The sequence below is a fragment of the Geodermatophilus maliterrae genome, assembly GCF_041018925.1.
GTDB lineage: Bacteria > Actinomycetota > Actinomycetes > Mycobacteriales > Geodermatophilaceae > Geodermatophilus > Geodermatophilus maliterrae.
This window is the reverse complement of the sequence record NZ_JBFNXQ010000007.1, coordinates 1-106,287: the sequence shown is the minus strand read 5'-3', so window position 1 is coordinate 106,287 and position 106,287 is coordinate 1. Positions and strand designations below refer to the sequence as shown.

General features: G+C 75.9%; 112 protein-coding genes. 70 read left to right on the top strand and 42 right to left on the bottom strand.

All coding sequences use genetic code 11. The features are described from left to right. Positions 1-493: MarR family winged helix-turn-helix transcriptional regulator (locus tag ABQ292_RS04325; RefSeq protein ID WP_369203589.1), on the bottom strand; the 493-nt coding region annotated here is incomplete at its 3' end. A 234-nt stretch (positions 494-727) separates the two neighbouring features. Between ABQ292_RS04325 and hrpA the strand changes: the two genes are divergently transcribed. After that, complete coding sequence (hrpA, locus tag ABQ292_RS04320) at positions 728-4,675, top strand: ATP-dependent RNA helicase HrpA (RefSeq protein WP_369203587.1); 3,948 nt, start codon at positions 728-730, stop codon at positions 4,673-4,675. 5 nt (positions 4,676-4,680) lie between these two features. On the opposite strand, the gene ABQ292_RS04315 is transcribed toward hrpA, so the two are convergent. Then, a complete protein-coding gene (locus ABQ292_RS04315) occupies positions 4,681-5,112 on the bottom strand; it encodes a hypothetical protein (protein WP_369203585.1) in 432 nt (143 codons plus the stop codon). Positions 5,113-5,329: 217 nt separating this feature from the next. Here ABQ292_RS04315 and ABQ292_RS04310 point away from each other — a divergent pair, with 217 nt between their 5' ends. After that, positions 5,330-5,719 (top strand): ATP-binding protein, encoded by a 390-nt coding sequence (locus tag ABQ292_RS04310; RefSeq protein WP_369203583.1) that lies wholly within the window; start codon positions 5,330-5,332, stop codon positions 5,717-5,719. A gap of 85 nt (positions 5,720-5,804) precedes the next feature. Continuing rightward, positions 5,805-5,978, top strand: coding sequence for a hypothetical protein (locus tag ABQ292_RS04305; RefSeq protein ID WP_369203581.1), 174 nt, complete (start codon positions 5,805-5,807; stop codon positions 5,976-5,978). A gap of 57 nt (positions 5,979-6,035) precedes the next feature. On the opposite strand, the gene ABQ292_RS04300 is transcribed toward ABQ292_RS04305, so the two are convergent. The 9 genes from ABQ292_RS04300 to ABQ292_RS04260 all read right to left on the bottom strand — a co-directional run bounded on the left by ABQ292_RS04300 (position 6,036) and on the right by ABQ292_RS04260 (position 15,452). Next, positions 6,036-7,349 carry a sulfate adenylyltransferase subunit 1 gene (locus ABQ292_RS04300; protein WP_369203579.1) on the bottom strand — a complete coding sequence of 438 codons (1,314 nt, stop codon included), beginning with the start codon at positions 7,347-7,349 and terminating at the stop codon, positions 6,036-6,038. Between the two features lie 167 nt (positions 7,350-7,516). Continuing rightward, the gene (locus tag ABQ292_RS04295) at positions 7,517-8,461 is read right to left on the bottom strand and encodes a hypothetical protein (protein ID WP_369203577.1); all 945 of its coding nucleotides are present in this window, start codon (positions 8,459-8,461) and stop codon (positions 7,517-7,519) included. Then, positions 8,416-9,702, bottom strand: a complete 1,287-nt coding sequence (locus ABQ292_RS04290) for a hypothetical protein (RefSeq protein WP_369203575.1) — start codon at positions 9,700-9,702, stop codon at positions 8,416-8,418. Before ABQ292_RS04290 ends, ABQ292_RS04295 begins: the two co-directional genes overlap by 46 nt. 112 nt (positions 9,703-9,814) lie before the next feature. Then, positions 9,815-10,723, bottom strand: a complete 909-nt coding sequence (gene cysD / locus ABQ292_RS04285; RefSeq protein WP_438940565.1) for a sulfate adenylyltransferase subunit CysD — start codon at positions 10,721-10,723, stop codon at positions 9,815-9,817. Positions 10,724-10,781: 58 nt separating this feature from the next. Continuing rightward, the gene (locus ABQ292_RS04280) at positions 10,782-11,507 is read right to left on the bottom strand and encodes an inositol monophosphatase family protein (RefSeq protein WP_369203570.1); all 726 of its coding nucleotides are present in this window, start codon (positions 11,505-11,507) and stop codon (positions 10,782-10,784) included. Beyond that, the gene (locus ABQ292_RS04275; RefSeq protein ID WP_369203568.1) at positions 11,504-12,235 is read right to left on the bottom strand and encodes a PaaI family thioesterase; all 732 of its coding nucleotides are present in this window, start codon (positions 12,233-12,235) and stop codon (positions 11,504-11,506) included. The genes ABQ292_RS04280 and ABQ292_RS04275 overlap by 4 nt, the downstream gene beginning before the upstream one ends. Further along, positions 12,225-13,820 carry a sensor histidine kinase gene (locus ABQ292_RS04270; RefSeq protein WP_369203566.1) on the bottom strand — a complete coding sequence of 532 codons (1,596 nt, stop codon included), beginning with the start codon at positions 13,818-13,820 and terminating at the stop codon, positions 12,225-12,227. The genes ABQ292_RS04275 and ABQ292_RS04270 overlap by 11 nt, the downstream gene beginning before the upstream one ends. Continuing rightward, a complete protein-coding gene (locus ABQ292_RS04265; protein ID WP_369203564.1) occupies positions 13,817-14,545 on the bottom strand; it encodes a response regulator transcription factor in 729 nt (242 codons plus the stop codon). Before ABQ292_RS04265 ends, ABQ292_RS04270 begins: the two co-directional genes overlap by 4 nt. 112 nt (positions 14,546-14,657) lie before the next feature. Next, positions 14,658-15,452: a siderophore-interacting protein gene (locus ABQ292_RS04260; RefSeq protein WP_369203562.1), complete on the bottom strand. Its 795-nt coding sequence runs from the start codon at positions 15,450-15,452 to the stop codon at positions 14,658-14,660. 329 nt (positions 15,453-15,781) lie between these two features. Between ABQ292_RS04260 and ABQ292_RS04255 the strand changes: the two genes are divergently transcribed. Both ABQ292_RS04255 and ABQ292_RS04250 read left to right on the top strand, forming a co-directional pair. Further along, complete coding sequence (locus ABQ292_RS04255) at positions 15,782-15,991, top strand: hypervirulence associated TUDOR domain-containing protein (protein WP_369203560.1); 210 nt, start codon at positions 15,782-15,784, stop codon at positions 15,989-15,991. A gap of 9 nt (positions 15,992-16,000) precedes the next feature. Further along, positions 16,001-16,432 (top strand): DUF2795 domain-containing protein, encoded by a 432-nt coding sequence (locus ABQ292_RS04250; RefSeq protein WP_369203558.1) that lies wholly within the window; start codon positions 16,001-16,003, stop codon positions 16,430-16,432. Between the two features lie 21 nt (positions 16,433-16,453). Here the strand turns inward: ABQ292_RS04250 and ABQ292_RS04245 are convergent, their stop codons facing one another. Beyond that, on the bottom strand, positions 16,454-17,500 hold the full coding sequence (locus ABQ292_RS04245) for a coiled-coil domain-containing protein (protein WP_369203556.1): 1,047 nt from the start codon (positions 17,498-17,500) through the stop codon (positions 16,454-16,456). A gap of 184 nt (positions 17,501-17,684) precedes the next feature. On the opposite strand from ABQ292_RS04245, the gene ABQ292_RS04240 reads away from it, so the two are divergent. Then, complete coding sequence (locus ABQ292_RS04240; protein ID WP_369203553.1) at positions 17,685-19,805, top strand: LCP family protein; 2,121 nt, start codon at positions 17,685-17,687, stop codon at positions 19,803-19,805. Positions 19,806-19,873: 68 nt separating this feature from the next. On the opposite strand, the gene pstB is transcribed toward ABQ292_RS04240, so the two are convergent. The 6 genes from pstB to ABQ292_RS04210 all read right to left on the bottom strand — a co-directional run bounded on the left by pstB (position 19,874) and on the right by ABQ292_RS04210 (position 25,995). Continuing rightward, positions 19,874-20,653: a phosphate ABC transporter ATP-binding protein PstB gene (pstB, locus tag ABQ292_RS04235; RefSeq protein ID WP_369203551.1), complete on the bottom strand. Its 780-nt coding sequence runs from the start codon at positions 20,651-20,653 to the stop codon at positions 19,874-19,876. Positions 20,654-20,677: 24 nt separating this feature from the next. Then, a complete protein-coding gene (gene pstA / locus ABQ292_RS04230; protein WP_369203549.1) occupies positions 20,678-21,757 on the bottom strand; it encodes a phosphate ABC transporter permease PstA in 1,080 nt (359 codons plus the stop codon). Then, a complete protein-coding gene (pstC, locus tag ABQ292_RS04225; protein WP_369203547.1) occupies positions 21,757-22,707 on the bottom strand; it encodes a phosphate ABC transporter permease subunit PstC in 951 nt (316 codons plus the stop codon). Before pstC ends, pstA begins: the two co-directional genes overlap by 1 nt. A gap of 106 nt (positions 22,708-22,813) precedes the next feature. Continuing rightward, the gene (gene pstS / locus ABQ292_RS04220) at positions 22,814-23,932 is read right to left on the bottom strand and encodes a phosphate ABC transporter substrate-binding protein PstS (protein WP_369203545.1); all 1,119 of its coding nucleotides are present in this window, start codon (positions 23,930-23,932) and stop codon (positions 22,814-22,816) included. 351 nt (positions 23,933-24,283) lie between these two features. Next, positions 24,284-25,228 (bottom strand): mycothiol synthase, encoded by a 945-nt coding sequence (gene mshD, locus ABQ292_RS04215; protein WP_369203596.1) that lies wholly within the window; start codon positions 25,226-25,228, stop codon positions 24,284-24,286. Beyond that, entirely contained in the window at positions 25,225-25,995 is a 771-nt protein-coding gene (locus tag ABQ292_RS04210) for a winged helix-turn-helix domain-containing protein (protein ID WP_369203543.1), read from the bottom strand. The genes mshD and ABQ292_RS04210 overlap by 4 nt, the downstream gene beginning before the upstream one ends. 238 nt (positions 25,996-26,233) lie before the next feature. On the opposite strand from ABQ292_RS04210, the gene ABQ292_RS04205 reads away from it, so the two are divergent. The 6 genes from ABQ292_RS04205 to ABQ292_RS04180 all read left to right on the top strand — a co-directional run bounded on the left by ABQ292_RS04205 (position 26,234) and on the right by ABQ292_RS04180 (position 30,013). Then, entirely contained in the window at positions 26,234-27,070 is an 837-nt protein-coding gene (locus tag ABQ292_RS04205; protein WP_369203540.1) for a hypothetical protein, read from the top strand. 2 nt (positions 27,071-27,072) lie between these two features. Further along, positions 27,073-27,774, top strand: coding sequence for an LmeA family phospholipid-binding protein (locus ABQ292_RS04200; protein WP_369203538.1), 702 nt, complete (start codon positions 27,073-27,075; stop codon positions 27,772-27,774). A gap of 40 nt (positions 27,775-27,814) precedes the next feature. Next, entirely contained in the window at positions 27,815-28,264 is a 450-nt protein-coding gene (locus ABQ292_RS04195) for a TlpA family protein disulfide reductase (RefSeq protein ID WP_369203536.1), read from the top strand. Between the two features lie 147 nt (positions 28,265-28,411). Beyond that, entirely contained in the window at positions 28,412-28,849 is a 438-nt protein-coding gene (locus ABQ292_RS04190; protein WP_369203534.1) for a DUF4395 domain-containing protein, read from the top strand. Positions 28,850-28,885: 36 nt separating this feature from the next. Then, a complete protein-coding gene (locus ABQ292_RS04185) occupies positions 28,886-29,713 on the top strand; it encodes a sulfurtransferase (RefSeq protein WP_369203532.1) in 828 nt (275 codons plus the stop codon). A gap of 6 nt (positions 29,714-29,719) precedes the next feature. Then, entirely contained in the window at positions 29,720-30,013 is a 294-nt protein-coding gene (locus ABQ292_RS04180) for a DUF1416 domain-containing protein (protein ID WP_369203530.1), read from the top strand. Between the two features lie 178 nt (positions 30,014-30,191). Here the strand turns inward: ABQ292_RS04180 and ABQ292_RS04175 are convergent, their stop codons facing one another. After that, positions 30,192-30,941, bottom strand: a complete 750-nt coding sequence (locus tag ABQ292_RS04175) for a DUF4184 family protein (protein WP_369203528.1) — start codon at positions 30,939-30,941, stop codon at positions 30,192-30,194. A gap of 67 nt (positions 30,942-31,008) precedes the next feature. Here ABQ292_RS04175 and ABQ292_RS04170 point away from each other — a divergent pair, with 67 nt between their 5' ends. The 3 genes from ABQ292_RS04170 to ABQ292_RS04160 all read left to right on the top strand — a co-directional run bounded on the left by ABQ292_RS04170 (position 31,009) and on the right by ABQ292_RS04160 (position 33,490). Further along, positions 31,009-31,155 carry a hypothetical protein gene (locus tag ABQ292_RS04170; RefSeq protein WP_369203526.1) on the top strand — a complete coding sequence of 49 codons (147 nt, stop codon included), beginning with the start codon at positions 31,009-31,011 and terminating at the stop codon, positions 31,153-31,155. A gap of 74 nt (positions 31,156-31,229) precedes the next feature. After that, positions 31,230-31,766 carry a heme-binding beta-barrel domain-containing protein gene (locus tag ABQ292_RS04165; RefSeq protein ID WP_369203524.1) on the top strand — a complete coding sequence of 179 codons (537 nt, stop codon included), beginning with the start codon at positions 31,230-31,232 and terminating at the stop codon, positions 31,764-31,766. Next, complete coding sequence (locus tag ABQ292_RS04160) at positions 31,763-33,490, top strand: DUF885 domain-containing protein (protein ID WP_369203522.1); 1,728 nt, start codon at positions 31,763-31,765, stop codon at positions 33,488-33,490. Before ABQ292_RS04165 ends, ABQ292_RS04160 begins: the two co-directional genes overlap by 4 nt. A gap of 10 nt (positions 33,491-33,500) precedes the next feature. Here ABQ292_RS04160 and ABQ292_RS04155 read toward each other — a convergent pair whose 3' ends face one another. Further along, positions 33,501-34,190, bottom strand: coding sequence for a TetR/AcrR family transcriptional regulator (locus ABQ292_RS04155; protein WP_369203520.1), 690 nt, complete (start codon positions 34,188-34,190; stop codon positions 33,501-33,503). Between the two features lie 129 nt (positions 34,191-34,319). Between ABQ292_RS04155 and ABQ292_RS04150 the strand changes: the two genes are divergently transcribed. After that, positions 34,320-35,276, top strand: a complete 957-nt coding sequence (locus ABQ292_RS04150) for an NAD-dependent epimerase/dehydratase family protein (protein WP_369203517.1) — start codon at positions 34,320-34,322, stop codon at positions 35,274-35,276. Here the strand turns inward: ABQ292_RS04150 and ABQ292_RS04145 are convergent. Then, a complete protein-coding gene (locus tag ABQ292_RS04145) occupies positions 35,254-35,949 on the bottom strand; it encodes a hypothetical protein (RefSeq protein WP_369203515.1) in 696 nt (231 codons plus the stop codon). The two genes, ABQ292_RS04150 and ABQ292_RS04145, sit on opposite strands and share 23 nt — an antisense overlap. Positions 35,950-36,294: 345 nt before the next feature. After that, positions 36,295-37,647, bottom strand: a complete 1,353-nt coding sequence (gene nhaA, locus ABQ292_RS04140) for a Na+/H+ antiporter NhaA (protein ID WP_369203513.1) — start codon at positions 37,645-37,647, stop codon at positions 36,295-36,297. Positions 37,648-37,777: 130 nt separating this feature from the next. On the opposite strand from nhaA, the gene murD reads away from it, so the two are divergent. The 9 genes from murD (at position 37,778) to ABQ292_RS04095 (ending at position 45,658) form a co-directional block, all read left to right on the top strand. Beyond that, positions 37,778-39,148, top strand: coding sequence for a UDP-N-acetylmuramoyl-L-alanine--D-glutamate ligase (gene murD / locus ABQ292_RS04135; RefSeq protein ID WP_369203511.1), 1,371 nt, complete (start codon positions 37,778-37,780; stop codon positions 39,146-39,148). Beyond that, positions 39,132-40,472, top strand: coding sequence for a MurL-like N-terminal domain-containing (locus ABQ292_RS04130; protein WP_369203509.1), 1,341 nt, complete (start codon positions 39,132-39,134; stop codon positions 40,470-40,472). The genes murD and ABQ292_RS04130 overlap by 17 nt, the downstream gene beginning before the upstream one ends. Positions 40,473-40,603: 131 nt before the next feature. Continuing rightward, positions 40,604-41,059, top strand: a complete 456-nt coding sequence (locus ABQ292_RS04125) for a Fur family transcriptional regulator (RefSeq protein ID WP_369203507.1) — start codon at positions 40,604-40,606, stop codon at positions 41,057-41,059. Next, entirely contained in the window at positions 41,056-42,165 is a 1,110-nt protein-coding gene (gene ygfZ, locus ABQ292_RS04120; RefSeq protein ID WP_369203504.1) for a CAF17-like 4Fe-4S cluster assembly/insertion protein YgfZ, read from the top strand. The genes ABQ292_RS04125 and ygfZ overlap by 4 nt, the downstream gene beginning before the upstream one ends. Then, positions 42,162-42,728, top strand: coding sequence for an RsiG family protein (locus tag ABQ292_RS04115; protein ID WP_369203502.1), 567 nt, complete (start codon positions 42,162-42,164; stop codon positions 42,726-42,728). The genes ygfZ and ABQ292_RS04115 overlap by 4 nt, the downstream gene beginning before the upstream one ends. After that, positions 42,725-43,765 (top strand): asparaginase, encoded by a 1,041-nt coding sequence (locus ABQ292_RS04110; protein ID WP_369203500.1) that lies wholly within the window; start codon positions 42,725-42,727, stop codon positions 43,763-43,765. Before ABQ292_RS04115 ends, ABQ292_RS04110 begins: the two co-directional genes overlap by 4 nt. A gap of 87 nt (positions 43,766-43,852) precedes the next feature. Next, a complete protein-coding gene (locus ABQ292_RS04105) occupies positions 43,853-44,407 on the top strand; it encodes a helix-turn-helix domain-containing protein (RefSeq protein ID WP_369203498.1) in 555 nt (184 codons plus the stop codon). Then, complete coding sequence (locus ABQ292_RS04100; protein ID WP_369203496.1) at positions 44,404-45,159, top strand: hypothetical protein; 756 nt, start codon at positions 44,404-44,406, stop codon at positions 45,157-45,159. Before ABQ292_RS04105 ends, ABQ292_RS04100 begins: the two co-directional genes overlap by 4 nt. 214 nt (positions 45,160-45,373) lie before the next feature. After that, complete coding sequence (locus tag ABQ292_RS04095) at positions 45,374-45,658, top strand: DUF2516 family protein (protein WP_369203494.1); 285 nt, start codon at positions 45,374-45,376, stop codon at positions 45,656-45,658. Positions 45,659-45,691: 33 nt separating this feature from the next. On the opposite strand, the gene ABQ292_RS04090 is transcribed toward ABQ292_RS04095, so the two are convergent. Genes ABQ292_RS04090 through ABQ292_RS04080 form a run of 3 tightly spaced genes read right to left on the bottom strand, consistent with a single transcriptional unit; the run spans position 45,692 to position 47,660 of the window. After that, positions 45,692-45,895: a PspC domain-containing protein gene (locus tag ABQ292_RS04090; RefSeq protein WP_369203492.1), complete on the bottom strand. Its 204-nt coding sequence runs from the start codon at positions 45,893-45,895 to the stop codon at positions 45,692-45,694. A gap of 50 nt (positions 45,896-45,945) precedes the next feature. Next, positions 45,946-46,806, bottom strand: a complete 861-nt coding sequence (locus tag ABQ292_RS04085) for a spermidine synthase (RefSeq protein WP_369203490.1) — start codon at positions 46,804-46,806, stop codon at positions 45,946-45,948. After that, the gene (locus tag ABQ292_RS04080; protein WP_369203488.1) at positions 46,803-47,660 is read right to left on the bottom strand and encodes a class I SAM-dependent methyltransferase; all 858 of its coding nucleotides are present in this window, start codon (positions 47,658-47,660) and stop codon (positions 46,803-46,805) included. The genes ABQ292_RS04085 and ABQ292_RS04080 overlap by 4 nt, the downstream gene beginning before the upstream one ends. A gap of 59 nt (positions 47,661-47,719) precedes the next feature. On the opposite strand from ABQ292_RS04080, the gene ABQ292_RS04075 reads away from it, so the two are divergent. Beyond that, positions 47,720-48,721, top strand: a complete 1,002-nt coding sequence (locus ABQ292_RS04075) for a UDP-N-acetylmuramate dehydrogenase (RefSeq protein ID WP_369203486.1) — start codon at positions 47,720-47,722, stop codon at positions 48,719-48,721. Positions 48,722-48,734: 13 nt separating this feature from the next. On the opposite strand, the gene ABQ292_RS04070 is transcribed toward ABQ292_RS04075, so the two are convergent. Both ABQ292_RS04070 and ABQ292_RS04065 read right to left on the bottom strand, forming a co-directional pair. Then, the gene (locus ABQ292_RS04070) at positions 48,735-49,250 is read right to left on the bottom strand and encodes a GNAT family N-acetyltransferase (protein ID WP_369203484.1); all 516 of its coding nucleotides are present in this window, start codon (positions 49,248-49,250) and stop codon (positions 48,735-48,737) included. Continuing rightward, positions 49,237-50,025, bottom strand: a complete 789-nt coding sequence (locus tag ABQ292_RS04065; protein WP_369203482.1) for an SDR family oxidoreductase — start codon at positions 50,023-50,025, stop codon at positions 49,237-49,239. The genes ABQ292_RS04070 and ABQ292_RS04065 overlap by 14 nt, the downstream gene beginning before the upstream one ends. An 86-nt stretch (positions 50,026-50,111) precedes the next feature. Here ABQ292_RS04065 and mshA point away from each other — a divergent pair, with 86 nt between their 5' ends. From mshA to ABQ292_RS04040, 5 genes are all read left to right on the top strand, one after another. Next, the gene (gene mshA, locus ABQ292_RS04060) at positions 50,112-51,452 is read left to right on the top strand and encodes a D-inositol-3-phosphate glycosyltransferase (RefSeq protein WP_369203480.1); all 1,341 of its coding nucleotides are present in this window, start codon (positions 50,112-50,114) and stop codon (positions 51,450-51,452) included. Continuing rightward, on the top strand, positions 51,449-52,045 hold the full coding sequence (locus tag ABQ292_RS04055; protein ID WP_369203478.1) for a type III secretion system chaperone family protein: 597 nt from the start codon (positions 51,449-51,451) through the stop codon (positions 52,043-52,045). Before mshA ends, ABQ292_RS04055 begins: the two co-directional genes overlap by 4 nt. Further along, positions 52,042-53,643, top strand: coding sequence for an MFS transporter (locus tag ABQ292_RS04050; RefSeq protein WP_369203470.1), 1,602 nt, complete (start codon positions 52,042-52,044; stop codon positions 53,641-53,643). Before ABQ292_RS04055 ends, ABQ292_RS04050 begins: the two co-directional genes overlap by 4 nt. 48 nt (positions 53,644-53,691) lie before the next feature. Further along, the gene (locus ABQ292_RS04045) at positions 53,692-53,994 is read left to right on the top strand and encodes a hypothetical protein (RefSeq protein WP_369203468.1); all 303 of its coding nucleotides are present in this window, start codon (positions 53,692-53,694) and stop codon (positions 53,992-53,994) included. A gap of 106 nt (positions 53,995-54,100) precedes the next feature. Beyond that, entirely contained in the window at positions 54,101-54,865 is a 765-nt protein-coding gene (locus ABQ292_RS04040; protein WP_369203594.1) for a phosphoglyceromutase, read from the top strand. Positions 54,866-54,928: 63 nt separating this feature from the next. Here ABQ292_RS04040 and phoU read toward each other — a convergent pair whose 3' ends face one another. Then, positions 54,929-55,597 (bottom strand): phosphate signaling complex protein PhoU, encoded by a 669-nt coding sequence (gene phoU, locus ABQ292_RS04035; protein WP_369203466.1) that lies wholly within the window; start codon positions 55,595-55,597, stop codon positions 54,929-54,931. A 223-nt stretch (positions 55,598-55,820) separates the two neighbouring features. Between phoU and ABQ292_RS04030 the strand changes: the two genes are divergently transcribed. Together ABQ292_RS04030 and ABQ292_RS04025 are read left to right on the top strand one after the other, a co-directional pair. Beyond that, positions 55,821-57,050, top strand: coding sequence for a sensor histidine kinase (locus ABQ292_RS04030; protein WP_369203464.1), 1,230 nt, complete (start codon positions 55,821-55,823; stop codon positions 57,048-57,050). Continuing rightward, positions 57,047-57,727: a winged helix-turn-helix domain-containing protein gene (locus tag ABQ292_RS04025; RefSeq protein WP_369203462.1), complete on the top strand. Its 681-nt coding sequence runs from the start codon at positions 57,047-57,049 to the stop codon at positions 57,725-57,727. The genes ABQ292_RS04030 and ABQ292_RS04025 overlap by 4 nt, the downstream gene beginning before the upstream one ends. 94 nt (positions 57,728-57,821) lie before the next feature. Here the strand turns inward: ABQ292_RS04025 and ABQ292_RS04020 are convergent, their stop codons facing one another. Both ABQ292_RS04020 and ABQ292_RS04015 read right to left on the bottom strand, forming a co-directional pair. After that, on the bottom strand, positions 57,822-58,043 hold the full coding sequence (locus ABQ292_RS04020) for a DUF3072 domain-containing protein (protein WP_369203460.1): 222 nt from the start codon (positions 58,041-58,043) through the stop codon (positions 57,822-57,824). Positions 58,044-58,053: 10 nt separating this feature from the next. Then, the gene (locus ABQ292_RS04015) at positions 58,054-58,266 is read right to left on the bottom strand and encodes a hypothetical protein (protein WP_369203458.1); all 213 of its coding nucleotides are present in this window, start codon (positions 58,264-58,266) and stop codon (positions 58,054-58,056) included. Positions 58,267-58,347: 81 nt separating this feature from the next. Between ABQ292_RS04015 and ABQ292_RS04010 the strand changes: the two genes are divergently transcribed. Further along, positions 58,348-59,355, top strand: a complete 1,008-nt coding sequence (locus ABQ292_RS04010; protein WP_369203456.1) for a helix-turn-helix domain-containing protein — start codon at positions 58,348-58,350, stop codon at positions 59,353-59,355. Positions 59,356-59,359: 4 nt separating this feature from the next. Here ABQ292_RS04010 and ABQ292_RS04005 read toward each other — a convergent pair whose 3' ends face one another. From ABQ292_RS04005 to ABQ292_RS03995, 3 genes are all read right to left on the bottom strand, one after another. After that, on the bottom strand, positions 59,360-60,229 hold the full coding sequence (locus ABQ292_RS04005) for a class I SAM-dependent methyltransferase (RefSeq protein ID WP_369203454.1): 870 nt from the start codon (positions 60,227-60,229) through the stop codon (positions 59,360-59,362). Positions 60,230-60,233: 4 nt separating this feature from the next. Beyond that, positions 60,234-62,393 (bottom strand): bifunctional MFS transporter/dTMP kinase, encoded by a 2,160-nt coding sequence (locus ABQ292_RS04000; RefSeq protein ID WP_369203452.1) that lies wholly within the window; start codon positions 62,391-62,393, stop codon positions 60,234-60,236. A 94-nt stretch (positions 62,394-62,487) separates the two neighbouring features. Continuing rightward, on the bottom strand, positions 62,488-63,306 hold the full coding sequence (locus tag ABQ292_RS03995; protein ID WP_369203450.1) for a DUF3109 family protein: 819 nt from the start codon (positions 63,304-63,306) through the stop codon (positions 62,488-62,490). Between the two features lie 116 nt (positions 63,307-63,422). Here ABQ292_RS03995 and ABQ292_RS03990 point away from each other — a divergent pair, with 116 nt between their 5' ends. Continuing rightward, on the top strand, positions 63,423-64,367 hold the full coding sequence (locus ABQ292_RS03990) for a Ppx/GppA family phosphatase (RefSeq protein WP_369203448.1): 945 nt from the start codon (positions 63,423-63,425) through the stop codon (positions 64,365-64,367). Beyond that, positions 64,367-65,188 carry a hypothetical protein gene (locus ABQ292_RS03985; protein ID WP_369203446.1) on the top strand — a complete coding sequence of 274 codons (822 nt, stop codon included), beginning with the start codon at positions 64,367-64,369 and terminating at the stop codon, positions 65,186-65,188. Before ABQ292_RS03990 ends, ABQ292_RS03985 begins: the two co-directional genes overlap by 1 nt. Before the next feature lie 27 nt (positions 65,189-65,215). On the opposite strand, the gene ABQ292_RS03980 is transcribed toward ABQ292_RS03985, so the two are convergent. Continuing rightward, positions 65,216-65,788, bottom strand: coding sequence for a type 1 glutamine amidotransferase domain-containing protein (locus ABQ292_RS03980; RefSeq protein WP_369203444.1), 573 nt, complete (start codon positions 65,786-65,788; stop codon positions 65,216-65,218). An 86-nt stretch (positions 65,789-65,874) separates the two neighbouring features. Between ABQ292_RS03980 and proC the strand changes: the two genes are divergently transcribed. The 5 genes from proC (at position 65,875) to ABQ292_RS03955 (ending at position 69,759) form a co-directional block, all read left to right on the top strand. Then, positions 65,875-66,693, top strand: coding sequence for a pyrroline-5-carboxylate reductase (gene proC, locus ABQ292_RS03975; protein ID WP_369203442.1), 819 nt, complete (start codon positions 65,875-65,877; stop codon positions 66,691-66,693). Positions 66,694-66,943: 250 nt separating this feature from the next. After that, a complete protein-coding gene (locus tag ABQ292_RS26675; RefSeq protein ID WP_239568312.1) occupies positions 66,944-67,285 on the top strand; it encodes a helix-turn-helix domain-containing protein in 342 nt (113 codons plus the stop codon). Positions 67,286-67,630: 345 nt separating this feature from the next. Further along, complete coding sequence (locus ABQ292_RS03965; RefSeq protein WP_012854759.1) at positions 67,631-67,729, top strand: 30S ribosomal protein bS22; 99 nt, start codon at positions 67,631-67,633, stop codon at positions 67,727-67,729. A gap of 10 nt (positions 67,730-67,739) precedes the next feature. Then, on the top strand, positions 67,740-68,858 hold the full coding sequence (locus tag ABQ292_RS03960; RefSeq protein ID WP_369203439.1) for an NAD-dependent epimerase/dehydratase family protein: 1,119 nt from the start codon (positions 67,740-67,742) through the stop codon (positions 68,856-68,858). After that, positions 68,851-69,759 (top strand): lysophospholipid acyltransferase family protein, encoded by a 909-nt coding sequence (locus ABQ292_RS03955; RefSeq protein ID WP_369203437.1) that lies wholly within the window; start codon positions 68,851-68,853, stop codon positions 69,757-69,759. Before ABQ292_RS03960 ends, ABQ292_RS03955 begins: the two co-directional genes overlap by 8 nt. Positions 69,760-69,844: 85 nt before the next feature. On the opposite strand, the gene ABQ292_RS03950 is transcribed toward ABQ292_RS03955, so the two are convergent. The 3 genes from ABQ292_RS03950 to ABQ292_RS03940 form a co-directional block, all read right to left on the bottom strand. Beyond that, on the bottom strand, positions 69,845-70,759 hold the full coding sequence (locus ABQ292_RS03950) for an HAD family hydrolase (protein ID WP_369203435.1): 915 nt from the start codon (positions 70,757-70,759) through the stop codon (positions 69,845-69,847). Between the two features lie 85 nt (positions 70,760-70,844). Further along, positions 70,845-72,017, bottom strand: a complete 1,173-nt coding sequence (locus tag ABQ292_RS03945) for a hypothetical protein (protein ID WP_369203433.1) — start codon at positions 72,015-72,017, stop codon at positions 70,845-70,847. Between the two features lie 118 nt (positions 72,018-72,135). Beyond that, complete coding sequence (locus tag ABQ292_RS03940) at positions 72,136-72,954, bottom strand: sigma-70 family RNA polymerase sigma factor (protein ID WP_369203431.1); 819 nt, start codon at positions 72,952-72,954, stop codon at positions 72,136-72,138. Positions 72,955-73,155: 201 nt separating this feature from the next. Here ABQ292_RS03940 and ABQ292_RS03935 point away from each other — a divergent pair, with 201 nt between their 5' ends. The 15 genes from ABQ292_RS03935 to ABQ292_RS03865 all read left to right on the top strand — a co-directional run bounded on the left by ABQ292_RS03935 (position 73,156) and on the right by ABQ292_RS03865 (position 87,895). Next, positions 73,156-74,718 (top strand): AMP-binding protein, encoded by a 1,563-nt coding sequence (locus ABQ292_RS03935; RefSeq protein ID WP_369203429.1) that lies wholly within the window; start codon positions 73,156-73,158, stop codon positions 74,716-74,718. Further along, positions 74,715-74,969 carry a glutaredoxin family protein gene (locus ABQ292_RS03930; protein ID WP_369203427.1) on the top strand — a complete coding sequence of 85 codons (255 nt, stop codon included), beginning with the start codon at positions 74,715-74,717 and terminating at the stop codon, positions 74,967-74,969. The genes ABQ292_RS03935 and ABQ292_RS03930 overlap by 4 nt, the downstream gene beginning before the upstream one ends. 273 nt (positions 74,970-75,242) lie before the next feature. Next, positions 75,243-75,947, top strand: coding sequence for a redox-sensing transcriptional repressor Rex (locus ABQ292_RS03925; protein WP_369203425.1), 705 nt, complete (start codon positions 75,243-75,245; stop codon positions 75,945-75,947). Further along, on the top strand, positions 75,944-77,308 hold the full coding sequence (locus ABQ292_RS03920) for a glutamyl-tRNA reductase (protein ID WP_369203423.1): 1,365 nt from the start codon (positions 75,944-75,946) through the stop codon (positions 77,306-77,308). The genes ABQ292_RS03925 and ABQ292_RS03920 overlap by 4 nt, the downstream gene beginning before the upstream one ends. Next, positions 77,305-78,240 carry a hydroxymethylbilane synthase gene (gene hemC / locus ABQ292_RS03915; RefSeq protein ID WP_369203421.1) on the top strand — a complete coding sequence of 312 codons (936 nt, stop codon included), beginning with the start codon at positions 77,305-77,307 and terminating at the stop codon, positions 78,238-78,240. The genes ABQ292_RS03920 and hemC overlap by 4 nt, the downstream gene beginning before the upstream one ends. A 91-nt stretch (positions 78,241-78,331) precedes the next feature. Next, positions 78,332-79,861, top strand: coding sequence for a uroporphyrinogen-III synthase (locus tag ABQ292_RS03910; protein ID WP_369203419.1), 1,530 nt, complete (start codon positions 78,332-78,334; stop codon positions 79,859-79,861). Beyond that, on the top strand, positions 79,858-80,856 hold the full coding sequence (gene hemB / locus ABQ292_RS03905; RefSeq protein ID WP_369203417.1) for a porphobilinogen synthase: 999 nt from the start codon (positions 79,858-79,860) through the stop codon (positions 80,854-80,856). Before ABQ292_RS03910 ends, hemB begins: the two co-directional genes overlap by 4 nt. Beyond that, positions 80,853-81,404, top strand: a complete 552-nt coding sequence (mce1N, locus tag ABQ292_RS03900; protein ID WP_369203415.1) for a transport-regulating membrane protein Mce1N — start codon at positions 80,853-80,855, stop codon at positions 81,402-81,404. The genes hemB and mce1N overlap by 4 nt, the downstream gene beginning before the upstream one ends. Continuing rightward, the gene (gene hemL, locus ABQ292_RS03895) at positions 81,401-82,783 is read left to right on the top strand and encodes a glutamate-1-semialdehyde 2,1-aminomutase (RefSeq protein WP_369203413.1); all 1,383 of its coding nucleotides are present in this window, start codon (positions 81,401-81,403) and stop codon (positions 82,781-82,783) included. Before mce1N ends, hemL begins: the two co-directional genes overlap by 4 nt. Next, the gene (locus tag ABQ292_RS03890) at positions 82,780-83,418 is read left to right on the top strand and encodes a histidine phosphatase family protein (protein ID WP_369203411.1); all 639 of its coding nucleotides are present in this window, start codon (positions 82,780-82,782) and stop codon (positions 83,416-83,418) included. Before hemL ends, ABQ292_RS03890 begins: the two co-directional genes overlap by 4 nt. Continuing rightward, entirely contained in the window at positions 83,415-83,990 is a 576-nt protein-coding gene (locus ABQ292_RS03885) for a TlpA family protein disulfide reductase (RefSeq protein WP_369203409.1), read from the top strand. Before ABQ292_RS03890 ends, ABQ292_RS03885 begins: the two co-directional genes overlap by 4 nt. Further along, entirely contained in the window at positions 83,991-84,836 is an 846-nt protein-coding gene (locus tag ABQ292_RS03880; protein WP_369203407.1) for a cytochrome c biogenesis CcdA family protein, read from the top strand. Next, positions 84,833-86,482 (top strand): cytochrome c biogenesis protein ResB, encoded by a 1,650-nt coding sequence (gene resB / locus ABQ292_RS03875; protein ID WP_369203405.1) that lies wholly within the window; start codon positions 84,833-84,835, stop codon positions 86,480-86,482. Before ABQ292_RS03880 ends, resB begins: the two co-directional genes overlap by 4 nt. Then, a complete protein-coding gene (gene ccsB, locus ABQ292_RS03870; RefSeq protein ID WP_369203403.1) occupies positions 86,472-87,428 on the top strand; it encodes a c-type cytochrome biogenesis protein CcsB in 957 nt (318 codons plus the stop codon). Before resB ends, ccsB begins: the two co-directional genes overlap by 11 nt. 113 nt (positions 87,429-87,541) lie before the next feature. Then, positions 87,542-87,895, top strand: a complete 354-nt coding sequence (locus ABQ292_RS03865) for a hypothetical protein (RefSeq protein WP_369203401.1) — start codon at positions 87,542-87,544, stop codon at positions 87,893-87,895. Positions 87,896-88,228: 333 nt separating this feature from the next. Here the strand turns inward: ABQ292_RS03865 and ABQ292_RS03860 are convergent, their stop codons facing one another. Continuing rightward, the gene (locus ABQ292_RS03860) at positions 88,229-88,435 is read right to left on the bottom strand and encodes a hypothetical protein (protein ID WP_369203399.1); all 207 of its coding nucleotides are present in this window, start codon (positions 88,433-88,435) and stop codon (positions 88,229-88,231) included. 34 nt (positions 88,436-88,469) lie between these two features. Between ABQ292_RS03860 and ABQ292_RS03855 the strand changes: the two genes are divergently transcribed. Then, positions 88,470-88,979 (top strand): Lrp/AsnC family transcriptional regulator, encoded by a 510-nt coding sequence (locus ABQ292_RS03855; protein ID WP_369203591.1) that lies wholly within the window; start codon positions 88,470-88,472, stop codon positions 88,977-88,979. A gap of 29 nt (positions 88,980-89,008) precedes the next feature. Next, a complete protein-coding gene (locus ABQ292_RS03850) occupies positions 89,009-89,320 on the top strand; it encodes a DUF4229 domain-containing protein (RefSeq protein ID WP_369203397.1) in 312 nt (103 codons plus the stop codon). Between the two features lie 22 nt (positions 89,321-89,342). Here ABQ292_RS03850 and ABQ292_RS03845 read toward each other — a convergent pair whose 3' ends face one another. Then, positions 89,343-90,215 carry a 1,4-dihydroxy-2-naphthoate polyprenyltransferase gene (locus tag ABQ292_RS03845; RefSeq protein WP_369203395.1) on the bottom strand — a complete coding sequence of 291 codons (873 nt, stop codon included), beginning with the start codon at positions 90,213-90,215 and terminating at the stop codon, positions 89,343-89,345. Continuing rightward, positions 90,215-91,357 carry an o-succinylbenzoate--CoA ligase gene (menE, locus tag ABQ292_RS03840; RefSeq protein WP_369203393.1) on the bottom strand — a complete coding sequence of 381 codons (1,143 nt, stop codon included), beginning with the start codon at positions 91,355-91,357 and terminating at the stop codon, positions 90,215-90,217. Before menE ends, ABQ292_RS03845 begins: the two co-directional genes overlap by 1 nt. Before the next feature lie 40 nt (positions 91,358-91,397). On the opposite strand from menE, the gene ABQ292_RS03835 reads away from it, so the two are divergent. Together ABQ292_RS03835 and menD are read left to right on the top strand one after the other, a co-directional pair. Next, entirely contained in the window at positions 91,398-92,354 is a 957-nt protein-coding gene (locus ABQ292_RS03835; RefSeq protein WP_369203391.1) for an o-succinylbenzoate synthase, read from the top strand. Continuing rightward, positions 92,351-94,027 carry a 2-succinyl-5-enolpyruvyl-6-hydroxy-3-cyclohexene-1-carboxylic-acid synthase gene (gene menD / locus ABQ292_RS03830; protein WP_369203389.1) on the top strand — a complete coding sequence of 559 codons (1,677 nt, stop codon included), beginning with the start codon at positions 92,351-92,353 and terminating at the stop codon, positions 94,025-94,027. The genes ABQ292_RS03835 and menD overlap by 4 nt, the downstream gene beginning before the upstream one ends. Positions 94,028-94,043: 16 nt before the next feature. On the opposite strand, the gene ABQ292_RS03825 is transcribed toward menD, so the two are convergent. Beyond that, a complete protein-coding gene (locus ABQ292_RS03825) occupies positions 94,044-94,664 on the bottom strand; it encodes a class I SAM-dependent methyltransferase (RefSeq protein ID WP_369203387.1) in 621 nt (206 codons plus the stop codon). After that, the gene (locus ABQ292_RS03820) at positions 94,664-95,935 is read right to left on the bottom strand and encodes an isochorismate synthase (RefSeq protein WP_369203385.1); all 1,272 of its coding nucleotides are present in this window, start codon (positions 95,933-95,935) and stop codon (positions 94,664-94,666) included. The genes ABQ292_RS03825 and ABQ292_RS03820 overlap by 1 nt, the downstream gene beginning before the upstream one ends. A gap of 35 nt (positions 95,936-95,970) precedes the next feature. On the opposite strand from ABQ292_RS03820, the gene ABQ292_RS03815 reads away from it, so the two are divergent. The 10 genes from ABQ292_RS03815 to ABQ292_RS03770 all read left to right on the top strand — a co-directional run. Further along, a complete protein-coding gene (locus ABQ292_RS03815) occupies positions 95,971-96,690 on the top strand; it encodes a demethylmenaquinone methyltransferase (protein WP_369203383.1) in 720 nt (239 codons plus the stop codon). A gap of 390 nt (positions 96,691-97,080) precedes the next feature. Beyond that, complete coding sequence (locus ABQ292_RS03810; RefSeq protein ID WP_369203381.1) at positions 97,081-97,752, top strand: phosphoribosyltransferase; 672 nt, start codon at positions 97,081-97,083, stop codon at positions 97,750-97,752. 52 nt (positions 97,753-97,804) lie between these two features. After that, positions 97,805-99,097, top strand: coding sequence for a geranylgeranyl reductase family protein (locus tag ABQ292_RS03805; RefSeq protein ID WP_369203379.1), 1,293 nt, complete (start codon positions 97,805-97,807; stop codon positions 99,095-99,097). 164 nt (positions 99,098-99,261) lie between these two features. Further along, a complete protein-coding gene (locus ABQ292_RS03800) occupies positions 99,262-99,624 on the top strand; it encodes an NADH-quinone oxidoreductase subunit A (protein WP_369203377.1) in 363 nt (120 codons plus the stop codon). A 60-nt stretch (positions 99,625-99,684) separates the two neighbouring features. Next, positions 99,685-100,362 carry a NuoB/complex I 20 kDa subunit family protein gene (locus tag ABQ292_RS03795; RefSeq protein WP_438940564.1) on the top strand — a complete coding sequence of 226 codons (678 nt, stop codon included), beginning with the start codon at positions 99,685-99,687 and terminating at the stop codon, positions 100,360-100,362. Beyond that, the gene (locus tag ABQ292_RS03790; RefSeq protein ID WP_369203375.1) at positions 100,359-101,096 is read left to right on the top strand and encodes an NADH-quinone oxidoreductase subunit C; all 738 of its coding nucleotides are present in this window, start codon (positions 100,359-100,361) and stop codon (positions 101,094-101,096) included. Before ABQ292_RS03795 ends, ABQ292_RS03790 begins: the two co-directional genes overlap by 4 nt. A gap of 128 nt (positions 101,097-101,224) precedes the next feature. After that, positions 101,225-102,415 carry an NADH-quinone oxidoreductase subunit D gene (locus ABQ292_RS03785; protein WP_369203373.1) on the top strand — a complete coding sequence of 397 codons (1,191 nt, stop codon included), beginning with the start codon at positions 101,225-101,227 and terminating at the stop codon, positions 102,413-102,415. Beyond that, on the top strand, positions 102,412-103,428 hold the full coding sequence (gene nuoE, locus ABQ292_RS03780) for an NADH-quinone oxidoreductase subunit NuoE (protein WP_369203371.1): 1,017 nt from the start codon (positions 102,412-102,414) through the stop codon (positions 103,426-103,428). Before ABQ292_RS03785 ends, nuoE begins: the two co-directional genes overlap by 4 nt. Before the next feature lie 4 nt (positions 103,429-103,432). After that, on the top strand, positions 103,433-104,761 hold the full coding sequence (nuoF, locus tag ABQ292_RS03775; protein WP_369203369.1) for an NADH-quinone oxidoreductase subunit NuoF: 1,329 nt from the start codon (positions 103,433-103,435) through the stop codon (positions 104,759-104,761). Beyond that, positions 104,758-106,287, top strand: a 1,530-nt coding sequence (locus ABQ292_RS03770) for an NADH-quinone oxidoreductase subunit G (protein ID WP_369203367.1), incomplete at its 3' end; no start/stop codon positions are given. The genes nuoF and ABQ292_RS03770, both read left to right, overlap by 4 nt.

Here is a 106,287-nt window from a genome sequence, read left to right as displayed (position 1 = left end):
GCACGGCGGTGGCCTCGGCGGGGAGGGACGCGGCGAGGTCGTCGACGAAGCGGGCGAACAGGGAGGTGAGCGTGCGGAGGTCCTCCGGCGACCAGTCCGCCGTCACCCGGGCCAGGTGGGCCTCGCGCTCGGCGCGGAGCTGCTCCAGGGCCTCCCGCCCGGCATCGGTGACGACGAGGAGGCTGGCCCGGCCGTCGGTCGCGTCGGCGACGCGCCGCACCAGCCCCTGCTCGATGAGGACGGCGACGTGGCGGCTCACGGTGGACGGGTCGGCGTGCACCAGCTCGGCGAGGGCGCCCTGGCGGAGGGGGCCCAGCCGGACCAGCGGGAACATCAGGACCAGCGCGGCGCGGTCGCGGCTCTCGGTGGCCTGCGCCTTGACCGCGTGGATCACGCGCATGAAGCGCGGGAGCTGCTCGCCGAGGGTGTGCAGCTCCGGTGTCCGGTCGTCGGGGTATGCGGCCGGACCTGGCGCAGGGGGAGGGGAGGGCACGGGTCCTCCGGAGACCGAGGCGGAACAGGAACACGTGCACGGTACAACCTGTTGTCTCCAGCAAGCAAACAGTTGTACGGCACACGCAAGTGAGGCGCCGCACGCCCGTACGGGGGCGTCCGGTGGGACCCTGGAGGGGCCCGTCGGCAGGACCGTCATGGGGTGGCGTCCGCGTGCCGGTGCGCCGAGCGCCCGACGCACCGCCGACCGCCGACGAACGACGAGGAGACCCGCGTGAGCACCCCGCCCGACGACCTGCGCTCGCGGCTGGCCGGGCTCACCCTCGACGACGAGCACCGGCTCGGCCGCCGGCTCGACGCCCTGCGCCGTACCAGAGACGCCGCGGCCCGCGGCCGAGCGCTCGAGAAGCTCGCCGCCGACGTCGCCGCGGCGGAGGAGCGCATCGCCCGGCGCCGCGCCGCGCTCCCGGTGGTCACCTACCCGGAGCAGCTGCCGGTCAGCGCGCGCCGCGACGACATCGCCGCCGCGCTGCGGGGGCACCAGGTCGTGGTGGTCGCCGGGGAGACCGGCTCGGGCAAGACGACCCAGCTCCCCAAGATCGCCCTCGAGCTGGGCCGCGGGGTCCGCGGGCGGATCGGGCACACCCAGCCGCGGCGGATCGCCGCCCGCACCGTGGCGGAGCGGATCGCCGAGGAGCTGGAGACCCCGCTGGGCGAGGTCGTCGGCTGGAAGGTGCGCTTCACCGACCAGGTCGGCGACACCACGCTGGTCAAGGTCATGACCGACGGCGTGCTGCTCGCCGAGATCGGCCGCGACCGGCTGCTGCGCCAGTACGACACCCTGGTCATCGACGAGGCGCACGAGCGCAGCCTCAACATCGACTTCCTGCTCGGCTACCTGGCCCGGCTGCTGCCCCGCCGACCCGACCTCAAGCTGGTGATCACCTCGGCGACCATCGACGTCGACCGGATCGCCAAGCACTTCTCGATGGACGGCGCGGAGGTGCCGGTCGTCGAGGTCAGCGGGCGCACCTACCCGGTGGAGGTCCGCTACCGCCCGGTGGTCGACCCCGACGACCCGGACGCCGATCCCGACCGCGACCAGGTGAGCGCGATCTCCGACGCGGTCGACGAGCTGACGGCCGAGGGCCCGGGCGACGTCCTGGTCTTCCTCGCCGGCGAGCGGGAGATCCGCGACACCGCCGACGTCCTCACCGAGCGCTTCCCCTCGGCCGAGGTCCTGCCGCTCTACTCCCGGCTCTCGGCCGCCGACCAGCACCGGGTGTTCGCCCCGCACACCGGGCGGCGGATCGTGCTGGCCACCAACGTCGCCGAGACCTCGCTGACCGTGCCGGGCATCCGCTACGTCGTCGACCCCGGCACCGCGCGCATCTCCCGGTACAGCTCCCGGCTCAAGGTGCAGCGGCTGCCGATCGAGCCGATCAGCCAGGCCTCGGCGCGGCAGCGCTCCGGTCGCTGCGGGCGCACCTCCGACGGCATCGCGATCCGGCTCTACACGCGAGCCGACTTCGACAGCCGGCCGGAGTACACCGACCCGGAGATCCTGCGCACCAGCCTGGCCTCGGTGCTGCTGCAGATGGCGGCCATGGAGCTCGGTGACGTCGCCGACTTCCCCTTCATCGACCCGCCGGACCGCCGTGCGGTCGCCGACGGCCTCGCGCTGCTCGAGGAGCTCGGTGCCCTGGCCGAGGACGGCGCGCTGACCCCCACCGGGCGGGCGCTGGCGACCCTGCCGCTGGACCCGCGGATGGCCCGGATGGTCGTGGAGGCCGACGGGCGCGGCGTGCTGGAGGAGGTGCTGGTCATCGCGGCGGGGCTGACCATCCAGGACCCCCGTGAGCGGCCCAGCGAGCACCAGCAGGCCGCCGACCAGTCGCACGCCCGGTTCGCCGACGAGAACTCCGACTTCCTCGCGCTGCTCAACCTGTGGCGGTACGTGGGCGAGCAGCAGGACGCGCTGTCGGGCGGCCAGTTCCGCCGCACCCTCAAGCGCGAGTTCCTGCACTACCTGCGCATCCGCGAGTGGCAGGACCTCTACGGCCAGCTGCGCAGCACCGCCCGCCGGCTGGGCATGACCGTCGGCGATCTCGCCCCCGAGCCCGACGAGCGCGGCATCTCCGCCGCCCTGCTCTCCGGGTTGCTGTCCCACGTCGGCCTGCAGGTCGAGGAGGGCAAGGGCCGCGACGGCGACCGGCGGCGCGGCGGCCGCGAGTACCTCGGCGCCCGCAACGCCCGCTTCGTGATCGCACCCGGCACGCCGCTGGCGAAGAAGCCGCCGCGCTGGGTGGTCGCCGCGGAGCTGGTGGAGACCAGCCGGCTGTTCGCCCGCACCGTCGCGCGCATCGACCCGGAGGTCGTCGAGCGGCTGGCCGCCCACCTGGTGAAGCGCGAGTACTCCGAGCCGCGGTGGGACGCCAGGCGCGGCTCCGTCGTCGCCACCGAGCGGGTCACCCTCTACGGCATCCCGCTCGTCGTCGGCCGGCGGGTGCAGTACGGCTCGATCGACCCGGTCGTGTCCCGGGAGCTGTTCATCCGGCACGCGCTGGTGCAGGGCGAGTGGACGACGCACCACCGGTTCTGGGCGGACAACCAGCGGGCGCTGCAGCGGGTCGCCGAGCTCGAGGAGCGGGCCCGCCGCCGCGACATCCGGGTCGACGACGAGACGGTGTTCGAGCTCTACGACGCCCGCGTCCCGGCCGACGTCGTCTCCACCCGGCACTTCGACCGGTGGTGGAAGGCCGCGCGCCAGGAGACCCCCGACCTGCTCACGTTCACGCCGGAGATGCTCACCAACGCCGCCGCGGCCGGGCAGGTGCGCGTCGAGGACTTCCCGGACGAGGTGCCGCTGACGCAGGGGCTGACGCTGCCGCTGTCCTACGCGTTCGCGCCCGGCGCCCCGCAGGACGGCGTCACCGTCGACGTCCCGCTCGCGGTGCTCGACACCGTGGCCGAGCGGACGTCGGGGGAGTCGCTGGCCTTCACCGTGCCCGGGCTGCGGGGGGAGCTGGTGACGGCGCTGCTGCGCACCCTGCCCAAGCAGCTGCGCCGGGCGCTGGTGCCCATCCCCGACCGGGTCCGCGAGGTGCTGCCGCGGATCGCGCCCACCGAGCCGCTGCTGCCGGCGCTGGAGCGCGAGCTGCGGCGGGTCGCGGGCGTCGTCGTCCCGCCGGACGCGTGGCACCCGGAGCAGGTGCCCGACCACCTCCGGGCCACGTTCCGCGTGGTCGACGAGCGCAACCGCACGCTGGCGCAGGGCAAGGAGCTGGCCGCGCTGCGCGCCGCGGTGGCGCCCCAGGCGCGGGCGAGCCTGGCCGCGGCGGCGTCCGACGTCGAGCGCACCGGGCTCACCGCCTGGACCATCGGGGACCTCCCGCGCACCGTCGAGGTCCGCCGCGGGGGGCACGTGGTCACCGCCTACCCGGCGCTGGTCGACGAGGGGGCGACGGTCGGCGTCCGGGTGGTGTCGACCGAGGTCGAGGCGACCCGGCTGACCTGGCGCGGTGCGCGCCGGCTGCTGGTGCTCGCCGCCGGGTCGCCCACCCGGCAGGTGGTCAAGGGCCTGTCCCCGACGACCCGGCTGGCGCTGCAGTTCAACCCGGACGGCGAGATCCCGGCCCTGGTCGACGACTGCGTCGACGCTTCCGCCGACGAGCTGCTCGCCGCCGCGGGCGGCCCCCCGCGCGAGGAGGCCGCCTTCGCCGCGCTGGTGCAGACCGCCCGCGCACAGCTGCTGCCGTTGACCGCCGACACGGTGCGCCGGGTCGAGGCGGTGCTCACCCAGGCCCGCGAGGTCGCCGTCGCGATCGGCGCTGCGCCGGGCCGGCGGGTGCCCGAGGCGGCGGTGGCCGACCTGCGCCGGCAGATGGGCGGCCTGCTGCACCGCGGCTTCGTCGCCGCGGCCGGGCGGCGCCGGCTGCCGGACCTGGTGCGCTACCTCCGGGGGATGGTGCACCGGCTGGAGAAGCTGCCGGCCAACGCCGTCCGCGACGAGCTGGCGATGCGGCAGGTGGCCGCGGTGACCGTGGAGTACGAGCAGCTGCGCCGGCAGGTGCCCGCCACGGGAGCACCGGACGACCCGGTCACCCGCGTCCGGTGGATGCTCGAGGAGCTGCGGGTCGGCCTGTTCGCGCAGGTGGTCGGTACGCCGCGGCCGGTGTCGGAGCAGCGGGTCTACAAGGCGATCGACGCCCTGACCGCCTAGAGGCCTCAGCCGGTGGCGTCGGCCGCCCCGTCCGGAGCGTCCTCGGAGCCGGCTCGGGGGCCTTCGCGCAGCAGGGCGGAGATCCGCTGGCGGGTGACGCCGAACAGCGAGGCGATGCGGTTGATGCTCACCCGCTCGTCCTGCAGCGCGCGGGCCTGCGCCCGCCGCCAGGACGACCCGGCTCCGGAGAGGGCGGAGAGCACCGTGGTGATCCGCTCGACGACGAGCGGGCGCGCCTCGGCGCTGACGATCTCTAGCCAGCTGTGCCCCGCCCGGCGCTCGGCCAGCAGCTGCTCGGCGCGCTCCCGCGCACCCTGCAGCTCGACGGCGCACCGGTCGATCTCCTGGAGCAGCTGCTCGAGGGCCAGGAACGCCGTGTCCTCGCCGACCCCGGGCTCCCGGGCCCCACGCTCCGCCGCCGCCACTGGTCCCTCCACGCCTGCCTCCCTTGTCGTCGCCCGGCACCGCCGTCGGTCTCGTCCACCGGATCGGTTGCACACTACCGTGATGAACACCCCTTGCGTGCAACGGGCGTGACACGCAATGAGGCTTGCACGCAACGGTGGTTGCGCCCAGCTGGCGGAGCTGAGAAGGTCGCCTCCGATCCGGTCAAGCACAACCGACCGCCCGGGCGGTCACTGGGAGCCGCTCTCCATGTCGACACTCACCGCCCGCGTCGACCTCCCGCCGTCGGCCTGCAGCGTCCCGGCGGCCCGGCACTTCGTGCACGAGGTGCTCCAGGCGTGGCGGGCCCCGCAGGACGACGCCGACGTGGCCCTCCTGGTGACCGAGCTGGTGGCCAACGTCGTCGACCACGTCGGCGGGGAGAGCGTGCTCTCCCTCGACCTGGAGTACTCCGACGGGCAGCTGCGCGTCGCCGTCGCCGACGGGTCGGCCATCCGGCCGGTCGTCGGGGAGCTGCGGGGCGACCAGCCGCGCGGCCGGGGCATGCAGATCGTCGAGGCGATCGCCGACTGCTGGGGCGTCGAGGACGCCGACGGCGGCAAGCGGGTCTGGTTCGTCATCGGACCGGGCGACGGCTGAGCCGCCGCGCCTCGGGCGGGGGTTTGGGTCCGGAGGCCTCCGGGGAGGGCTGGGAGGACCGAACACGCCCGACGGAGGAGACGCGATGAGCGAGCCCACCAGCCACACCGAGGCCGCCGGCGAGGGCCTGAGCGACGAGGAGATGGTCGAGACCGTCGCCGGTCAGACCGACAGCGCCTCGGGCCACGCCTACAAGGCCGGCAAGGACTGGGACGGCGACGCCAGCCAGACGCCGGCGCCGCCGGACGACCCGTCCTGAGTCCCCCCGGCGCCGTCCCCGGCGGGCGGGACGGCGCCGGCGCCGGTCGGCGACCGCTCAGCCGCGGTGGGGCGGCAGCATCCCGGCACCGACGGTGGCGTTGGTGGCCTCGTCGACCAGGATGAACCGCCCGGTGACCCGGTTGCGGTTGTAGTCGTCGACGAACAGCGGCTGCGTGGTGCGCAGCTTCACCCGGCCGATGTCGTTGAGGCCCAGCTCGGTCGCTTCCGGGTCGCGGTGCAGCGTGTTGACGTCGAGCCGGTAGGTCAGCTCCCTGACCATCCCCCGCACGGTCCGGGTGGTGTGCTTGACCGCCAGCCGCTGGCGCGGTCGCAGCGGCTCGTCGGCCATCCAGCAGACCAGCGCGTCGAGGTCCTGCGTCACCTGCGGCGCGTTGCCCGGGCGGCTGATCAGGTCGCCGCGGGAGACATCGAGGTCGTCGGTGAGCCGCACGGTGACCGCCATGGGCGCGAACGCCTCGTCGACCGGGCCGCGCGGGCCGTCGATCGCCGCGATCGTCGTGGTCAGCCCGCTGGGCAGCACCAGCACCTCGTCACCGGCGCGCAGCACGCCGCTGGCCACGGTGCCGGCGTAGCCGCGGTAGTCGTGGTGGGCGTCGGACTGCGGCCGGACGACGTACTGCACGGGGAACCGGACGTCGACGAGGTTGCGGTCGCTGGCCACGTGCACGTGCTCGAGGTGGTGCAGCAGCGAGGGCCCCTGGTACCAGGGCGACCGGTCCGACCGGGTGACGACGTTGTCGCCGTGCAGCGCCGAGATGGGGACGACGGTCAGGTCGGGGACGTCGAGCTTGGCGGCGAACGCGCTGAACTCGTCGGCGATGGCGTCGAAGGTCGACTGCGACCAGTCGACGAGGTCCATCTTGTTCACCGCGACCACCAGGTGCGGCACCCGCAGCAGCGAGGCGAGGAAGGCGTGCCGCCGGCTCTGCTCGAGCATCCCCTTGCGGGCGTCGACCAGCACGATCGCCAGGTCGGCGGTCGAGGCGCCGGTCACCATGTTGCGCGTGTACTGCACGTGGCCGGGGGTGTCGGCCAGGATGAACGTGCGCCGCAGGGTGCTGAAGTACCGGTAGGCGACGTCGATGGTGATGCCCTGCTCCCGCTCGGCGCGCAGGCCGTCGGTGAGCAGCGCCAGGTCGACGTAGTCGCCCTTGCTCGCCCGCTCGATCGCCTCGTACTGGTCCTCGAAGACCGCCTTGCTGTCGTAGAGCAGCCGGCCGATGAGGGTGCTCTTGCCGTCGTCGACCGAGCCCGCGGTGGCGATGCGGAGGATGTCCTTGCGCGCCGTCGCGAGCTCGGCCGCCTGCTCGGCGGCGGGGGAGTGGACGTCGACGACTGGCTCGGACACGCCCCCATCATCCCCACCGGCAACGGACGGCAGCGTCCGGGGCCGGGGCCGGGGCAGGGGACGCTGGTGTGAGCAGGGCCACCGGGCCCTCGGGAAGGGGCGGGCGTGGGCGGCTTGGTGTTCCTGGTGCCGGTGCTGCTGGTCGTGTCGCTCGGCTACGCCGTCACCTACGTGGTCGCCGAGGCGCTGGGCGTGGCCGCGCCCGAGGCGGTGGCCTGGCCGGCCGGGCTGCTGCTGTTCGCCGCCACCGCCTGGGCGGCGCTGCGGTGGCGCCGGCGCCGGGCCGCCCGGCGGCGCGCGGCCAGGAGCGGTCCACCACCGCGGCGTCGCTGACCGCCACGACGGTCCGGTGGCGCACCGTCCCGCGGGACGCCACTCACGCCCGCACGGCCGGGCGCAGTGCGGGCAGCCACCCGACGGCGTCGGCGCCCTTGCTGAACGTCCAGCGGGCGTCCCCGGTGGCCGCCCGCGGTCGGTCGGGACTGGTGCGCCAGCTCGGCGACCTGCGCGGTGGTGGCCTCGAAGGACTCCGTCCAGCCGGTCGGCGGCGCCACGGCGGCCGACGTGCTGTTGGGGCCCACCCCGCCGACCACCATCGCGCCCAGGGTCACCGTGGTCACCCCCGGGACGGTCAGGCCGGTGGCCGACACCGACGGGTCGACGGCGGTGGAGGCCGGCGTGTCGAAGGGCGCGGCGTTGTCCATGCCCCGGAAGGCGGTCGTCCCGGCGTTCCACTTCTGGGCGTTGGAGAGCTGCCACCGGTAGGACGCCGGTTCCACGGCGGCGTCGGTCACCACGCGGGCGTAGACGAACGTGGTCGCCAGCCCGTGGACCCCCAGGGGTGGGACGACCGGCGTCCACCCGGGCGGCACGCTGGCCATCGTCGGGTTCTTGTCGGCGTTGATCTCGGCGACCAGCACGTCACCGGTGGCCACGCCGGCCGGGCGCGCGACCGTGACGTCGGTGACCGCCGTGGTGCTCGTCGCGGTGCCGGAGGCGCCCACGGTCACCATCCCCCGCGCCGGCGCGGCGACCAGCGGGACGCCGGCGTGCCAGTACCGCTTGGTCACGGTGTTGCTCGCCAGCACGACCATGCCGGTGCTGCCGTCCACCGCCTGCTTGGTCGTCGTGGCGTTGTTGACGGCGGCGAGTCGGCGTCGCGGATGATCGGCGTCCCGCGGCCTGCGGGGAACACCGGGTCGGCCATCGGGGCCGACTTCTGGTAGACGGTGCCGGGGGTCCCGGGCGCCGGGCAGCCGCCGCTGCTCGGCGCGGTGGCGACCACGTGCACCATCTGCTGCTGCTCGTCGAGGACGACCTGGGGCCGGGTGTGGCAGTCGGCGAGCGTGCCGATCGTCGTCACCGACCACGCGCCCGTCCCCGGCTTGAACTGCAGCAGCTGGATCATCGGGTCGGTCGGGGCCGAGGTGTCCAGCTCCCCCAGGCTGGTCTTCACGGCGGCGTAGACCCGTCCGGCCTGGTCCGACTGCAGCGACCGGACGTTGAGGTGGTCGTCGACCTGACCCCTGCCCCGGACGGCCACCGAGCCCTGCCACTGCCCGGCCGCGGTCCCGTCCACGTGCACGGCCCAGTACACCGTGTCGTCGGCCTGGTTGCCGCAGAGCAGGCCCACCTTGTTGCCGCCGAAGGTCACCACGGCCGACATGTCGTCGGTGGAGACCGCGGTGTTGGTGTTGGTGGCCTGTAGGACGGCCGGCGTCCCCCAGGTGGCGCCGCCGTCGGTGGCGGAGTTCATGTACACGGCCGCCGACCAGCCGCTGGTCGCCGAGCCGCTCACCTGCGTCCAGGTCGCCCAGATGGTCCCGGTGGTGTCCTTCGCGATGGTGAGCGACTCGCTGGAGGCGTCGTTGACGGCCGTGGGGAAGCCCGCGTCCAGGGTGTACGCCTTCGTCACCGGTGAGTAGCTGTACCGGTACAGCCGGGCCGGCCGGCCGGGCACCGAGGCCTGCGGCGCCGTGGTGTTCGACACCGCCACCCAGTTGGTGGCCACGGACAGCTCGGTGCCGTCCCACAGGACGTCCGAGGAGGTCTCCCGGCGGTCGTCCACCGGCACGCCGGTGTCCACCCAGGTCTGCGTCGAGCGGTCCAGGCGGTGGATGTGCCAGGTGCGGGACACGGAGTCGAACATGACGGCCCACCAGGAGCCGTCGTTGGACCAGAGCTTGCTCTGCGGCTTGTCGGCGGTCGGCGGGTTCGGGGCGCCGGTGAAGGACTGGTCCAAGTATCCGATGTCACCCGGTGCCGCCGCAGCGGTCGACGGGGCGACCACCGCTCCCGCCACCACGAGGGCGGCCAGCACCGCCGTCACCGCGACCCTGCAGACCCTGCTCATCGACACCCCCTGGCGGTCCCCCCGTGCGCCGGGGGCACGTGCCACGTGCCGGGACGGCGACGCCCCGGCACGCCGGCCACGGTAGGCGTCGTGCGCCGGAGGACGGGGGCCTCTAGAAGTAGCCCTCCTTCTTCCGGTCCTCCATCGCCGCGTCACTGACCTTGTCGTCGCCGCGGGTGGCGCCGCGCTCGGTCATCCGGGTCACCGCGATCTCCGCGATGACCTCCTCGACCGTCGTCGCCCGCGAGCGCACCGCGGCGGTGAGGTTGGCGTCGCCCACCGTGCGGTAGCGCACCGTCTCGCGGAAGACGCGCTCGCCCTCGCGCGGCTGCACGAACTCGTTGACCGCGTACAGCATCCCCTGCCGCTCGACGACCTCCCGCTCCTGCGCGAGGTAGAGCGGCGGGATCGCGATGTCCTCGCGGAGGACGTACTGCCAGATGTCGAGCTCGGTCCAGTTCGACAGCGGGAAGACGCGGATCGACTCACCGAGGTGGATCCGCCCGTTGTAGAGGTCCCACAGCTCGGGGCGCTGGTTCTTCGGGTCCCACTGGCCGAACTCGTCGCGGAAGGAGAACACCCGCTCCTTGGCGCGCGCCTTGTCCTCGTCGCGCCGGGCGCCGCCGAACAGCGCGGTGAAGCCGTGCTCCTCGACCGCGTCGAGCAGCACCGGCGTCTGGATACGGTTGCGGGAGCCGTTCGGCTCCTCCTTGACCAGGCCCCGCGCGATCGCGTCGGGCACCGAGGCGACCACCAGCTGCACGCCGAGCTCGGCGACGCGCTTGTCGCGGAACTCCAGGACGTCGGGGAAGTTCAGGCCGGTGTCGACGTGCATCACCGGGAACGGGATGCGCGCCGGGCCGAAGGCCTTGCGGGCCAGCTCCAGCATGACGATGGAGTCCTTGCCGCCGGAGAACAGCAGCACCGGGCGCTCGAGCTCGGCGGCCACCTCGCGGATCACGTGGATGGACTCCGCCTCCAGCGTCTCCAGCTGGGTGAGCCGGTAGTCGGGAGTGGTCACCCCTCCAGTGTCGGCCATGCCGCCGGGGTCGCCCGTCCCGGCCCCCGTGTCACGGGCCTCAGCGCACCGCGGCGAGCAGGCCGGCGGCCAGCTCCGGGCGGCACACCAGCAGGTCGGGCAGCGACGGGTCGGGCTCGTTGTAGCGCAGCGGGGAGCCGTCCAGCCGCAGCGCGGTCAGCCCCGCGGCCAGGGCGACGGCGACCGGGGCGGCGGAGTCCCACTGGTACATGCCGCCGGCGTGCACGTAGGCGTCGACCTCGCCGCGCACCACGGCCGTCGTCTTCCAGCCGGCCGACCCCAGCGGCACCAGCTCGCCGCCGACCGCCTCCGCCGCCGCGGCGGCCTGGACGGGCGGGCGGGTGCGGCTGACGGCGATCCGCGGCGGCCGGGCCGTGGCCGGCGGCGGCGCGGGCGCGGGGTCGGTGACCAGCACCTCGCCGACGGCGGGCAGTGCCACCGCCGCGGCGGAGAGCGCGCCGCCGGCCCACAGCGCCACGTGGACGGCGAAGTCGGACCGGTCCGTCTCGCCGTACTCGCGGGTGCCGTCGAGCGGGTCGACGATCCACACCCGTCCGGCGGCCAGCCGGCTGCGGTCGTCGGCGGCCTCCTCGCTGAACACGACGTCGTCCGGGCGGTGCGCGGCCAGCACGCCGGTGATGGCCGCCTGCGCCGCGGCGTCCCCCGCGTCGCCCAGGGCGCGGCCGGTCAGCCCGCCGGAGCGCAGCTCCAGCAGCACCTGGGCAGCCGCCCGTGCGGCGGCGGCGGCGACCTCGACGTCCCTCATGCCCCGGTTCCCGAGGGCGCGGTCGCGTCGGTCGGGCGCGACGGCGGGGCGTGCCGGCCGGAGGCGTCGGTGATCTCCGCGAAGTAGGCCGCGCGCAGCTCCTCGCGGGGCAGGACGAACAGGCCGCGCGCCTCGACCAGCGGGGTGTCCGGCGCCGAGGCCGGCGCGATGGTGCCGGTGACGACCGCCTTGCGGCCGGCGTGCTCGGTGACCCGGGCGCGGAGCAGGACCGGGGTGTCCAGCGGCACCGGACGGCGGTAGTCCAGCTCCAGCCGGGCGGTCATGCCCCACAGCCCCGCGCGGATGGCGGCCGCGCCGAGCGCCTGGTCCATCACCAGGCCGCTCATCCCGCCGTGCAGGAACCCCGGCGGGCCCTCGTAGGCCAGACCGAAGGAGGTCCGGGCGATCACGGCGCCGTCCACCCCGTCGGCGGTCGCCGAACGGAAGAGCACCGGTGGGGCCAGCGCGCTGCCCACGCCGCTCACCGGGTTGTAGACGCGCCGGAAGACCACCGGGTCGTCGAGCACCGGCAGCCGGGTGGCCGGGCGGGTGCTCACGGCCAGCCGCTCGCGGGCCGCGCGGACCACGGCGGCGACCTCGTGCAGCTCGGCGGCGGGGACGGTGGTGCGCACCGACGCGTCCACCAGGCCGCGCAGGGCCTCGCCCAGGTCGGCGACGGCCGCCATCAGCTCGGGGTCGTAGGGGGCACCCTCGACATCAGAGGTCACCCGCGGACGGTAGCCCGGAGGGCTGGCGCGGCAGCCCGGTGGGCTGCTGCGGGTGGGCGGTGCCGGCGTCCGGGACGACCGGGCCGGAGCGCGGCAGCCGGACGGTGAAGGTGGCGCCCTGGCCGGGGGCGGTGGTCAGGGCGACGTCGCCGCCGTGCGCGGCCACCAGTGCCGCGACGATCGACAGGCCCAGGCCGGTGCCGCCGGCGACCCGGCTCCGTGACGCGTCGGCCCGGTAGAAGCGCTCGAACACCCGGGTGGCGTCCTCGGGCGGCATGCCGGGGCCCTCGTCGGCCACCCGCAGCACCACCCGGTCGCCGCCGTCGCTGGTGTCCTCGCCGATCGAGACGGTCACCCGGGCCGTGGGCGGGGTGTGCACCAGCGCGTTGGTGACGAGGTTGCCCACCACCTGGCGCAGTCGTGCCTCGTCGCCGAGCACGACCGGCACCTCGGTGAGCGAGTCCTCCAGCGTCAGCCCGATCGGCCGGTCCGGCTGCAGCACCCGCGCGTCGTGGACGGCGTCCTCGGCGACCTCGGCCAGGTCGACCGGGGTCAGCGAGAGCGGCCGCTGCTGGTCGAGGCGGGCCAGCTGCAGCAGGTCCTCGACCAGCACGCCCATCCGCGCGCCCTCACTCTCGATGCGCTGCATCAGCCGCGCGGTCTCCTCGGGGGTGCCGACCGCGCCCTGCCGGTAGAGCTCGGCGAAGCCGCGGATCGAGGTCAGCGGGGTGCGCAGCTCGTGGCTGGCGTCGGCGACGAACCGGCGCATCCGCTCCTCGGAGGCGCGGGCCTGCTCCTCGGAGGCCTGCTGGGCGCGGAACGCGCTCTCGATGCGGCCGAGCATCCCGTTGATGGCCTGCGACAGCCGGCCGACCTCGGTGCGGCCGTCCCCGGTGGGCACCCGCTGCGACAGGTCGCCGGCCGCGATCGCCTGTGCCGTGCGCTCGACGGCGGCCAGCGGGCGCAGGCTGTTGCGCACCAGCCAGTAGCCGGCCAGACCGAGCAGTGCCAGCACGACCAGACCGACGACGACCTCGATGGCGACCAGCCGGCCGATCACCCGGTCGTCGCGGTCGACGTCGTCGCCCACGACGATGACCAGCCCGTTGGCCAGCTCGGCCGCGGTGACCCGCCAGGCGTTGTCGCCGTCGGCCGACTCCACCGTCGTCACCGACACGTCGCCGGGACCGCGCGGGCCGCGGTCCTCGTCGAGGACGTCGGCGACGACCTCGGCATCGACCTCCGGCAGGTCACCGTCCGAGGCAGGTCCGGCGAGCACAGTCGGCTCGTCGTCACCCGGGACGAAGCAGCCGAGGTAAACGCCCGGCCCGGTGAGGCGCTGTTGCGGGTCCCCTCTCCAGCAGGCGCCCAGGATCTGGGGGGCTTGCTGGTACTCGCGCAGCGCACCCTCGAGCTGCTGGTCCTGCTGCTGGGCCAGGTAGCGGTGCAGCAGCGAGGCGGCGGTCACCCCCGTGGCCGTGAGCGCGACTGCGACCAACACCAGCAGCAGCGCGACCAGCGTGATCCGCAGCGGCACCCGCGGCGGGCGGACCCCGCCGCGGGACGGGCCGGTCGCCGTACTCACGCGCCGCGGGGCAGCCGCAGCGTGTAGCCGACTCCGCGGATGGTGTGCAGCAGGCGCGGCTGGGTGGTGTCGACCTTGCGCCGCAGGTAGGAGATGTAGGACTCGACCACGTTGGCCTCGCCGTTGAAGTCGTAGTTCCACACGTGGTCGAGGATCTGCGCCTTCGACAGCACCCGCCCGGCGTTGGCCATGAGGTAGCGCAGCAGCTTGAACTCCGTCGGCGAGAGGCTGACCACCTCGCCGGCCTTGACCACCTCGTGCGACTCCTCGTCGAGCTCGATGTCGGCGAAGGTGAGCCGCGGGCTCTCGGCGGCGCGCTGCTGCCCGGTGCTGCGCCGCAGCACCGCCCGGATCCGCGCCAGCACCTCGTCGAGGCTGAACGGCTTGGTCACGTAGTCGTCGCCGCCCAGGGTGAGGCCGGAGACCTTGTCCTCGGCCGCGTCCCGAGCGGTGAGGAACAGCACCGGCGTGTGCCGGCCGCTCTCGCGCAGCCGCCGGACGACGCCGAAACCGTCCAGCCCCGGCATCATCACGTCGAGCACCAGCAGGTCGGGGCGGAAGGACGAGGCCAGCGTCAGGGCCTGCTGCCCGTCGGACGCCGTCGCGACCTCGAAGCCGGCGTAGCGGAGGCTGGCCGAGAGCAGCTCGCGGATGTTGGGCTCGTCGTCGACCACCAGGAGGCGCGCCTCCGGGGTGGTGCCTCGTGCGCTGCGGGTCCCCGTCACGACCTCTCCCGTGGGACGCCTGGCTGCCGTCGTCATGCCCTGATCGTGGCGTGTCGGGCTGCACCCGTGCTGGACGCCACCTGTGAGGTCCCTGGACGTCGCGGCCCTTCCCTCAGCCGGCGGGGGCCATCGCGCGGCCGCGCCGCCAGTAGCCGATCGCGTGGTGCTGGGCGCGGGACAGGCCCCAACGGCCCCGCAGGTCGGCGCGCACCGCCCGGACGGCCGCGGACTCCGCGGCGACCCAGGCGAACAGGTCCTCGCCACCGGGGCGCTCGAGGGCGGCGACGGCGTCGGCGAGCAGCGTGCTCTCCCCCGGGGGCGTGTCCCCGCGGTGCAGCCAGCGGACCTCGACCCCCGCCGGTGCGGTCAGCGGCTGCTCCTCCTGCGGACCGGCGACCTCGACCAGGGTGAGCCCGCGGGTGGCCGGGCCGGCCGCGGCCAGGATCCGGCTGATCGCCGGGAGCGCGGTCTCGTCGCCGGCCAGGAGCAGCATGCCGGCCGGTCGCTCGCCCAGCGGCCCGCCGCCGGCCACCCCGAGCAGCGCCCCGGGAGCGGCGGCGGCCGCCCAGGCGGCGGCCGGGCCGTCGCCGTGCAGCACGAAGTCGATCTCCACCTCGCCGCGGTCCGGGTCCTGCCGGCGGGCGGTGTAGCTGCGCAGGCTCACCCCGTGCGCCCCGGCCGGCCACACGATCCGACCGTCACGGGCGACGGCCGGCCAGCGCGGGTCGGCGTCGCCCACCCGCGGTACCAGCAGGTTCACCGTGGGTCCGGCCGCCGCGACGGCGTCCGGACCGCCGGACAGCACGACCCGGCGCACCGACGGGGTGACGTCGGCGACCGAGACGACGGTGAGGACGTCGACGGGACGCGGGTCCCCGGGGAGGGAGGCGCCGGCGGCATCGGTCACGCGGCGAGCGTAGGGACCGGCTCCGGCTCGGGCCGACCCGGCCGACCCCGGGGGAATGAGGTCGACCGAGCCGGCGATCGAGGACGGGGCCGGTTACCGTGAGTTACCTCTGCTCGACTCTCAGCAGGAGGTTTCCCCGGCGGCGCCCCATCACCGTGCACGCTACGTGACCACGGGCAGTCCGCCACTGCCCGACTGGGTGATCATGCCTCTCCCCGGAGTGATCTGGGTCGCTCGCGCGCCTGCCGCGTCTCCGGGTCCCTGCCATGTGTGCCCCCTGGGCGGGGCGGGCACCGGGGGAGGACGCGACCCGAGACGACGGAGGACGGATGGCGGACGACCTGAAGAAGGGTGACCACGTCACCTGGAAGAGCCACGGCAGCGAGGCCGAGGGCACGGTCACCAGGAAGATCACCGAGGAGACCGAGGCGGGCGGCCGCAAGGTCAAGGCCAGTCCGGACGAACCGCAGTACGAGGTCGAGAGCGACAAGAGCGGCAAGACCGCGGTGCACAAGCCCTCGGCGCTGCACGAGAAGTAGGAGGCGATCGTGAGCGAGGCCGACGACCAGTTCGCCGGGGCGTCATCGCGCAGCAACAAGCACAGCCCCCGGGTCGACGAGGAGCTCGAGCACGAGATCCAGGGGATGCTCAAGGCTGACCGGTCGACGCGGGCCGAGGAGTGGCGGGAGGTCGAGCCGGTCGCCGAGGGCGAGCCGGACATCCACGCCGACCCTGCCGGCACCCTCGTCGGCGGGACGCCGGTGGGGATGGACCACGACGCCGTCGTGGCCCGCGCGGAGATCGCGCGGTGGCTCGTCCGGGCCGACTTCCCCAGCAACGGTCCCGACCTGGTGGAGGCCGCGATGGACCACCGGGCGCCCGACGCGGTGGTCGACGAGCTGCGGCGACTGCCCGAGGGCGAGACCTACGAGCGGGTGGGCGACGTCGTCCGCGCGCTGGGGTACCCGACCGAGACCTGACCGGCAGGACGAGGAGGGGGCTCAGGAGCCGGTGCGCTCCTGGGCCTCCTCGTCCTCGTCCTCGTTCTCGGCGATCTCCTCGGCCCCGCGCCGGCGGAAGAGCTTGGAGCCCGGGAAACCCTTCACCACCTGCCGCAGGTCCTGCATGGTGTCGACCAGGTCGTGCACGTCGGTCCCGACGCCCTCGAGCGAGGACAGGACGGGGATGACGGTCTGGTCGAGGCTGTCGACCAGGGTCGGCAACCGGTCGACGAGGGTGACCAGGGCCTCGACCTCGTGCGGCTCCAGCGTGTCGGCCAGCCGGTGCACCGTCGGGGCCAGCCGGGCCAGCGGCTCCTCGTAGCGGCCGAGCAGGGGGTCGATCCGCGCGACCAGCCCCTCGGCGCCCTCGATGGCGCCCTCGGCCCGCCCCACCGTCGCCTCCGCTCGCTCCACGGCGCCGTGCGACCGGTCGATCGTCACGCCGACCGCCTCGATCGCGGCGTCGGACCGCTGCTGGGTCCGCTCCACCGCACTGATCGCGGCGTCGGCGCGGGTCTGGGTCTGCGCGACGGCGTCGATGGCGGCGTCGGCGCGGGTCTGGGTCCTCTCGACGGCGTCGATGGCGGCGTCGGCGCGGGTCTGCGTCTGCGCGACGGCGTCGATGGCGGCGTCGGCGCGGGTCTGGGTCTGCGCGACGGCGTCGATGGCGGCGTCGGCCCGGGTCTGCGTCTGCGCGACGGCGCTGATCGCGGCGTCGGCGCGCGTCTGCGTCCCTTCGACGGCGCTGATCGCGTGGTCGGCCCGGGTCTGGGTCGCACCGAGGGCCGAGATGGCGGTGTCGGCCTCCTGCTGCGTCTCGCCGATGGCGCTGATGGCCCGGTCGGCCGACTCGAGGGTGGTGCTCGCCCGGTCCAGCAGGCCGTCGGCGCGGCCGACCACGCCGTCCACCCGCTCGAGCAGGCCGTCCAGCCGGTCGACCGCCGCCGCCAGCCGGGGCACCAGCGCGAGCGCCTCGGCGACCCCGCCGCGCAGGCTCTCGACCGCGGAGAAGACGTCGGACGGACCGGGGATCGACGGCAGCCTCACGGGCCGACGCTACGTCCCGACGCAGCTCACCGCCCATCCGGTGAGCGGACGACCCCCGGACGGGGACCGCGGACGAGGCCGCACCGGCGGGTCCGGCGTCGCGTTCCCGCTCCTGCGACCCGCCAGTCGTATCGTTGTGTGCTGCCGCGCGTGCGGGGCGCAACGGCACGGACACGACGATGGGATGTCGACACCGGTGGGGGACGAGCGCGGGCGGGACGGCCGGGCCGACGGCCACGGCAGGTCGGCCGACCCCGGGCCGATCACCGTCGAGCAGCTGATCGCCCGCTCCGGCAACGCCACCGGCCGCCGCGCGGCCCGCCGCACCGGCGAGGTGCCCATCCCACTCGGCCCCGGCGAGTCCCTGCCCGCCCACCGCGGCCCCCTCCCGCCGGTCCCCGGCGAGCGGCCCACGCCGCCCGCCCTGCACGGCGGCGCCGCCCCGCACGGCGACGCCGCCCCGCGCCGTGGCCTGCCTCCCGTCCCCGGCGGCCTCCAGCGGTCCGAGCCGGCCGCACCACCGGTCGCACCGCCCCTCGCCGGTCCGCTGCACCGCTCGCAGCCGGTACCGCCCCTGCCGAGCGCGCCGGCCGGCGGCGTCCGGCACTCCGGGCCGGTACCGCCGCTGCCGGGCGGTCCGGGCGGCGTCCGGTACTCCGCACCGGTGCCGCCGCTGCCGGGCGGCCGACCGGGAGCGCCGCTGTCGCCGTACCGGTCGGCACCCGTCCCGCCGATCCCCGGCCTGGACGCACCCGCGATGTCCGGCGCCGGCAGCACCCGCCGCCCGGCCCTGGACCGCCGCGTGGCCCGGCGGGCGGCGCGCAGCCCCGGCCGGCGCCGGCTGGTCCGCGCGGCGCTGGCCGTCGCCGCGCTGATCGGCCTGGTCGTCACCTACCACCTGGGGCTCTACGTCCACGTCGACCGCGGCATCGCCCGGGTGGCCGCGCTGGCCCCCGACGGGCCCGAGGTCATCGCCCCGAAGCTGCAGGCGGGGGCGACCACCTACCTCGTCGTCGGCACCGGGCTGCCGGGCGCCACCGGTCCGGCGTCGGTGACCACGCTGCTCGTGCACGTCGCCTCAGGCGGCGACCGAGCCGTCCTGGTCAGCGTGCCGCCGACAGCGCTGGTCGACACCCCCGGCTGCCGCACCGCCGACGGCGCCGAGCGTGAACCGGTCTCCGAGGCCTTCGCCGCCTCGCTCCTGGCCGGCGGACCGGCCTGCACGGTGCGGGCGGTGCAGCAGCTGTCGGGCCTGCGGGTGGACCACTACCTCGCCGTCGACCTCGGCCGGCTGCCGTCGATGGTCGATGCGATCGGCGGGGTGAGCGTCTGCCTGCCCACCACCACCGAGGCCGGCGCCGCTGCCGCGCGCCCCCTGCCCGCGGGCACGTCGGAGCTGACCGGCGCGCAGGCCACGCAGTACCTGGCTCCCGGTGACGCCGGCTCCGACGTCACCGGCGCCGCCGCGGCCGAGCGGGCCCAACTGCTGCTGTCGGCCACGCTGCGCTCGGCGATGACGGCCGGCACGCTGAGCAGGCCCTGGGAGCTCACCCGCTTCTTCACCCGTGCCGCCGACGCAGTCACCGTCGACGAGCAAACCACCCTCGGCGACCTGCGCACCCTCGCCGGCGCCCTCGGCGGCCTCGAGGCCGACGCGGTCCAGCGCGCGACCCTGCCGGTGGCCCAGGTCGGCTACGTGCCGGCCGGCTCCGACCAGGCCCACGTGCTGCTCGACGGCGCCGGTGTCCGGTCGCTTTTCGACACGGTGATCGAGGACAGCGCGGTGCCCGCCGAGCTGGCCGCCCCCGCCGTCGCGGCGGCCACCGCCGCGGCGGACGCGCCGGCCGTCGACCCCGCCGCGGCGACCACCGGCGCGGAGCAGCCCGCGGCCAGCCCCGCCGCCCAGCCGCTCACCGTCACGCCGTCGGGCACCACGGTCGACGTCCTCAACGGCACCGCCACCGCCGGGCTCGCGGCGACCGTGGCCGACCAGCTGCGGCAGCAGGGCTTCGTCGTCGGTGAGGTCGGCAACGAGCGCGGCGTGGTCAACCAGACCGTCGTCCGCCACGGTCCGGGCGTCCTCGAGCAGGCGCGCACCGTCGCCGCCGCCGTCCCCGGCGCGGTGCTGCAGCCCAGCGACGCCATCGGCGACACCGTGCAGCTGGTCCTGGGTCCGGGCTTCTCGAGCGTCGTCCCGGTCCAGGTCGCCGCCCCGGCACCTCCGGCAGCAGCGGCCCCCGCCGCCGACACCCCGGCGGCTGCGGAGACCCCCGCGGCGAGCACGGAGCCCGTCACCTGCACCTGACGTAGGGACCCTCCTGCCCCCACCGTTCGCGAGCTCACGGCGGGCCCCTGCAGGAGGGCCGGCTCAGCTCACCCGAAGCGGCCGGAGATGTAGTCCTCGGTGGCCTTCTGGTCGGGGTTGCTGAAGATCTTCTCGGTCGGGTTGAACTCGATCAGCCGGCCCGGCTGGCCCACCCCGTTGAGGTTGAAGAAGCCGGTGGACTCGCTGACCCGCGCCGCCTGCTGCATGTTGTGCGTGACGATCACGATGGTGAAGCGGTCCTTGAGCTCGGTCATGAGGTCCTCGATCGCCAGGGTGGAGATCGGGTCCAGGGCCGAGCACGGCTCGTCCATGAGCAGGACGTCGGGCTCGACGGCGATGGCGCGGGCGATGCACAGCCGCTGCTGCTGACCGCCGGACAGGCCCGAGCCGGGCCGGCCGAGGCGGTCCTTGACCTCGTTCCACAGGTTGGCGCCGCGCAGGGAGCGCTCGACGACGTCGTCGGCCTCGGACTTGCGCATCCGCTTGTTGTTCAGCCGGTTGCCCGCCAGGACGTTCTCGTAGATCGACATCGTCGGGAACGGGTTGGGCCGCTGGAACACCATGCCGATCTGGCGGCGGACGTCGACCGGGTCGACGTCGGAGCCGTAGAGGTCCTGGCCGTCCATGACGACCTTGCCCTCGACCCGCGCGCCGGGCAGCACCTCGTGCATGCGGTTGATCGAGCGCAGGAAGGTCGACTTCCCGCATCCCGACGGGCCGATCAGCGCGGTGATGCTGCGCGGCTCGATGGCGACGTTGACGCCCTCGACCGCCAGGAAGTCGCCGTAGTAGATGTTGAGGTCCGAGACCTCGATGCGCTTGGCCACGTGCGTGTCCTCCGTGTCAGTCGGTCAGCGACCGGTCGTGGGAGCGAAGAAGCGGCTGATCAGGCGGGCGACGACGTTGAGCGCCATGACCAGGATGATGAGGACCAGCGCCGCCGTCCAGGCCCGGTCGAGGAACGCCTGGGTGTCCGTCCCGGGCTGGGTCAGCTGGTAGTAGGCGAACACCGGCAGGGTCGCCATGCGCCCGTCGAACGGGTCGAGGTTGGTCCCGGTGATCAGGCCGACGGTCACCAGCAGGGGCGCGGTCTCGCCGACGACTCGGGCGACCGCCAGGGTGATGCCGGTGCCCAGCCCGGCGATCGCGGTCGGCAGGACGACCTTGACGATCGTGCGCCACTTCGGGACGCCCAGGGCGTAGCTGGCCTCCCGCAGCTCGTTCGGCACGAGCTTGAGGACCTCCTCGCAGGAGCGGACGACGACCGGGATCATCAGCACCGAGAGCGCCACGGCGCCCATCACGCCGAGCCGGACGTCGTTGCCGAACAGCAGCGTGAACAGCGCGAAGGCGAACAGGCCGGCCACGATCGACGGGATGCCGGTCATGACGTCGACGAAGAAGGTGATGGCCCGCTTGAGCCGGCCGGTGCCGTACTCGACCAGGTAGACGGCCGTCATCAGGCCGATGGGCACCGAGATCACCGTGGCCAGCGCCGTGATGACCAGCGTGCCGAGGATGGCGTGGTAGGCGCCGCCGCCCTCGCCGACCACCCGGAACATCGAGTTGCTGAAGAAGGTGCTGTCGAAGCGCGCCAGGCCGTTGTCGAGCACCGTGTACACCAGCGACACCAGCGGGACCATCGCGATCGCGAAGGCGGTGGTCACCAGGCACGTCACCAGGCGGTCGGCGGCCTTGCGGCTGCCCTCGACGACGCGGGCGGCGACATAGACGGCGACCGTGCCGAGGACCGCGCCGTAGACGACGGTCAGCACGACGCTGAAGCCGGTCAGGGCCGACAGCAGGGCGCCCAGCGCGACCCCGCCGACGTAGAGGGCCGGCACGGCGTAGCGGGGCAGCCCGCGACGGCGGCGCACCGGGCCGTTCGGTGTGGTCGCGGCGGGGGCCGGGGCCTGGGTGTCGGTGCTCATCAGTTGGCTCCGGAGAAGTCGGCCCGGCGGTCGACGATCCAGCGGGCGAGCATGTTGACCGCGAGCGTGATGACGAACAGCACCAGGCCGCTGGCGATCAGCGTGTTGACCCCCAGGCCGGTGGCCTCGGGGAACCGCAGCGCGATGTTCGACGCGATCGTCGAGGGGTTGGAGTTGCCGATCAGGTTGAGCGTGGCCCCGGCGCCGCCCGACAGCACGATCGCGACCGCCATGGTCTCGCCGAGCGCGCGACCCAGTCCCAGCATCGCGCCGCCGATGACGCCGGACTTGCCGTAGGGGAGCACCGCCATCTTGATCATCTCCCAGCGGGTCGCGCCGAGCGCGAGCGCCGCCTCGCGGTGCAGTGCCGGCGCCTGGCTGAAGACCTCGCGGGAGATGGCCGAGATGATCGGCAGGATCATCACCGCGAGCACCAGGCCGACGGTGAACATCGTGCGGCCGCTCGTGGAGGCGGGGCCGGCGAAGAACGGGATGAAGCCGAGGGTGTCGGCCGCCCACACGTGGAAGGGCACGAGCGCCGGCGCCAGGACCGCCAGGCCCCAGAAGCCGTAGACGACGCTGGGGATGGCCGCCAGCAGGTCGATGACGTAGCTCATGCCGGCCGCGACCCGCCGCGGGGCGTAGTAGGTGGTGTAGAGCGCGATCGCGACGGCGAGGGGCGTGGCGACCAGCAGCGCGAGCACCGCGCCGAGCAGGGTGCCCAGGACGAGGGGGCCGACGTAGCTGCCGAGTCCCTCGCCGCCGGGGACGTCCTCCGCCGGGGCGGTGAGCGCCGGGATCGCCTCGCTGACGAGGAAGGCCGCCACGCCGGCGAGGACCAGCAGGATGAAGACGCCGGAGCCCTTGGCGGTGCCGGCGAAGATGCGGTCGCCCGGCCGGCGGACGGCCCGCTGCGGCCTGGGCTCGGACGGGGCCTTCGTGGCGGTCACCGCTGCTCCGTGGGGTCGATCAGGTGGGTGTCGGGTGCCCGTCTCGGGCGGTGCGGTGGGCCCAGGGCGTCGTCCGGCGCCCCGGGCCACCACCGGTCGGTGCGCGTCAGCCGGCGTTGATGGCGTCGACCGCGGTCTGGGCCTGCTCGCGCAGCGTGTCCGATATCGGGGCGTTGCCGGCGTTGTCGGCGGCGGCCTGCTGGCCGTCCTCGCTCACCACGTACTGCATGAAGGCCTTGACGTTGTCCGCGGCCGCCTGGTCGTCGTAGGTGACGCAGCCGACGTGGTAGCTGACCAGGACGACCGGGTACTCGCCCGAGCCCTCCGTCAGCCGGTTGACCTCGACGGCGAAGTCGTACTCACCGCGGCCCTCGACGGCCGGGCTGTTCTCGACGACGGCCGCCGCGGACTCCGGGGTCGGGGCCACGAACTCGTCACCGACGGCCACGTTGGCCACACCGAGGTCGCCGGCCCGGCTGGCGTCCGCGTACGTGATCGCGCCGGCCGTGCTCTCCACCACGCCGACGACACCCGAGGTGCCGTTGGCCGCCTCGCCGCCCGGCAGCGGCCACACGCCGTCGGGCTCGGAGGTCCACACGTCACCGGCGGCCTGGAACAGGTAGTCGGTGAAGTTGTCCGTCGTGCCCGAGTCGTCGGCGCGGTGCACCGGGGTGATGGCCTGGTCGGGCAGCGTCGCGTCCGGGTTGTCCGCGGCGATGGCCGGGTCGTTCCAGTTGGTGATCTGGCCGGTGAAGATGCCGGCGATCGTGGCGGGCCGCAGGTTCAGCTCGTCGACGCCCTCGAGGTTGTAGATGACCGCGATCGGCGAGATGTAGTTCGGCAGCTCGAAGACCTCACCGCCGGCGCAGCGCTCCTGCGCCGAGGCCAGCTCCTCCTCGTCCAGCGCGGCGTCGGAGCCGGCGAAGTCCGTGGCGCCGGCGATGAACTGCTCGCGGCCACCGCCCGAGCCGACCGGGTCGTACGAGAAGTCCACGTCCGGGTACTCGCCCTGGAAGCCGGCCTGCCAGGCCTCCATGGCCGCCTGCTGGCTGCTCGCGCCGGCGCCGACGAGGTCACCGCTGAGCTGCTGGGCGCTCTCGCCGCTGCCGCTGCCGCCCCCGGAGGAGGACTCGGACTCGTTGGCGGCACCACACGCGGCGAGCGCGAGGGTGCTGGCCAGCGCCGTGGAGAGGACGGCGGCGCGCGACGTGGTGCTGAGCTTCAACCCAGTGCCTTTCGAGAGAGGAGACCCGGACCTCGATGCCGGGCACAGCAGGACCGACGAGAGGGACGGTAGGCAGCGCAGGTGGCCGGTCCCGGTTCGCTCGGTGAACGACCGGTGAACGGCCGCGGAGCCTTTGCCGACCGGGTGAGAACGTCGTCACAACCGATCGGTGAACGACCGCGTGTCAGGTGGCGGACCGGCCCCTGCCGGGTCCCGCCGCGAGCAGGCGACGTGCTGGAACGGCCCTCCCGCAGGGACCCCGGCCCCGTCCAGGGCACCGCCCCGAGCTTGCGAGGGGTGGGGAGGACGGGGTCCTTCTGCTGCGAGGCGTGGGGGACAGGAAGGTCCTCCCTAGGGGACGCGCCGCCACGAGACGTCGACGGCGTGCCGGCCGAATCCCCGGCCCTCGTAGAGGCGCACCGCGGCGGCGTTGTCCTCCTCCACGTAGAGGAGCACCTCCTCCAGCCCGCGGCCGCGCAGGTGCGCCAGACCGAGGTCGGTGAGCGCGCGGCCCAGGCCCAGTCCCTGCGCGGTGGGGTCGACGCCGAGGACGTACACCTCGCCGACGGCGTCCGGGCCGGCGTCGCCGGGCGGGTGCACCTTGGTCCAGTGCGACCCGAGCAGGGTGCCACCCGCGTCCGGGTCTCCGCGCCAGGCCAGCAGGAAGCCGGCCGGGTCGAACCAGGGCTCGGCCTCGCGCAGGTGCAGGTCCTCCGGTGTCCACGCGCCCTGCTCGGGGTGGGTGGCGAAGGCCCGCGCGTTGACCCGCAGCCACGCCTCGTCGTCCCGGCCGGGCCGGAAGGCGGACACGTGCACGTCGTCGGGCAGTGCCGGACGGGGGTCGAGGTCGTCGTCGGTGAGGGGCCGGCGCATCTGCAGCAGGACGCGTGCGCGGGTGTAGGCGCGGGCGGTGGCCAGCGCGGTCGCGGCCGGCAGGTCGCCGTGCGCCCACACGCGCAGCGGCCGGCCGGCGGCCAGCTCCTCGAGCCGGGTGAGCAGCGCCGCGCCGACCCCACGGCCGCGGGCCTCGGGGGCGACGACGAGCTCGGCCTCGGCGTCGTCGGCGGACCCGGGCGCGCCCAGCTCGAGGCGCGCGTAGCCGGTCAGCACGCCGTCCTCGGTGGTGGCGACGACGTCCTGGCCGCCGTGCGGCCCGCCGTGCTGCAGGCGCAGCTCGGCCTCCTCCGACAGCGGCCGGACGCCGTCGGCCGCGGCCGCGGCACGCAGCAGCGCGAGGACGGCCGCGGTGTCGGCGGGGTCGAGCCGCCCGGGGTCGCGGACGGTGGGCGCGCTCAGAGCAGGGGGGCGGTGCTGCGGGCGGGGCCGGCGACGGCCTCGTCCGCCTGCTCCGCCTCGGCGCGCGCCGCGGCGGCGGTGGCGTCGGCGACCTGCTGGTCGAGCTTGTAGCCGACGTTGCGCACGGTGCCGATGAGCGCCTCGTGCTCGGTGCCGAGCTTGGCGCGCAGGCGGCGGACGTGGACGTCGACGGTGCGGGTGCCGCCGAAGTAGTCGTAGCCCCAGATCTCCTGCAGCAGCTGGGCGCGGGAGAAGACGCGGCCCGGGTGCTGGGCGAGGTACTTGAGGAGCTCGAACTCCTTGTACGTCAGGTCCAGCGGGCGGCCGCGCAGCTTGGCCGAGTAGCTGTGCTCGTCGATGACCAGCTCACCGGCCTGCGTGAGACCGCCGTCGGCGCCGTCGGCCGGGGTGGTGGCCGCGAGCCGGCGGGCGGTGGCCCAGCGCAGGCGCGCGTCGACCTCGGCGGGACCCGCGGTGTCGAGCAGGACGTCGTCGACGCCCCAGTCGGCCGACAGGGCGACCAGCCCGCCCTCGGAGAGGACGGCGACCAGCGCCGAGGCCACCCCGGTGGAGCTCAGCAGACCGCACAGCGTGCGGGACTGGACGAGGTCGTGGCGGGCGTCGACGAGGACCACGTCCCCGGAGTCGCCGTCGAGCAGGCTGGACAGCTCGGGGGCCACCACGCGCACCTGGTGGCCGAGCAGGCCCAGGGCGGGCAGCACCTCGGTGGTCGCCTGACGCGCCGCGGTCATGAGCACGAGTCGCATGTCGTCTCCTCGGGGAGGGCATCGACGGCGCTGTCGAACCGAGACTGCAGGATAGCCGACGGGCTCCGGGCCCCCGACGCGACGACCCGTCACGACTGGAGAACGGTCCGTGGCGGGTGCGGGGCGCGCCCACCGCTGCGCTCGTCGGGCGCCACGAGCGGGGGGCGTCTGCGACGATCAGGTCACAGCGGGACCCGCGGCGCCGCGCGCGGGGCCGCCGGTCCGGCGAGGAGGGTGCGTGACGACGGCGCTGGACGACCCGGCCGGCACCCGGGCCCTCCACCTGGGCTCGGCCCTCGCCGTCGCGGTCGCCACGGCGCTGCTGGTCCTCGCGCAGGGCCTGCTCGGGGAGCGCGGCGGGCCGGCCGCGGTGTTCCTCCTGCAGGTCACGCTGGCCGCCGGGTGGGTCCTGGCGACCGCCCCGCCCGGTGCACTCGGGGTCGTCGTCCTGGCCCTGGCGGCCGCCGTCGGCGCCGACCTGCTCGTCGCCCTCGCCGATCGGCCCGGCCCCGGGGTGCTGCTCGCCGTCGCCGGTCCGGCCCTGCTCGCCGCCGTGCTGCACCAGATGCTGCGCCGGCCCCCGCGGCGTGACGTCGTGGGCTCCCTCGGCAGCACGGCGCTGCTGGTGGCGGCCACCTGCGCGCTGGCCCTGCTCCTGCTGCCCGAGGTCGCCGGGGAGACCGGGGATGCGGCCGGCTCGCCGCTGCTCGTGGTGGGCGCGGCCCTGGCGGCCGGCCACGTGGTCGACGCCGTGCTGCCCCGTCCCGAGGTCGCGGACGGGGTCGCCCGCGGCGTGCCGGGACTGCTGGTGGCCCTGGCCGCCGGTGCCGCCGTCGCACTGCTGGACAGCGGCGCCGGCGACCTGGTCGACGTCCTCTCCGGGATCACCACCGGCCTGGCGCTCGGGCTGGCCGCCGCGCTGGCGGGGCTGGTCACCTCCTTCGCCCTGACCGACGCCCTGACCGGCCCGGACGCCGACGCGGACGGCGCCCGGCCCGCCGCCGGGGTGCTCGTGGCGGCGGTGCTGCCGCTGGCCTTGTGCGCGCCGGTCCTGCTCGCGTTCGCCGTCGCCTGACCGTGCGCGCGCTCCTGGCGGTCCTCGTCGCCCTCGTCGTCGTCCTCGGCGGGGTCGCGCTGGTGGCCGACCCGGTCGCCGAGGGGATCGCCGAGGACCGGGTGGCCGCGGCGCTGCAGGACGCGGGGGCCCTCGCCGGTGCCCCGGAGGTCGACGTCACCGGCTGGCCGTTCCTCACCCAGGCGGTGGCCGGCACCTACGACGAGGTGCGCGTCGGGCTGACCGCCGCGGACCTCGGCCAGCCCGAGGGCACCCGCGCCGACGTCACGCTGCGCGGCGTGCACGTGCCGCTGTCGGACGCGCTGTCCGGCTCGGTGCGGGAGGTGCCGGTCGACCGCGTCGACGGGACGGCGACGCTGTCCTACGCGCTGCTGTCGCGCGAGCTCGGCGCCGACACGACCCTCGAGCGGGCCGGCGACGGGCTGCGGGTCACCCGCACCGTCGAGGTGCTCGGTTACACCGTGCCGCTCACCGCGGTCGGCGACGTCCTCCTCGACGGCGACGACCTGCTCGTCGAGGTCGAGGAGGCCGAGGCCGCCGGCGTCGGCGCGCCGGACTTCGTCGTCGACCGGGCCGTCGGGCTGCTGGACCTGCGCTACCCGGTCCGGCTGCCGTTCGGCCTGCAGCTGACCGGCGTCACCCCCGCCGACGACGGCGTCGACGTCGCGGTCGAGGCCACGGACACGGTGCTCCGCGCGTCGTGAGGCGGGAATGTGCTGCGTCCCGGCCCGGTTGGGGCCGGGGATGAGCGGGACCGGACTGCTGGTGCTCGCCGCGGCGCTCGCGCTCACCGCCGTGGCGGCCTGGTGGCTGCACACCCGCGACGGGCGGCTGCGTGCCGCGGCCGACGGTGCGGAGGAGGACGGCGTGCGACCCACCGCGGTGCTCGAGCAGCTCGGCGTGCGGCCCGGCGACGCCGATCTGACCGTCGTCCAGTTCTCCACCGCCTTCTGCGGGCCGTGCCGCACCACCCGCGCCCGGCTGCAGCACCTGCAGGACACCCGGCCGGGCCTGGCCTACGTGCACGTCGACGCCGAGAGCCACCTCGACGCCGTCCGCGAGCTCGACGTCCGGCGCACCCCGACGCTGTTCTACCTCGACCGGCAGGGGCGGCTGCTCGGCCGCAGCAGCGGCGCGCCCCGCCCGGAGGATCTCAGCGCCCTGGTCGACGCGCACACGGGACCCCGGTCGTGATCGGCTACCCTCGCCGCGTGGGCACCCTGCTGACCTCGCGCCGCACAGTGGACCTGTGCCGCGTCGGCAGCTGCCTGTGTCGCGCCTCCTGAGGGCGGCCCCGCTCCGCCCAGACGTGCCCCCACCGCCGTCCGGAGAGCCCATCTGATGCCCGACAGTCCCGCGCGCACGGTCGACGTGCGCGGCCCCCGCTTCGCCGCGTGGGTGACCAGCGCCGTCCTCGCCGTCGTCCTGCTGACCGCGAGCGGCCTGCTCGCCGCGGCGCAGGCCGCCGTCTTCGCCGTCGGTGCCGCCGCCGGCCTGCGGTACGCGCCCTACGCGGTGCTCTTCCGCAGCCTGGTCGCGCCGCGGCTGGGCCCGGCGCGCGAGCGCGAGCCGGAGGCGCCGGTGCGCTTCGCCCAGCTCGTGGGTCTCGTCTTCGCCGTCGTGGGCGCCGCCGGGTACCTCTCCGGGGCGCCGCTGGTCGGCGCCGTCGCGACCGGCCTCGCGCTGGTGGCGGCCCTGCTCAACGCGGCCACCGGCTTCTGCCTCGGCTGCGAGCTCTACCTCACCGTCCGGCGGGCCCGTCCGGCCCGCACCGCCTGACCGTCCGCACACCCACCACAGGGAGGAACACCCCCCATGAGCCGCAACGACGTGCTCGTCACCGCCGACTGGGTCCAGGAGCACCTCGGCGACCCCGGCCTGGTCTTCGTCGAGGTCGACGAGGACACCAGCGCCTACGACGGCGGCCACCTCGAGGGTGCCGTCAAGCTGGACTGGAAGAAGGACCTGCAGGACCCGCTGCGCCGCGACTTCGTCGACAAGAGCGCCTTCGAGGCCCTGCTGTCCTCCCGCGGGATCAGCAACGACGACACCGTGATCCTCTACGGCGGCAACAACAACTGGTTCGCCGCCTACGCCTACTGGTACTTCAAGCTCTACGGCCACCGGGACGTCAAGCTGATGGACGGCGGCCGCAAGAAGTGGGAGCTCGACGGCCGCCCGCTGTCCAAGGACGCCGTGGAGCGCCCGGCCACGCAGTACACGGCCCAGGACCCCGACCTGTCGATCCGCGCCTTCCGCGACGAGGTCGTCGCCTCGATCGGGTCGAAGAACCTCATCGACGTCCGCTCGCCCGACGAGTTCTCCGGCAAGATCCTCGCCCCGGCGCACCTGCCGCAGGAGATGGCGCAGAAGGGCGGGCACGTCCCCACCGCCAAGAACATCCCGTGGAGCAAGGCGGCCAACGAGGACGGCACGTTCAAGAGCGACGAGCAGCTCGAGGCGCTCTACGCCGAGCAGGGCTTCGACGACAGCAAGCCGACCATCGCCTACTGCCGGATCGGCGAGCGCTCGAGCCACACCTGGTTCGTGCTGCGCGAGCTGCTCGGCAAGACCGACGTCAAGAACTACGACGGCAGCTGGGTCGAGTACGGCTCGCTGGTCGGCGTCCCGATCGAGAAGTGAGCTGACATGTGCGGAGCCCCGAAGCAGGGTGGTGGCCTGGCCGGCATCGACCTGGACACCCAGACGGTGATCCAGGGCCAGGTGTGGCACGACGGCGCCCCGGTCGCCGGTGCCTACGTGCGGCTGCTCGACGCCACCGACGAGTTCACCGCCGAGGTGGTCACCAGCCCCGAGGGCGAGTTCCGCTTCTTCGCCGCCCCCGGCGCGTGGAAGCTGCGCTCGCTGGCCCCCGCCGGCCGCGGTGAGCGGGTCGTGTCGGCCGACGTCGGCCTGAACGAGACCACGGTCGTCCTCGACTGACGAAGGCCCCCCTGCCCCACCGCCCGCAGGCTCGCGGCGGGACCCTGCAGGGGGCCACACGGCCGACGCCGGGCACCACCCGGTCGAGCAGCGTGTCACGCAGCCCCCGCCCGTCGGCTGTCGATGGCGCCGTCCTCCTCCGCCGTCCCGGGCCGTGTGCCCGGCCGTCCAGCCTGGCTCACCCGTCGGCCGGCGCCCGGTGGCGGGCGTGCCAGGCCACGGCGGCCAACCCCGCGGCGACCGCCATCACCGCGCCACCCGCGGTCGCGCCGGCGAAGCCGGCCTCGAGCAGCCCGGGCGCCCGGAGCGCCGCCGCGACCCCGACGACGGCTCCCAGGGCCAGCAGCCCGCCCCACACGACCCAGGCGGTGCCGTGCAGGTCGTCGGTCCGGGACGGCGTCCGGCGCCACCAGCGCAGCAGCCAGCCGGCGAGCACCACCGCGCCGGCCAGCGTGCTCGCGTGCTGGGCGACGTCGTAGCCGTACCAGTCCTCACCGAGGGCGCTGCCCACCGGCGCGGTCAGGGCGGGGACGTGCCGGGTGCCCCAGCCCCACCAGTGGGTGAACTGGTCCCACCCGACGTGCGTGGCCGCACCGACGGCCAGGGCGGTGAGGACGCCGGCGACCGCCCGCACCGAGGACAGCCGGGCCCGGAGCCCGGCCGGTGGCCGGACCCGCCGGCGCAGCCCGGCCGGGGCCGCGGCGCGTGCCGGGGCGGCGAGCAGGCCGTGCCAGAGCGCCCACGCCGCGGCGCCGAGGACGACGTCGACGGTGACGATCCCCAGGGCGCCGTGCGTCGGCCAGTCCGGGCGGCCGGGCAGGTAGAAGGGCAGGTCCGGCGCCAGGCTGCCGGCCACCAGCGCCGAGGCCGGGAGCCCGGTGCGCAGGAACGGCAGCACCGCCGCGGGGTGGCTCCCGGTGAACGGCACGGCTCCATCCTGCCCGGCGCGGCGGGTCCGGCAGCCGCCCGTGCCGGTGCCCGCCTACCGTGGCGCCGTGGTCGCCGCCTGGGTCCTCGTCGCGCTGTTCGCGGTGGCCGCCCTCGCCTGCCTCCTCGCCGCTCGCCGGCTGGCCCGCCCGCACCGGTCCCCGCGCCGGTCGCCGGCCCCGGTGCCCCCCGCGCGGTCCCCGCGCGGCCGCTGAACCCCCGTCCGCGGGGAGGGGCGGGCGGGCGCGCCGACTACCGTGGCGGTCATGCCTCCCCGGGACGCCGGCCGGTGACCGGCCCGACCGACCTGCCCGTCGCCGACACCGTCGACGTCCGTTCCGGCCCGGAGGTGGCGCCGGGCCTGCTGTCGGTGCTGCCGCTGCTGGGGGAGTGGCACGGCGAGGGGGTCGCCGCCGGGGGAGACGCCGGTGACCGGCGCTTCGGCCAGTGGCTGCGCTTCGCGCACGACGGCCGTGACTTCCTCGCCTACGAGTCGCGCACCTGGCTGATCGGCGACGACGGCCGGGTGGAGGGGCCCGGCGTCCGGGAGTCCGGCTTCTGGCGGCCGCGCGGCCAGGACGACGTCGAGCTGCTGGTCACCAGCCCGGACGGCCTGATCGAGCTCTACGTCGGAACGGCGCGCACGACCACGAGCTGGGAGCTGACCAGCGACGTCGTGGCCCGCACGCCCGACGCGCCGGACACCACCCGGGCCGTGCGGCTCTACGGGATCGTCGAGGGGGCGCTCATGTACGCCGTCGACCGCGCCGGGGCCGACACCCCGCTGCGCCCGACCATGTCCGCCCGGTTGGAGCGGCTCCGGTGACCGGGCCGACGACGGCGCCGCTGGACCCCACCCACCCCGCCACCCCGCGCAGGACGGCCGACCGCTTCGTCGACGCCGTCTGCGACCTCGACCCGATCGTCGCGACGTCGCTGGGCACCCGGCCCGGTGACGACCGGCTGCCCGACCCCAGCCCGGCCGGCCTGGAGGCCGAGGCCGAGCTGGCCCGTCGCACGCTCGCCGAGCTCGACGCCGTCCTCGCCGCCGACCCGGCACTGGCCGACGACGCGGTCGAGCGCCGCTGCGCGCGGCTGCTGCGCGAGCGCCTGGGCGCCGAGCTGGCGGCGCACGACGCCGGCGAGGGGTTCCGCGCCCTGTCCAACCTGTTCAGCCCGGTGCACTCGATCCGGCAGGTCTTCCTGCTCATGCCGACGGCGACCGAGGAGGACTGGTCCGTCGTCGCCCGCCGGATGGCCCGGGTGCCCGAGGCCTACCGCGGCTACCTCCAGACGCTCCGCGAGGGTGCCCGGCGCGGGCTGCTCGTCGCGCCGCGGCAGGTGTCCACCGTCGTCGGCCAGCTCGGCGAGTGGCTCTCCGGCCCCTTCTTCGGCGGCCTGGCCGCCTCGGGCCCCGAGGCGCTGCGCGGCGAGCTCGACGCGGCGGCGCGCGCGGCCGACACCGCGGTGGCCGAGGTGCGGGACTTCCTCCGCGACACCTACGGCCCGCAGGCCGAGGGGACGCCGGACGCCGTCGGCCGCGACCGGTACGCGATCGCCGCGCGCCGGTGGAACGGCTCCGACCTCGGCGCCGGGCAGGGGCTGGAGGAGGCCTACGCCTGGGGCTGGTCGGAGCACCGGCGGATCCTCGCCGAGCAGCGGGCCGAGGCCGACGCGCTGCGGCCGGGTGCCACGCCGATCGAGGTGATGCGCTGGCTCGACGAGCACGGTCCCGCGGTCGACGGCGTCGAGGCCATCCGGCAGCAGTTGCAGTCGATGATGGACGAGGCGATCGCGGCGCTGGACGGCACGCACTTCGACCTCGCCGAGCCGGTGCGCCACGTCGAGGCGATGATCGCGCCGCCCGGCAGCGCCGCGGCGCCGTACTACACCCGGCCGGCGCAGGACTTCTCCCGCCCCGGTCGCACCTGGCTGCCCACGCTGGGCCGCGAGCGGTTCCCGCTGTGGGACCTCGTCTCGATCTGGTACCACGAGGGCGTCCCGGGCCACCACCTGCAGCTGGCCCAGTGGGCCTACGTCTCCCGGGACCTGTCGACCTACCAGACCTCGCTCGGCTCGGTCAGCGCCAACGTCGAGGGGTGGGCGCTCTACGCCGAGCGGCTGATGGACGAGCTCGGGTACCTGACCGAGCCCGGCGCCCGGATGGGCTACCTCGACGCCCAGCAGCTGCGGGCCGTGCGCGTGGTCATCGACATCGGCATGCACCTGCGGCTCCCGATCCCGGACGACGCCGAGGGCGTGCTGACCGGGCACCGCGGGCAGCCGTGGACGCCGGAGCTGGCGCGGGCCTTCGCCGGCGAGCACCTCGGCAGCGACCCGGCGTTCCTCGACAGCGAGCTCATCCGCTACCTGGGCCTGCCCGGGCAGGCGATCAGCTACAAGCTGGGCGAGCGCGCGTGGCGGGCCGGCCGGGACGCCGCGCAGCGGGCGCGGGGCGCGGACTTCGACCTCAAGGCGTGGCACATGGCCGCGCTCTCGCAGGGCTCGCTGGGCCTCGACGACCTCGAGGCGGAGCTGGCGCAGCTGTAGCCACGGCGCCTCAGCCGGCCGGCCGGAGCCCCACCAGGCCGGCCAGCTCGGTCATCGCGCGGTCGAAGTACCGGTCGGCGTCCTCGACCGACCCGACCAGGTGCCCGAACAGCTCGAAGCTGACCGTGCCGAACAGGGCGCTCCACGCCACCAGCGCGCGCACGCGGACGGCGTCGTCGACCGCCGGGTGGCCGCCGCCGAGGACCTCCACCGCGGCGTCCCCGAGCAGTCCGGGCTCCCGTCCGCCGGCGGTCTCGGGCAGCAGGCCGGCGCGGGCGGCGTCGCCGAGGACGGCGCCGAGGACGATGCCCACCCGCGAGGCGGCGGGCACGGTGTCCCGTGGCGCGGTGTACCCGGGTACGGGCGAGCCGTAGAGCAGCGCGTACTCGTGCGGGTGCGCCCGCGCCCAGTCGCGCACGGCCGCGCAGACCGACGTCCACCGCTGCGCCGGCGGCGCGGCCGGGTCGTCGGCGGCCTCGGCCGCGGCCCCGAGGTCGTCGTAGCCGTCGATGATCAGCCGGGTCAGCAGGTCGTCGCGGCTGGGGAAGTACCGGTAGACGGCCGACGAGGCCATCCCCAGCTCCCGGGCCACCGCGCGCAGCGACAACGCGGCCGCTCCCACCTCGGCCAGCTGGCGGCGCGCGGCCTCGGCGATCTCGGCGGTCAGCTCGGCACGGACGCGCTCGCGGGCGGTGGGCACGCTGTCATCCTGACCGATCGAGAGCACTGCGCGCAAGTGAGAGCGCTGCTCTTGACATGACGAACGATGTGAGCGAGCGTCGTCCTCGAACGAGAGCACCGCTCTCGACGGAGCTCCTCAGGAGGAGACGTGGCACTGCACGTGATCGTGGGCAAGGGGCCGGTGGGCCTGACGACGGCGGAGCTGCTGGCCGACCAGGGGCACCGGGTACGGGTGCTGTCCCGCAGCGGCGGGACCTCGACCGACCGGGTCGAGCACCGCCGGGTGGACGCCGCCGACGCCGCCGGGCTGACCGAGGCGGCCACCGGTGCCGCGGCGCTCTACAACGCCGTCAACCCGGCGTACGACCGCTGGACCACCGACTGGCCGCCGGTGGCCGCCGCGCTGCTCGCCGCCACCGAGCGCAGTGGCGCGGTGCTGGTGACCATGTCGAACCTGTACGTCTACGGCCGCCCCACCGGGCCGATGACCCCGGAGAGCCCGCTGGCCGCCACCGACACCAAGGGCCGGGTGCGGATCGCCATGTGGCGCGAGGCGCTGGCCGCGCACGAGGCCGGCCGCATCCGGATGACCGAGGCCCGGGCGGGGGACTTCGTCGGACCGCAGGTGCCGGCCGACCACTCCCACCTGGTCCGCCAGCTCCCCGCTCTGCGCCGCGGCCGCCGCGCGTGGGTGGTCGGTGACCCCGATGCGCCACGCAGCTGGACGTACCTGCCCGACGTCGCGGCGACACTGGCGGTGCTCGGCACCGACACGCGGGCGCTCGGCCGGGCCTGGCACGTCCCGAGCAACCCGCCGCGCTCGCAGCGGCAGGCCCTGGCCGACCTGGCCCGGGCGATGGGTCGCCGGCCGGTGCCGGTCAGCGGCGTCCCGTGGCCCGTGCTGCAGGCGGTCGGCCGGTTCTCGCCGGTGATGCGCGAGGTCGTCGACATCCGGCACCAGTTCGACCAGGAGTACGTCCTCGACGCCACGGCGACGACGCAGGCGTTCGGGCTGACGGCCACCCCGTGGGACCAGGTGCTCGCGGCGACCGCGGGCGCGGCCGAGCCCACGCGGGTCCGAGCTAGCGCGGCTCGACCGGGTTGACCGGGTCGCTGTCGGGTGTGATCGGGTCGCCCGGCTGGGCGGGGGCGACCTCCAGCCGGGTGGCCAGGAGGGCGTCGACGGCGTCGATGCTGCCGCCGACGTAGGTGCTGGTCAGGGCGGGGTCGGTGACCACGCACCACGCCCGGTCGACCGGCCACCACAGCGCGGCGCTCTGCTCGTGCGGCTCGGGGGCGAAGTTGGCGGCGGCCCGCTCGACGGGGCCGCGCACCAACAGCAGGTCGACGCGGGGGAGGCGCAGGCGGGGCAGGTCGGCCGCGCCGCCGTCGTCCCAGCCGAACCAGCACTCGCCGGGCGTGCCGGTCTCGAGCGCCAGGACGGCGGCCACCTCACGGGCGACGTGCTCGACCAGGTGGCCCTCGGCGGGGGCGTCGTTCCACACCCCGGGCTGGTCGAGCTCGCTGACGAAGTCCCACGAGCCGGTGATGCCCGGCCACTGCATGAGCCGGTGCGGGGTGGTGCCGTTGACCGCGGCCACCTCGTCCCAGCGGACGTGGACGTCGTCGTCACCCGCGTAGCGGACGGCGGGGTGGAACACCCGGGCGTAGGCGGGGAAGCGGGCCGGCAGGAGCGCGGCCACGGTGTCCGCGGCGGCGGCGCGGACCGCCTCGGCGATCCAGCGTCCGGCCGGTGCGCTGCGCGTGGCGGTGTCCACGGCCGCTCGGCCCTCCCCGGCGGTGCGGCTGGGGACTGTCCCCAGGGACGGACGACCCCCGGGCTTTTCCACGGCGCCGCCACGAGGGCGGCTGCGCGTGGGCCGACTGGACGAGTGTCGGCGGCCCGGGGGTCGGGTGACTGTCCGGTTCTCGCTCGCCGCCGTGCGACGGACGGGCGATCAGGATGCCGGCGTTCGGGTTCCAGTCCGAACGGGCGGCCCATCTGGACGGCGGCTAGCGGACAGCCACCTCACGAGTCCTGTACGAAGTCAATGTGTCGGACCACCTCCCCTCTCGTGTACCTCGACGGTACGACGGCCCGGGGCGTTCGGCAACGACGTGGTTCAGCCGTCGGCGGACGGCCGCTCGCGCCGCCCCGGGACGTCGGGACCCTCGAGGTCACGCTGGTAGACGTCTGGGATGTCGTCCTCGTCGGCGTCGACCTGCTCCAGCTCGTAGATCCGCCGGTACCGCCGGTTGCGCAGCCGCAGCACGACGGTGGCCATGAGGGCCGACAGCACGGTCCCGACCAGCACGCCGACCTTGACGTGGTCGTCGCGCTCGCTGCCGGTGCCGAAGGCGAGCTCGCCGATGAGCAGGGACACGGTGAACCCGATCCCGCCGAGCAGCGCCATGCCGACCAGGTCGGGCCAGCCCAGGTCGTCGGCGAACTCGGCCCGGGTGAACCGGGTGACCAGCCACGTGGCGCCGACGATGCCGATCACCTTGCCCGCGACCAGGCCGACGACGATGCCGAGCGCCACCCGGTCGCCGAGCGACTCGACCAGTCCGGACAGCCCACCGACGGTGACGCCGGCCGCGAAGAAGGCGAACACGGGCACCGCCACGCCGGCCGAGATCGGGCGGAAGCGGTGCTCGAGGTGCTCGGCCAGCCCCGGCCCCGCGCCCGGGCCGCCCGCCGCCTGGCTGCGCACCACCGGGACGGTGAAGGCCAGCAGGACGCCGGCCACCGTCGCGTGCACGCCGGACTCGTGCACGAACACCCAGGTGAGCAGCGCCAGCGGCAGCAGCAGCCACCAGGAGCGGACCCGCTTCTGCACGAGGAACGCGAAGACGGCGAGCGGGACCAGCGCCAGCGCCAGCCAGCCCGCGGCCAGCGAGGACGTGTAGAAGACCGCGATGATCGTGATGGCCAAGAGGTCGTCGACGACGGCGAGGGTGAGCAGGAAGGTCCGCAGCCCGCTCGGCAGGTGGGTGCTGATGACCGCCAGGACGGCGAGGGCGAAGGCGATGTCGGTGGCCGTCGGGATCGCCCAGCCGCGCAGGCCGCCGCCGGCGCCGAGGTTGACCAGCACGTAGAGCACCGCCGGCACGATCATCCCGCCGACCGCCGCGGCCACCGGCAGCGCCGCCCGGCGCGGGTCACGCAGGTCGCCGGCGACGAACTCGCGCTTGAGCTCCAGGCCGGCGACGAAGAAGAAGATCGCGAGCAGCCCGTCGGCGGCCCAGGTCCCCAGGGTCAGGCCCAGGTGCAGCGACGCCGGTCCCACGCGGGTGTCACGCAGGGTCTCGTAGACCTCCGCCCAGGGCGAGTTGGCCCAGACGAGCGCCACGACGGTGCCGACGAGCAGCAGCACGCCGCCGACGGTCTCCTTGCGCAGGACGTCGGCGATCCGGCGGGTCTCGGTCCAGGATCCCCGGCTGAAGACGCGGGTGGAGCCGTGGGGGACGGTCATCGGGTGGCTCCCTGGGGAGGGGTCGGGTCGGACGCCGCCGACCAGACTTCCCGGCACACCCCGGTCGACCCTACCGGTGCGGGCCGGTCGTCGCCGTCCGTGTACGGGGCCGGTCCGTAGAGTGGGCGCCGTGGACCCCCGCCCGGCACCGCCCCCGCGGGAGCGGTCCCTGCGGCCGGCGGAGCTGGCCGGCCGGCGCGTGGGCGTCTGGGGATACGGCCGGGAGGGCCGCGCCGCCGTCCGCGCCGCCCTGGCCGCCGGCGCCACCGGGGTGCTCGTCGTCGACAGCCGCCCGGTCGACCCCGTTCAGCTGCCCGCGGGGGTGACCGCGACGACCGACGTCGCGGACCTCACCGGGTGCGACGTCGTCGTCCGGTCGCCGGGCATCAGCCCCTACCGGGAGGACGCCCGCCTCATCGCCGAGCGCACGGTCGTCACCACCGGCACCGGGATCGCGCTGGCCGAGGCCGCCGGGCGCGGGGTCCCGGTGCTCTGCGTGACCGGCACCAAGGGCAAGAGCACCACCAGCGCCCTGGCCGCCGCCGTCCTCACCGCGGCCGGCCGCCCGGCGGTGCACGCCGGGAACATCGGGACGCCGCTGCTCGACGTCCTCCTCGACGGGATCGGCGACCGGACGCTCGTCGTCGAGGTCTCCAGCTACCAGGCCGCCGCCGTCCCGGACTTCACCGGCCGCGGCGCGCTCACCTCGCTGGCGCCCGAGCACCTCGACTGGCACGGGTCGGTGCAGACCTACTACCGGGACAAGCTGCGCGTCTTCACCGCCTGCCCCGAGCGCTCGGTGGCCGTGAGCGCGCAGGCCCGGCCGCTGGCGCAGCGGTACCTCGACGCGGCGCAGCTGGTCGACCCCGCCGAGGTGGTCCCCGCCGACCTCGCCGCGCGCCTGGCGCCGGCACACCTGCCCGGCGCGCACAACCGCAGCAACGTCGAGGTGGCGCTGGCCGCCTGCGCCCTGACGGGCCTGGACCTCGCCGCCACCGCCGACGCGGTCACCGCCGCCGTCGCCGGGTTCCGGGCGCTGCCGCACCGGCTCTCGCCCGTGGCCACCCTCGGCGAGGTCACCTTCGTCGACGACACGCTGAGCACCACGCCGGTCTCGGTGCTCGCCGCTCTCGACGCGCTCGCCGGGCGGCCGGTCACGCTCGTCGCCGGGGGCCAGGACCGCGGCCTGGACTACACCGACCTGGCCCGGACGTTGGTGGCCCGGCGGGACGCCGTCGCGCTGGTCACCGTCCCCGACACGGGGGCGCGGCTGGCCGCCGACGTCCGCCGGGAGGCCGCCGGCGTCCCGGTGCGCCTGACCGAGACGGCGTCGCTGGAGGAGGCGGTGGCGACGGCGCGCGCGACCACGCCGCCCGGCGGGGTCGTCCTGCTCTCGCCCGGCGCCCCCAGCTACAACCGCTTCCGCGACTTCGAGGAGTTGGCAGCCACCTATGAGCAGATCCTCGTCGACGCCGGTGCCGAGCGTGTCCGAGCGCTCTGACGCCCGCGCCGGCGTCGGGACCTTCGTCGTCGCCGGCCGGTCGCTGGACCCCGCGACCGGCGAGGCGGCCTTCACCTACCGCCTCGGCGAGGACGAGTTCACCGAGCGGCTGACCCTGGACCCGTCGCTGCTGACCGGCCCGGTGCCCTTCCACGCCTCCCCCGCGCTGGACCTCGTGCACCTGGTCATGGGCACCAGCTACTACAAGCTCGCCGCGCCGGGCCGGGTCGTCGTCGAGGGAGCGGTCACCGCCGCCCAGCTCGCCGTCGCGCAGGCCGCCTACACCGACGGGCTGGGGGAGTTCGCCGCGGTCAACCGGCTGCCGGTGCCGCACCGGGTCGAGTTCGACGCCGAGCTGTGGGAGCCCGAACAGGCCGGGACCGGCGGCGGCCGCGGCGCGCTGCTGCCGGTGGGCGGCGGCAAGGACTCCGCGCTCGCCCTCGTCGTGATCCCCGACGGGACCGCGCTGGCGATCAACCCGACCGGCGCGCAGCGCGACGTCGCCCGCGCCGCCGGGGTGCCGCTGGTCGAGGTCCGCCGCCGCCTGGACCCGCTGCTCGCCGAGCGCACCGCGCAGGGCGGCCTCAACGGGCACGTGCCGGTGACCGCGATCAACTCGGCGATCTCGACGCTGGTCGCCGTCCTCGGCGGTCACGGCCCCGTGGTCTTCGCCAACGAGCGGTCCGCCGACGAGGAGACGCTCACGATCGGGGGCGCGAGCGTCAACCACCAGTACTCGAAGTCCTTCGCCTTCGAGCAGCTGTTCGCCGCGGCCGCCGCGGAGCTCGGGGTGGGCTACTTCAGCCTCACCCGGCAGCTGTCGGAGCTGGCCACCGTCGCGGCCGTCGCCGCGCTGCCGCTGCGCGCCGACATCCTCAGCTGCAACCGCTCCTACACCCAGCGGCACACGGGCGGGCAGGCCGAGCAGCGCTGGTGCCTGCACTGCGACAAGTGCCTGTTCACCTTCCTGTGCTTCGCGGTGTTCCTCCGGCCGGCCGAGGCGGAGGGGATGTTCGGCGGGAACCCGCTGGCCGACCCCTCGCTGGCCGACGGCTTCCGGAAGCTGTGGGCGACGGAGAAGCCGTTCGACTGCGTGGGGGAGCGGGCCGAGAGCGCGGCGGCGATGGCGCACCTGGCGGCCAGCCGGTCGTGGGGGGACGCCCCGGTCGTGCGGCTGCTCGGGGCGGAGGCCGCCGCGGCCGCCGAGGTCACCGGCGCCACCGTCGCGCGGTTCCTCGCCCCGCGCGGAGGGCACGCGGTCCCCGAGCGGTACCTCGAGGCGCTGCGGCAGGTGCTCGCCGGCTCCCGCAGCGCCGTCGCCTGACGGCCCCTCTGCAGGGACCCGCGCCGAGCGTGCGAGGCGTGGGGGCGGAGGGATGAAGGACCCCCGTGCCCCCACCGCTCGCAGGCTCGCGGCGGGACCCTGCACGGGAGCCGGGACATAGGCTCGACCCCGTGACGACCGAGCACGGCCCTGCACCGCTGGCCGAGCGACTGCGGGCCCAGGGCCTGCGGCTGACGCCCCAGCGCCAGCAGGTCCTGGCCGCCGTCGCGGAGCTCGACCACGCCACCCCCGAGGCCATCGGCGCGCGGCTGCGCGAGCAGGCCGGGCCCGGCGGCGCGGCGCCCGACACCTCCACCGTCTACCGGACCCTCGAGCTGCTCGAGAAGCTCGGCCTGGTCTGGCACACCCACCTGGGCAAGGGGGCGCCGGTCTACCACGCCTCCGAGCACCCCCACCTGCACGTGGTCTGCGCCTCCTGCGGGGACATCGCCTCGGCCGACCCGTCGCTGCTCGACCAGGCGGCGGAACGTCTGGCCGCCGATCTCGGTTTCACCGTGGACGTGGGGCACGTCGCGCTGTCGGGCACGTGCCGCCGCTGCCGAGAGTCCGGGACGGAGAACGCATGACCACCACCTCACCCCTCGCCGCGCGGCCGGGTGCCGTCGTCGCCGAGGGCTCGACCGTCGCCGCGCACCACGGCGACCCGCTGCGCGAGCAGCGGCTGCTCGCCGAGGGCGCCGGCCTGGTCGACCGCAGCGATCGCGACGTCCTCACCGTCCCCGGCGCCGACCGGCTGACCTGGCTGCACAGCCTGACCAGCCAGCACCTCGAGCGGCTGGCCGACGGCACCGGCACCGAGGCGCTGGTCCTCTCGCCGCACGGCCACGTCGAGCACCACCTCGTCCTCGCCGAGCTCGGCGGCACCACCTGGGCCGACGTCGAGCCGGGCACGGGTGCCGCGCTGCAGACCTTCCTCGACCGGATGCGGTTCATGCTCCGGGTGGAGCCGGCGCTGGTCACCGACGCGTGGGCGCTGCTCTCGCTGGTCGGCCCCCGCTCGCCGGAGGTGCTGGCCGCGGCCGGGCTGCCGGCACCGGACGCGCCGTACGCCGTCGCGGCCCTCCCGGACGACGGATGGGTCCGCCGGGTGCCGGCCCTCGGCGACGGCGGCGCGACGGCGTTCGACCTGCTCGTGCCCCGGGCCGACCTGGCCGCCCGCGCCGACGCGCTGACCGCGGCGGGCGCCCGTGCCGCTGGTGTCGACGCCCACGAGGCGCTGCGGGTCGAGGCCCGCCGGCCGCGGCTGGGCACCGACACCGACCACCGCACCATCCCCAACGAGCTGGAGTGGCTGTCCACCGCCGTCCACCTCGAGAAGGGCTGCTACCGCGGGCAGGAGACCGTCGCCCGCGTGCACAACCTCGGCCGGCCGCCCCGGCGGCTGGTCCTGCTGCACCTCGACGGTGTCAGCGAGGACCTGCCCGTCCCGGGGACACCGGTGCTGGCCGGCACCCGCGAGGTCGGTCGCACCGGCACCGTCGTCCGCCACCACGAGCTCGGCGTCGTCGCGCTCGCCCTGGTCAAGCGGTCGGTGACCCTCGACACCGAGCTGACCGTGGGCGGCTCGCGGGCCGCGCTCGACCCCGACGACGCCCGCGACGCGCTCGACGACACCCGGGTCGCGGCCCGCGACCGGGTCCGGGCCGTCCGGTCTGCCACCATCGGGCGGTGACCTCCGTGAGCCCCGAGCCGCCCCCCGCCGGTGGGCCGCCCGTCGACGCGCTGCTGGCCCCCGGCTTCCTGGAGGGCGTGGAGTCGCGCCCCATGTCCGAGGTGCGGGTGCTGCGCCGCCGGGCCGAGCAGGAGGAGGTCAACCTCTCCTACACGCGGCGGCTGCTGCAGGGCCGGCTCGACATCGTCCGCCGCGAGCTGCAGCGCCGCGCCGAGCACGACGGCCGCTCGCTGCTGGACCTGCTGCCGGAGATCCTCGCCGAGAAGGGCCGCGGCCCCGCGCACGGCCTGGGCCGGCACCAGACGGTGCAGCCGGCCTCGCCCGGCGACTACGAGTCCTGGGTGAACGGCCTGACGCCCGACGTCGACCTGTCGGCGGTCCCCGAGCTGCCCGACGCCGACCTCGAGCGGGCCGCCCGCTCGCTGGCCGCCGCCGAGGGCTCGCTGTCCGAGCGGCGCCGCGGCGTCCAGCAGGTCATGGACACCCTCGCCGGCGAGCTGGCCCGCCGCTACCGCAACGGCGAGGCCGACGTCGCCGCCCTGCTGGCCGACGAGGGCCGTTGAAGGACCACGCTCCTCCCCACGCCTCGCAGGCTCGGCGCGGGCCCCTGGAGCGTGGCCGTTCCACCACCTCACCTCCGTGGCCCGACGCTCCCGTCCTCGCCGAGGTCTGGCGTTCGGGGTTCCTCGAGTCGGTGCACCGCGGCGCGCTCGTCGTCGTCGGTCCCGACGGGGAGGTGCGCTGGTCGGCCGGCGACGTCGACCGGCCGGTGCTGCCGCGCTCGGCCAACAAGCCCGTGCAGGCCACCACCTACCTGGCCGCCGGCTGGCGGCCCCGCTCCGGCGAGGAGCTGGCCGTCGCCGCCGGCTCGCACACGGGGGAGGACGGCCACCGCGACCTCGCCGCGACCGTCCTGGCCGCCGCCGGGCTGGGCCCCGAGGCGCTCGGCTGCCCGCCGGCGCTGCCCGGCCACGAGCCCACCCGCGCCGCCTGGCTGGTCGCCGGCCGCGAGCCCGAACGGCTGGCCATGAACTGCTCCGGCAAGCACGCCGCCATGCTGGCCGCGTGCGTGGCCGCCGGCTGGCCCACGCAGGGCTACCTCGCGCGGGACCACCCGCTGCAGCAGGCGATCGAGGCCCGGCTGGCCGCGGCGGCCGGTGAGCCGGTCGCCGCCGTCGTCGTCGACGGGTGCGGCGCGCCGCAGCACGGGCTGTCCCTGACCGGGCTCGCCCGCGGCACCGGCTCGCTGGTGGCTGCGCCGGCGGGGAGCCCGGAGCGCGCGGTGGCCGACGCGGTCCGGGAGCACCCCTGGTACGTCGCCGGCACCGGCCGGGAGGACACCGACCTCATGACCGCCGTCCCCGGTCTGCTGGTCAAGGGCGGTGCCGACGGCGTGCACGTCGCCGCCCTGCCCGGCCGGGGCGCGGTCGCGTTCAAGCTCGACGACGGCGGCGACCGCGGGCGGGCCCCGGTGCTCGCCGCCGGCCTGCGCCTGCTCGGCGTGGACGCCGGGGCGCTGTCGCGCTGGACGGTCACCCCGGTGACCGGCGGCGACGGCGTGGTCGGCGAGGTCCGCGCGGCCGCCGTCCTCCTCGGCTGAGCAGCGACACGCGGGTGTGAGGGGACTCACGGGCGGGTGCTAGCTCTTGCGCTTGCAAGAGCTAGCAGTGCTGGTTAACGTCGTGTCGTGCAGAGCCCTGGCGAGTTCGTCACCGGTCAGGTGAGGTCGGTCCGCGACAAGGTGGACCAGCTCGCCGGCAGCGTGGCGGAGACCGTCGCGGCCGAGGCCCAGCAGGTCTCGTCGGTGCGCTCGCAGGTGGGGGAGTACATCCGCGAGCAGCGCAGTGCCGCCCGGGTCTCCCTGCGCGAGCTGGCCCGCACCGCGGGCGTGAGCAACCCCTACCTGTCCCAGGTGGAGCGGGGCCTGCGCAAGCCGTCGGCGGAGATCCTCGCCGCCATCGCCAAGGGTCTGCAGATCTCGGCCGAGACGCTCTACGAGCAGGCGGGGATCCTCGACCGGCGGGCCGGCAACCCCGACACCGTCGCGGCGATCCGGTCCGACGACCTGCTCTCCGAGCGGCACAAGGCCGTCCTGCTGGAGCTGTACGAGACCTACGTCCGCGAGCACGCCGCGACCGCGCCCGACGGCGCGGTACCGCGGCCACCCCGCACCACCGGCACCACCCACGACCACACCCCCGGGACCCCTCCGGCCCCGAAGCCCTCCAAGGAGTCAGCATGACCAGCCCCTCCCTCCTCGAGCAGGTCGCCGAGCGCGGCCGCACTCCGCTCCTGGCCGCCGTCGGCGCCGGTGACCTCGCCGTCGAGCAGGCCCGCACCGTGATCGCCTCGCTGCGCTCGCGCGCCGTGGCCCTTCCCGGCGAGGCCCAGGTCCAGGTCGACCTGGCCGCCAAGGAGGCCCGCACCCGCGCCGAGCAGGCCGCCGACCGCGCCCGCGAGGCCGTCGTCCAGGCCCGCACCAACAGCCGCCAGCTGGCCGGTGCCGTCCGCCCCGACGCCGTCGCCGGCACCGTGGCCGAGCTGCTCGAGACCGCCCGCACGCAGGCTGTCAGCACCGTCGAGGCGCTGGCCGACCGCGGCGCCGACGTCCTGGAGGAGCTGCGCCGTCAGCCGGCCTTCCGCCGGTTCGCCGGCCGGGCCGAGCAGGTCGTCGACCGCGTCGAGGACGCCGTCGACGAGGTCATCGAGGAGACCGCCGAGGCCGTGAGCGAGGCCTCCGACGAGGTCACCTCGCTGGTCCAGAAGGCCGCCGCGAGGACCGCCAAGGCCGCCGCCAAGGCCGAGGCCGCCGTCGACGAGGCCGCCGAGTCCGCCAAGGCGGCGATCGACGGGACCGCCGAGACCGTGGACGAGACCGCCGCCAAGGCCGCCCGCAAGCCGGGCAAGCGCGCCACCCCGGCCGCGAAGACCTCCGGCACCAAGGGCACCTCGGCGCGCGTGAGCCGCGCCCGCACCGCCAAGAGCACCGACTGAGGAAGGACCCCCTCCCCCGCCACGCCTCGCTCCGCTCGGCGCGGGCGCCTGCGAGGGGGCCGTTGCCTCACCTCACCCGCTCGGGGCACTGCCCCGGAGGGGGCCACAGGCCCAGGGCCCCGGAGCTGCACCTGCGCTCCGGGGCCCTGTGCCGTCTCGGCGGATCCCCCGTCGGAGGGGTCACCGGGACGCACCCGGCGGGTACCCTCTGGGCATGTCGTTCGACGGGGTCCTGCTCCTCGGCCTGTACGGGCTCGCGCTGGCGCTGGCCCTCTGGGCCTTCGTCGACGCCGTCGTCCGCCCGGCCGCCGGCTACGTCGCCGCCGGCAAGCTCACCAAGCCGGCCTGGGCGGCGATCACGGCCCTGGCCGCGGTCGTCATCTACTTCCAGACGCCGATGAGCTTCCTCGGCCTGCCCGCGGTCATCGCGGCGGTCGTCTACCTCGTCGACGTGCGCCCCGCCGTGCGCGGGGTCCAGCGGGGCAACAGCAGCTGGTGACCCCGTGGCCGGCCGCGCCGGCCACGGAGCAGCTCAGTGCCGGTCGTCGCGGGGCATGATCGCCCACAGCACCAGGTAGGCGATGAACTGCGGACCGGGCAGGACGCAGGAGACGACGAAGGCCAGTCGCAGCCCGCTGGTCGACAGGCCGTAGCGGCGGGCGATGCCGGCGCAGACCCCGGCGATCATCTTGTGGCGGGTGTCGCGGGCCAGTCGGCGCGGAGCGGGAAGGGTCATGTCCCGACCCTAGGCGCGGCCGTGGGCCCGGGCATCGGGGAAGACCCTGGTCAACGGCTGAACACACCCGGAGGCGGCTCGGGCGAGGGCGCGGCGTCGGCGTCGTGCACCGGCTGCGCCGTCCCCGCGAACCGGTCCAGGTCGTTCCCGGCCACCACCCGCGCCGGCATCGGGTCACCGGCGCAGCGCCGGACCAGCCCCTCGACCGGCAGGGGCGCGTCCGAAGCAACCGCCACCAGGTTGCCGAAGCGGCGGCCGCGCAGCGTGCCCGGCTCGGCGAGCACGCACACGTGCCGGAACACCGCGCGCAGCGTGGCCACCTGGCCACGCGCGTACCGCAGCGGCGGGCCGTCGGCCACGTTGGCCGCGAGGACGCCGTCCGGCCGCAGCACCCGCCGCGCCTCGGCGGCGTACTCGACCGTGGTCAGGTGCGCCGGCGTCCGGGCGCCGGCGAAGACGTCGCTCACCACGACGTCGGCACTGCGCGGCGGCAGCGCCGCCAGCCCGGCGCGGGCGTCGGTGGCCCGCACCCGCACCCGCGCGCCGCGCGGCAGCGGCAGGTGCGCGCGGACCAGGTCGGTGAGCCGCTCGTCGAGCTCCACCACCCGCTGCCGCGAGCCCGGCCGTGTCACCGCCAGGTAGCGGGCCAGCGTCAGCGCACCCCCGCCGAGGTGGACGGCGTCCACCGGCGCCCCTTCCGGCGCCGCCAGGTCCAGCACGTGGCCCATCCGCCGCACGTACTCGAACTCCAGGTGCGCGGGGTCGTCGAGGTCGACGTGCGACTGCGGGGTGCCGTCGACCACCAGCACCCAGGAGCCGTCGCGGTCGGCGTCGCCCAGGAGCTCGGCGGTGCCGCCGCCGACCGCGGTGGGACCGGGCGGGATGACGGAGGGGCGGTCGGGGCGCCTCACGCGGGCGCCACCGCTGACCAGCGGACGGTCAGCTCCCCGTGCTTCCAGCGCCGGGTGGAGCCGACCAGCGGCCAGCCCTCGTCGGCCAGCGCCTGCACCGCCGCCGTCCACCGCTGGCGCGGGCCGAAGGTCGACAGCCCGGCCGCGGCGGCCCACGCCGCGTCGAGGGCGCGGAGGAAGCCGTGCACCGGCCGGCCCGGGACGTTGTGGTGGATCAGCGCCTTCGGCAGCCGCTCGGCGAGGTCGGAGGGGCGGTCGAGGTCGGCCACCCGCGCGGCGAGGGTGAGCGTGAGCGGCCCGTCGGCGTCGAGCGCCACCCACGACGCCCGCCGTCCCCACTCGTCGCAGGTGCCCTCCACCAGCAGCCCGCCGGGGCCCAGCGCGGCGCACATGGTCTCCCACGCCTGCGCCGCCGAGGCCTCGTCGTACTGGCGCAGCACGTTGAACGCCCGGACCAGCACCGGCTGCAGCCCGGCGAGTTCGAAGCCGCCGACGCGGAAGTCCACCCGCGGCGGGTCGCGGTCGACGGCGACGGCGGCCACCCGGGCCGGGTCGATCTCCAGGCCGACCACCTCGAGACCGGGCACCTCCGGGGTCAGCCGATCGGCCAGCTCCAGCGTGGTCACCGCCGAGGAGCCGTAGCCGAGGTCGACCACCAGCGGCCGGGCGGCGTCCCGGATCCGCGGCACCTGGGTGGCCTGGATCCAGCGGTCCACGCGGCGCAGCCGGTTCGCGTTCGTGGTCCCGCGGGTCGGCAGGCCCAGGGCGCGCGCCCGTCCCGCGGCCAGCCGGGGGTTGGCCCGCCGGGCAGCGAGGCTCGCCCGGCGCTTGTGCTCGCTGCCCCCCTCGCTCACCGGCCCCGAGGGTAGTCCGCCCCCGGAGCCGACTGGCGCACCGCGGCTACCTTGGGGCGGTGCTCGTCCGCTCCGACGCCCGTCTCGCCGACCTCACCACCCTGGGGGTCGGTGGTCCCGTCGACCGGCTGGTCGAGGTCACCGACCCCGACGAGCTGGTCGCCGCCGTGCGGGAGGCCGACGAGGCCGGGCGGCCGCTGCTGGTGCTCGGCGGCGGCTCCAACCTGGTCGCCCCCGACGACGGGTGGGACGGCGACGTCGTCGCGGTCCGCAGCCGGGGTGTCGATCGGCACGGCGACATGCTCCGGGTGCAGGCCGGCGAGGACTGGGACGACCTGGTCGCGGGGACCGTCGAGGAGGAGCTGGCCGGGATGGAGGCCCTCTCGGGCATCCCCGGCTCGACCGGCGCGACACCGGTGCAGAACGTCGGCGCCTACGGCCAGGAGGTCGCCCAGACGATCACCGCGGTGCGCGTCTACGACCGCGCCGAGAAGACCGAGCGGACGCTGACCCCGGACGAGTGTGCCTTCGGCTACCGCGACAGCCGCCTGAAGCGCGAGCCCGGCCGCTTCGTCGTCCTCACCGTGGACTTCACGCTCGACCCCGGGCCGCTGTCCCGGCCGGTCGGCTACGCCGAGCTCGCCAAGCGGCTGGGCGTGGACCTGGGCGGGCGGGCGCCGCTGGCCGACGTCCGCGCCGCCGTGCTCGACCTGCGCCGCGGCAAGGGGATGGTGGTCGACCCGGCCGACCCCGACACCCGCAGTGCCGGGTCGTTCTTCACCAACCCCGTGGTGCCGGCGGAGCAGGCGGTGCCGGGCTGCCCGAGCTGGCCGGCCGGGGACGGGCAGGTCAAGCTCAGCGCCGCCTGGCTGGTGCAGTCGGCCGGCTTCGGCCGCGGCACCCGCGACGGGCGGGTGGGGACGTCGTCGCGGCACAGCCTGGCGCTCACCACCGAGCCCGGGGCGACCGCGGCCGAGCTCATGGCCTTCGCCGAGCGCGTCGTCGCCGCCGTCCGCGAGCGGTTCGGCGTCACCCTGGTCCCGGAGCCGACGCGGCTGTAGCCGCCGCCCGGACTCAGCGGCGGGTGAGGCTCAGGAACATCACGTGCAGGCCGACGTAGCCGTGCTCGGGGTGGTCGAAGGCGCCCGGCACGGTGCACAGCACCTCGAACCCCAACGACCGCCACAGCGCGACCGCAGGGGCGTTCGTCTCGACGACGGCGTTGAACTGGATGCCGCGGTAGCCGGCGTCCCGCGCCCACGCGACGACGTGCTCGCCCAGCACCCGCCCCGCGCCGCGACCCTGGACGGCCGGGTCGACGAGGAAGCTGGCCGTCGCGACGTGCGACCCGCGCCCGGGCCGGTTGGGCCCCATCTTGGCGCTGCCGACCACCGTGTCCCCGTCGACGGCGACGACCGTCCGCCCGGGCGGCCGCTCCATCCACAGCGGCCGGGCCTCCTCCAGCGAGAGCCCCGCCGGGTAGGCGTAGGTGCGCCCGGCGTCGACCACCGACCGGAAGAACGGGTGGATGGCCGGCCAGTCGTCGTCCGTCGCCTCCCGGACGAGCGGACGGCGGTCACTCGGGCTCACGGGCCACCTTGTGCTGGGCGGCCTGGGCGCGCGGGCGGACCACCAGCAGGTCGACGTTGACGTGGTGCGGGCGGGTCAGCGTCCAGGCGATGCAGTCGGCGACGTCCTCGGCCACCAGCGGCTCGCGCACCCCGCGGTAGACGGCCTCGGCCCGCTCCCGGTCGCGGACCCGGTTGAGGGTGAACTCCTCGGTCCTCACCATCCCGGGCGCGATCTCGATGACCCGCACCGGCTCGCCGACCAGCTCCAGCCGCAACGTCTCCGCCAGCGTGTGCACCCCGTGCTTGGCGGCGGTGTAGGACGCACCGCCCTCGTAGCTGACCAGGCCCGCCGTGGAGCCGACGAACAGCACGTCACCCGCGCCCGAGGCCCGCAGCGCCGGCAGCAGCGCCTTGGTCAGACGGACGGTGCCGAGCACGTTGACCTCGTAGGTGCGCGCCCACGAGTCCAGGTCGGCCTCGGCCACCGGGTTGGCGTCGAAGGCGCCGCCGGCGTTGTTCACCAGGACGTGGACCCGCGGCAGCTCCGCCACGAACGCGTCCACCGACACCGGATCGGTGACGTCGAGCGGGAGGGCCCGGGCGCCGATGCCGTCCGCCAGCTCGGTCAGCCGGTCGAGGCGGCGGGCACCCAGGACCACGTCGAAGCCCTCGGCCGCCAGCCGGGCGGCCGTGGCCGCGCCGATGCCGCTGGAGGCGCCGGTGACGACGGCGGTGCGGCCGGTGCCGGGGAGCGGTCGGGCAGGGGGCGGGATGGCGTCGGCAGGACCGGGCATGTGGCCATCCTGGCGCTGTTGCAGACTGGTGAGTCGACAGGGGTGCCGCCCGGCGCCCGGGGACGCGCCGGAGGCGGGAGGTCGGAGTGCCCGCTCGCCGCTTCCTGCACCCCCGCACGCCCCGACGGGTCGCCACGATCTCGGTGCACACCAGCCCGCTCGACCAGCCCGGGGCCGGCGACGCCGGGGGCATGAACGTCTACATCGTCGAGGTCTCCCGCCGGCTGGCCGCCCGGGGCATCGCCGTCGACGTCTTCACCCGGGCCACCTCCAGCGACCTGCCGCCGGTGGTCGAGATGAGCCCCGGCGTCACCGTGCGGCACGTCAGCGCCGGCCCCTTCGAGGGCCTGGGCAAGGAGGAGCTGCCGGCCCAGCTGTGCGCCTTCACCGCAGGCGTCCTGCGCGAGGAGGCCCAGCACGAGCCCGGGCACTACGACGTCGTCCACTCGCACTACTGGCTGTCCGGGCAGGTCGGCTGGCTGGCGCGCGACCGGTGGAGCGTCCCGCTCATCCACACCGCGCACACCCTGGCCAAGGTGAAGAACGCCGCGCTGGCCGCCGGTGACCGGCCCGAGCCGCGTGCCCGCGTGATCGGCGAGGAGCAGGTGGTCGCCGAGGCCGACCGGCTGGTGGCCAACACCGAGGAGGAGGCCCGCCAGCTCGTCGAGCACTACGGGGCCGACCCGCGGCGCACCCTCGTCGTCCCCCCGGGCGTGGACCTCGACCGCTTCCGGCCCGGCGACCGCGCCGCCGCCCGGCGCGCGCTGGGCGTGCCCGCGGACGCCGTCGTGCTGACCTTCGTCGGCCGCATCCAGCCGCTCAAGGCGCCCGACCTGCTGCTCGAGGCGGCCGCCCGCATGCTCGACGACGACCCCGCCCTGCGCGACCGCCTGCAGGTGCACGTGGTCGGCGCACCGAGCGGGTCGGGCCTGGAGGCACCGCGCCGCCTGGAGGAGCTGGCCGCGCGCCTCGGCCTCGCCGACCGCGTGCGCTTCCTGCCCCCGCAGGCCCCCGACCGGCTGGCCCTGCACTACCGGGCCGCCGACGTCGCCGTCGTCCCGAGCCACAACGAGTCCTTCGGCCTGGTCGCGCTCGAGGCGCAGGCCTGCGGAACGCCGGTGGTCGCCGCCGCGGTGGGCGGGCTGCTGACCGCCGTGCGCGACGGCGTCTCCGGGGTGCTGGTCGACGGCCGCGACCCGGCCGCCTACGCCGCGGCCGTCCGCTCGGTGCTGGCCCGCCGGCCGCTGCTGGCCGCCGGCGCCCGCCGGCACGCGAGCGACTTCTCCTGGGAGCGCACCGCCGACGCCCTGGTCGCGGCCTACGCCTCCGCGGCCACCGAGATGGCCGCCGCGACGGCTGCCGCGGCCCGCCGCCAGCGGGTGCACGGCGTGCTGTGGCCGGTGCCCGGGACGCAGGTGGCCTGGTGAGCCGGGACGGCCAGGAACGGCCCGCCCGGGCCGACGTCGTCGCCTCGCTGGACGCGGTCATCGACCGGACGCTGCGCGACAGCGAGCTGGTGCACGAGCACCCGACGCCCGGCCGGTGGCTGGTCGACCTGCCCGGCACGAAGAAGCTCAAGACGGTGTGCGGGCTGATCGTCGGTGAGCACGCGTTGCGGGTGGAGGCCTTCGTCTGCCGCCAGCCCGACGAGAACCGCGAGCAGCTGTGGACCTACCTGCTGCAGCACAACGCCCGCATGTACGGCGTCGCCTACTCGGTGGACCGGGTCGGCGACGTCTACCTGACCGGCCGCCTCCCGCACGCCGCGGTGACGCCCGAGGAGCTCGACCGGGTGCTGGGCGCCGTCCTCAGCTACGCCGACGACCACTTCAACACGATGCTCGAGATCGGCTTCGGCACCTCGATCCGCCGGGAGTGGGAGTGGCGGGTCAAGCGCGGGGAGTCGCTGCGCAACCTCGAGGCCTTCGCCGCCTTCGCCCAGGCCGGCTCCCGCCGGGACGACGGCGACGGCGGCGGTGCACCGGCCGGGGGAGGGGACAGCCCGGACGGCGGGGCGTGACCGCGACCGAGCGGGACCGCGCGGCCGTCGGCGCCGACGAGCGCCCCGGCCACGCCCGGCGGTGGTGGGTGCTCGCCACCATGACCGTCTGCCTGCTCGTGGTGATCACGGGCAACACGACGCTCAACGTGGCCATCCCGACGCTGCAGCGCGAGCTCGGCGCCACCCAGGGCGAGCTGCAGTGGGCCGTGGACGCCTACATCGTCGTCTTCGCCGGGCTGCTGTTCTCCTGGGGCGTCATCGGCGACCGGATCGGCCGCCGGAAGGTCCTGCTCATCGGGCTGGGCGTCTTCGCCGCGGGGTCGGTGCTCGCCGCGTTCTCCAGCAGTCCGCTGGAGCTCATCGCCTGGCGGGCGGTGATGGGCGTGGGCGGCGCGGCCGTGCAGCCGACGACGCTCGCCGTCATCACCAACGTCTTCCCGCCGACCGAGCGCGGCCGCGCCATCGGCATCTGGGCGGCCACCGCGGGGCTCGCGGTCGCCGGGGGTCCGCTGGCCAGCGGCCTGGTGCTCACCCACTCCTGGTGGGGCGGCATCTTCCTGATCGGCGTCCCGGTGGCCGTCGTCGGCGTCCTGGGCACGCTGGCGTTCGTGCCGGAGTCGCGCGACCCGGACCCCGGCCGCCTCGACGTCCCCGGCGTGCTGCTGTCGATCGCCGCCCTGGCCGGCCTGGTCTACGGGCTCATCCACGGTGGCTCGGGCGTGGGCTGGACGACGCCGGGCGTGCTGGTGCCGCTGCTGGGCGGGGCAGCGCTCATGGCGCTGTTCGTCTGGCTGCAGCGTCGCTCGGCGCACCCGGCGCTCGACGTCTCGCTGTTCCGCCTGCCCGCCTTCTCCGCGGCGGCCGCGGCGCTGGGCCTGAACTTCTTCGCCCTGATGGGCGCGACCTTCTACCTCGTCTACTACCTGCAGGGCGCCCGCGGCTACGACCCCCTGCAGTCGGGTGCGGCGCTCATCCCGGTCGCGCTGGGGATGGCGCTCATGGCGCCGCGCAGCTCCCGACTGGCCGAGCGGTACGGCGCCAAGGCCGTCTGCGCCGGCGGGTTCGTGCTCATCACCCTGTCGTTCCTGGGCTTCCAGCTGCTCGACCAGGCCGCCCCGCTGTGGCTGCTGCTCACCACGCTGAGCGTGCAGGGCCTGGGCATGGGTGCGGTCATGGCGCCGGCCACCGAGTCGATCATGTCGGTGGTGCCGAGGGAGAAGGCCGGGGCGGGCGCCGCGGTCAACAACACCGTCCGCCAGGTCGGCGGCGCCCTCGGCGTGGCCATCCTCGGCTCGCTGCTCGCCACCGCCTACGCGGCGAACATCGGCCGGGCCGTCGACGTGCTGCCGGCGCCGCTGCGCGCCGAGGCGAGCACCTCGATCGCGGCCACGCTGGAGAGCGCGCGGACCACCGCGGCGCAGGCCCGCGCGTCCGGGAACGAGGAGGCGGCCGCGGCGGCCGAGGCGCTGGTCGAGCCCGCGCGCGAGGCGTTCGTCTCGGCCATGCACGTCACCGCCGTCGGGACGGCCGCCGCCTCGGCGGTCGCCGCGGTCGTCGTCCTGGTCTGGCTGCCGGGACGACGCGCGCCGGCCCGCGCGGCGCCGTCCTCGTCGTGAGCGTCGGGACGGGGGACGGGGACGGGACCGGGCCCTAGCGTGGGGCCCGTGCAGGACCATCCCGCCGCGCAGGAGCGCCTGGGCCGCGCGCTGATCGGCGTCGTGGCCGCCTCCGGCCTGGTGTACCCGCTGCTGCTGTGCGCGGTGCAGCTGGTGTTCGCCCAGCTCTTCGTGGTCGACGTCGTGGCGACCGCGCTGTGGCTGGTCGTCGCCGTCACCTGCTGCGTGGCGCTGGTGGCCGCGGTGCGCTGGGGCGCGGCCCGCCGGGTGCGCAGCCCGTGGCTGCTGGCCGGCCTCGCACCGCCGGCGCTGTACGAGGCGTGGGTGCTGTGGCCGCTGGTGACCGCCTGAGGAAGGACCACCCTCCCCCTGCCGCCCGCCGGCTCGCAGCGGGACCCTGCAGTAGTGCCGTTCCAGTGCCTCGACGGAGCCGGTCGGGCAGGATGGGCCCGTGACGATGTCTGCGGTGACCTCCCCGGGGACCCTGGTCCTGCTCCGCCACGGCGAGAGCGAGTGGAACAAGGCCAACCTCTTCACCGGGTGGGTCGACGTCGAGCTGTCGGAGAAGGGCCGGACCGAGGCCGCCCGCGGCGGGCAGTTGCTCGCCGAGCAGGGCCTGCTGCCCGACGTGCTGCACACGTCGCTGCTCAAGCGGGCCATCACCACCGCCGAGCTCGCCCTGGCCGCCGCCGACCGGCAGTGGATCCCGGTGCGCCGGTCGTGGCGGCTCAACGAGCGGCACTACGGCGCGCTGCAGGGCAAGGACAAGGCCGCCACGCTCGCCGAGTACGGCGAGGAGCAGTTCATGGTCTGGCGCCGCTCGTACAGCACCCCGCCCCCGCCGATCGAGGCCGGCAGCGAGTACTCCCAGGACGCCGACCCGCGCTACGGCTTCCTGCCGCCGGAGGTGCGCCCGGCCACCGAGTGCCTGGCCGACGTCGTCGTCCGGATGCTGCCGTACTGGTACGACGCGATCGTGCCGGACCTGCGCACCGGCGCGACCGTGCTGGTCGCCGCCCACGGCAACAGCCTGCGCGCGCTGGTGAAGCACCTCGACGGCATGGGCGAGGACGAGGTCGTGGGGCTCAACATCCCCACCGGCGTCCCGCTGCGCTACGACCTCGACGCCGACCTCAGGCCGGTCAAGCCCGGCGGTGAGTACCTCGACCCCGACGCCGCCGCAGCCGCCATCGAGGCCGTCAAGAACCAGGGCAAGAAGTAGGACGCACGGACACGACGAGCCGGGACGGCACGTCGTGGCGGTGGAGGCCGGTGGGCCGACCGATCACCCGGCGTGCGATCCCACAGCGTGCATCTCCCGCTCGCCGGTGACCAGGTAGACGACGCGGCGGGCGACGCTGACCGCGTGGTCGGCGAAGCGCTCGTAGTAGCGGCCGAGCAACGTGATGTCGATGGCCGACTCCATGCCGTGCGGCCAGTCGGGACTGAGCAGCTCGGTGAACAGCTGGCGGTGCAGCGCGTCCATGAGGTCGTCGTCGCTCTCGAGCTCGGTCGCCGCCTGGACGTCGAGCTTGGCGATCACCGCGCCGGTCTTGGTGACCAGGCTCTGCGCGACGTGGCCGGCCTCGAGGAAGATCGGCCGCACCTCGGCGGGCACGGCGGACTCGGGGAAGCGCATCCGGGCCAGCTTGGCCACGTGGGCGGCGAGGTCGCCCATGCGCTCGAGGTCGGCGACGATGCGCATCGCGGTGGTGATCGTGCGCAGGTCGGTGGCGACCGGCTGCTGCCGGGCCAGCAGGGTGAAGCAGCGTTCCTCGAGGCTCTCGCGCACCGCGTCGACGTGCTCGTCCCCGGCGATGACCAGGTCGGCGAGGGTCACGTCGGCGTCGAGCAGGGCGGTCGTCGCCTTGCTCATCGCCGAGCCCACCGAGTTGGCCATCTCCACCAGGCACGTGTTGATGTCCTCGAGCTCTTCGCGGTAGTGCTCCCGCACGGGGTCCTCCTCGTGGCCGGCCGCGGCGAGGCGGGCAGCGCTCCGGTCGCCGTCTGCATCCGGTGCGCCGACGTCTGGAACTCGAGGGTAGGAGGTGTGAGCGCGATGGAGATCCCCACCTGGTGAACGAGCGGGCACGGCCACGTGAACAGTCCCCGTCGGCGGCCCCGTGACCACTCGCACGGGGGATGCCCGGAGCGCGGCGCGGCCTAGCATCGCCCCTGTGAGCCCGCTGGTCGCCCTCGTGGCCGGCCTCGTCGTCGGCGCCCTCGTCGCGGCCGCCGTCGTCCTGCTCGCGCGCCGCCGGTCCGCCGTGCCCGAGCGGGGCGTCGGCGAACCCGATGCCGGAGCGGCCCGGGAGGCCCAGCTCGCCCGCCGCCTGCTCGACCTGATGGACCCCGCGGTGCTCGTCCTCGACGCCGACGAGGCCGTCGTGCTGGCCAATCCCGCCGCGCGCGGCTTCGGCATCGTCCGCGACCGCCGCCTGCTGGTCCCCGAGCTGCTGCGCCTGGCGCGCGACGCGCGCACCTCGGGCAGCCGCCGGGCCGACGTGCGGCTGCCCGGTGATCTGGTCGGCACCGGACCGCACACGGTCGGGGTCCACGCGGTGCGGCTGGGCAGCGGCCCGCCACCGACCTCCGGGCCGGTGGCACTGGTGCTGCAGGACGTCACCGAGGCCCGCCGGGTGGAGGCCGTCCGCCGGGACTTCGTGGCCAACGTCGGCCACGAGCTCAAGACGCCGGTCGGCGCTCTGGGGCTGCTGGCCGAGGCCATGCAGGGCGCCGCCGACGACCCGGAGACCGTGCAGCGCTTCGCCGCCCGCATGGCGCACGAGGCCGACCGGCTGGCGCGCCTCGTCCGCGAGCTGATCGACCTGTCCCGCTTGCAGGGCGCCGAGCCGCTGCCGGAGCTGGTCCCGGTCGACGTCGACACCGTCCTGGCCGAGGCGGTCGACCGCACCGGCCTCGCCGCCGCCGCCAAGGGCATCACCATCGCCGTGGGCGGCCGGCCGGGGCTGGTCGTGCGCGGGGTGGAGGCGCAGCTGGCGACAGCGGTGACCAACCTGCTGGCCAACGCGGTGGCCTACAGCCCGGAGAACACCCGCATCGCCGTCGGCGCGCGGGCCCGCTCGGGCTTCGCCGAGATCGCCGTGACCGACAGCGGCATCGGCATCCCGCGCCAGGACCGCGGGCGGGTCTTCGAGCGCTTCTACCGGGTCGACCAGTCACGGGCCAGCAGCACCGGCGGCACCGGGCTGGGCCTGGCCATCGTCAAGCACGTGGCCAGCAACCACGGCGGCTCGGTCACCGTGTGGAGCGAGGAGGGCCTCGGCTCGACCTTCACCCTGCGCATCCCGCTGGCAGCCGAGACGCCTCCCGACCCCGACTCACCCGAACCCGCCGGCACGGCGCCCGATGCCGTCGCCGGTCAGTTCCAGGAAGGACGCCCATGACCCGAGTGCTGGTGGTGGAGGACGAGGAGTCCTTCTCCGACGCGCTGTCCTACATGCTCGGCCGTGAGGGCTTCGAGGCGGTGGTGGCCCCCACCGGCCCCGACGCGCTGGCCGAGTTCGACCGCGCCGGCGCCGACGTCGTGCTGCTCGACCTCATGCTGCCCGGGCTGCCTGGCACGGAGGTCTGCCGGGCGCTGCGCTCCCGCAGCAACGTCCCGATCATCATGCTGACGGCCAAGGACTCCGAGGTCGACAAGGTCGTGGGCCTGGAGCTGGGCGCCGACGACTACGTCACCAAGCCGTACTCGGCACGCGAGCTGGTCGCGCGCATCCGCGCCGTCCTGCGTCGGCGCGGGGACGCCGAGGCCCCGGCCGACGGCACGCTGGAGGCCGGCCCGGTGCGCATGGACGTCGAGCGGCACGTCGTCGCCGTGGACGGCGAGCCGGTGGCGCTGCCGCTCAAGGAGTTCGACCTGCTCGAGCTGCTCCTGCGCAACGCCGGACGGGTGCTCACCCGCGGCCAGCTCATCGACCGGGTCTGGGGCTCGGACTACGTCGGCGACACCAAGACCCTCGACGTCCACGTCAAGCGGCTGCGCGCCAAGATCGAGCCGGACCCGGCCAACCCCAAGCACCTGGTCACCGTGCGGGGGCTGGGCTACAAGTTCGAGACCTGAGAAAGGTGGAAGGACCCCGTCCTCCCCACCCTTCGCGGGCTCAGGGCGGGGCCCGGGACGGGGCCGTGACTGGGGCCGGGGGCCGGCCGGGGGCTCAGTTGCCCCGGCCGGTCTCCTCCTGCAGCTCGTCGATCTTGCGGGACGCGTCGGCCTTGGTGATGTCCTCCGGCACGTCCTCCCCGGCCTGGCGCGCCAGGGTGTGCAGGTAGCTCTTCTGCGCCCCGGTGGCGGGCTCGTCGCCGGTCACCCAGTCCGACGGGTCCTTCTCGGCGGTGGGGTCGCCGGCCTGGCCGGTGTTGACGTTCTCTTCGCTCATGTGTTCGAGTCTAGGCGGAGGTCAGCTCCGCCGCAGGTCGGGCGGCGGCGCGGACGGCACGCGCCTCCTCCCAGCGCCGGCCGGTCCGGTAGACGTGCACGCTCCCGCAGGAGGGGCACTCCACCGACAGCGCGACGTGCGTCGGGTGGTTGGCGACCGATCGGATGCGCCGGTCTGCGACCAGCTCGTCGGTCCGGGTCACGGGGCAGGTGATCAGCAGCACGGGACCAGCCTGCGCCGGTCCCGGTGCCGCGACGAGTGGCAGGAGTGACATGGTCCGCGTCGTTCCTGCCATGATGGCGCGGTGACCGGAACCGACCGTCCGCTCGTCGTCAGCCTGCTCGCCGGTGACGGCGTCCTGGGGGCCTTCGGCCTGGGCGTGGCCGCCGAGGTCTTCGGCTACGACTACACGCGCTTCGGCCTGCCGCGCTTCGACTTCGCCGTCGTCACCGACCGCCCGGGCATCGTGCGCACCGACACCGGCCTGGCGCTGTACGTGGAGCACGGGCTCGAGCGGCTGACGGTGTCCGACATCGTCCTCGTGACCGCCTGGGAGAAGCTCTCGGCACCCGTGCCGCCGTCGGTCCTCGACGCGCTGCGGGCGGTGCACGCCCGCGGCGGCCAGATCGTCAGCCACTGCACCGGCGCGTTCGTCGTCGCGGCGGCCGGCCTGCTCGACGGGCGACGGGCCACCACGCACTGGCGCTACGCCGGCGAGCTGGCCGCCCGCTACCCGGCCGTCGAGGTCGACCCGCGGGTGCTCTACGTCGACGAGGGCACGATCATCACCGGTGCCGGAACGGCGAGCGGCGTCGACGCCCTCCTGCACCTCGTCCGCCGCGAGTGGGGCTCCACCGCGGCGACCGCGCTGGCCCGCGAGATGGTCGTCCCCCCGCACCGCGACGGCGGGCAGGCGCAGTTCATCGACACCCCGGTCGCCCGCTGCGAGGACGACCTGCTCGGCCTCGTCCTCGACTGGGCCCGGGCGCACCTGGCGGAGGAGATCAGCGTCGAGGTGCTCGCCCGGCGGGCCCTGATGAGCCCGCGCAGCTTCGCCCGCCGGTTCAAGGCCACCACCGGGACGACGCCGCACGCCTGGCTGCTCGACCAGCGGCTGTCCGCCGCCGAGACGTTGCTCGAGGGCAGCGACGCCTCCGTCGAGGAGGTCGCCCGGCTGGTCGGCTTCGGCACCGCCGCCGGCTTCCGCGAGCAGTTCGCCCGCCGTCGTGGCGTGTCGCCGCGGACCTACCGGCAGACCTTCCGCACCGGCGCGGTCGTGCGGGCGGCGCGCGACGACGGCGACGCCGCTTGAGGGGTCACAGCGGGACCGGCCGGGCCACGCCGACCAGGGAGTCGAGCCGCCCGGCGTTGGCCGGGGCCAGCGGGTTGCGGACCACCTGGGTGAGCGCCAGCCCCGCGCGGGACAGCAGCACCGCGTGGGTGCGCGGGGTGAAGTGCCAGATGTGCTCGGCCGGTTTGAGCGTCCACCAGCGGGTGCCCAGCAGGCGCGCGGGCAGCGACGAGACGTAGGGCGTGGAGAACAGCACGACGCCGTCGTCGGCCACCAGCGACCGGGCGCTGCGCCAGAAGTCGAGCGGGTCGGGCACGTGCTCCACGGTGTCCCACGCGCAGACGACGTCGAAGCCGGGGCGCAGCGGGGCGTCGGCGAGCTGACCGCAGAAGACGTCGAGGCCGAGCGTCTCCCGCGCGTGCCGGGCGCCGGTGCGCGACAGCTCCACCCCGCTGGTCTCCCAGCCGGCCTGCCGGGCGGCGTCGAGGAACAGGCCGTAGCCGGCGCCGACCTCCAGCAGCCGGCCGTCCGGGCCGCGGCCGCGCACCCGGTCGAGCAGCGCGAGCCGGCCCGCCGTCCAGGTGCGCTGCAGCAGCATCGCGGGGTCGAACCGGCCGTCGGCGACCGCGGGGCCGCCGCCGTCCTCACCCCCGCCGTCGACCCCGCCGCCGTCGACCCCGCCGCCGTACACGCCGCCCTCGAAGTAGCCGACGTCGTCGTAGAGCCGCTGCAGGGCCTCGGGGCGCAGCCGCGGGCTGACGAAGACCAGGCCGCACCGCGGGCAGCGCACGACGCCGAAGGGGGCGAGGTCGTGCACGAGCCGACCGCGCACGCCGCAGAGGCAGCAGTCGACCTCCTCGGTGTCCTCGGCCGTCCAGGTCACCGGGGCAGTCACGCGGTCAGCCTACGGAGCCTCCGGCCCCGCTCCCAGTTCCGGTCCGTGCCGCGCCCACCGGCGCGCCGGCCGGCCGTTCCCCTCCCGACTCGGGGTGGCGCTGGGCGAGCAGCGTGGTGATCCGCCGGCGGACGGCGTCGGACACCAGCCCGGTCCCGCCGGACGGGGCGTCGGCGCCCAGCAGCTCGCCCGGGACGACGACGTAACGGGTGGGGGCGGCCTCGGCCTGGGCGAGGAAGGCCGCGCGGACGGCGTCGGCGTCGGCGTCGGCCGGGCCGGCGGTGACGGGGGAGTCGACGACCACGGTCAGATCGGGCAGCAGGCCGCGGGTGGCCCACAGCGACGTCCGGAAGATGCGGTCGGCGTCCAGACCCTGCCCGGCGCCGTGGAAGGCGATCGAGGTGTCCACGTAGTGGTTGCACACCACGACCTGGCGCCGCCTGAGCGCCGGGCGGATCACCGTGGCCACGTGCTCGGCCCGGTCGGCGGCGGCCAGCAGCGCCGCGGTGTAGGCGGCCACCGGCCGGCCCTCGCCGTCGGTCACCGACCGGCCGGCCGGGGGCGCCGGCGGGTAGAGCAGCTGGCGCACCTGCCGGCCCAGCGCCGTGTCGCTCGGCTCGTGGGTGGTCACCACGGTGTGACCGTCCTCCCGGAGCACCTGCGCGAGGTCGGCGGTGTAGCGGCGGGTGAGGTCGCGGTCGGCACCCTCGACCACGACGAACAGGCCGACGCCGCTCGAGGAGGCCGAGAGGAGGTCGGAGGTGCCCCACAGCAGCCGCAGCGAGTCGCGCAGGCGGGTCCGGGTCTGGGTCCGGTCGCGGGGCGCCACCTGCCGGACGGCGTAGGCGCTGACGCAGAGCGCGAGGACGCCGCCGACCAGCAGCGTGAGGCCGGGGCCGCTGAGGGTCAGGACCAGTTCGCCGAAGCGCAGCTCGTGCGTGCCCAGGAGGCCGGCCAGGCCCGGGCCGACGGCGACGGCGAGCAGCAGCACGATGCGCACCGAGGAGATGACGAAGGCGAACACCCGACCGCGCAGGCGGTCCTCGACCTCGAAGCCGATCAGCGTGTAGCCGATGATCCAGGACACCCCGGCGAACAGGCCGACGAGGAAGGCCGCGCCGGTGGCCAGCACGAAGTCCTGCAGCACCGACATGGCCAGCAGTGCCACCCCGGCCAGCCCGATGGAGCGGGCGAACAGCGCGCGCCGCGGCACCGTCGGCAGGATCCGCGGCCCGACGAGCATGCCGAGGGCCAGGCCGGTGAACACGATGCCGAAGACCACGCCGTAGCCGGCCGTGCCGGCGTCCAGCGTCGCGATGTAGAGCTGGGCGACGCCGATGATCAGCCCGCCGGCCCCGAAGGCGCCGATGACGCCGACGTAGAGGGCCCGCATGAGCGGCTGCCCGCGCAGGAAGGACACGCCCTCGACGACGAGGGAGAAGACGTTGGCCGGCGTCTCGCGGTCGGTGGCCGTCGGCGGGATCAGCGCCCGCGAGAGGAAGACGGTGACGGCCGAGAGCCCGAAGCTGGCCGCGTTGAACACCAGCGCGACGACGATCGCCGTCCGCGCGTTGCCGCCGTCGCCACCGCCGGGGAAGACCCGGCTGACCGTGGACAGCAGCGCGAACAGCAGGGCGGCCACCGGGACGGCGCCGTAGACGCTGAACAGCGAGACCTGGTTGGCCACCGCCAGCCGCTCCCGCGGCACGATCGCCACCCAGATCGCCTGCTTGGCCGGGTTGGTGAACAACCCGACCGCCTCGACGAGGAACTGGGCGACGTAGAGCCAGGTGAGCTCGTAGCTGACGGCCATCGACAGGTACAGGCTCAGCGCCAGCAGCTCGCCGACGACGACGGTGGTGCGCCGGTCGAGCCGGTCGGCCAGGGCGCCGGCGAGCGGGCCGAGGACCAGGTCGGGCAGCAGCCGGGTGAGGATGACGCCGGAGATCGCCGCGCCCTGCACCGCCGTCGACTGGTCGCTGGTGAGCTGCTGGGCCATCGCCGTCGTCGCCAGCAGGCCCAGCCAGTCGCCGAGGCTGGAGACGGTGATCGCCGCCCACATGCGCCGGAAGACGGGGATGCGCACCAGCGCGAGCAGGGCGTTGTCGTGACCGCGCCCGCTGGCCGACGACCCCGCACGCCCCGCCGCCTGTCCGTCGATCACAGTCCTCGCCGTCCGGTCGTCGCGGTGGTCCCGAGCAGGGTAGTGGCGGACGGTGCCGTCCGGGCGCTCCCACGATCCGCCGGGGGAGTCCCGCTCAGTCGGCCGGCCGGCGTCGGTGCAGCGTCAGCGGCACGGGTGGGGGACTGGCCGGGTGCGGCGCGACCAGGCCCTGGTCGAGCCGGGACTCGGTCAGCCGGCGCAGCTCGGCGTAGGCGGCCGCGCCCAGCAGCGCGGTCAGCTCGGGGCCGTAGGTGAGCACCAGCGGCTCGGGGGAGACGTGCGCGGCGGGGGAACCGGTGCACCACCAGTGCAGGTCCGCGCCGCCCGGGCCCCAGCCGCGGCGGTCGAACTCACCCACGGTGCTGACCAGCACGGTGCTGCCGTCGGGCCGCTCGACCTCCACCTGCTCGCGGCGCACCGGCAGCTGCCAGCAGACGTCGGGCTTGGTGGTCAGCGGGTGCAGCTCCTCCCGCAGCGCCATGCGGTGCAGCGCGCAGCCGCTGCCGCCGGGGAAGCCGGGCCGGTTGAGGAACACGCAGGCGCCGTCGACCAGGCGGGTGCGCAGCGAGCGGACGCCGCCCTCGTCGGGGGCCAGGTCGTCTGCGGGGTCCTCCTCCGTCCACGCGCCGCGGCCGACGGGGGCCAGCTGCCAGTCCTCGTCGGTCAGGTCGGCGACCGCGGCGGTCACCCGGGCGAGGTCGTCCTCGTCGGCGAAGAAGGCGCCGTGGCTGCAGCAGCCGTCGTCGGGCCGGCCGGGGACGACGCCCGCGCAGCCACGGCCGAACACGCAGGTCCACGCCGAGGCCAGCCAGGTCAGGTCGGCCCGCACGACGTGCCCCGGGTCGGCGGGGTCGGGGAACTCCACCCACTCCCGGGCGAAGTCGGGGTCGACCTCGGGGGGCGCGTCGTGCACCGCCCCAGCGTAGGGACGCCTCGTCGCGCGGTGCCCCGCGCTGTTCGCCGGCGACGACGGAGGGCCGGCTGCTGACCGGATCAGCCCGGTGGCCGCGGGACCGGCAGACTGACCGCATGCGGCTCGGGGTGCTGGACGTCGGCTCGAACACCGTCCACCTGCTCGTGGTCGACGCCCACCGCGGCGGCCACCCCACCGCGCAGCACGACGACCGCTGGCTGCTGCGCCTCGCCGAGCACGTCGGGGACGACGACGTGCTGTCCAAGGAGGGCGAGAAGGCGCTGGTGAGGGCCGTGCGCAAGGCGTGCGAGCAGGCCGAGAAGCTGGGCTGCGAGGAGGTGCTCGCGCTGGTCACCTCGGCCATCCGCGAGGCACGCAACGGCATGGAGGTGCTCGAGCGGGTGCGCCGGCAGACCGGCGTCTCGCTGCAGGTGACCAGCGGTGAGGAGGAGGCGCGGCTGACCTTCCTCGCCGTCCGCCGGTGGTACGGCTGGAGCGCGGGCCGGCTGCTGGTGCTCGACATCGGTGGCGGGTCGCTGGAGCTGGCCAGCGGCGTGGACGAGGACCCCGAGGTCGCGCTGTCGGTGCCGCTGGGCGCCGGCCGCATGACCCGCCGCTTCCTGCCGGAGGCCGCCACCGGCGGCCGGCCCGACCTCGCCGCGCTGACCGCCCTGGGCGACCACGCCGCCGACGTGCTCCAGCCCGCGGTGAAGAAGCTCAGGGGCGCCGGGCCGCCGGACCTGGTGGCGGCCACCAGCAAGACGTTCCGCACGCTGGCCCGGCTGACCGGGGCCGCCCCCTACTCGGCCGGGCTCCGGGTGCCCCGGGAGCTCTCCTGCGACGGCCTGGGCCAGCTGATCGGCTTCGTGTCGCGGATCGAGTCGCGCGCCCTGGCCGAGCTGCGCGGCGTGTCGCCCGACCGCGCCCACCAGGTGCCGGCCGGCGCGATGGTGGCGCAGGCCGCCATGCAGGCCCTGGACCTACCCTCCGTGCGGATCTGTCCGTGGGCGCTGCGGGAGGGCGTCATCCTCCGGCGACTCGACTCGTTGGGAGACGCGTGATGGCTCAGCCCCGGGACCCCGACCCACGACGCGACCCGGAGACCGGCGGGCGGCCGCTGGCCGACATCCTCCGCGAGGCCGGCATCGAGGCGCCGCGCAGCGTCCGCCGCCGTGGCCGCGGCGAGGACACCGGCGAGACGCCGATCAGGCAGCGCAAGCGCGATCCCGACACCGACGCCGGCCGGCCCAACCCCGGCCGCCGCGCCGGCGACACCGGCCGGCTGTCCCGCGACACGGGACGGGTCGCCGACCGTGGCCGGGTCTCCGGCACCGGTCGCGTCTCCGACACCGGGCGGGTGTCCGGCGACCCCGGACGGGTCCTCGGGGCCGGCCGGCCGTCCCGGGACGCGGCCCCGCCCCGCGCGGTCGCGAAGGGCCCGGCCGAGCCGTCCACGGCGGCCATCCCGGGACTGCGGCCCTCCGGCAAGCCCGGCGTCCCCGGGGCGCCGGGCAGCGACGCCGCGCCGGCCACCGGCCCGATCCCGGTCATCCGCGGCGACCAGCCCGAGCTGCTCGAGGACGAGCCGCTCGGTGCCCGCGAGGGCGTGGTGGCCTGGCTGCGCTTCGCCGCCGAGCTGGTCCTGGCCCTGGCCGCCGGGGTGGGCATCTACTTCCTGTCCACCGTCGTCTGGGAGCAGCTGCCCCAGGTCGCGGTGGTCCTCGCGCCGCTGGCGGTGACCGGCCTGGTCGCCGGTGTCGGCGCCTGGCGGCAGCGCACCGGGCGCGAGCCCACGGGCCTGCGGCTGGTCGCCGTCCTCGTCTTCGCCGGGACGCTGCTCACCATCGCGCCGGCCGCCGGGCTGCTCGCTGCCGCCACCTGAGGTGCCGGTGGACGGTCCGGCCGCGGCTCACTCGTCCTCGTCGTCGCCGTCCCCGTCGGCGGCCCGGGCGAACTGCTCGACGATCGCCGCGCCGAAGGCGTCGAGGTCGTCGGGGTTGCGGCTGGTCACCAGGTTGCCGTCGACGACGACCTCCTCGTCCACCCACTTCGCGCCGGCGTTGCGCAGGTCGGTCTGCAGCGACGGCCACGAGGTCATCCGGCGGCCGCGGACGACGTCGGCCTCGGCGAGCACCCAGGGCGCGTGGCAGATGGCCGCGACCGGCTTGCCGGCCTCGAAGAACGCCTTGACGAAGGCGACGGCGTCGGCGTCGGCGCGGACGAAGTCGCCGTTGATGACGCCGCCGGGCAGGACGAGCGCCGCGTAGTCGTCGGGGTCGGCCACACTGACCACCGCGTCGACCTTCTTCTCGTCGCCCTTGTCGATGTGCTGGTAGGCGGTGATCGTCCCGCTCGCCAGCGACACCAGCTCCGGCTCGGCCCCGGCCTCCTCCAGGCTCTGCCACGGCCGCTCGAGCTCGACCTGCTCGACCCCGTCGGTGGCGAGCACGGCCACCTTCATCCCGTCCAGTTCTCCTGCCATGCGGCGGCGGCTACCCGCGCCCGCTGAGCGGCACACCCGCGCGCACTACGGTCCGACCGGGACCTCGGACAGGCGGGAGCAGGGACATGAGCGAGCGGCGGGGCCTGGCGGTCCTGGGTGGCGGGAAGATGGGGGAGGCGCTGCTGGCCGGGCTGGTCCGGCGGTCCGGCCCCGAGGGCGTCGTCGTCTGCGAGCGGCACCCGGAGCGGGGGGAGGAGCTCGCGCAGCGCTACGGCGTCGACGTCGTCGGCCTCGAGGAGGCCGCCGCCCGCTCGCGCGTGCTGCTGCTGGCGGTCAAGCCGCAGGACCTGCCGACCCTGCTCGGCATGCTCGCCCCCTCGGTCACCGCCGACCACCTGGTGGTCAGCATCGCCGCCGGCGCCTCGACCGCCACGATCGAGGCCGCCCTGCCGGCTGGGGTGCCGGTCGTGCGGGTCATGCCGAACACCCCGGCGCTGGTCGACGAGGGGATGAGCGTCCTGTCCGCCGGGGCGTCGGCCGGCGAGGCCGAGCTCGACGAGGCCGAGGCACTGCTGTCCACGGTCGGCCGGGTGGCGCGGGTGCCCGAGCACCAGCAGGACGCGGTGACGGCGCTGTCGGGCAGCGGCCCGGCCTACTTCTTCTACCTGGTCGAGGCGATGGTCGACGCCGGGGTGCTGCTGGGCCTGCCGCGGGCGCTGACCACCGAGCTGGTCGTGCAGACGGCGCTGGGGTCGGCGGTGATGCTGCGTGAGTCGGGCCAGCACCCGGCCCAGCTGCGCGACGCGGTGAGCAGCCCGGGCGGGACCACGATCGCCGGGATCCGCGAGCTGGAGCGCCACTCCGTGCGGTCGGCGCTCATCGCGGCGATCGAGGCGGCCGCGCAGCGCTCGGTCCAGCTCGGCCGGGCCGACGGGAGCCGGTGACCGTAACCCCCACGACCCCACCGTGGGGGGACGCTGCGTCACCAAGTCGACACAGCGGCTTGCCGACGCGCCGATACGGCTGTGAAGCGAGTTGCCTAGGTGTAGTTCTGCCCAGGACGGACCGTTCCGCCTGTCCGTTTCTTCCATCGCTTCTGTCACGCCGGTCCCCCTACTCTCTGTATCAGCACGTGCGTGTCCCGTAGTCGGTGGGGAAGCCGACGCCCGACGCGTGCTAGGTCCGGAGATGATCATGACGATGTCCCAGCGCACCCACGCCGCCTACGTCCGCCCGGCCGTCCCCGGCCCGCGGCCGATGGCCCGCCCGATCCCGGCTGCCGCCATGGCCCGCCCCGTCGGCCCGCAGCACCCGGCCGCCGTCCCGGTCGGCCGCCCGGCCGTCCCGCAGCAGCGCGCCGCGGTCACCTTCCTGACCGTCGCCGAGGTCGCCAGCATGATGCGCGTCTCGAAGATGACCGTGTACCGCCTCGTGCACGCCGGCGAGCTCGCCGCCGTCCGCGTCGGCCGGTCGTTCCGCGTCCCCGAGCGCGCCGTCCAGGACTACCTGCGCGACGCCTACACCGACATCGCCTGAGGAAGGACCACCTCGCCCCCCGCCGCTCGCAGGCTCACGGCGGGCCCCTGCGAGGCGGCCGTACCAGCACCTCACCAGAGCGCGCCTCGCAGGATCGGCGCGCGAGCCCCTGCGAGGTGGCCGTTCCATCCCGTCGCCGGCGCCTCCACCCGGCCCTCCCGGGTGGGATCCGTCCGGCCCGGTTCCCCGCGGCAGCGTCGCCGCGGGGGCGCCGGGTAGGCTCGGGCGCCGAGCGACACCCCGGCCCCGGCCGGAGCCGTCGCACACGAGCTGATCCACACTCGCGTGGCGCCCGGTTCCGCCCCTGCGGTCCGTGCCACGCGGCCACGACGTCGGGAGCAGGACATGGGTTCGGTCATCAAGAAGCGGCGCAAGCGGATGGCGAAGAAGAAGCACCGCAAGCTGCTCAAGAAGACCCGCGTGCAGCGTCGCAACAAGAAGTGAGCTGACGCTCGTGCCGCCCGCCGTCGTCCTGGTCACCGGCGTGAGCCGGTGGCTCGGTGGTGCGCTGGCGGCCGAGCTCGCTCGCGACCCCGCCATCGGGCGGGTCATCGGGGTGGACACCGTCCCCCCGTCGGCCGAGCTGCTCCGCCGCCTCGGCCGCACCGAGTTCGTCCGCGCCGACATCCGCAACCCGCTGATCGGCAAGGTCATCAGCGCGGCGGGGGTCGACACCGTCGTGCACATGAACATCAGCTCCACGCCGGCCGGGTCCGGCGGGCGGGGGCCGATGAAGGAGCTCAACGTCATCGGGACGATGCAGCTCCTCGCCGCCTGCCAGCGCGCCCCGTCGGTGCGCCGGCTGGTGCTCAAGTCGACCAGCGCCGTCTACGGCGCCTCGCCGCGCGACCCCGCCGTCTTCGCCGAGGCGATGCAGGCCCGGCGGGTGCCCTCGGGTGGGTTCGCCAAGGACAGCCTCGACATCGAGGGCTACGTGCGGTCGTTCTCGCGCCGCCGTCCCGACGTCGACGTCGCCGTCCTGCGGTTCACCAACTTCATCGGGCCGCGGATCGACTCGGTCCTGACCGGGTTCCTGCGCATGCCCGTCGTCCCGACCGCCCTCGGCTACGACGCCCGTGTGCAGCTGCTGCACGAGGACGACGCGCTCGGCGTGCTCACCCGCGCCACCACCGGCGACTTCGCGGGCACGGTCAACGTCGGGGGAGAGGGCACGCTCCTGCTGTCGCAGGTGATCCGCCGGCTGGGCCGCCTGCAGCTGCCGGTGCCCTCGCCCGCCCTGGGCTCGCTGGGCCGGTTCACCCGCCGGTTCGGCTTCGTCGACTACTCCCCGGAACAGATGCGCTTCCTCAACTTCGGCCGAGTGGTCGACACGACCGTGCTGCGCACGGAGTTCGGCCACACACCCCGCTACACGACCGAGGCGGCGCTGGACGACTACGCGCGCACCGTGCCGCCCGTCGTCCCGTCCGACCTGGTCGCCGACGTCACGGCGCGGGCCGAGGCGCTGGTGGCCCGCGCCGGGTCGCTGACCTCCTCGGTCGGCAACGTGGTGCACGGACGGCTCCGGCCGGCACCGGCGTCCCCGGGCCTGCGGGCGGTGCGCGATGCCTGAGGCGCGCGTCATCCGCCTGCGGCCCGACGACGAGCAGTCGCACGTCCCGCCACCGTCGGACGCGACCTGGGACGAGCAGGTGACCGGCGGGCTGGAGTTCCTGCGCCGCCGGCTGACCGGTGAGTACCGGACCGACGAGTTCGGCTTCGACCCCGACCTCACCGACCACGTGCTGCTGCCGCTGCTGCGGCCGCTGTTCCAGCGCTGGTTCCGGGTGGAGACCCACGGCATCGAGAACGTGCCGGCCGACGGCGGGGCGCTGGTGGTGGCCAACCACTCGGGCACGCTGCCGGTCGACGCGCTCATGGCCACGGTGGCCCTGCACGACGACCACCCGGCGCAGCGGCGCTTCCGGCTGCTCGGCGCCGACCTGCTCTTCGACCTGCCGGTCGTCGGCGCGATGGCCCGCAAGTTCGGCGCCACCCTGGCCTGCAGCGAGGACGCCGAGCGCCTGCTCACCGGCGGCGAGCTGGTCGGCGTCTTCCCCGAGGGGTTCAAGGGGATCGGCAAGCCGTTCCGCGACCGGTACACCCTGCAGCGGTTCGGCCGCGGGGGTTTCGTCACAGCGGCACTGCGCACCGGGAAGCCGATCGTCCCCTGCGCCATCGTGGGCGCCGAGGAGATCTACCCGATGGTCGGCAACGCCAGGACCGTCGCCCGGCTCCTCGGCCTGCCGTACTTCCCGATCACGCCGACGTTCCCGGCCCTGGGCCCGCTCGGGCTGGTGCCGCTGCCGTCGAAGTGGCTGATCGCCTTCGGCGCCCCGATCGAGACGGCGTCCTACGGCCCCGCGGCCGCCGAGGACCCGATGCTGGTGTTCAACCTCACCGACCAGGTGCGCGAGACCATCCAGCAGTCGATCTACCAGCTCCTCCTGCAGCGCACCTCCGTCTTCAGCTGAGTCGCCACGGCGGGATGTGCACCCATCGGGGTCACCAGCCGTCGGCAGACCCCGTTCGGTGCACGGAACGCCGTCTCGCCGACGCTCAGAACGGCCAGGCGTTGCGGCGGCGGCGGGCGACCGCGCCGCCGACCACGCCGCCGGTGAGCGCGGCGGCCGCGACGGTGGGGACGCCGATGCGCGCCGCCTTGCGTCCGGTGCGGAAGTCCCGGATGGTCCACCCGCGCGAGCGGGCGACGGCGCGCAGCTCGGTGTCGGGGTTCACCGCCACCGCCGTCCCGGTCAGGGTGAGCATCGGCAGGTCGTTGGCCGAGTCGCTGTAGGCGGTGCAGCGGGACAGGTCCAGGCCCTCCCGCTCGGCCAGCGCGCGGACCGCCTCGGCCTTCGCCTCGCCGTGCATGAGCTCGCCGACCAGCCGGCCGGTGTAGCAGCCGTCGACCACCTCGGACACGGTGCCCAGGGCCCCGGTGAGGCCGAGCCGGTGGGCGATGATCCGCGCCAGCTCGACCGGCGTCGCGGTCACCAGCCACACCCGCTGCCCGGCGTCGAGGTGCTGCTGGGCGAGGTTGCGGGTGCCCGACCAGATCCGGTCGGCCATGAGCTCGTCGTAGATCTCCTCGCCGGCCTGCACGATCTCGGCCACCTCGCGGCCGGTGACGAAGGCCAGCGCGCTCTCGCGGATGGTGAGCATGTCGCCGGCGCTCTCGTTGCCGGCGATGCGGAACTTCGCCTGCTGCCACACGAACCGCTTCAGGTCCCGCGAGGTCAGGAACTTGCGGGAGGCCAGGCCGCGGGCGAACCAGAACAGCGAGGCGCCCATCATCATCGTGTTGTCGACGTCGAAGAACGCGGCCGCGGTGCGGTCCGCCACGACGGCCGGGACGGGCTCGACCTCCGCGGCGGCGGCGGACGCGGCACCGGCGACGTGCGCCCGGGTCTCCTCGTCCGGCACGGCCCCGGCCGCCCGCCCCCGGCGGCTCCGGAACGGCAGTCCCGGCACCGGCCACCTCCCTGGTCTCCCCACCGCCCGGAGGCGGCACCTCCGCGACCCTAGCCGGGCGCCGCGGCCCCGACGGACCCGGTGTTCAGCACACCAGCGGCCAGACGCAGACGGGCAACGGTGTGTCCAGGACCGGCCCGGACGGCTCTTGGGGGACGGGGGCGGGTGCCGTCGACGTCGGGCCGTCGTCCCCCTCGTCGGGGAGCGGGGGCGACGGGACGGGTGGCTCGCCGCCCGGGACGGACGGCGCCGTCGTCGGCACTGGCGTGCCACCGCCGGTGGGTGCCGGGGAGGGGCCCGCGCCCGCGGGACCTCCGCCGCCGCTGCCGGAGGGGGTGGTGGGCGCCGGGGCCTCCGAGGACGGCGCCGGGGTCTCCTCCCCGGCCGGCTGCTCGTCGGTCGGGAGACCGGGGTCGGCGAGGCCGGCGGAGGGGGTGGCCGGGGCGGGCGGCGGCGCCTTGCAGGAGGCGGGCAGCGGGCCGATCTCGTCGGTCCCCGCGGTCGGCGGGCCCGTGGGGCACTCGAGCGCCGTCTGCAGCTCGCCGGCGCGGCTGCCGACATCGGTGACCAGGTCGAGCGAGTGGCCGGTCGCGGTGCCGGCGTCGGCGGGCAGCGCGAGCTGCAGCTCGGACAGGCCCTGCTCCTGCTCCTGCGCCCAGCCGCTGAGCACCGTCAGCGTGGCGGCGTCGTCGGCGTCGACCGCGCTGGAGAGCACCAGCGCTGCACCCTCCACCGTCTGCGCGTCCATGGTCGCGAGCGTGTCGCGCACCAGGTCCGCCGGCGGTCGTCCGGTCGCGCCGTCGACGAGCTCGCCGAGCTCCTGGAGCCGGGTGGTCGCGAACCCCAGGAGCGTCATGCCGCGCTCGTCACCGGCCAGGGCCAGCCGGGTCTGCTCGGTGCCGCGCTTGAGCCCGTAGAGCACGTCGCCCGGCCCCGCGTCGGCCGACAGGGCGACCAGAGCGCCCAGCGCGGTGGCGGCCAGGGCGGCGCCGGTGACCGCGGCGATCAGCCGCGCCCGCCACCGGCCGGCCGGCCGATGAGGCGACACGAGTGCGCGCAGGCCGCGTCGCGGCACCGGCTCCGGGGAGCGGACGGCGGCCATGGCGACCAGCCGGGCGCGGGTGGCCGCACGGAAGCCCGCGGCCGGTTCGTCGTCGAGGTCGGTGGCCAGCGCGCGCAGGCGGGCCTCGACGGCCTCCTCGCGGTCGTGCACGGACGCGCGGCGGGAACCGCCCGCGACGCCGTGCCTGGGGCTCACCTGGGTCCTCCGGTCGATCCGTCGACGTGCGGTCGACCGGAGCAACGAGGCCGCTCAGGGCCCGTTACGGCATACCCGCCGGTAACCACGCGGCGTCCCTCGGTCGGGGTCCCATCCGTCACCGCAACCCCTCGGGCAGCAGGCCGGCCAGCCGGCGCACCGCCCGGTGCTGCAGCGCCTTGACCGCGCCGTCCTTCTTGCCCATGACCGCGGCGGTCTCCGACACCGACAGCCCCTGCAGGAAGCGCAGCGAGATGCACTCCTGCTGCTCGCCGCCCAGCTGCCGGATGCAGGCCAGCAGCTGCTCGTTGGTCAGGCGGGCGACGACGGCGTCCTCGGGACCGTCGGTCGCCCGGTCGGCGTCGCGCATGTCCGCGGTGGTGACCTCGAGCCGGAAGCGGCTGCTCTTCACGTGGTCGCGGATGAGGTTGCGCGCGATCGTGACCAGCCACGCGCCGACGTCACGCCCCTGGAACGACAGCGAGTCGATCCGGCGCAGCGCCCGCACGAAGGTCTCGCTGGTGAGGTCCTCGGCCTGCGCCCGGTCGCCGACCCGGTGGAAGACGAAGCGGTGGACGAGCGTCACGTAGTGGTCGTAGAGCCCGCCGAAGGCCTCGGCGTCACCGGCCTGGGCCCTGCGGACGAGGCCCCAGACGTCGACGTGGCCGGCCGGGAGCTCCGCCTCGAGGCCGGCGAGCTCCGCGGCGAGCGCGCCGTCGTCCTCGGGTGGCAGCTCGGCGACGACGTTCGGCTCGGCGGTGAGGACACCCGGCGGTGCGACGAGCGGGTCGTCGTCGGCGTCCGCCTCGGGCGCGCCGGCCGCCGCCGGCGGGTGCTCCGCGCCGTGGCGGGGGAACGGTGTCGGGCGGGGACGGGGGGCGGGCCGTCGGGCCGGGACGGCGGACGAGCGCTCGTCCACCGGGCGCGACTGTGGCATGCGGGCGTGGACCTCCTCGTCGGCCCGCCGAGCCGCGACGGCTCACCCGACGGGGCTCTCGCAGTCCGGCGGGTGCCCGCGGTGCTGCGTGTCTCTCCTCATGGTGACAACATCGTTGCGTTCCGTCCACATCGACCCGTCGAGTCGTGCCCCCCGCGTCCTCCTGCGGAAGGTGTGCGGCCGTCCATCGAGGAGGCGCCCGTGACGACGCCCGGAGCCACGACCGTGCCCGGACCCGCGACGGGCCTCGCCGCGCTCGTCCGGGCCGCGGCCGGGGAGCGACCCGACGCCCCCGCCGTCGTCGAGGGGGAGACCCGGCTGAGCTGGCGCGAGCTCGACGCCCTCGTCGACCGGACCGCCGCCGGCCTCGCCGCCCGCGGGCTGGTGCCGGGTGACCGGGTGGCGGTGCAACTGCCCAACGGCGTCGACTGGCTGCGCGCCGTGCTCGGCGCCCTGCGGGCGGGTCTGGTCGTCGTCCCGGTGAACACCGCCTACACCGACCCGGAGCTCGACTACGTCCTCGCCGACTCCGGCGCCGCGCTGCTCGTCGCCGGCACGGGACGGGAGCCGGTCGCGGGGGTGCCGGTGACCGCCGGGCCGCCGGAGGCCGACGGCCCGCCGCCCGAGCGCCCCGACGACCCCGGCGCGCTGGCGTTCCTGGCCTACACCAGCGGCACCACCGGCCGGCCGCGCGGGGCGATGCTGACCGCCGCGGCCCTCCGGGCCAACCAGGAGCAGTGCCTGGCGGTGGACCCGCCGCCGGTGCGGCCCGACGACCGGGTCCTGCTGGTGCTGCCGCTGTTCCACGTCTACGGGCTCAACGCCGGCTTCGGCCTGGTCGCGGCCACCGGCGCCTGCGCGGTCCTCGTGCCCGCCTTCGAGCCGCGCGCCACCCTGGAGGTCATGGAGCGCGAGCGGGTCACCGCCGTCCCCGGGGCGCCGCCGCTGTACCAGGCGTGGCTCGCGGTGGCCGACGCCGAGGGCGGCGACGCGTCACTGCGGCGGGCCTTCGCGGCGGTGCGGATGGCCTCCTCGGGGGCCGCGCCGCTGCCGGAGGCGACGTGGACGGCGGTGCGCGAGCGTGCCGCCGTCCCGGTGTGGGAGGGCTACGGCCTCACCGAGGCCTGTCCCGTGGTGACCAGCACGCTGGCCACCGGGCGGTTGAAGCCGGCGTGCATCGGCGGCCCGCTGCCCGGCGTGGAGGTGGTCCTGCGCGACATCTCCGCCGGGTACCCGGCCGAGACCGAGGAGGGGCCGGGCGAGATCTGGGTCCGCGGCCCCAACCTGTTCGCCGGCTTCTGGCCCGACGGCGCCGACGGCCCCGGTCCCGACGGCTGGCTGGCCACCGGCGACCTCGCCCACCGCGACGACGACGGCGACCTGCACCTGGTCGACCGCCGCAGCGACCTCGTGCTGGTCAGCGGCTTCAACGTCTACCCCGCCGAGGTGGAGCGGGTGCTCGACGCGCACCCCGCCGTGGCCGAGAGCGCGGTGATCGGGGTGCCCGACCCGCGCACCGGGTCGGCCGTCCGCGCCGTCGTGGTCCTCGAGCCCGGGGCGCGGGTCACCGAGGCCGAGCTGCGCGAGCACGCGGCGGCCTCGCTGGCCCGGTACAAGGTGCCGACGTCGACGACCTTCCGCGCCTCCCTCCCGCACTCGCTCACCGGCAAGGTCAGCCGCGCCCGGCTGCGCGAGCTGGGTCTGCCCGCCGACGGACCCGGGGACGACGCCGGGGACGCCGGGGACGACGGGGGCGCACGGTGACGGCGGGGCCGCCGCTGCGGCTGGAGCTGCTCACCCGCGCGGGCTGCCACCTGTGCACCGCGGCCCTGGAGACGGTCACGCGGATCGCCGCCGAGGCGGGGGTGGCCAGCCGGGAGGTCGACGTCGACACCGACCCCGAGCTGCGGGCGGAGTACGGCGACCGGGTCCCGGTGGTGCTGCTCGACGGCCGCGAGCACTCCTACTTCACCGTCGACGTCCCGCGCCTGCGCCGCGACCTCGGGATCACCTGAGCGACCCCGGTCCCGCCGGGAACGGCCCTCGTGCAGGGTCCCGCCGCGAGCCTGCGAGTGGCGGGGGGCACGAGGGTCCTCCTATGGTCTCGGACACAGCGGGACGCATCCGCGCTGGCCCGGGGCCCTGGGGCTCACCGGGACTTTGTTCCTGCGTTCACAAGCGGTTACCGTGGCAGTCGCCGGGCGGTGCTCCGCCCGGATCCCGATGTCGTCCGCCCCCCTCGGCTCCCGCCGTCGTCCGGGCGCGACCGCTGTGGAGTAGGCCCTGTGATGCAGCCGCGGCCCCGGATCCCGGAGGCCACCGTCGCCCGTCTGGCCGTGTACCTGCGGGTGCTCAGCGGACTCGCCGACGGCGGTCGCGGCACCGTCTCCTCCGGCGAACTGGCCTCCGCGGCCGGCGTCAACCCGGCCGGGCTGCGCAAGGACCTCTCGCACCTGGGCCCCTGCGGCGTCCGCGGCGTCGGCTACGAGGTGGCCACCCTGCGCGACCGCATCGCCGGCGTCCTCGGGATGGAGACCGCGCACGCCTGCGTCCTCGTGGGACTGGGCAACCTCGGGTCGGCGCTGGCCGGCTACGGCGGCTTCGGCAGCCGCGGCTTCGAGTTCGTCGGCCTCTTCGACGCCTCACCGGCCCGGGTCGGCCAGCAGGTCGGGGGCCGGCCGGTCCGACCGATGGAGGAGCTCGACGAGGTCGTCGCCACCACCCGGGCGACCATCGGGGTCATCGCGACACCGGCCGAGGTGGCCCAGCCGGTCTGTGACCGGCTGACCGCGGCCGGGGTGAGGAGCATCTTGAACTTCGCACCGGTGGCGCTCACCGCACCCGCGGGGGTCCACGTCCGCCAGGTCGACCTCTCCGTCGAGCTCCAGGTCCTCGCGTTCCTCGACAAGCAGCGCGGACCGGTGTCCGCCCTCGGCGACGCGCTGTCGCCGGCGGCCACCCGCCCGGCCACGCCGGTCGGGAGGATGGCATGAGCCTGCTCGCCGTCGGCATCAGCCACCAGACCGCGCCGGTCGCGCTGCTCGAGCAGTTCGCGATGGGCGACGACGACCGGGTCAAGGCGCTGCACGAGCTGGTCGAGAGCGACCACGTCAGCGAGGCGCTGGTGCTGGCCACCTGCAACCGCGTCGAGGTCTTCGCCGAGGTCGACCGCTTCCACGGCGGTGTCTCCGAGGTCAGCCGCGTGCTGGCCCGCCAGGCCGGCGCCACCGTCGAGGAGCTCTCGCCCTACGTCACGGTCCACTACGAGGACCAGGCCGTCGCCCACCTGTTCACGGTGGCCGCGGGCCTGGACTCGATGGTGGTCGGCGAGACCCAGGTGCTCGGCCAGCTGCGCGCGGCCTACGCCCTCGCCCAGGAGGAGGGCACGGTCGGCCGCGAGCTGCACCCGGTCGCCCAGCACGCCCTGCGCGTGGGCAAGCGGGTGCACGCCGAGACCGGCATCGACCGGGCCGGCGCGTCGCTGGTGACGGTCTCCCTCGACCGCGCCGAGACCCGCATCGGCCCGCTGGCCGGCCGGCCGGTCCTGGTCGTCGGTGCCGGCTCGATGGGCGCGCTGGCCGCCACCACGCTGTCCCGCCGGGGTGCGCTGGTCACCGTCGCCAGCCGGTCGCCGGAGTCGGCGGCGCGACTGGCCGCCGCGGTCGACGGCGGCACCGCCGAGCTGGCCGACCTGCCGCAGGCGATCGCCGCCGCCGACGTCCTGGTCACCTGCACCGGCGCCACCGGCCTGGTCGTGGGCACCGACGCCGTCGCCACCGCCATGGCCGGACGCGCCGGCCGGCCGCTGGCCGTCGTCGACCTGGCGCTGCCCCGCGACGTCGACCCCGGTGTGGCCGCGCTGCCCGGCGTGCACGTCGTCGACCTGGCCCTGCTGCAGGGCGAGCGGTCGGCCGGGACGGGCCACCCGGTCGCGGGGTCGGTCGCCGCCGACGACGTCTCCGCCGCGCACGCGCTCATCGAGGCCGAGACCGCGCTGCTGCGCGCCGAGCGGCAGGCCGCCGCCGTGGCCCCCACCGTGTCGGCGCTGCGCAGCCAGGCCGCCGAGGTCGTCGACGCCGAGCTGCTGCGGTTGTCGACCCGCCTGCCCGACCTCGACGCCCGCGCCCGCAGCGAGATCGCCCGCACCGTGCGCCGCGTCGTCGACAAGCTGCTGCACGAGCCGACCGTGCGGGTCAAGGAGCTGGCCAGCACCCCCGGCGGCGTCGACTACGCCGACGCGCTGCGCGCGCTGTTCGGCCTCGGCATCGACGCCGAGGTCCCCGCCGACGGCCCGCGGCTGGCCGAGGCGGTCACCGTCGACCCCGACGACCTGCGCCCCGGCGGTGCGTCGTGACGGTCACCACGGGCACGCTGCGGCTGGGCACCCGCGCCAGCCGGCTGGCCCACACCCAGTCGCAGACGGTCGCCGACGCGATCACCGCGGCCAGCGGCGTGGCGGTCGAGCTGGTGCACATCAGCACCGAGGGCGACCGCTCGGCCGCGGCCATCGCCCAGCTCGGCGGCACCGGCGTCTTCGTCACCGCGATCCGCCGCGCGCTGCTCGAGGGCACCGTCGACGTCGCCGTGCACAGCTACAAGGACCTGCCCACCGCGCCCGAGCCCGGCCTGGTGCTGGCCGCCGTCCCGCCGCGGGAGGACCCGCGCGACGCCCTCGTCGCCCGCGACGGGCTGACCCTCGGCGAGCTGCCCGCCGGTGCCCGCGTGGGCACCGGCGCACCGCGCCGGGTCGCCCAGCTGCGCGCGCTGGGCCTCGGCCTGGAGGTCGTGCCGATCCGCGGCAACGTCGACACCCGCATGGCGCGGGTCGTCCCGGGCGACCTGGACGCCGTCGTGCTCGCCCGCGCCGGCCTCGCCCGCCTCGGCCGGCTCGACGCGGTCACCGAGACCCTCGACCCGCTGCAGGTGCTGCCCGCTCCCGCGCAGGGCGCGCTGGCCGTCGAGTGCCGGGCCGACGACGAGCGCACCCGCGAGCTGCTCGCCGCGCTCGACGACGCCGCCGCCCGTGCCTGCGTGCTCGCCGAGCGCACCACGCTGGCCGCGCTCGAGGCCGGCTGCAGCGCGCCGGTCGCCGCCTACGCCGAGCTGGCCGAGGGCGACGACGGTCCCGAGCTGTACCTGCGCGCCTCGGTCACCGCACTCGACGGCAGCGACGGCGTCCGCGACTCGGCCAGCGGCCCGGTCGCCGACCCCGAACGGCTGGGCCGCGCCCTGGCCGCCGAGCTGCTCGACCGCGGCGCCGCCGAGCTCGTGGCGGCATCACGGTGACACGCCCTGCCGGGCAGACCGCCCCGGCCCTCGCAGACCCCGCACACGCCCTCCCGAGGGCCACGACACCAACAAGGACCAGGAGCACGCGATGACGCGCTTCCGCAAGACCCCAGGCCGCGTCGTCTTCGTCGGCGCCGGCCCCGGCGACCCCGGCATGCTGACCGCCCGGGCCACGGCCGCGCTGGCCGAGGCCACGGTGGTGCAGGTCGACCCCGACGTCCCCGCCGCCGTCACCGACGCCGTCCGCGACGGCCGCCCCGGTCTCGAGCCCACCGCCGTCAGCGGCGAGCCGGCCGAGGTCGCCAAGGGCGCCGTCGCCGCGGCGAAGAACGGCGAGATCGTCGTCCGGCTGGTCGCCGGCGACCCGTTCACCTCCGACGCCGTGGTCAAGGAGGTGCTCGCCGTCGGCCGCACGTCGATCCCCTTCGACGTCGTCCCCGGCATCGCGCCGTCGACCGCCGTCCCGGCCTACGCCGGTGTCGCGCTCGGCGGCACCTCGCTGACCGCCGACCTGCGCGCCGGCGGCGTCGACCTGCCGGCGCTGGCCGGTGCGGCGAGCGCGCTGGGCGCCCCGGTCGTGCTGCAGGGCACGGTCGAGGAGCTCCCCGACGTCGCCGCGCGGCTGGTCGAGGGTGGCCTGTCCGGCAGCACCCCCGTCGTCGTCACCAGCGGCGGCTCGGGCACAGGCCAGAAGAGCATCGTGGCCAAGCTGTCGGCCGTCGCCGAGAAGACCGCCGGGCTCGACCCGCTCACCGGCCTGGTCGTGGCCACCGTCGGTGCCGCCGTCGACAAGCGCGGCAAGCTCTCCTGGTGGGAGAGCCGGCCGCTGTTCGGCTGGCGGGTGCTCGTGCCGCGCACCAAGGACCAGGCCGGCGAGATGAGCGACCGGCTGCGGGCCTACGGCGCGGTGCCGGTCGAGGTGCCGACGATCGCCGTCGAGCCGCCGCGCAGCGCCGCCCAGATGGACCGGGCGATCAAGGGCCTGGTCACCGGCCGCTACGGCTGGATCGTGTTCACCTCGGCCAACGCCGTGAAGGCCGTCCGGGAGAAGTTCACCGAGCTGGGCCTCGACGCCCGCGCCTTCGCCGGCGTCAAGGTCGCCTGCGTGGGCGAGCAGACCGCCGAGTCGGTGCGCGCCTTCGGCATCGTGCCGGAGCTGGTGCCCACCGGGGCGCAGTCGAGCGAGGGCCTGCTGACCGACTTCCCCGAGTACGACGACGTCCTCGACCCGATCAACCGGGTGCTGCTCCCGCGCGCCGACATCGCCACCGAGACCCTCGCCGCCGGCCTGCAGGAGCGCGGCTGGGAGATCGACGACGTGACCGCCTACCGCACCGTCCGGGCCGCCCCGCCGCCGGCGCCGGTGCGCGAGGCGATCAAGGGCGGCGGCTTCGACGCGGTGTGCTTCACCTCCTCGAGCACCGTGCGCAACCTGGTCGGCATCGCCGGCAAGCCGCACGCCAAGACCGTCGTCGCCGTGATCGGCCCGGCCACCGCGGCCACCGCGCAGGAGTTCGGCCTCCGGGTCGACGTCCAGCCCGAGACCGCCGCCGTCGGCCCGCTGGTCGACGCGCTGGCCGAGTACGCCGAGGCCAGGCGCGCGGGGGCCGGGGAGTGAGCGCGGCGCCGGGCGGGTCGAGCCCGGGCTTCGCGCGCGGGCGCCGGCTGCGGTCGACGCCCGCGCTGCGCCGGCTGACCGCCCAGACCCGGGTGGCCCCGGCCGACCTGGTGCTGCCGGTGTTCGTCAAGGAGGGCATCGACGAGCCGGTGGCCATCGGCTCGATGCCCGGCGTCGTCCAGCACACGGTCGACTCCCTGCGCAAGGCCGCGCACGAGGCGGCCGAGGCCGGCATCGGCGGGCTGGTCCTGTTCGGCATCCCGTCGGAGAAGGACGCGGTCGGCTCCCAGGCCGACGCCGCCGACGGGATCGTCAACGTCGCGCTGCGCGAGCTGCGGGCCGACCTCGGCGACGAGCTGGTGCTCGTGGCCGACCTGTGCCTGTGCGAGTACACCGACCACGGGCACTGCGGGCTGGTCACCCCGGCCGGCGTCGTCGACAACGACCCCACCCTCGACCGGTACGCCTCGGTGGCCATCGCCCAGGCGCAGGCCGGGGCCCACGTCATCGCCCCCAGCGGGATGATGGACGGGCAGGTGGCGGCCATCCGCCGGGCCCTGGACGCCAGCGGCTCCACCGAGACGCCGATCCTGGCCTACGCCGCGAAGTACGCCTCGGGCTTCTACGGGCCCTTCCGCGAGGCGGCCGAGGGTGCGCCGCAGTTCGGTGACCGCTCGACCTACCAGATGGACCCGGCCAACGCCGACGAGGCGCTGCGCGAGGTGGCCCAGGACCTCGCCGAGGGCGCCGATGCGGTGATGGTCAAGCCGGCGCTGCCCTACCTGGACGTCGTCACCCGGGTCGCCGACGCCGTCGACGTCCCGGTCAGCGCCTACCAGGTCAGCGGCGAGTACGCGATGGTCGAGGCGGCCGCGGCCAACGGCTGGATCGACCGGGAGCGGGCCATCCTGGAGACGCTCACCGCCATCCGGCGGGCGGGCGCGGGCCAGGTCCTGACCTACTGGGCGGTCGAGGCCGCGCGCCTGCTGCGGTGACCGCGGGGTACGTCGAGCCCGGCGGCAGCTGGCGGCCGCTCCGGCTGGCGGCCGCCGTGCTCGCCGTCCTCCTGGCCCTGGACGCCGTCCTCCCCTGGCCCGGCGTGCCGCCGCTGCTGGGGGGCCTGGTGGTCGTCGCCGTGCTCGGCGTCACGGCGTCGGTCTGCTCGGCGGCCCGCCGGGTCTGGACGGTGCGGGTGGACCCCCGCGGCCCCGACGGCGCGCTCTCGGTGGGCCGCGAGCGGGTGCCGCTGGCCGACGTCGACGCCGCCCACCTGCGCGCCGTCCGCGGCGGCACCGCGGGCGTGGACGCCGGCGCCCCGGTGCTCGGCGGCGGCTGGTCGGTGCCGCGCGGCCGGACCGGGCTGCCCCTGCGCCTGGCCGACGGGCGCACCGTCCTCGTGCCCACCCGGGACCCCGCCGCGCTGAGCACCGCGCTCCTCGACGCCGTCGCGGAGAGCGCCGTGCCGGAGAGCGCGACGTCACAGCCCGCCGACCCGGACACCCCGGGCAGCCGTCCCGGGACGAGGGGGACACTGAGGCCGTGACCTCGCTGGACACCGCCCGCTACGACTACGCAGCGCCCGTCTCGGCCGACCTGTTCGCCCGCGGGCAGCAGGTCACCCCCGGAGGCGTGAACTCCCCGGTGCGGGCGTTCCGCGCCGTGGGCGGCACACCGCGCTTCATGGCGCAGGCCCAGGGCCCGTGGCTCACCGACGCCGACGGCCGCCGCTACGTGGACCTCGTCGCGTCGTGGGGGCCGATGATCCTCGGCCACGCCCACCCGGCCGTCGTCGAGGCGGTGACCGCCGCCGCCCGCCGCGGGCTGTCGTTCGGGGCGCCCACCGAGGCCGAGCTCGAGCTGGCCGAGGAGATCATCGGCCGGATGCCGCCGGTGCAGCGGGTGCGGCTGGTCAACTCCGGCACCGAGGCGGTGCTCTCGGCGGTGCGGCTGGCCCGCGGTGCCACCGGGCGGCCGCTGGTGGTCAAGTTCGCCGGTTGCTACCACGGCCACGTCGACGCGCTGCTCGCCGCGGCCGGCTCCGGCGTCGCCACGCTGGGCCTGCCCGACACCCCCGGCGTCACCACCGGCGCCGCCGCCGACACCGTCGTGCTGCCCTACAACGACGTCGCCGCGGTCGAGGAGGTCTTCGCCGAGCGCGGGGACCAGATCGCCGTCGTGGTCAGCGAGGCCGCGCCCGGCAACATGGGCGTCGTCCCGCCGCTGGACGGCTTCAACGGCGAGCTGCGCCGGATCACCGCCGCGCACGGCGCGCTGCTGCTGCTCGACGAGGTCATGACCGGCTTCCGGGTGTCGCGCTCGGGCTGGTACGGCCTGGACCCCGTCGACGCCGACCTGTTCACCTTCGGCAAGGTCATGGGCGGCGGGCTGCCGGCTGCGGCCTTCGGCGGCCGCGCCGACCTCATGGACCACCTCGCCCCGACCGGGCCGGTGTACCAGGCCGGCACGCTGTCGGGGAACCCGGTCGCCGTCGCCGCCGGGCTCACCACGCTGCGGCACTGCACCGACGAGGTCTACGCCCGCTGCGACGAGGTGGCCGCCGTCCTGCGCGGCGCGACTAGCGCGGCGCTGTTCGCCGCCGGCGTCCCGCACCGCGTGCAGCAGGCCGGGTCGATGTTCTCGGTGTTCTTCGTGCCCGACGAGCGCCAGGTGCGCGACTTCGCCGACGCCCGCACCCAGGACACCGCCGCGTTCACCGCCTTCTTCCACGAGATGCTCGCCCGCGGCGTGTACCTGCCCCCGTCGGCCTACGAGTCGTGGTTCGTCAGCGCCGCCCTGGGCGACGAGGCCGTCCAGCGGGTGCTCGACGCGCTGCCGGCCGCCGCCCGCGCCGCCGCGGCCGCCGACCCGGCCGCCGCGCCGCCCGCCGAGGTCGCCAAGGACGCCCAGGAGCTCTCCCCGTGAGTGACCAGACGACCGTCGTCCACCTGCTCCGGCACGGGGAGGTGCACAACCCCGGGGGCGTGCTCTACGGCCGGCTGCCGGGCTACCGGCTGTCCACCGCCGGCGAGCAGATGGCCCGGACGGCGGCGGAGTGGTTCCGCGGTCGCGGCGTCACCCACCTGGTGTCCAGCCCGCTCGAGCGGGCACAGCAGACCGCCGCCCCGGTCGCCGAGCGGCTCGACCTGCCGGTGACCCTCGACGAGCGGCTGATCGAGGCCGGCAACGCCTTCGAGGGCCTCAAGGTCGGCGTCGGCGACGGCGCGCTGCGCCGGCCCCAGCACTGGTGGAAGCTGCGCAACCCGGTGCGGCCCTCGTGGGGCGAGCCCTACGTGGAGATCGCGGCGCGGATGCTGGCCGCCGTCGAGGCCGCCCGCGACGCCGCCCGCGGCAGCGCGGCCGTCTGCGTCAGCCACCAGCTGCCCATCTGGACGCTGCGGCTGCACCTGGAGGGCCGCCGCTACGCCCACGACCCGCGGCGCCGGCAGTGCGGCCTGGCCAGCGTCACCTCGGTGACCTACGAGGGCGACCGCGTGGCCGGCGTCTCCTACGCCGAGCCGGCCGGGGCCACCGACCCCGACGCGGTGCCCGGCGCATGAGGCGCCCGCTCCTCGCCGCGTCCGCGGCCCTCGCCCTGCTCACCGGCTGCGCCACCGGCGACGGTCAGGTCGACGTCACCAACGGCGGCGAGTTCCGCTTCGTCGCCGGCACCCCCGCCGGCGAGGTCATCCCGGCCGCCGAGCGGGCCGCGGCGCCGGAGTTCGGCGGCACCCTGCTCGGCGGCGGCGACTTCTCCTCCACCGAGCTGGCCGGGGAGATCGCCGTCCTCAACTTCTGGGGCTCCTGGTGCCCGCCCTGCCGGGTGGAGACGCCGCAGTTCCAGGAGGTCTACACCGATGTCCGCGACGAGGGCGTGGCCTTCCTGGGCCTGAACGTCAAGGAGGCCGACGAGCAGTTCGCCAAGGCGTTCGTCACCAGCGAGGGCATCGAGTTCCCCTCGCTCCACGACCCCGCCGGCGAGGTGGCCCTGGCGTTCCGGGACTACCCGGCGACCGCGATCCCGTCCACCATCGTGCTCGACCGGGACGGCCGGGTGGCGGCCGTCTACACCGGCGAGGTCGCCCAGGACGACCTGCGCGCGGTGCTCGACCTGCTGCTCGGGGAGGGCTGAGTGGGCGCTGAGTTCGCCGCGCTGGTCACCGACGGCCCGCTGCTGGTCGCCGCCGCCGTCGCCGCCCTGGTCGGGCTGGTCAGCTTCGCCTCGCCCTGCGTGCTGCCGCTGGTGCCCGGCTACCTGTCCTACGTCACCGGCCTGGTCGGCAGCGGCGCCCGCCCGGCACCGGCGGTCGTCCCCGCGGCGGACGGCGGCACCGGCGACGGCGGCGCCGCGACCGCGACGGCCACGGCCGTCCGCGCCGACGAGCGCTCACCCCGCGGGCGCATGGTGCTCGGCGCGGTGCTGTTCGTCCTCGGCTTCACCGCGGTGTTCGTCGCCGTCGGCACCGCCCTGGGTGGGTTGGGCCGGCTGCTGGTGCAGTACGACGACGTCATCACCCGCGTCATGGGCGTCGTCGTCATCGTCGTGGGGCTGGGCTTCCTCGGCCGGCTGCCGTTCCTCCAGCGCACCAGGCGGCTGTCCGTGCGGCCGGTCGCCGGGCTGGCCGGGGCGCCGCTGCTGGGCGTCGTCTTCGGGCTGGGCTGGACGCCGTGCCTCGGCCCGACGCTGTCGGCGGTGTACTCGTTGGCCTACACCGAGGCGACCGCCGGCCGGGGCGCGCTGCTCTCGGTCGCCTACTGCCTCGGTCTCGGGGTGCCGTTCGTGCTGGTCGCGCTCGGCGCCCGCTGGGCGGTCGGGGCGACGACGTTCCTGCGCCGCCACGCACAGGCCGTCACCCGCTTCGGCGGCGCCGTCCTCGTGCTCGTCGGACTGCTGCTGGTCACCGGCGCGTGGGGCGAGATGATGTCGTGGCTGCGTTCCTGGCTGGCCGTCACCGGCCTCGGGGAGTCCGTGCTGTGACGGTGACCGCCCCGCCGCGGCAGGCCGCCGCGCCCCCGCCGCCGCCCGCGCGCCCCTCGGCCGGCCGCCGCGCCGCGGGCTTCCTGCTCCGCCAGTGGCGCCGGCTCACCGCGATGCGCACCGCGATCGTCCTGCTGTTCCTGCTCGCGCTCGCCGCCATCCCGGGCTCCCTGCTGCCGCAGCGCTCGCTGTCGCAGACCAACGTCTCCCAGTACTTCGCCGACCACCCGACGCTCGCGCCGCTGCTGGACCGGCTGTACCTCTTCGACGTCTTCAGCTCGCCGTGGTTCGCCGCGGTCTACCTGCTGCTGTTCGTCTCGCTCATCGGCTGCGTGCTGCCCCGCGCGCTGGAGCACGCCCGCGCGCTGCGCACCCCACCGCCGCCCGCCCCGCGCCGGCTGTCGCGGCTGCCCGACTCCGCCGAGCTGGCCACCCCGCTGCCCGCGGCGGCCGCGCTCGACGTCGTCGAGGAGGAGCTGCGCGTCCGCCGGTACCGCGTCGTCCGCCGCCAACGGGACGGCACCGACGAGCTCTCCGCGGAGAAGGGGCTGCTCAAGGAGGCCGGCAACCTGGTCTTCCACCTGGCCCTGGTCGCCCTGCTGCTCGCCCTGGCCGGCGGCAAGCTCTGGGGCTACGAGGGCAGCATCCTGGTGACCGAGGGCCAGCGGTTCTGCAACTCGTTCCAGCAGTACGACACCTACTCCGCGGGCCCCCTGGTCGAGGGCAGCGACCTGTCGCCGGTGTGCGTCGGCCTCGAGGACTTCCGCGCCGAGTACGAGGAGGACCTCACCGCGTCCTCGTTCACCGCCGACATCGCCTTCGGCGGGCCCGGAGAGGAGGGCCGGCCGACGACGATCGGCGTCAACGACCCGCTGCGCGTCGACGGCGACCGCGTCTACGTCACCGGTCACGGGTTCAGCCCGACGTTCACCGTGACGCTCCCCGACGGGACGACGTTCGACGACGTCTCCACGCCCTTCCTGCCCACCGAGCAGAGCACCATGGCCAGCGAGGGCGCGCTCAAGCTGCCCGACCTGGGCGCCGGCGCCGAGGACCAGCTGGCGCTGCAGGGCTTCTTCGCCCCCACCGGCCTGGTGCAGGGCGGCATCCTCACCTCGATCGACCCGCGGCCGCTGGCGCCCCAGGTCGCGGTCGTGGCCTACCAGGGCTACCTGGGCCTGGACTCGGGCCTGCCGCAGTCGGTCTACTCCCTCGACGCCTCGCAGATCGAGCGCGGCCGGCTCGCCGAGGTCGGCCGGGCCAACCTGTCGGTGGGGGAGTCGATGACCCTGCCCGACGGGACGGCGGTCACCTTCACCGGCCACGCCGAGTTCGCCGCACTGCAGTTCTCGCACGACCCCGGCCAGGTGTGGGTGCTCGCCGCCGCGATCGCCGTCCTGGCCGGCCTGCTCGGCATGCTCCTGCTGCGCCGGGAGCGCGTCTTCGCCCGCGCCACCGCCCCCTCCGGGGACGGCGGTACCGTGCTCGGCGTCGGGGTCCTGACGCGCGGCAGTGGCGACGGCGCACCACGCTTCGCGGCCCTCACCGACGACCTGCGGGCGGCCCTGGCGGCCCGCGCCACCACCCGCGTCCCGTCCCCCGGCGGAGGCGCACCGGAACCGGAGGCCCCCCCGCGTGACCGCTGACCAGCTGGCCGCCCTGTCCGACACCCTGTTCTCGGTCAGCGTCGGCCTCTACTCCCTGGCCGTCGTGGCCTTCTGCGCCCAGCTGGCCTTCGGCCGCCGCCCGGCCCGCGCACGGGAGCTGGTGGGGGCCGGCGTCCCGGCCGGGCCGGCGCCCGCGGACGCTGCGGCAGACGGCGTCGACGACCCCGCGCCGGTCCGCCGCTGGGGCCAGGCGGCCATGGCGCTCACCGCGCTCGGGGCGCTGACCCACGCCGGCGTCCTCGTCGCCCGCGGGATGGCCGCCGACCGGCTGCCCTGGGGCAACATGTACGAGTTCGCGACCGCGGTCGTGCTCGTCGCCGTCGTGGCCTTCCTCGTGCTGGCGCTGCGCTCGCCCGGCCTGCGCCACCTGGGCCTGTTCGTCCTCGCCCCGGTCGTCGTCAGCCTGGTGGCGATCGGCCTGTTCCTCTACGCCGAGGCCGGCCCGCTGGTGGCCGCACTGCGTTCGAGCTGGCTGGCCGTGCACGTGACGACGGCGATCCTCGGCTTCGGCGTCTTCTTCGTCAGCGGCATCGCCAGCGTCCTGTACCTGGCGCGGTCCCGGCACGAGGCCCGCGGCGGCGACGCCTCCGGGCTGGTCGCCCACCTGCCCTCCGCGGCGACCCTCGACCGGGTCGCGCACCGCACCGCCGTCTTCGGCTTCCCGATCTGGACCTTCGCCGTCATCGCCGGCGCCATCTGGGCCGAGAGCGCCTGGGGCCGGTTCTGGGGCTGGGACCCCAAGGAGACCTGGGCGTTCATCGCCTGGGTCGTCTACGCCGCCTACCTGCACGCTCGGACGACGGCCGGCTGGCGGGGCCGGCCCGCCGCGTGGGTCAACGTGGTCGGCCTGGCGGTCATGGTGTTCAACCTGCTGTACGTGAACATGGTGTCGACCGGGCTGCACAGCTACGGCGGGGTGAACTGACCCACCTCATCCGTCCCACCCGGTCACACCCGTCGCCCCTCTGCGGACACGGGCGCCGATGCGCCCGGTCGCGTGCTTCCATTCCTGCATGACTGCACGCGCGGGGGGCCGCCGTGGGTAGGCACGCGGCTGCCGACGACGCCGGCACCGACCCGATCATCGCGGCCGCACTGGCGTCCAAGGCCGACGGGCCGGGCACCCGGCGTGCCTCCGGGCTCCGCAGCGCCGACGAGCCCGGCCGCGCCGGCTCCGGGAGCGGGCTGGGCTGGCCGGGCGACACCACGACCGGCGGCGGGCTGGGCTGGCCGGGGTCGGCCGACACCGTCGACGGGACCAGGGCCGACGCCGCCGACGAGACCGCCCGCATGGACGCCGTCCCGCCCGTCCCCGCACCCGGGCCCGAGGACGAGCCGGAGCCGCCGGGTCCGCGCGGCTGGCGCCGGCTCTTCGGCGGCCGCGCCGCCTGAGGAAGGACCTCCCTGCCCCCCCACCGCTCGCAGGCTCGCGGCGGGCCCCTGCAGGGAGGCCGTTCCAGCACGTCACGTGCCCCCACCGCTCGCAGGCTCGCGGCGGGCCCCTGCAGGGCGGCCGTTCCAGCACGTCACGTGCCCCCACCGCTCGCAGGCTCGCGGCGGGCCCCTGCAGGGAGGCCGTTCCAGCACGTCACGTGCCCCCACCGCTCGCAGGCTCGCGGCGGGCTCCTGCAGGGCGGCCGCCGTCCTCCCCGGCCTCCGCTGGCTCGGGGCGGGACCCGGGACGGGGCCGGCGGCTGGTCCAGGATGCCCTGGCCGGCCGGTCCGCTAGGCGGGGGAGTCGTCGCGGCGCACGCGCCGGCCGAGCTCGCGGAGGAACTCCGGGTCGTCGTCGGGGGCCACCGGGCGGGTGACCTGCGTCGGGCGGGGACGGGAGGCCGGACGCTGCTGGCGCAGCTCGCTCCCGGCCGCGGCCGTCGCGCGCACCACCAGCACGACCACGACCACCGCGACGACCAAGATCAGAAGGAACACCGGGCCACCCCCTCGTCTCGGGTCCGTGCCGCCAATGTACGTCCGCGGGGATACTCGGGGGGCGGAGCGCGACCCGCCTCCCGCGAGCACCGACCCGGAGGGCCTCATCGACGCCGTCGACCGGCAGCTGATCGACCTGCTGCGCGCCAACGGCCGCGCCAGCATCGCCGAGCTGGGCCGCCAGGTGGGCCTGTCCTCCGCTGCCGTGCACGACCGGGTGGGCAAGCTGGAGGCGGCCGGCGTCATCACCGGTTACCGGGCCGTCGTCGATCCCGCCGCCCTCGGCCTGGACGTCACCGCGCTGGTCGGTGTCATCGAGAGCGACTCGGTCGACGACACCGGCGTCGAGGCCGCGCTGCGGGAGATGCCCGAGGTCGAGGACTGCTGGCGGGTGGCCGGCAGCGAGGGCTACGTGCTCAAGGTGCGGGTGACCGACATCCCGGCACTGGAGGCCGCCATCAGCGCGTTGAACAGGATCCGGGGCGTCGCCCGCACCCGCACCACCGTCGTCCTCTCCACCAAGTGGGAGGGACGGACGGCGTGACGCCCGACCGCAGTCTGGAGGACAGCACGATGGCCGAGACCCCCACCCCGAGCGCGCCCACCGGCGGCCCGGCGACGCCGCCGCGGATCGTGCCGTGGCTGCTGGTCTACACGCTCGGCCGGCTGGTGATCGCCGTCGCGCTCGTCGCCCTGATCTGGCTGGTCGGCCTGCCCGGCTTCCCGGCCCTGCTGTTCGGCCTGCTGCTGTCGATGCCGGTGGCCTACGTGCTGCTGCGCCCGGTGCGCGACCGGCTCACCGAGGGCCTGGCCGCGCGCAACGTCGCCCGGCGCACCCGCAAGGAGCAGTTGCGGGACCGGCTCAGCGGGGACGCCGCCGCCTGAGCGGCGGTCGGCCGGACACCGCTCAGCCCGACAGGGCCAGCCCGGCCGCCAGCAGCACGCCGGTCACCAGGGTGAGCAGACCGGTGGCCTGCAGCGCGGCGATCAGCGCCGGCCCGCGCCCGCCGGTGAGCACCACCCGCGACGGCGGCACCGCCAGCGGCGCGGCGAGCAGCCCCAGCAGCGCCCACGGCCGGACGACGCCGATCGCGGCGACGACGGCGAACGCGCCGGCCAGCAGGCCCACGTAGAACAGGCGGGTCGCGCGGTCGCCGAGCAGCACCGCGAGCGTGCGCTTGCCCACGACGGCGTCCCCGGCGACGTCGCGCAGGTTGTTGACCACCAGCAGCGCCGTCGACAGCAGCCCGATCGGCACCGCCGCCGCCAGGGCGAGCCCCTCGACCCGGCCGGTCTGCACGAACGTCGTCCCGGCGACGGCGACCAGGCCGAAGAAGACGAAGACGAACACCTCGCCGAGCGCCCGGTAGCCGTAGGGCAGCGGGCCGCCGGTGTAGGTCCAGGCCGCGGCGATGCACACCGCGCCGACGGCGACCAGCCACCAGCTCGACAGCGCGGCCAGCACCAGCCCGGCTCCGGCCGCGACGGCGAAGGCCAGCAGCGCCGCCACGAGGACCGACCGGGCGCTGGCCGCGCCGGAGCCGACCAGCCGCATCGGCCCGACCCGGTCGGCGTCGGTACCGCGCTTGCCGTCGGAGTGGTCGTTGGCGTAGTTGACCGCCACCTGCAGCGCCAGCGCCACCAGCAGCGCCAGCAGCGCCGGGACCAGCCGGAAGCCGCCGAGGGCGGCCGCGGCGCCCGTGCCCACGAGCACGGGCGCGAGGGCGGCGGGCAGCGTGCGCGGCCGGGCGCCGGCCACCCACTGCGCGGGCGTCGCCATCAGGCGGTACCGGCACCGGTCAGGCGGGCCGCGACGCCCCGGCGGTCGGGCTTGCCGGTGTGCAGCGTCGGGACGGCGTCGAGCACGTGCAGCTCGCGCGGCGCCGACGGCGCACCGAGCCGGTCGGCCACCCAGGGGCGCAGGGCGGTGAGGTCGGGCGCGGCGCCCGCGGACGGGACGACGGCGGCCACCACCCGCTGCCCCCACTCCTCGTCGGGCCGGCCGAAGACCACGGCGTCGGCCACGTCCGGGTGCTCGCGCAGCACGCCCTCGACCGCCTGCGGCGCGACGTTGACGCCGCCCGTGACGACGACGTCGTCGAGCCGCCCGGTCACGGTGAGCCGGCCGTCCGGGCCGAGGGACCCGGCGTCGCGGGTGCGGAACTCACCGCCGACGAAGGCCGCAGCCGTGCCCTCCGGGTCCCGCCGGTAGCCCACGGCCAGGACCGGTCCGGCGACGGCGATGCCCTCGTCGTCGGCACGGACGCGCACGCCGTCGAGCGGGACGCCGTCGTAGACGCAGCCGCCGGCGGTCTCGGTCGTGCCGTAGGTGGTCACCACGGCGACCCCCTCCGCGCGGGCCCGCGCCAGCAGGCCGGGGTCGGTGGCCGCGCCGCCCACGAGGACGGCGTCGAGGGCGCGCAGCGCGTCGGGCTCCGAGCCGAGGTACCGGCGCAGCTGCGTGGGCACCAGGGCCGTGTAGCGGCGGCCGGCGGGCATCCGGGCGACCGCGGCGGCGAGGTCCTCGCCCGGCCCGAGCACCGTCGGCGTCGTGCCGGCCAGCACCGAGCGGCAGAGCACCTGCAGCCCGGCGATCGCCGACACCGGCAGCGCCAGCAGCCAGCTGCCCGGCCCGCCGAGGCGGGCCAGCGTCGCGGTGCCCGACGCCCGCAGCGCCGACGCCGGCAGCAGGACCCCGCGGCCGCGGCCGGTGGACCCGGAGGTGACGACGACGAGGTCGGCGCCGTCCTCCAGCGGCTCGTCGGCGGCGAGCACCTCGCGGGCCGCGGCGGCCGGCGGCCCGGCCGGGAGGACGGCGAGCGGCGCGGTGCCGTCGAGGCAGGCGCGGGCGGCGGGCAGCACGGTGCCGAGGACGGCGCCGGGGGAGTCCGGCGCGGCGAGGACGGTCAGCTGCCGGGGCACGTCGAACGAGGGTACGGCGCGCGCACCTAGGCTTGCGGGCGTGATCACCACCGCGTTCCCGCCGGGGATCGACGCGGCGGCGGTGTGGTCGGTGCCGATGCGCACCCGCTTCCGCGGCATCGACGTCCGCGACGGCGTCCTGGTGCGCGGGCCGGCCGGCTGGGGTGAGTTCTCCCCGTTCTGGGACTACGGCGTCGCCGAGAGCCGCCGCTGGTGGGCCGCCGCCGCGGAGGCCGCGCTGGAGGGCTGGCCGGCGCCGCTGCGCGACTCCGTGCCGGTGAACGTGACCGTGCCGGCCGTGGACGCCGAGCGGGCCCACGCGGTCGTGGCGGCGTCGGGCTGCCGGACGGCGAAGGTCAAGGTGGCCGAGCCCGGGCAGACGCCCGCCGACGACCTCGCCCGGGTGGAGGCCGTCCGCGACGCGCTCGGTCCGGGCGGCGCGATCCGGGTCGACGCCAACGCCGCCTGGGACGTCGACACCGCAGTGGCCCGCATCCGGGAGCTCGGCCGGGTGGGCCTGGAGTACGTCGAGCAGCCCTGCGCCACCCTCGGCGAGCTGGCCAGGCTGCGCCGGCGCACCGACGTCCGGGTGGCCGCGGACGAGGTGGTCCGCCGCGCCGACGACCCGCTGGCGGTCGACCTGCGCGAGGCCTGCGACGTCGTCGTCCTCAAGGTGCAGCCGCTCGGCGGCGTGCGCGCGGCGCTGCGCGTGGCCGAGGCGCACGGGCTGCCGTGCGTCGTCTCCTCGGCGCTGGAGTCCTCGGTCGGCATCGCCGCGGGCGTCGCGCTGGCCGCCGCGCTGCCCGAGCTGCCCTTCGCCTGCGGGCTGGCCACCGTCGCGCTCCTGACCGGCGACGTGACCGGGACGCCGCTGCTCCCGGTCGACGGCGCCCTGCCGGTGCGCGCGGTGACGCCCGACGAGGTGGCCTCCGTGGCCGCCCCACCCGACGTGACGGCGCGGTGGACCGAGCGGCTCACCGCGGTGCTGGCCGCGTGAACCCCTCCACCGCGCTGGCCCGCGTGCTGGTCGACGAGCTGCTGCGCGGCGGGGTCACCGACGCCGTGGTGGCGCCCGGGTCGCGGTCCGCGCCGGTCGCGCTGGCGCTGGCCGCCGCCGAGCGGGCCGGCGTCCTGCGGCTGCACGTGCGCATCGACGAGCGCACCGCGGCCTTCCTCGCCCTGGGCCTGGCCCGCGCGTCGGGCCGGCCGGTGCCGGTGCTCACCACCTCGGGGACGGCGACCGCCCACCTGCACGCCGCGGTCCTCGAGGCCGACGTGAGCGGCGTGCCGCTGGTGGCGCTGACCGCCGACCGGCCGCCGGAGCTGCGCGCCACCGGGGCCAACCAGACCATCGAGCAGCCCGGCCTCTACGGCGGCGCGGTGCGCTGGGCTGCCGACGTCGGCGTGCCCGAGGCCGGCCGCGAGGCCGCGCAGAACCGCTACTGGCGATCGGTGGTGTCGCGGGCGCTGCTCGCGGCCACCGGCGTGCTGTCGGCCGACCCGGGGCCGGTGCACCTCAACCTGGCGTTCCGCGAGCCGCTGCTGCCCGACGGCGACCCGGCGCCCGCCGGCGAGTGGGCCGGCCGCGACGGCGGCGCACCCTGGACGGCCGCCACCGCGCCAGGACCCGTCGCCGACCCGCTGCCGAACGGGCCGCGCACCCTGGTCGTGGCCGGCGACGCGCCGACCTCCTTCGGCCGGGCGTGGGCCGCCGGAGCGGCCGCGGCCGGCTGGCCGGTGGTCGCCGAGCCGAGTGGCGGCGCGTGGACCGGCGACGCCGTGCGCGGCGGGGCGCTCCTGCTCGGGGTGTCCGACTGGCTCGACGCGCACCGGCCGGAGCGGGTCGTCGTGGTCGGGCGGCCGACGCTGTCGCGGCCGGTGTCGGCGTTGCTGGCCGACCCGCGGGTCAGCGTGCAGACCGTCGTCGCGACGCCGCGCTGGCCCGACGCCGGCCGCTCCAGCGGGCTGGTCACCCGGGCCGCACCCCCGGCTGGTCCGGCGTCCGACGACGGCTGGGCGGCGGCCTGGCAGGACGCCGCCGGCCGGGTCGGGACGGCGGTCGACGCGCTGCTCGACGGCGCGCCCGGGCTGACCGCGGCGCGGCTGGCCCGCGACGTCGTCGCCGCGCTGCCCGCCGGGGCGCTGCTGGTGCTCGGCTCCTCGACGCCGGTGCGCGACGTCGACCGGCTCGCCGTCCCCCGCGCGGAGGTGACCGTGCTGGCCAACCGCGGCGTCGCCGGCATCGACGGGACGGTCTCGACCGCGGTCGGGGCGGCGCTGGTGCACGGCGGGCCGGCGGTGGCGCTCATGGGCGACCTGACGTTCCTGCACGACCTGCAGGGGCTGCTCGTCGGCGACGGGGAGCCGCGGCCGGACCTCACGGTCGTGGTGCCCGACAACGACGGCGGCGGGATCTTCGCCCAGCTCGAGCCCGGCCGGCCGGCGTACGAGCGCGACTACCGGCGGGTGTTCGGGACGCCGCACGGCCGCGACCTGGTCGCCGTGGCGCAGGGCCTCGGCTGGGAGGCGACGGCGGTGCGCGACGCCGGCGAGCTGCCCGCCGCGCTGGCGCTGGGCGGACCGCGCGTGGTCGTCGTCCGCACCGACCAGCGGGCCGAGGCCGACCTCGCCGTCGCCCTGCGCGACGCGGCGGCCCGCGCGCTCGGCTGACGGTGCGCCGGCGTCCTCAGCCGGGCCGGCGCCACACCAGGGAGTACCGCCAGAACAGCAGCCGCCGCACCCGGACGCCGGGCAGCGCGGCCCGCGCCCGCCGCCGGACCTCGCGGACGGTCAGCTCCGGCTCGCGCACCGGCATCCCGGGGACCGGCCCGGTGCGCGGCGCCCGTCGCAGCAGCCGCCAGACCCCGACGGCGCAGTGCGCCACCGCGGCCAGCGCCTCGACCGGCAGCTCACGGGGCAGGTCGGTGCGCGGCAGGGCGACGGCGGCCAGCACGCCGCCGGGCCGTACCGCGGCGGCCCACGTCCGCAGCGCCGGCTCGAGCGGGAGGTGGTGCAGCGCGCTCACGCTGACGACGGCGTCGTAGCCGCCCGCGGGCAGGTCGAGGTCCGCGACGTCGGCCTCGACCACGCGGACGGACGGCGGAACCCGCGCCCGGGCCAGCGCGACCATCTCCGGCGACCGGTCGACGGCGTCCACGCGGACGCCCCGGCGGGCCAGCAGGGCGGCGAGGTCGCCGGCGCCGCAGCCGACCTCGAGCACGCGGTCGCAGCGGGGCGGCAGCGCCCGCAGCAGCAGCGGCCAGTAGTGCGCGTTGTGGTCCCAGGACAGGTCCGGGACCGGCCGCATCAGCTCTCCAGCGCGGCCTGCACGGCGGCGAACTTCGACTGGGTCTCGGCCAGCTCGGCGGAGGGGTCGGAGCCGGCGACGATGCCGCAGCCGGCGAACAGGCGGGCGGTGGCCGGGTCGTCGTCGGAGAGCTGGGCGCAGCGCAGCGCCAGGCCGAACTCGCCGTCGCCGCGGGCGTCCAGCCAGCCGACCGGGCCGGCGTAGCGGCCGCGGTCCATGCCCTCGAGCTCGCCGATCACCGCGGCGGCGCGGTCGGGCGGGGTGCCGCAGACGGCGGCGGTCGGGTGCACGGCGTCGACCAGCTCCAGCAGCCCGGCGCGGCCGCGGGCCCCCGTCCGGCGCTGCGTGCCGACGACGTCGGTGGCCAGGTGCCGCACGTTGGCCAGCGTCAGCAGCGACGGCTCCTCCGGCACCGACAGCGCCGAGCAGTAGGGCTCCAGCGCCTGCACCAGCGAGTCGACGGCGAGGGCGTGCTCGGCGCGGTCCTTGGCCGAGTCCAGCAGCCCGGCGGCCAGCCGGTCGTCCTCGGCCCCGGCGCCGCGCGGGGCGGTACCGGCCAGCACCCGCGCGGACAGCTCCCGGCCGGTGCGGCGCAGCAGCAGCTCCGGGGTCGCACCGAGCAGGCCGTCGACGGCGAAGGTCCAGCAGTCGGGGAAGCGGGCGGCCAGCCGGTCGAGCAGCCGGCGCGGGTCGAGCGGGACGTCGGCGGTGACCAGCAGGTCGCGGGCCAGCACGACCTTGGCCAGGTCGCCGTCGCCGATGCGGGCCACCGCGGCGGCGACCGCGGAGCACCAGGAGGCGGGGTCGAGCGCGCCGTCGGCGTAGCGCAGCCGGGCGGGGGCCGACTGCAGCGGCAGGGGACCGGCCAGCACGTCTCGCGGGTCGGCGTCGCCGGTGGTGGTCAGCCAGGTGACGCCGCCGCGGCGGCCGACGACGACCTCCGGGACGACGAACACCGACGTCCCGGCGGCGGGGTCGAAGGCGATGCTCGCGAAGACGACCGGGCCCGAGCCGGGGACGCCGATCCCGTCGTCGACGGCCAGGTCGGCGCTGCGGTCGGCCCACCAGGCGGCCGCCTCGGCCAGCGCGCCGGGACCGCAGACCTCGAGCCGGTCGGCCTCGCCCCAGCCGACCAGGCCCTCGCCGCGGCGCACCCACGACAGCGCGCCGGTGGCGGGCAGATGGCGCAGCAGGTCGGGGGAGTCGGGCAGCGCGACGGTGGTGACGGCGGGCGTGACGGCGTCCGGCGAGGTCACGGCGGCCGCGGTCACGCTCCCAGAGTAGGCAGCCGGTAGCGTCGGCCGCCGTGGGTCACCGGCGAGACAGCGCACACACCGCCGGGGCGCGGGCCGGTCCGGACAAGCAGCCGCACGAGGTCGCGGCCATGTTCGACGGCGTCGCCCGCCGCTACGACCTCACCAACACCGTGCTCTCGGGCGGCCGCGACGTCTCCTGGCGGCGGGCCACCCGGGAGGCGCTGGGCGCCCGGCCCGGGGACGTCGTCCTCGACGTCGCGGCCGGGACGGCGGTGTCCACCGTGGAGCTGGCGACGGGGGGCGTGCACGCGATCGCCTGCGACTTCTCCCAGGGGATGCTGCGGGCCGGGGCGGCGCGGCCGGTGCCCAGGGTGGCCGGCGACGCGATGGCGCTCCCGCTGGCCGACGCGAGCGTCGACGGGCTGGTCATCTCCTTCGGCCTGCGCAACGTGGCCGACCCCGACGCCGCGCTGCGCGAGTTCGCGCGGGTGGTGCGGCCGGGCGGCACGCTCGTCGTCTGCGAGTTCTCCAGCCCCGTCTGGGCGCCGTTCCGCACCGTCTACACCGAGTACCTCATGCGGGCGCTGCCGCGGATCGCGCGAGCGGTGAGCAGCAACCCCGACGCCTACGTGTACCTGGCCGAGTCGATCCGCGCCTGGCCCGACCAGCCGGCGCTGGCCGCGCGCATCCAGGCGGCCGGGTGGGCCGACGTCGAGTGGCGCGACCTCACCGGCGGCATCGTCGCGCTGCACCGCGCCCGCCGTCCCTGAGCGCCCCCACCCCTCGCACGCACGGGACGGGGCCGCCCTGCGCTGACGACGGCGCTGCCCGGCGTCGTCTGCGGCCGGGTCCTCCGACGATCATGGAGCTGTGGTGGCGACGCGCCGCGCAGGACCGGCGTGTCGCCACCGCCACCTCGTGATCGTCCGCAGGCGACCCGCGGCGCCGTCCGCCCTGGGCGGAGGGGGTCCCAGCGCGCCCGCCCGGGTCTAGCGTCGGTCCATGACGACACCCACGCCGATGCCCGAGCCGCCCGGGCCCTCGCCGTCGCCCGTCGACCCGATCTCGCCCCCGTCGCCGGCGCCGGTCCCACAGCCCAGCCCCACGGACCCCACCGCACCGCCACCCTCGGGGCCGCAGCCCGTCTGATCGACAGCGCGGTGGACGGCCGCCGTCCGTTCGCCGACCGGCGCGACGCCGGCCGGCTGCTCGCCGCGCGCCTCACCGACCCCGCCCGCGCCGCCGCCGTCCCGCTGGGACCCCACGCGCTGGTCCTCGGCCTGCCCCGCGGCGGCGTCCTCGTCGCCGCCGAGGTCGCCGCGGCGCTCGGGGCGGAGCTCGACGTCGTCGCCGTCCGCAAGCTCGGCCTGCCCGGCCGTCCCGAGCTGGCCATGGGTGCCCTCGCCGCGGTGGGGGACACCGTCGAGAGCGTCCGCAGCGAGGCCGTGCTCGCCTCCGTGATCGTCGACGCCGCCGCCGCGGACGAGGTCCGCCGTACCGAGCTCACCGAGCTGCGCCGTCGCCAGCTGGCCTACCGTGGCGACCGCCCGCCGCCCGCCCTCGCCGGCCGCACCGTCGTCCTCGTCGACGACGGCCTGGCCACCGGCTCCACCGTGCGCGCGGCGCTGACCGCCGTCCGCGGTGCCGACCCCGCCGCCGTCGTCGTCGCCGTCCCCGTCGGCGCCGTCGACGTGTGCGCCACGCTGGACGCCGAGGAGGTCGTCTGCCTGCTCACCCCCTCCCCGTTCGGCGCCGTGGGCCGGTACTACGACGACTTCGGCGAGACCACGGACGACGAGGTCCGGGCGGCCCTGTCCCGGTCCCCGGCCTAGGGTCGGTCCGAGCCGGCCGGCGCCGGTGACCGACGAGCGAGGGGGCCTGCGCGTGCCGAGTCCGACGTCCGAGGTCCCGTCGAGCACCGGCGGCACCGCCGACGTCGTGGTGGTCGGCGCCGGCCCCGCGGGGTCGGCCGCGGCCTGGACGCTGGCCACCGCCGGGCGCGACGTCGTCCTGCTCGAGAAGGCCCGCTTCCCCCGCGAGAAGGTCTGCGGCGACGGCCTCACGCCGCGGGCGGTCAAGGCGCTCGACGAGATGGGCGTGGACACCTCCCCGGCCGCGGGCTGGGTGCGGCACCGGGGCCTGCGCGTCTTCGGCGGCGGCCAGGTGGTCGAGGTCGACTGGCCGCAGCTGTCGTCCTGGCCGGACTTCGGGCTCATCCGGGCCCGCAAGGACCTCGACCCGCTGCTCGCCGCCCACGCCGTCGCCGCCGGCGCCCGCCTCGAGCAGGAGGTCACCGTCACCGACCCGCTGCTCGACGACGCCGGCCGGGTCGCCGGGGTGCACGCGCAGGCCGGTCCGGGGCGCGAGCCGGTGACCTGGCGCGCGCCGCTGGTCGTCTCCGCCGAGGGCCTCTCCGGCCGGCTGGCCAAGTCGCTCGGGCTGCTGCGCCGCGAGGACCGGCCGCTGGGCGTCGCCGTCCGCCGGTACGTGGAGACGCCGCGCGGTGAGGACCCCTACCTCGACATCTCCTTCGACCTCTCCGCCGACGGGCCCACCGCCGAGTCCATGCCCGGCTACGGCTGGTCCTTCGGCATGGGGGACGGCACGGCCAACGTCGGCTTCGGCCTGCTCGACACCCGCCGCGGCGGCGAGGCCGACCCCCGGACCGTGCTGCGCCGGTGGCTGGCCACCCTGCCGCCGGAGTGGCAGCTCGGCGAGGAGCACGCGGTCACCCCGCTGCGCGGCGCGGGGCTGCCCATGGCGCTCAACCGCGGCCCGGCCTACACCCGCGGCCTGCTGCTGGCCGGCGACACCGCCGGGGTGGTCAACCCGTTCAACGGCGAGGGCATCAGCTACGCCCTGGAGACCGGCCGCATGGCCGCCGAGACGGCGGTCGCGGCGCTGGCCGCGCCGGAGGGGCCCGCGCGCGAGGCGGTGCTGCGTCGCCACCCCGAGCGGCTGCGCGAGGCCTACGGCCGCCACCACCGCCTCGGCACGGCCTTCCTCGCCCTGCTCGACCGTCCCGGCCTGGTCCGCTTCGCCACCGCCCACGGGCTCAAGCGCCCGGCGATGGTGAACGCGGCGCTGCGGCTGATGGGCAACCTCTCCGACGGCCCCGACGGCGACCGCTTCGACCGGGCCGTCGCGGTGCTCACCCGCCTGGTCCCCTCGGTCTGACCCGCGTCCCGAGCCGGTCCGTGACCGGACCGTGACACGGCGACGTGAACTCACCGACCCCCCGTACTGGTGTCCGGGAACCCTCGGGCATAGGCTCGTGACCGTCTGTTTGTGAATTTGTTCACAAGCGCCGCAGCGGTCCTGTGACGCCGAGGGGAGGCGCCGTGCTCTCGACCTACGTGCCCATCGTGGGCCTGTTCGCGCTGGCCGCGGCCTTCGCCCTGTTCTCCGTGGCGGTGGCGCCGTTCGTCGGCCCCCGCCGCTACAACCGGGCCAAGCTCGAGGCCTACGAGTGCGGTATCGAGCCGGTGCACCAGCCGCTGCACGGCGGCCGCTTCCCGGTGAAGTACTACCTCACGGCGATGCTCTTCATCGTCTTCGACATCGAGATCGTCTTCCTCTACCCGTGGGCCGTCGCCAACGACGCGCTGGGCGTCTTCGGCCTGGTCGAGATGGTCGTGTTCATCGCCACCGTCTTCCTCGCCTACGCCTACGTGTGGCGCCGCGGCGGGCTCGAGTGGGACTGACGGCCATGACACCGACGGCCACGACACCGACGGCCACGACACGGACGGCAGGGAGCTGAGATGGGTCTCGAGGAGAAGGTGCCCAGCGGGTTCCTGCTGACCAGCGTCGAGAAGCTGGTCAACTGGACGCGCAAGTCCTCGCTGTGGCCGGCCACGTTCGGGCTGGCCTGCTGCGCCATCGAGATGATGGCCACCGGCGCCGGGCGCTACGACCTGGCCCGCTTCGGCATGGAGGTCTTCCGCGCCTCGCCGCGCCAGGCCGACCTGATGATCGTCGCCGGCCGGGTGAGCCAGAAGATGGCGCCGGTCCTGCGGCAGATCTACGACCAGATGCCCGAGCCCCGCTGGGTGCTCGCCATGGGGGTGTGCGCCAGCTCGGGCGGCATGTTCAACAACTACGCGGTGGTGCAGGGCGTCGACCACGTCGTCCCGGTCGACATGTACCTGCCCGGCTGCCCGCCGCGCCCGGAGATGCTGATGGACGCCATCCTCAAGCTGCACCACAAGATCCAGAACGAGCCGCTCGGCGAGCGGCGCGCCCGCCAGCTCGAGCGGGACCGGGCCGAGGGCCGCGCCCGCGACCTGCTGGTCGAGATGCCCTCCAGCGTCCGCGTCGACAAGGAGGCCCGCCGGGCCTACGAGCGGGCCGCGGCCGCCGGTCGCGCCGGCCAGTTCGCCATCGAGCGGCGCGGTGGCAACGCCGTCCTCCTGCCCGAGCAGCGCGGCGGCGCCCAGTGACCGGCCCGGGCGACCGCAGCGGCACCGACGCGAGCCAGGGTGCCGCGGCCGGCAGCGGCGGGTTCCGCAAGGGCGCGTTCGGCGTCTCCGGCAGCGGCGACACCTCCGGCTTCGGCGGCCTGGTGCGGGTCGAGCCCGGCGGCGCGGTGGCGCTGCACTCGACCGACCGGCCCTACGGCGGCTGGTTCGACGAGGTCACCGACGCGCTGATCGAGGCCGTCGGCGCGGCCACGTACGCCGCCGCCGTCCGGCGGGTGCTGGTCGACCGCGGCGAGATCACCTACTTCGTCGCCCGCGAGCACCTGCTCACCCTCGTGCAGGCCCTGCGCGACGACGAGGCGCTGCGCTTCGAGCTGTGCAGCAGCGTCTCCGGCGTCGACTACGAGGGCAGCGGCGGTCCGGAGGTCGGACCCGGCCGGCCGCGGCTGCACGTCGTCTACCACCTGACCTCGATGACCTACCGCCGGCGGATCCGGCTCGAGGTCGCCGTCACGGTGGAGGACCCGCACGTGCCGTCGGTCTCGGGCGTCTACCCGACGGCGGACTGGCACGAGCGCGAGACCCACGACATGTTCGGCGTCGTCTTCGACGGCCACCCGGCGCTCACCCGGATCCTCATGCCCGACGACTGGGACGGGTTCCCGCAGCGCAAGGACTACCCGCTCGGCGGCGTGCCGGTGGAGTACCACGACGCGACGATCCCGCCGCCCGACACCCGCCGGAGCTACCGCTGAGCACCACGTACGACCCGTACGCCGGGTCACGGGAGACCACCGAGGGCCGCGTCTACACCGTCACCGGTGGCGACTGGGACCAGACGCTCGGCGCCGACGTCAGCGGCGAGGAGCGCCTCGTCGTCAACATGGGGCCGCAGCACCCCTCCACGCACGGCGTGCTGCGGCTCGTGCTCGACCTCGAGGGCGAGACGGTGACCAAGGCGCGGGTGGTCATCGGCTACCTGCACACCGGCATCGAGAAGAACGTCGAGTACCGCAACTGGACGCAGGGCACGACCTTCGTCACGCGGATGGACTACCTGGCCCCGCTGTACAACGAGGCCGGCTACTGCATGGCGGTCGAGAAGCTGCTCGGCATCGAGGTGCCGCAGCGCGCGCAGACCATCCGCCTGATGGTCATGGAGATCAACCGGATCGCCTCGCACCTGGTCGGGCTGGCCACCGGCGGGATGGAGCTCGGCGCGCTCACCGGCATGACCAACGGCTTCCGCGAGCGGGAGCTGTGCCTGGACGTGCTCGAGGAGATCACCGGCCTGCGGATGAACCACGCCTACATCCGCCCCGGCGGGGTGGCGCAGGACCTGCCGCCGGGCGCGGTCGAGTCCGTCCGCGAGTGGCTCGCCGTCATGCCCGAGCGGCTGGCCGGCTACCACGAGCTGCTCACCGGCCAGCCGATCTGGCAGCGGCGGCTCAAGGACGTCGGCTACCTCGACGTCACCGGCTGTGTCGCGCTGGGCATCACCGGGCCGATCCTGCGCGCCGCCGGGCTGCCCTGGGACCTGCGCAAGGTCGAGCCCTACCTCGGCTACGAGACCTACGACTTCGAGGTGCCCACCGCCGACACCTGCGACGCGTGGGGCCGCTACCTGGTGCGCATGGCGGAGATGCACGAGTCGCTGAAGATCGTCGCCCAGGCGCTCGACCGGCTCGAGCCCGGCCCGGTCATGGTCGAGGACAGGAAGATCGCCTGGCCGGCGCAGCTGTCGCTCGGCGCCGACGGCATGGGCAACTCCCTGGAGCACGTCCGCCACATCATGGGCACCTCGATGGAGGCCCTGATCCACCACTTCAAGCTGGTCACCGAGGGCTTCCGGGTGCCGGCCGGGCAGGTCTACGTGCCGGTCGAGTCCCCGCGCGGCGAGCTCGGCTACCACGTGGTCAGCGACGGCGGCACCCGCCCGTTCCGCGTGCACGTGCGCGACCCCAGCTTCGTCAACCTGCAGGCGACGGCGGCGATGAGCGAGGGCGGCATGATCGCCGACGTCATCGCGGCGATCGCCTCCATCGACCCGGTCATGGGGGGTGTCGATCGATGAGCGCGCTGCCCGGCTCGGCGGAGGGCGCGGCGACGACGGGGCTGGTCGACAGCCCGGTCGAGCCGGTGACCGCGGACCTGCCGCCGCTCACCGAGCAGACCCGGCTCGAGGCGCGGGAGATCATGGCCCGCTACCCGCAGCCGCGCTCGGCGCTGCTGCCGATGCTGCACCTGGTGCAGAGCTACCAGGGCTACGTCTCGCCCCAGGGCGTCGCGCTGTGCGCCGAGGAGCTGGGGCTGACCAAGGCCGAGGTCGGCGCGGTCGCGACCTTCTACACGATGTACAAGCGCCGCCCGACCGGCCGGCACCTGGTCAGCGTCTGCACCAACACGCTGTGCGCCGTCCTCGGCGGGCAGCGGATCATGGACGCGCTGTCGGCCGACCTCGGCGTCCACCACGACGAGACGGCGGCCGACGGCTCGGTCACCCTCGAGCACGCCGAGTGCCTGGCCGCCTGCGACTACGCCCCCGTGGTCACCGTCGACTACGAGTTCTACGACCAGCAGGACGTCGACAGCGCCCGCGCCCTGGTGGCCGCGCTGCGCCGGGGCGAGAAGCCGCCGCCCACCCGGGGCGCGCCGCTCACCGACTTCCGCGGCGTCTCCCGGCAGCTGGCCGGCTTCTCCCAGCACGCCGACGCCGCCGGCGCCCGCGCCGCCGTCGACGCGCCGGGGGAGTGGGGCCCGACGCTGGCCGGCGTCCGGCTGGCCGCCGAGCGCGGCGAGACCGCCCCGCCCATGGCGGGCCCCGAGCCCGGGGCTCCCGACACCGGCGAGCCCGCGGACACCGTCGCGCCGTCCGGGGACGCCGGCCAGACGCCGGAGAAGGAGGCCGGCGACGCCCGCGTCGCCGCCGCCGACAACCCCGCCGAGCGCGCCGGCGCGGAGCAGACGCACCCCGACGAGGGCACCGAGTACGGCCGGAAGACGCCGCCCGGCCCCCGGCCCACCACCGACACACCCGCGGGCACCGAGCCGGGCACCTCCGGCCAAGGACCCACCAGGGAGGCCTGATCCCGTGCCCCTCACCCCCGTCCTCACCTCGCGCTGGGGCGCCGACCAGCCCTGGCGCCTGTCCACCTACGAGTCGCTCGACGGCTACGCCGCGCTGCGCACCGCGCTGTCGATGACGCCCGACGAGCTGGTCTCGCTGGTCAAGGACTCCGGCCTGCGCGGCCGCGGCGGCGCCGGCTTCCCGACCGGCATGAAGTGGAGCTTCATCCCGCAGCCCAAGCCCGGGGAGACGCCCACCGGCCCGGCCGCGATGCCCAAGTACCTCGTGGTCAACGCCGACGAGGGGGAGCCGGGCACCTGCAAGGACCTCCCGCTCATGATGACCGACCCGCACTCGCTGGTGGAGGGCGTGATCATCTCGGCGTACGCGATCCGGTGCCGGTTCGCCGTCATCTACGTCCGCGGCGAGGCGGTGCACGCCCACCGCCGGCTGGTCTCCGCCGTCGAGGAGGCCTACGCCGCCGGCTACCTCGGCACCGACGTCCTGGGCTCCGGCTACGACCTCGAGCTGGTCGTGCACGCCGGCGCCGGGGCCTACATCTGCGGCGAGGAGACGGCGCTGCTCGACTCGCTCGAGGGCTACCGCGGCCAGCCGCGCCTCAAGCCGCCGTTCCCCGCCGTCGCCGGGCTCTACGGCGCCCCGACGGTGATCAACAACGTCGAGACGCTGGCCACGGTCCCGTTCGTCGTCCGCGGCGGCGCCGAGTGGTTCAAGCGCTTCGGGCCGGAGAAGTCGCCGGGGCCGAAGATCTACTCGCTGTCGGGCCGCGTCGTCCGGCCGGGCCAGTACGAGGCCCCGATGGGCACCACGATGCGCGAGCTGCTGGCGATGGCCGGCGGGGTGCGCCCCGGCCACGAGCTCAAGTTCTGGACGCCGGGCGGCTCGTCGACGCCGTACTTCACCGCCGAGCACCTCGACGTCCCGCTCGACTTCGACTCGGTGGCCGCCGCCGGCTCCATGCTGGGCACCACCGCGCTCATGGTCTTCGACGAGACCGACTCGATCGTCGAGGCCACCCTGCGGTTCACCGAGTTCTACGCGCACGAGAGCTGCGGCAAGTGCACCCCGTGCCGCGAGGGGACCTACTGGCTGGTCCAGGTGCTGCAGCGGCTGGTCGACGGCCGGGGGACCGCCGCCGACATCGACCTGCTCACCGACACCTGCGACAACATCCTCGGCCGGTCGTTCTGCGCCCTCGGCGACGGCGCGACCAGCTGCATCACCAGCTCGCTGAAGTACTTCCGCGACGACTACGTCGCCCTGCTGCCCGCCGCCGAGCAGGCCCGCCTCGGGCGCTCGCTGCGGCTCGAGCCGGTCGGAGCCGCCTCATGACGCTCACACCCACCAGCCCCGAGCCCGCCGCGGCGGTGCCGCCCGGCGTCCCCGGGCCGCACACCCCGTCCGACGCCGTCCACTGCACCATCGACGGCTTCGACGTCGCCGTGCCGAAGGGGACGTTGATCATCCGGGCCGCCGAGATGGTCGGCATCCAGATCCCGCGGTTCTGCGACCACCCCCTGCTCGACCCGGTCGGTGCCTGCCGGCAGTGCCTGGTCGAGGTGGAGGGGCAGCGCAAGCCGGTCGCCTCCTGCACCATGCCGGTCAGCGACGGCATGGCCGTGCACACCCAGCTGACCAGCTCGGTCGCCGACAAGGCGCAGCAGGGCACCATGGAGCTGCTGCTGATCAACCACCCGCTGGACTGCCCGGTCTGCGACAAGGGCGGCGAGTGCCCGCTGCAGAACCAGGCGATGAGCAACGGCCGCGCCGAGACCCGCTTCGTCGACGTCAAGCGGACCTATCCCAAGCCGCTGCCGATCAGCAGCGAGATCCTGCTCGACCGCGAGCGCTGCGTGCTGTGCGCCCGGTGCACCCGCTTCTCCCAGCAGGTGGCCGGCGACCCGTTCATCGAGCTGTTCGAGCGGGGCGCGCTGGAGCAGGTCGCCGTCTACGAGGACGAGCCCTTCTCCTCCTACTTCTCCGGCAACACCACCCAGATCTGCCCGGTCGGTGCGCTCACCAGCGCCCAGTACCGGTTCCGCTCACGGCCCTTCGACCTGCGCAGCGAGCCCTCGGTCTGCGAGCACTGCGCCTCGGGCTGCTCGATGCGCACCGACTACCGGCGCGGCAAGGTCATGCGCCGGCTGGCGGGGGAGGACCCGGCGGTCAACGAGGAGTGGACCTGCGACAAGGGCCGCTACGCCTTCCGCTACGCCACCACCAACGACCGCCTCACCACCCCGCTGGTCCGGCGCGACGGCGTGCTGGAGCCGGCGTCCTGGCCCGACGCGTGGACGGCCGCGGCCGAGGGCCTGCGGGCCGCTCGCGCGGCCGGCGGGGTGGGTGTGCTGCCCGGCGGCCGGCTGACGGTCGAGGACGCCTACGCCTACGCCAAGTTCGCCCGCGTCGCGCTCGGCACCCACGACGTCGACGCCCGCGCCCGCGCGCACTCGGCCGAGGAGCAGGCGTTCCTCACCGCGCACGTCGCCGGCACCTACCCCGACAGCGGCGCGGTGACCTACGACGACATCACCGCCGCCCCGGCCGTGCTGCTCGCCGGCTTCGAGCCGGAGGAGGAGTCGCCGATCGTCTTCCTGCGGCTGCGTCGCGCGGTCCGGAAGGGCTCGCTGAGCGTCTACGACCTGGCGCCCTTCGCCACCCGCGCGGCGCAGAAGCTGCAGGCCACCGTGCTGGTCACCCTCCCGGGCACCGAGGCGCGGGCGCTGGGCGCGCTGGCCGAGGGCAGCTGGGGTGGCCCGGCCGTCGAGGCGCTGCGGCAGCCCGGCGCGCTCGTGCTCGCCGGTGAGCGGCTGGCCGAGGTCCCGGGTGCCTTCACCGCGCTCGCCGCGCTGGCCCGC

Bases quoted from the DNA above. Each gene is read 5' to 3' on its own strand.
- ABQ292_RS04195 (WP_369203536.1), top strand. From the start codon at position 27,815: ATGAGCGGGACCGGACTGCTGGTGCTCGCCGCGGCGCTCGCGCTCACC.
- ABQ292_RS04310 (WP_369203583.1), top strand. From the start codon at position 5,330: ATGTCGACACTCACCGCCCGCGTCGACCTCCCGCCGTCGGCCTGCAGC.
- ABQ292_RS03985 (WP_369203446.1), top strand. From the start codon at position 64,367: ATGGCTCAGCCCCGGGACCCCGACCCACGACGCGACCCGGAGACCGGC.
- ABQ292_RS03920 (WP_369203423.1), top strand. From the start codon at position 75,944: ATGAGCCTGCTCGCCGTCGGCATCAGCCACCAGACCGCGCCGGTCGCG.
- ABQ292_RS04190 (WP_369203534.1), top strand. From the start codon at position 28,412: ATGCCCGACAGTCCCGCGCGCACGGTCGACGTGCGCGGCCCCCGCTTC.
- ABQ292_RS03980 (WP_369203444.1), bottom strand. From the start codon at position 65,788: ATGGCAGGAGAACTGGACGGGATGAAGGTGGCCGTGCTCGCCACCGAC.
- nhaA (WP_369203513.1), bottom strand. From the start codon at position 37,647: ATGACCGTCCCCCACGGCTCCACCCGCGTCTTCAGCCGGGGATCCTGG.
- ABQ292_RS04020 (WP_369203460.1), bottom strand. From the start codon at position 58,043: ATGAGCGAAGAGAACGTCAACACCGGCCAGGCCGGCGACCCCACCGCC.
- ABQ292_RS04025 (WP_369203462.1), top strand. From the start codon at position 57,047: ATGACCCGAGTGCTGGTGGTGGAGGACGAGGAGTCCTTCTCCGACGCG.
- ABQ292_RS04255 (WP_369203560.1), top strand. From the start codon at position 15,782: ATGGCGGACGACCTGAAGAAGGGTGACCACGTCACCTGGAAGAGCCAC.
- ABQ292_RS03965 (WP_012854759.1), top strand. From the start codon at position 67,631: ATGGGTTCGGTCATCAAGAAGCGGCGCAAGCGGATGGCGAAGAAGAAG.
- ABQ292_RS04290 (WP_369203575.1), bottom strand. From the start codon at position 9,702: ATGAGCAGGGTCTGCAGGGTCGCGGTGACGGCGGTGCTGGCCGCCCTC.
- ABQ292_RS04305 (WP_369203581.1), top strand. From the start codon at position 5,805: ATGAGCGAGCCCACCAGCCACACCGAGGCCGCCGGCGAGGGCCTGAGC.
- ABQ292_RS04210 (WP_369203543.1), bottom strand. From the start codon at position 25,995: ATGCGACTCGTGCTCATGACCGCGGCGCGTCAGGCGACCACCGAGGTG.
- ABQ292_RS04280 (WP_369203570.1), bottom strand. From the start codon at position 11,507: ATGAGGGACGTCGAGGTCGCCGCCGCCGCCGCACGGGCGGCTGCCCAG.
- ABQ292_RS04065 (WP_369203482.1), bottom strand. From the start codon at position 50,025: ATGCCCGGTCCTGCCGACGCCATCCCGCCCCCTGCCCGACCGCTCCCC.
- ABQ292_RS03850 (WP_369203397.1), top strand. From the start codon at position 89,009: ATGGCCGAGACCCCCACCCCGAGCGCGCCCACCGGCGGCCCGGCGACG.
- ABQ292_RS04100 (WP_369203496.1), top strand. From the start codon at position 44,404: ATGACCAGCCCCTCCCTCCTCGAGCAGGTCGCCGAGCGCGGCCGCACT.
- ABQ292_RS04240 (WP_369203553.1), top strand. From the start codon at position 17,685: ATGTCGACACCGGTGGGGGACGAGCGCGGGCGGGACGGCCGGGCCGAC.
- ABQ292_RS03825 (WP_369203387.1), bottom strand. From the start codon at position 94,664: ATGCGGCCGGTCCCGGACCTGTCCTGGGACCACAACGCGCACTACTGG.
- nuoE (WP_369203371.1), top strand. From the start codon at position 102,412: ATGAGCGCGCTGCCCGGCTCGGCGGAGGGCGCGGCGACGACGGGGCTG.
- ABQ292_RS03925 (WP_369203425.1), top strand. From the start codon at position 75,243: ATGCAGCCGCGGCCCCGGATCCCGGAGGCCACCGTCGCCCGTCTGGCC.
- ABQ292_RS03785 (WP_369203373.1), top strand. From the start codon at position 101,225: ATGGGGCCGCAGCACCCCTCCACGCACGGCGTGCTGCGGCTCGTGCTC.
- ABQ292_RS03955 (WP_369203437.1), top strand. From the start codon at position 68,851: ATGCCTGAGGCGCGCGTCATCCGCCTGCGGCCCGACGACGAGCAGTCG.
- ABQ292_RS03795 (WP_438940564.1), top strand. From the start codon at position 99,685: ATGGGTCTCGAGGAGAAGGTGCCCAGCGGGTTCCTGCTGACCAGCGTC.
- ABQ292_RS04185 (WP_369203532.1), top strand. From the start codon at position 28,886: ATGAGCCGCAACGACGTGCTCGTCACCGCCGACTGGGTCCAGGAGCAC.
- ABQ292_RS03910 (WP_369203419.1), top strand. From the start codon at position 78,332: ATGACGCGCTTCCGCAAGACCCCAGGCCGCGTCGTCTTCGTCGGCGCC.
- ABQ292_RS04180 (WP_369203530.1), top strand. From the start codon at position 29,720: ATGTGCGGAGCCCCGAAGCAGGGTGGTGGCCTGGCCGGCATCGACCTG.
- ygfZ (WP_369203504.1), top strand. From the start codon at position 41,056: ATGACCACCACCTCACCCCTCGCCGCGCGGCCGGGTGCCGTCGTCGCC.
- ABQ292_RS03940 (WP_369203431.1), bottom strand. From the start codon at position 72,954: ATGCCACAGTCGCGCCCGGTGGACGAGCGCTCGTCCGCCGTCCCGGCC.
- ABQ292_RS03855 (WP_369203591.1), top strand. From the start codon at position 88,470: ATGTACGTCCGCGGGGATACTCGGGGGGCGGAGCGCGACCCGCCTCCC.
- ABQ292_RS26675 (WP_239568312.1), top strand. From the start codon at position 66,944: ATGACGATGTCCCAGCGCACCCACGCCGCCTACGTCCGCCCGGCCGTC.
- ABQ292_RS03885 (WP_369203409.1), top strand. From the start codon at position 83,415: ATGAGGCGCCCGCTCCTCGCCGCGTCCGCGGCCCTCGCCCTGCTCACC.
- proC (WP_369203442.1), top strand. From the start codon at position 65,875: ATGAGCGAGCGGCGGGGCCTGGCGGTCCTGGGTGGCGGGAAGATGGGG.
- ABQ292_RS04095 (WP_369203494.1), top strand. From the start codon at position 45,374: ATGTCGTTCGACGGGGTCCTGCTCCTCGGCCTGTACGGGCTCGCGCTG.
- ABQ292_RS03845 (WP_369203395.1), bottom strand. From the start codon at position 90,215: ATGGCGACGCCCGCGCAGTGGGTGGCCGGCGCCCGGCCGCGCACGCTG.
- ABQ292_RS04040 (WP_369203594.1), top strand. From the start codon at position 54,101: ATGTCTGCGGTGACCTCCCCGGGGACCCTGGTCCTGCTCCGCCACGGC.
- pstA (WP_369203549.1), bottom strand. From the start codon at position 21,757: ATGAGCACCGACACCCAGGCCCCGGCCCCCGCCGCGACCACACCGAAC.
- ABQ292_RS03990 (WP_369203448.1), top strand. From the start codon at position 63,423: ATGCGGCTCGGGGTGCTGGACGTCGGCTCGAACACCGTCCACCTGCTC.
- ABQ292_RS04090 (WP_369203492.1), bottom strand. From the start codon at position 45,895: ATGACCCTTCCCGCTCCGCGCCGACTGGCCCGCGACACCCGCCACAAG.